The sequence below is a fragment of the Variovorax sp. YR266 genome (assembly GCF_900107295.1).
In the GTDB taxonomy this organism is placed as follows: domain Bacteria; phylum Pseudomonadota; class Gammaproteobacteria; order Burkholderiales; family Burkholderiaceae_C; genus Variovorax.
Genome location: NZ_FNPM01000003.1, coordinates 109,392 through 220,788, shown reverse-complemented (window position 1 = coordinate 220,788; position 111,397 = coordinate 109,392). Strand labels below are relative to the sequence as shown.

The following is a 111,397-nucleotide window of genomic DNA, read 5'->3' as shown; positions in this document are numbered from 1 at the left end:
AAAACTCAACTTCTTGCCCACCCAATGGGACAAAACTGGGACAGAGAATTCTGCCCAGACAGAGGAAGGATAGCTCATAGGTCGCGCCCGCTGATGTTCGTTGTCGTTAGACGTTTTTGTCAGAAAGCCCGGTCGGAAGCGGTGGATAAATCTGTTGATAAACAGGGGAAAACATTGTATAAAGAGGATTGAGCAATCCTATATTTAATATAGTTCACACTGAAGCGATAATGAGCACTTACTCCACCTTGGATGCTGTGAGGCTCACGGGTATCACGCAGCCCATGCTGAACTATCTTTGTCGGGTAGGGGTGGTGGTTCCAACGGCAAGCCGGAGGCAGGGGAGGAAGGGGCATGGCCACGAGCGGAGGTACAGTTTCCGCGACTTGGTCTCCTTCAAAGTGGTCCGCCAGCTGACGGCTTCAGGCGTTTCCCCGGTTAAAGTGAAGGGGGCAATCCGAGATTTGCATGCGCTCGGGATCGCGCTCCACAGGTTGCCTTGTTCACATGTGGTCATCTTTGGAGGGAGCGTCTATCGCTGGAATGGGATCGATGACATCTACCGCTTGGTAGACGGGCAACGTGCATTCGGATTTGTTCTTGACCTCACAGCGATCCACGATGAGCTTGTTGCAGAAATTGCGGCAATGGCGGCGTAGCGTAAGTTCGGTTTGAACGCGGTAGATTCGGCCGATTAATTTGTGGCGCGAAGGGGAATTAAATGACATTGATGACGACTTACTATCCTGGAGCGTCTTCGTCGATTCTGTTCGGCGAACTCGCCGGACGTGTGGCGGAAGTTTTTGAGCGTCCGGAGAATTGCAAAAGGGAGACTATTGCTCTTCGAAACGCTTTCCGTCTCTTGGAGATGTTTCGGTATGACGCATTTGCAGGGGTGCATTCGCCGGGCATCCTTGACCTTGATGCAACCAACTTCGGCACAGACGCAGGCGACTCTGACGAGCAAGTAGTGAAGCACGCGATGATGGGGGCCGCCCACGCAGTCTATCCGGGCGTCGACAAGGACGCTGTGGTGGAAATGTTGGAACAGGTGATTTCTGCTATGGCAAAGGACGAGCCTGAAGCGACGTATCACGGTGAATTGAGAAACGCTAAGACGTTCTTCGCTGAGGTATCGAAGGCGCTGCAGGTGTAGAAGTGCTTTCAAGAGAGTTTCTTCTTCACGAGCTCGAGAACGTACAAAGTGCCCTGGACGACACGCTACGGCACGACTACCTTCCTGGTGATGGGCGAGAGTTCTACCTTGAGTGCTTCGCCCGTCTTAAGGAGGCTGAGAAGCAGCTCCAGCGCTTATCGCCTACGAATCTGAGCCTTCAGGTTACGTACGCGCACCAGCTTTCGTTTCTATCGAAGCTGGTATCGCTTATTGAGCGATCGCATATTGGCGAGTTTTCGTGGGCATTTGCTTCGAGATTGCGCGACCTTACAAGAGAATTGTGCGCAGAAAATGGGCCGGGTGGTGAGCTGCTGCACCCTGTCGTGCATATCGTCGCTGAAGGCGGGCTTACTTCATATGCCGTCCTACCTGAAGATCCAGCGCTGACTGGGGGTCTAAAAAGACTCATCCATGTGATCTTTCCTCGGACGCTGAAGCATGATGTGCTTGTTCACACGATCTTGGGCCACGAAATTGGCCACGCTGCGTGGGCAATACCAAAGCTGCGGCGTGACATCATCTCTAAAGTGGTTACCCCGCTTTTTAAAGGAGGCCCACTTGAAAGCCCTACATCGGCCGAAGCTTGGCTGAACGAATCAGGAAGAGCGTCCGATGCCGATGAATTCTTACTAAAGCGGGATAAGCTTACGCCGAACAAGTTCTCGTTTTCTGGGAACAACAACAAGATGCTCGATCGGTGGCATCAGGAGTTTTTCTGCGACTTATTCGGTTTGGTAATGTTCGGACCTAGCTTTGCCTGCGCACACCGACTGCTACTAGGTTTACATCAACCTAGCGGCAATCAGCCGGGCGATCATCATCCGCCTTACGCATCAAGAGCCATCCTAGTTCTTAAGGCTTTGCGGCATCTCAACTGGCTGAGCTTTCCTTGCGGCACGGATACGTATTTGCAAGATGCGGTCAACAAGATGGAGGCGTACGTGGCTAAACTGCCCTCTACTCACGGCTGGTACGACGTATTCACTGACCAACAGGTTCGAGATGCGACAGATGGCTTGGTAGCAGTCCTCGCGCCGTACGCGGGGTTCGCCTATTCGCCTGTGGGCGAGTCCACGCTAGTCACCGTCAAGAACAGCCTTCATGCTCGAGTTCCTCCGGTGGGCTCAGCTTTGAATCCGACTAATGAAACGGTGTCTCTATCAGAGATGGATTTTCGACATGTGCTGACCGCTGGATGGGTGTATTGGCTGGGGCAAGAAAATCTCGCTGAAAATGATCGATTGAGCTTCAGTAGCATCAATCAACTGTGTGACCGAGGGATTCTCCAACAGGGTGCGGTGGACATAGTTCGAGGGACACCGTAATGTCAGCGCTGAGCCGAAGTGCGATCGTTGACCGGCTTAAAGATGGTTCTCTTGTAGTGTCCCCGCTACTTCAAGATGCACAGCTTGGGGCTTCTGCGATTGATCTTCGTATGGGGAACATCGTGCTCATGGCGAGAGCCCGAGGGTTATCACACGTCGAACCACGGAACTATCTAAAATCTGCCGACGACCACGCGGCGGTTTTGGGGAAGCGGCAAAAGCACGAAAGACACGAACTGGCTTATCACCAGCGATTTCTACTTCATCCCGGAACCTTGGCACTTGTGCCGACCCTTGAGTGGGCGAAGCTGCCGATGAATCTGCAAGGCGTGGTTACCGCTCGTTCAACCTGGGCCCGCGAAGGATTGAGCATCGCGACGGCCAGTTTCATCGAGCCGGGGTATGAGGGAATAATTACTCTTGAACTGGCAAACCTTGGGCAGATTCCAATCGCTCTCTATCCGGGACAACGAGTCGCGCAATTGGCTCTTTACACAATTGATTCGCCGCTCAACGTAGGCCAGCGGAAGAAGAGTCAGTTTCACGCGGCCTTCGAGCCATCCGAAGGAAACATCGCCAAGGGCGACGAGCCTTTCATTCCCACGCAGTGAGCGGACGATCGGCTCACAGCCGTATTCGATTCGCGGGTCACGAGCAGTCACGTTCCGCACTGCGGGCAATCGCTCGAAATCCCAGCTTTCTCGCAACAGCAGGTAGGCGTGTGTGCGCCAAAAACGACCGGTTGCGGACATCCGCTTTCAGCATGTCCAGAACCTAGGGTTGACTGAATTTCGGACTAATGCGATTATCGGACCTCCTTTTCGTACACCAAGGATGTCCGCATGACCCGTGTCTTCGCCTACTGTCGTGTCAGCACGACTGACCAGACGACAGAGAACCAGCTTCGAGAGATTGCAGCCGCAGGATTCGACATCGCGCCCAAGCGGCTCATAACTGAGACGATATCGGGCAGCGTTCCAGCCTCGGAACGGGCGGGCTTCTCGGGGCTCATCAATAGGCTGGAGGAAGGCGATGTGCTTGTGGTCACGAAGCTGGACCGACTTGGCCGCAATGCCATGGACGTTAGAGCCACCGTGGAGGCCCTGACGGGCTTAGGCGTCCGGGTTCATTGCCTAGCCCTTGGCGGCGTTGATCTAACCAGTGCGGCGGGCAAGATGACGATGGGTGTGCTCGCTGCCGTTGCGGAATTCGAGAGGGATTTGCTGATCGAGCGGACGCAATCAGGATTGGCGCGTGCGAAGGCCGCTGGAAAGGCTTTGGGGCGTCCGCAGGCGCTGGCCGAGGGGCAGGCCCGCGCCGCCCTTGAAAAGCTCTCCAAAGGGCTCTCCGTGGCGGCTGTCGCAAAGGAGTTCGACACGAGCAGGCAGACCATCATGCGCCTGCGCGACAAGGCCCCGCCAACGCAGCACTAAAGCGACAGCGAGGGCAGATGCCGGAGTGGAATTCGGCCTGCCGTGGGGCCCTCTCCGGCCCTCCTGAGCCCATTACTTGGAGGGGCACGGGGGAACTCAGACTCTGGAGCAGTCGTAGCTGCCCTCTTGCGGATACAGAAAAAATTTGGACTTCCACTCTCTACGGTTTGAGCAGTTGAAACGGCTTGACTTGGAGGGCGCGAGCCAATCGTTCTAGGTTGTCCAGCGAGATGTTTCGAGCCTGCCGCTCCACATGCGCCACAAAGGTTCGATGCAGGCCCGCTTCAAAGGCAAGCGCCTCTTGAGACCAACCCTTCGCCGCTCGGCGCCGTATCAAATTAATGGCAAGCACTTCCCGCGCCGAAGGTTCGGACTCTCCGTCGGGAACAAGCGGGCGAGACATTGCGGGGGAGTCTCTTTGCCTGCTGCTTTTGAGTCAGCCGCTTTTGAGTCACAATCTCGCGCTTGGCTTGTACGTGGTCGCCTAGCAGATCGCCGAAGGTTCGCTCTGCGTTCAAGCGAACTGGAGGACGCATGGGATTGTTTTCATGGATTGCCGCTACCGGGAGAAAGAGTGCGGCAGCTGCTCTGATTCAGCAGTACTTCGAGTTGAGCAAGCAGCATGGAATCTTTCCCGGCGACCCCGCAGGGACCGCCAATAGGATTACCGAACTCGCATGCAACCGCGTTCCCGAACTACCCCAAAAGTGGAAAGGACGAGTACTGGCCGCAAGCGTTCTAGCCATCGCAGTGCTCGAAGACGAATTCGCAGTAGAGGTCCGAGATCAGTGCGCGATGGCGCTGGCAGGCATGCTCAAGGCGGCGCATGCCGAGCGGCACCTTCATTCCTACGAGGATCAGAAGATGCTCGCAGTTGCTCAGCGTCTGTACGTCGAATTTCGGGAGGCCGTACCGGCGCAGCCGTATGAGCCACCAAAAACCGCAGCGGCCCAAAAGGAACAGCATCCGCAGACCGGGCGAGACAGGGCGCGGGCAATGGATGAACTCATCAAACGGATGAAGGCGTAGCGTCTCAGGCGTTGCAAGCCGGGACTCATGCACTTCGCGGACAAATAAGAAAGATGCAGTTCCGTCTCTCGGGCTGCTGGGCAAAGTCTCGCTGCACCGGACTCCTCCGCCGGGGCTGAAGCCCAGCGGGGGCGGGGCCAGCCGCGCCAGCACCTCGGTCATTGCAGCAGCCTTGGCGTCCCCTGCCCCAGTGCACGAGAGATCGCCCGCTTGCCGACCTGGCAGGGGCCTCCATGCCCGTCAGACGCTGCACGACCTGATCGACAGGGACCACATCCTTGCAATGCATGAACGGGTTGCCCGAGGTGTGGCTGTTCCAAGTGAAAACTCTCCCATTCCCATGCCACTCGGTCTGCCTCACGCTGGGCTTCCAACTGGGACACCTCGGTCGCGATAACCTCAGCGTCCCCTGTGCGAGTCCGCGTGGTCGAGATGGGTTGGGCCTTCATCCGCAGCCGAGAGTAGATGCACGCTGCGCGGTACTCCTCCCCGAGATGCTCCCTTGCCTTCCCGCCTGTTCGTTGGAAGAGGGGCCCTAGCAGTGTTTCCCCGGCCAGAACACCGGCTTTGTGCAGCGCCGGGATGTAGCGCCGAACATCCTGCGAGCGTCGACTATGCATCTCGGCGTACCACTGGCATAGGACTCCAATGCCGGGTGTGATACCTCGGCGCAGATTGGCGAAGCGTAGGACGAATGTCGCGAACTGCTGCACCTCGAATCGAAGGGATGCAAGCGCCTTGGCGCGGGCGGGCAACCTCTCGCGCAAGTCCAGCACGGGGATGTTCAGCTGGTCGGCAGGGATGATCTCTCCCGTACCTGTGTCCAAGTACTCATGGACGCTCCGAATCCCCCCGGCCTTGGTGGTGTTGACGGAGTACACCGCCAGCATATCGAAGCTCAGGGACTCCGCAGCCGTGGCGCGGCTGATTGTGTTCTTTCGCATGTGTATGTCTTTATTCGGGAAAACAGCAGGAATCCAGCATCCATGCGGGTTTGCGACCGATGGAAGTGCGCAAATGGCGCGATTCAGCTGGTCTGCGGTGGTGGGGGGCGACGGGTATTCGGTGTCAGGCATTCATGGCTGCGCGGCCCGCTTCGCGGTACGCGTTCAATCCCGGCAGTGCGGCCCGAACGGCTGCTGCCCCAACGGCGGCGCGGTCCTGATGCGATGCGGAACCGACTCGGAACTCGACCGCTGCGACGGTCCGTGCTCGCTCATCGCGGGAAAGAATGGGAGCCTGCGGACATGTCCGCTCGCTGAAGCCAATCTCCTTGCCGCTGACTCTGAGGATCAGGTTTTCACGAGTGAGATCGTTGCGGTCCCCATTGCGGTAGCTGATCCTCTCGCCTTTGCGGGCGTCCAAGATGACGCGGGCGAGGGGCCTGATCTTGTCGCCGTGATTGATGCTGGGGTAGTAGTTGTTCCCAGTGACCTTGCGTTGCGTCCAGCGAGCGGTCCAACCTGCCGCTTGAAGGAGGCAGTAATCTCGCGCTTCGACCTTGGCGGTAGACCCGTCTTGCAGTACCACGCCGAGCACGGTAGGGGTGAGGGGCACGATGTCATTTATGCCGCCTAGACGAGGAAGCCGTTGAGTATCGTCAGGCGTGTATGGACTGGTCGCAGGGCCGTACCAGCGGGGCGTTTGCGCGGCAGGCGTTGAGGTCAATAGTCGCGCGGAGTTCGTGTCCATGAAGTTCCTTTGAAGAGTCTTCGCGCACGGCTGCGCCTACCGGTAAGGGCATGCGGTTTCGAGAGCGAGGGAGTGCGTAACCCGGAGCCGCTAGATCGGGCTAGGGAAGTGACGCGTGAGCACAGGGTGCGATGAATGCCAAGAAGACCTTGGCGCTAAGACGGAAAAGGCCGCACCGTCAGCAGCATTGCGCTGCCAAGAAATGCGACCTTGTGTCTGTAATATAGGTACCGGATATAGAAACCGGTCCGCCGCTACTAACCCAGCTTCTTGGCCAGGGCCCCCGCGCTGGGGTGGTAATACCGCTTCAACATTTGGAGGCTGCGATGCCCCGTCACCGCCGCCAGTTCGATGACATTGGGCAGTTTGTCCGCCATGCGACTTGTTGCCGTGTGCCGTAGGTCGTGAAAGCGAAAACCGGGAACGCGTGCCCGCGCTGTAGCTTTCCGGAATGCTGCTGCCAGCGTCTGCGCAGATATCGAGAAGACGCGCCCATCCCCGTCTGTAGGCCGCGCTGAGAGGGCCGCGACTGCGGCGCGGGATAGCGGCACGCTGCGCGGATGCCCGTTCTTCGAGACCGGCAAGTACGCGGTTTGAGCGGCGAGATCGATATGCTTCCATTCGAGGGCCAACAGTTCACCCCGGCGCATGGCCGTATGCAGTGCAAGCTGCACAAGCGGCAGCATGTCTGGATTGCGTCGGCCTACTGGGGCCACGGCCACCAGCAAGCGCCCTTCTTCATCAGCAGAGAGCACGCGTGCCCGGCCAGGGGGAGCAGGCGGTTTCTTTACTAGTAGGCAAGGGTTTTCGATGCCAGCGCCCCATTCCCGCCGAGCGTGATTGATGACGCTGGAAAGCAGCGAAAGGTCCCGGATGACTGCTCCGGCCTTGACCTCCCTTAGCCGTTCGTCGCGGAAAGCAGCAACGACCGTAGGCGTCAGTTTCTCCAGCGCAAAGGCGGCCATCTTCGAACGCATAAGCGCCTTGATGCGGATGACCTCGTCTAGGTGTCCGCGCTTGGTCGGCGATACCTCCGCTGAATACCGGAGCAGCGCCTCGCCAAGCAGTGCCTTGTCCATGCTGGTACGCGACCGATAGCCCCCCGCGTCCATGGACGTTTCCATGTGACGCGCCCATTTCTTCGCCTCTGTTCGCGTGGCGAAGCTCTTCACTTCAGCCGGGTAGCCTTCTCGCCGCACGCGTGCTTGCCACGTGCCAAACCGTTCTCGAATCGATGCCATCTCGTGCCTTATTGGGACAGGAGTGGGACAAGAACGAGTTTTCGGCCTTTCCGGGCGGCTAGTCTGGTGTGCGGGTCTTGTGGTGAGGTTGGCGTTTACTTGCGCCGCAATCACCCCGCCACCCAACTCCCCGACTTCCCCCCATGCTTCTCCAACACATGCACATCGTTGATCCGCATCCCCCGGTCCACCGCCTTGCACATGTCGTAGATCGTCAATAGCGCCACCTGCACCGCCGTCAAAGCCTCCATCTCCACCCCCGTCGGCCCGACGGTCTCGACGGTCGCCGTACAGACCACTTGCGGCACGCTCCCGGCGTCGGCAAGCGCAAACGCCACAGCCACCCGCGTCAACGCCAACGGATGACACAGCGGAATCAGATCGCTGGTCTTCTTCGCCGCCTGAATGCCAGCGATTCGCGCGATGCCCAGCACGTCGCCCTTCTTCGCCGTCCCCGATTCGATCAGCGCCAGCGTAGCCGCCTGCATCTCGATGCGGCCCGTGGCCACGGCCACGCGGTGGGTTGCGGGCTTGCCGGCCACGTCGACCATGTGGGCCTGGCCCTGGGCGTCAAAATGGGTGAGAGTGCTCATGGTGAACGTTCGTTTTGAAGATGCATCATACGAGCCCGAGCCACAGACGAGGAATGCCGCGCTTGACTCTCCATCGCCCCACGAAAAGCCTGCCGATGCCTGCCTTGCGGTCGTTGTGCGCTACTTTTTTAATAGCATCCCAGGTGCTCCTGCCAGTGCCCGCGCTGGCGCAGATGCAGCAGATCCTGCCCGGCATGGGCGATGGCGGTGAGATGACCGCCAGCGCGGAGCGCCACCTCGGCGACCAGATCGCCCGCGAGCTGTACCGCGACACGGACTACATCGACGACCCGGTGATCGCCGCCTACGTGCAGGACATCTGGCAGCGCCTGCTGGCGGCCGCCCGCGCGCGCGGCGAGCTCACGCCCGAGCTCGACGAGCGCTTCGCCTGGACGATCCTGCTGGGCCGGGACCGCAACATCAATGCCTTCGCGTTGCCCGGTGGCTACCTGGGACTCAACCTCGGCCTGGTGGCGGTGGTCGGCAGCCGCGACGAGTTGGCCACGGTGCTCGGGCACGAGCTCTCGCACGTCACGCAGCGCCACATCTCGCGCATCATGAGCAAGCAGGGCAAGCAGATGCCATTGATGATCGCGGGCCTGATCCTCGGGATGATTGCGGCCGGCAAGAGCCGCAACGGCGACGCAGGCCAGGCCGTGATCATGGGCAGCCAGGCGCTGTTCATGCAGAACCAGCTGAGTTTTTCGCGCGACATGGAGCGCGAGGCTGATCGCATCGGCTTCGGCGTGATGACGCAGGCGGGCTTCGCGCCGCAGGGCGCGGCCGCGATGTTCGAGAAGCTGCAGTACGCCTCGCGCCTCAACGACAACGGCTCGTACCCCTACCTGCGCAGCCACCCGCTGACCACGGAGCGCATCTCCGACATGCAGGGTCGCTTCCAGTTCCGCATGGATGCGGCGCCGCCGGTTCCGCTGGCGATGGACCACGCGATGATCGCCGCCCGCGCCCGCGTGCTGACGCGCCCGGGCGTCGACGTGCTGCGGCTCTGGATCGAATCGGCCTCCAGCGGCGAGTTCGCAAAAAGCTCACCGGCCCAGCAGGCCGGCACGCTCTATGCCGCGGCACTGTCGGCCAAGGAAATGCGCGACTACAAGAGCGCGCGCACGCTGGTCGAACGACTGGTTGCGCGCACGGCGGACGATGCTGCCGCGGCGAAGCAGGCGCGTTGGCTCAACGCGGAGATCGAGCTCGCCGCAGGCGCCGCGCCCAAGGCGGCTGCGCTGCTCGATGCCAAGTCGAAGGAGCGGCCCGAGATGATGCTCGCTGCCGAAGCCGCCACGGCGATGCGCCAGCCCGCGCCGATGATTCCTGTATTGCGCGACTGGGTCGCCGCGAACCCGCGCGATGCCACGGCGTGGCGCACGCTCGCCAATCTCTACGGTGCCCAGAATGACACGCTGCGCGCGGTGCGCGCCGACGCCGAGGCGAACGTGGCGATCCTCGACTACCCGGCCGCGCGCGACCGTTTCAAGGCTGCACAGGAACTCGTCCGCCAGTCCAAGGTGGTCGACCACTACGAGGCGTCGATCATCGACACCCGTGCGCGGGCAGTGGAGGCGTTGGTGAAAGAGCAGGCTGCGGAGCCGCCGCTGAAGTGACGTAGCGCGGCAGTTGCAGATTCAGCGCTTGGACAGCAGCCCGCCCAGCGCGGACTCGATCAGCAACCCCAGCAGCGAATACAGCAGCGAGCCGATCAACGCGGCCAGGAAGCCGCTGACGTGAAAGCCGCTCAGCAGCCCCGACGCAGCCCAGAACAGCAGCGCGTTGATGATGAACAGGAACAGCCCGAGCGTGACGATGGTGACCGGCAGCGTCAGCACCACCAGCACCGGCCGCACGACCATGTTGAGCAGGCCGATCACCGCGGCCGCGATCAGCGCGGAGCCGAAGCTGTTGACCTGGACACCGCTGTAGAGATAGGCAACCGCCAGCAGCGCCACGGCGCTGAGCAGCCATTTGATGATGATGCGCATAGGGCGCTCAGGATACCCCAGGGCCCACAAAACAACGAGCCCCGGTGCGTTGCCGCACCGGGGCTCGTCCAGAGAGACTCGTCCTGCCTTACTCGGCCAGTTCGTTCGCCAGCACCAGCAGCGCGCCCATGCCCATCACTGCGCCGGGAAAGGCCCAGCCCGATTGATGGGCCGGTGTCTGGTCGGGCGTTACCGGCTCCAGGTCGACGCCGATCTTCGGGCGGCGTGCATCGACCACGTGAACGGCCGAGTGCTCGCGCTTGAGCTGTGCCGTCAGTTCGGTCAGCGGGCCCTTGGCCAGCACCGGGGTCACCTGGCCGCCATTGCGCTCCAGCAGCGGCAGCATCTGCGCCTGCACCTTGCTGAACCACTTGGCGCGCCAGTTCTCGCGCGCGCTGTGGCTCACCCACTTGCTGATGCGATGCGTCATGCGCGGCGCGCAGGCCACGAGCACCCAATGGCGCGCCACGACGGTGCTCGCGTCCGGAGCAAGTTCGGCGAACTGCTCACAGGCGTAGGTGACGTCGTCGACATAAAGAATGATCTTTTCCATGGCGTGCTCCTTCAGGTAGTTAGAGTGAGAGACGAGGTGGGACAGGAAGTTTCTCGAAAGCGACGCCGGCTCAGCCGGTCGTCACCGCCTGTTCTTCAGGCTTGTTGCGGGCGTGGCGCGCAGCCACCCACTTGCCGATTGCCAGCACCAGCAGCGCACCGGCGATACCGGCGGCGTACTTGACCACGTCGGTCTGCGGCACCTTCGGCACCCAGGTCCAGGCGGCGGCGTTTGCCAGTGCGGGGTCGGACACGGCCATCGTGCCGGCGATCCAGCCGAGCAGCATGCCGCCCAGCGTGATGATCATCGGGAAGCGGTCCATCAGCTTGATGACCAGTTGGCTGCCCCAGACGATGATCGGGATGCTCACGAGCAAGCCGAAGATCACGAGCGGCATCTGGTGGCCGTCGCCCGCGCCTTGCGCGGCACCGGCAATGGCGATCACGTTGTCGACGCTCATCACGAGGTCGGCCACGATCACGGTCTTGACCGCGCCCCACAGCTTGTCGCTGCCGGTGATGTTGCCATGCGCGTCGTCGTGTTCAGGGGCCAGCAGCTTGACGCCGATCCACAGCAGCAGGATTGCGCCCACCAGCTTCAGGAACGGAATGGCCAGCAGCGTGAGCGCAAAGAAGATCAGGATGACGCGCAGGATGATGGCGCCCGCTGTACCCCAAAGAATGCCCTTGGTGCGTTGGGCTGGCGGCAGCTTACGGCAGGCCAGCGCGATCACGACGGCGTTGTCGCCGCCCAGCAGGATGTCGATCATGATGATCTGACCGACCGCGACCCAGAACTCCGGGGTCATGAACATTTCCATAGATTCCTCTTTTGTCTTTGCGCCCCAGCCTCTCCCTTCAGGGGCGACGACGGAAGGCGCATGCCGATGCGTTTCGATTCATCCCGTGCGGGAAGGTCGAAAGCGAGGAATGAAGTCCGGGGGTGACACCGGGAGCTTGCGAACGCTTCGACCAAACCTGCACAGGTTCAAATCGAAGGTCTCGCTCGACAGCGCCCGCGCGAGTGCGCGTACGTTGTCCGGCAGGCCGGAAGTGTTTTGCTTCGTATTGACGACCTGACGATTCGCGCTGCCGTGGACAGCGGTCGGGAGCTACTCCCCTTCGTGGGGCGGATTAGAGCATCGAAGCTCCCGGCGCTGCAATCGAAAGTTTCCACGGGCTTAAAGAGAACGCCTTGGAAATGCTGATGGATAGGGTGTTTGACGCTCTGCTTTTCATAGCAATCTTGTCCCTTCGGCGTTTCGGGACATTGCCGGACTATGATCGCCGTCCGCTGCTTTTTCACGTTCCATGGCCGCCATACACATCACCGACATCGAGGCCGCCATCAACCACTGGCGCGAGAAGACGCCGTCGCCCGACGGGGTCACGCTTGGCCCCGAATTGCGCGCGCTGGCCGAGGTCTACGCGCTCATGGTTTTTCACCACGAGGACGAAGTCGACGAGGTCGGCTTTCCGCCCAAGGCCTGGGCCGCCTGGATGGCCTGGTACGAGAGCACGCCCGACACGCCCTGCATCGCGATCTGCTCCACCAGCCAGGGCGACGACGAATGCAAGGGCTGCGGCCGTACCTTCGACGAGGTGCAGTTCTGGCCTGGCATGACACCCGTCGAGAAGCGCGCCACGTGGCGCCGCATCACGATGGAAGACTCGGCCTGGCGCTTCAACCGCTATGCCGAACGGGCACGCGAGGCGGAACCGCCGCCGTCCGCAGCCGAGCCTGAGCTCGATCCCGACGACGAGAAAAACTGGGCCCCCTGACCATGCGCCGCCTCGCGCAAGCCCCCAACCTCGCGATCGCGACCGTGTGGGTGCACGCGCTGCGCGAAGAGGGCGTGGCCGCCACCGTGCAGCGCGAATTCCTCGGCGCGGTGATGGGCCAGTTGCCACCCGACCAGTGCCTGCCCGAGATCTGGATCGACGACGAGGCCCAGTTCGATCTTGCCAGGAGGCTGCTGCACGAGTTGCAGCACCGCCCGCAGCGCAGCTGGCTGTGCGTGTGCGGCGAGCAGGTCGAAGGCGGCTTCGAGCAGTGCTGGCAGTGCGGCGAGATGATGCCGGCCGCCTAGCCGCGCGGTATTACTTCCAGCGAAGCAGTTCCACGTCGATGCTGTTGACGCCGTCGCCCAGCGTCAGCGTGTTTTCCTGAATGGTCGCCTGCAGCTGCATGCTGCGCTGCGCCAGCGCGGCCAGCGCCTGCGAGGCATTCGTCGGCACGCGATAGACCTTCAGGTTCTGCGGCCGCGTGAGCTTGTTCTCGATGCCGCGCCACCAGATTTCCGCCGCGTGGTTGAAGCAATAGACGATCACCTCGTCCGCCTTGCCGCAGGCCTTGATGATGGGCTTGTCTTCCGGCTGGCCGACCTCGATCCAGATCTTGACCTCGCCCGTGAAGTCGCGCAGCCACACGTCGGGCTCGTCGACGTTCGACAAGCCGGCGCCAAAGGCCAGCGTGCCGTCGCCCTGGCAGATGTCCTGCAGCTGGTGCGCATTGAGCGCGAGCGCGACCAGCCGGATCATCATCCGCTCGTCGGTTTCGCTCGGGTGGCGCGCCAGGGTCAGCGCATGGTCGGCGTAGTAGCCGTGGTCGATGTCGGCCACTGCGAGGGTGGCCTTGAAGATGGTGGACTTGAGGGCCATCAGATGCGCTTGGCCAGCTCGGCAGCCTTGCCGACGTAGCTGGCCGGCGTCATCGCCAGCAGGCGGGCCTTTTCCTCTTCCGGAATCTCCAGCGAGCGGATCAGCCCGTGCAGCGCCTCGGCCGTCACGGTCTTGCCGCGCGTCACTTCTTTCAGCTGCTCGTAGGCACCCTGCACGCCGAAGCGGCGCATCACGGTCTGGATCGGCTCGGCCAGCACTTCCCAGGAGGCGTCGAGGTCTTCGGCCAGCGCTTCCTCGTTGAGCTCCAGCTTGCCCAGGCCGGTGGCCAGGCTGGCGTAGGCCAGAGTGGCATAGCCGAAGGCCACGCCGATGTTGCGCAGCACCGTGCTGTCGGTCAGGTCGCGCTGCCAGCGGCTGATGGGCAGCTTCTCGCTCAGGTGGCGCAGCACCGCGTTGGCCAGGCCCAGGTTGCCTTCGGCGTTCTCGAAGTCGATCGGGTTGACCTTGTGCGGCATCGTCGAGGAGCCGATCTCGCCCTTCTTCAACCGCTGCTTGAAGTAGCCCAGGCTCACGTAGCCCCAGATGTCGCGCGAGAAGTCGATCAGGATCGTGTTGGCGCGGGCCACTGCGTCGAACAGCTCGGCCATGTAGTCGTGCGGCTCGATCTGGATGCTGTACGGCTGGAAGCTCAGGCCCAGGCCCAGCGGCGCGGGCGTCTCGATGACCTTGCGGCTGAAGGCTTCCCAGTCGAAGTCGGGCCAGGCGGCAAGGTGGGCGTTGTAGTTGCCGACCGCGCCGTTCATCTTGCCCAGCAGCTGCACCGAGGCGATCTGCGCGCGGGCCTTCGACAGGCGCACCGTCACGTTGGCGATTTCCTTGCCGACCGTGGTCGGGCTGGCGGTCTGGCCGTGCGTGCGCGACAGCATCGACACGTTGGCGAACTGGTGCGCCATCTCGCGCAGCTTGGTGATCAGGCCGTCGATGGCCGGCAGCACCACCTTGTCGCGCGCGGCCTGGATCTGCAGGGCGTGGCTGGTGTTGTTGATGTCCTCGCTGGTACAGGCGAAGTGCACGAACTCGGCGGCCGCAAGCAGCTCGGGCCGGGCCTCGAACTTGGACTTGATCCAGTATTCGACCGCCTTCACGTCGTGGTTGGTGGTTTTCTCGATTTCCTTGATGGCCAGCGCGTCGGCCTCGGAAAAGTGCGACACCAGGCCCAGCAGGTACTTGCGGGCGCCGCCTGTCAGGGGCTTGAATTCGGCGAAGCCGCAGTCGGACAGCGCAATGAACCACGCCACCTCGACTTGCACGCGCCGGTGCATATAGCCCTGTTCACTCATCAGCGGACGCAACGCCGCGAGTTTGGCCGCGTAACGGCCATCAAGGGGGGAAAGGGCGGAAACGGTGGAAAAGCTCATGCCCGAATTTTAGGCGGCCGGCGGTCCGTGGGGCGGTACCGACACATTGGGGTCGATTTGGGGCTCTGGTTTTCCCGTTCACCTAAAATGACTATTAACAAACGTCATTAAAGCTAGGGAGAGAGCCTTCATGAAACTGATCGGATCCGCCGCCAGCCCTTATGTGCGCAAGGTGCGCGTGGTGCTGGCCGAAAAGCGGCTCGATTACCAGTTCGTGATCGAAGACGTCTGGGCTGCCGACACCACGATCTCCAATTCCAACCCGCTCGGCAAGGTTCCCTGCCTGATCATGGAAGGCGGCGAGGCGATGTTCGACTCCCGCGTGATCGTCGAATACCTGGACACCCTGTCGCCGGTCGGCAAGCTGATTCCGCAGCAGGGCCGCGAGCGCGCCGAGGTCAAGACCTGGGAGGCGCTGGCCGATGGCGTCATGGACGCCGGCGTGCTCTGGCGCCTGGAAGCCACCTGGGCCGGCCGCAACGACGGCGAGCGCAGCGCGGCCTGGATCGAGCGCCAGCGCACCAAGGTCGAGGACGGCGTTGCCGCCATGTCCAAGGGCCTGGGCGACAAGCCCTTCTGCAGCGGCATCCACCTGAGCCTTTCAGACATCGCGGTGGGCTGCACGCTGGGCTGGCTGGACCTGCGCTTCCCCGAAATCGACTGGCGCGGCGACCACGGCAACCTCGCGAAGCTGTTCGACAAGCTGATGCTGCGGCCCAGCTTCATCGACACCAAACCCTGAGAAGCGAGCCCTGAAGAAAGGCGCCACGCGGCGCCTTTTTCTTTTCAGCGCTTGCGCAGCGTGTACTGCACCACGTCGATGTTCGCCTGCGAGAACGCGGCCTCGCAGTAGGCCAGGTAGAACTCCCAGATACGCATGAAGCGCTCGTCGAAACCCAGCTGCAGGATGCGGCCGCGCTGCCCGAGGAAGCTCTCGCGCCAGCGGCGCAGCGTCTCGGCGTAGTCGGCGCCGAAGGCGAATTCGTCCACCACCTCTAGCCCCGCGGCCTCGGCCTCGCGGCGGAACTCGCGCGGGCACGGCAGGCAGCCGCCCGGGAAGATGTACTGCTGGATGAAGTCGGTCGAGTCGATGTAGCGGTCGAACAGCAGATCGTCGATCACGATGCTCTGCACGCAGGCGCGGCCGCCCGGCTTGAGCAGCCGGCTCACGCTCTGGAAGTAGGTCGGCCAGTACGCGCGGCCCACGGCTTCCACCATTTCGATGGAGCACACCGCGTCGAAGGGGGCGTCGGCGATGTCGCGGTAGTCCTGCAGGCGCAGGTCGGTGACCAGTCCGGCGGTGCGCTCGCGGGCGTAGGCGAGCTGCTCGGTCGACAGCGTCACGCCCGTCACCGAGGCGCCGAAGTCCGTCGCCGCCATCTCGGCCAGCGCGCCCCAGCCGCAGCCGATCTCGAGCACGCGGTCGCCGGGTTGCACGGCCGCCAGTTCGAGCGCGCGGCGCACCTTGGCGCGCTGCGCCTCGGGCATCGGCTTGGACAGGTCGCCATTGAACCAGGCCGACGAGTAGTTCATCGTCTCGTCGAGCCAGAGTTTGTAGAACGCATTGCCCAGGTCGTAGTGCGCGTGGATGTTGCGCGAGCTGCCCGCCTTGCTATTGCGGTTCATGAGGTGCCGCACGCGATACAGCAGGCGGCCGGGCCAGCTGCCGTACACCACGTCCTCGATGGCGCGGCGGTTGGCGATGAACACCTTGATCAGCTCGGTGAGGTTGGGCGTGGTCCAGTCGCCGGCGATGTAGCTCTCGGCAAAGCCGATGTCGCCTGACTTGAGCGCGGCCTTGCAGGCATTCCAGTTGCGCAGCGTGAGCGAGGCCGTGGGGCCGCTGCCCGGCGTGGCGCCGAAGTGCCGCACCGAGTCGTCGGGCAGGCGCACGGTGAGCGAGCCATGGGCCAGCCGCTGCAGCAGGCCGAGTACGGTGCGCGCGGCGGCGGGCGCGCCCTGGGGCAGCGAGAAGCGGGACGCGGTTGTTGTGGACGTCATGGATTCACCTGCTGCTGCTGGTTGTCGCGTGAAACGAAGTGCGTGGGCGGCGCCGGCCTGGCGACCAAAGGCACGCGCTTGAGCCACAGCTTCGCGGCCTGCCAGTGAATGCGCGCGATCAGCCCGAAGGTCATGGCCGGATAGCGCCACAGTGCGCGGCGCACGCTGGCCGAGGTCATGGGACCGAGGTCGCCGCTCACGCTGGTCTGCAGCAGCGGGCCGTCGGTGTCGTCGTGGTCGATGCGCACCACCGTATGTGCGCGGCCGGCATCGAGGAAGAAGCGGAAGCGGTAGCTGCCGTCGACGCGGCAGAACGGCGAGACGTGGAAGGCTTTCGCCGCCTGGAGTTCTTCGCCGTACACCGGGCGGTCCAGCAGGTAGCAATGGCGCTCGCCGAAGGTGTTGTTGACCTCGACCACGATGGCCCGCAGCACGCCTTCGGGCGTGTGGCAGTACCAGAAGCTCACCGGCTTGAAGGTGTAGCCGAACACGCGCGGGTAGCAGTGCAGCCAGGCTTCTCCGCCGGCGTCGTGGATCTGGTGGGCGGCCAGCAGGTCGTCGAGCCAGGCCAGCGCGCCGCCTTGCTCGGGCGGGCGGCCGTCGCCGTGATCGACGTCGTGAAAAGAGATGGCGGCCGCGCGGTTGAGCGCCACGGCTTTGCTGCCGTGCTCGCGCAGGGCGCGCATCGGCAGCATCAGGAAGTAGGTCGGATAGACGAAGGCGTTGCGCGCCGGGCGCAAGCGTGTGTGGCGGACTTCGCCGAAGCCCATCAGCGGCATGGTCTGCGTGGGTGTCATGCTGCAAGCCTCGCCGTCGTCGGGTTCTCGCCGGCGGAAAGCCGTGCGCGCAGTCCTTCGGCCACCGCCAGCCCGGCCTTGAGGCCGTCTTCATGGAAGCCGTAGCCCATCCACGCGCCGGCGAACCAGGTGTTGCGCTGGCCTTGCAGGGCGGGCACCTCGGCCTGCGCGCGGATCGCGGCGAGGTCAAGCACCGGGTGGTCGTAGTCGTATTCGGCCATGACCTGACTACGCTGGATTTCGCGCACCGGATTCAACGAAATGACGACCGGTTGTTCCCAGGGCAGCGGCTGCAGCTTGTTCAGCAGGTAGTGCAGGCAGATGCGGCCGGCCTCGTGTTCGTCGGCGCGCTCGTAGTTCCAGGCGGCCCAGGCCGCGCGGCACTGCGGCAGCACCGAGGCGTCGGTGTGCAGCACGGCATGGTTCGACTGGTAGCGGATCGCGTCCAGCACCGCAGCCTCGGCGGGGCTCGCGTCGCCGAGCATGGCGAGCGACTGGTCGGAGTGCGTGGCCAGCACGACGTGGTCGAAGCGCTCGACGCCCGCGTCGGTGGCCACCAGCACCCCGGCGTCGCTGCGGGTGATGCCGCGCACGGACGTGTTCAGGCGCTTGTCGGGCAGGCCCGCCACGATCTTCTCGACGTAGTGGCGCGAGCCGCCGCGCACGGTGCGCCACTGCGGCCGGTTGGCGATCTGGATCAGGCCGTGGTTGTGGCAGAAGCGGATCATGGTCGCGACCGGGAACCTCAGCATCCGCGTGGTCGAGCAGCTCCAGATGCAGCCCATCATCGGCAGGAAATACCACTCGCGAAACGCCGCGCCGAAGCGGTGGGCGTCGAGAAATTCGCCCAGCGGCTGGGCCATTTCTCCCTCGGTGCCGGCCTCGGCGATGCGCGTGGTCAGGCGGTTGAAGCGCAGCAGGTCACCGAGCATTCCCAGGAAGCGGCGGTCGAACAGGTTGCGCCGCTGCGCGAACACGGTGCCGAGGCTGTTGCCGCTCCACTCCAGCCGGCCGCCGCTGTTGTCGCGCGCGGCCTGGACCGAGAACGACATGTCGGAAGCAGCCGTCTCGACGCCGAGTTCGGCGAAAAGACGGATCAGGTTCGGGTAGGTGCGATCGTTGTAGACCAGGAAACCGGTGTCGACGCCATGGGCGACCCGGGTCGTGTCGGTGGAGGAGCGTGGAAGCTCGATTGTTGCCGTATGGGCGTGGCCACCGAAGTAGTCACTGGCTTCAAAGAGGGTGACGGCGGCCGCATCGCGCAGCGAATGCGCTGCGGCCAATCCTGAGATGCCGGCGCCGATGACGGCGATGCGAGGGGGCCGCGTCATCGCGAAACCCCAGCCCGGCTGGAAGACAAAAATGCTGCGAGGCGCCCCGACGCGAAGGAGGGAGGGAGGGAGGAGGAGAAGAATCGCCTCGGGATTTCGACCAGACGGCAGGCGCCCGGAAGACCTCGCAACATGAAAACTGCTGGGCAATCACTGCCCACGCAAGTTAGGAGCGCGACATCCGCGGCACGGTTCCCGCGCGTTTGGTAAACGTTTGTGACGCCGAGTTCACGATGATTTAGACGCATCGGTAAATAATATTACCGATTCGTTTTCTTGTGAACTGCTCAGTCTCAATTTGACCCGAGTTGCTTCTCGATGACGTTCACAAAGCCGTTTTCATCGGGCGCCGTCATGCTCGACCACGCCTGCACGACCTTGCCGTCGCGCCCGATCAGGTACTTGTAGAAGTTCCACTTCGGCGTGGTGCCGGAGGCCTGCGCGAGCTGCTTGAACAGCGGGTTCGCCTCGGTGCCGCGCACCGACGACTTGGCGAACATCGGGAATTTCACGCCGAAGGTGCTTTCGCAGAAGTCGGCAATTTCCTTGTTGGAGCCCGATTCCTGGGAGAAATCGTTGGACGGGAAACCCAGCACCACGAGCCCGCGCGAGCGGTATTTCATGTCCAGCGACTCCAGCCCCTTGTATTGCGGAGTGAATCCGCAGAAGCTGGCCGTATTGACCACCAGAACCACCTTGCCGGAGTACTGGCACAAAGACTGGGGTTTTTCATCCTGCAGCCGCGGGAAGGTGTGTTGCAGGATTGCCGGGCATCCTGCGGCCTCTGCCGGAGCGGGCGCGGCGGACGCCGTCTGGGCGTGGGCGGGAAGGGTCGAAAAGAGGCTCGCCACGAGGGAAATCGCGGGGGCGCAGCGCCAGAGCGTCGACAATCGGAAGAGGGTTCGCATGGCGGGCTCCTGGGTCAAAAAGGGGTGTGTGCATCCGTGCCGCAACGGCGCACGTATTCGCATCATCGCGCGTCTGTCATGGTCGCGCCAAACTGGCCGACTAAAATCGGCGGCCATAGAAAGACATTGATGCTCTATCCGGAACTCTTCAGACAACTCGAATCCGTCCGCTGGGACATGGACAAGGACATTCCCTGGCAGTCGTTCGACGCTTCCTTGCTGTCGGAAGAGCAGGCGCAAACCATCAAGATGAATGCCATCACCGAGTGGGCGGCGTTGCCGGCCACCGAGATGTTCCTGCGCGACAACCGCCACGATAGCGATTTTTCCGCTTTCATGTCGATCTGGTTCTTCGAAGAGCAGAAGCACTCGCTGGTGCTCATGGAGTACCTGAAGCGCTTCAGCCCCAAGCACGCCCCCACCGAAGAAGAGCTGCACGAAGTGCGCTTCGACTTCGACCCGGCCCCGCCGCTCGAAACCCTCATGCTGCATTTCTGCGGCGAAATCCGCCTCAACCACTGGTACCGCCGTGCCGCCCAGTGGCACACCGAGCCGGTTATCAAGCACATCTACACCACGCTGAGCCAGGACGAAGCCCGCCACGGCGGCGCCTACCTGCGCTACATGAAGCGCGCGATGGAGAAGTTCGGCGACGAGGCCCGTGCCGCGTTCACCAAGGTCGGCGTCCTGATGGCCAGCGCGCGGCGCACGGCGCAGGCCCTGCACCCGACCAACCTGCACGTCAGCAAGGCGCACTTCCCGCGCGACACCATCCAGAGCCGCATGCCCGATCCGGACTGGCTCGAGCACTGGCTCGACAAGCAGATCAAGTTCGACGCCGTCTGGGAAACCAAGGTTGGCGAGCGCATCCTGCACAACCTGAGCCTGCTGATGAACCGCAGCTTCAAGACGGTCCAGGAACTGAACCGCTACCGCAAGGAACTGGCGGCCACCCTGGGTCCCAAGCCCGAATACCAGGGCGCATAAAGAAAAACGCCCCGCACGCCGGGGCGTTCTTTCTTGAAGGACCCGTGTCACAAACCGGGGACGCCAGCCGTCTAGCTCCCATGGACGACGCCACCCTCACCTTCGACCGCCACCGCCCTCGCCTGCAGGGCATCGCCTACCGCATGCTCGGCTCCATGGCCGAGGCAGAAGAGGTCGTGCAGGACGCCTGGCTACGTTGGCATGAAGCCGCCAAGGACACCTTCGACAGCGCCGAAGCCTGGCTCGTGACCGTGGTCACGCGCCTGTCGATCGACCGGCTGCGCGCCGCCAAGGTCCAGCGCGAGCACTACATCGGCGCCTGGATGCCCGAGCCCATGCTGACCGAGGCGCCCGACACGCCCGAGCAACTGCTGGAGCGCGCCGACAACATCTCCGTTGCCTTCCTCGCCGTGCTGGAGCGCCTCGCCCCCGAGGCCCGCGCCGCCTTCCTGCTGCGCGAGGTGTTCGACGCCGACTACGAAGAAGTCGCCCGCACCCTCGGCAAGAGCGAGGCCGCCTGCCGCCAGCTCGTGCACCGCGCCAAGGTCCAGGTGCAGGAAGGACGCCCGCGCTTCACCGTGCCGCGCGAAACCCACGAGCGCCTGTTGCGCGCCTTTGCCGACGCCGCCGCGCGCGGCAGCCTGCAGGACCTGAAGGCGTTGATGGCCGAGGACGTCGAACTCATCGGCGACGGTGGAGGCAAGGTGCAGACCTTCAGCAAGATCCTGCGCGGCAGCCAGCGCCTGGCGCAGCTGTACTACTCGCTGTGGCGCCGCATGGGGCCGGCGGTGCGCATGGAAATGGTCGACATCAATGGCGAGCCGGGCATGCTGCGTTTTCTCGACGGCGAACTCGAATCGGCCCAGACCTTCGAAATCGAGAACGACCGCATCGTGCGCATCCGCGCGCAGCGCAACCCCGACAAGCTGGCGCGCATCGCACAGCTTTTTTCTTCGAAATAGTTCGCGCGGCGTGTCACAGGGCGCATGGCTCGCCCGTCTTCAGTAGGTAGCAAGCAGATTTCATCGCAACCCACCTGGAGAAACCCATGAATACCACCGCACGCCTGAACTGGTTCAAGCTCGTCCCGAAGTCCTTCGAGGCCATCCTCGCCGTCAACACCACCATCGAGTCGAGCACGCTCGGCAAGACACTGGTCGACTTCGTCTTCGCCCGCGTCTCGCAGATCAACGGTTGCGCCTACTGCCTCGACATGCACGTGCGCGACCTGCGCAAGCAGGGCGAGGAGTGGCAGCGCATCAACAGCCTGCCCACCTGGCGCGAGGTGAGCTTCTTCAACGAGCGCGAACGCGCTGCTCTGGCCTGGGCCGAATCGCTCACGTGCCTGGCCGACGACCATGACGAACGCGAAGCAGAATTCGCCGCGCTGAAGGCCAATTTCAGCGACGTGGAAATTGCAGAACTCACCGTGGCAATCGCGCAGATCAACACCTGGAACCGCCTCAACGTCGGCATGCGCGTGCCGGTCGCGGTCAAGCCGCTGGCCTGAACGGGCTTACCTGCGCTCCACCACCATCGGCGAGATGCGCAGGCTCTCGCGCAACTGAGCGACCGCCTCGCCGGCCGCATTGCGCGAGGCAAAAGGCCCGGCCTGCAGCCGGTGCGTGCCGGCTTCGCTGAACACATGCAGCTGCGGCGCCAGCGAAGGCAGGCCGCGTGCGGCCTGGTTCAGCAGGCTCTGTGCACCATCGCGTTCGCGAAAGGCGCCGAGTTGCACCCAGAAGCCCGGCAGCGCCAAGGGCTGTGCAGCGCCGGCAGGTGGCTGTGACGCAGGCGCCGCCTGCAACGGGGCCAGGTCGCTCACCACGATGGCCTGCCGGGTCGGCGGAATGGAAGGCGGCGACTGTGCCGACTCCGGCTCGGCCCCCGGCGGCAGCGCCGCGGCCATCGGAGTCTGCGGCGTGACGGGCATCGTCGATGCCGGTGGTGGCATGTCGTCATTCACTGTCGCGACCGGCGCCACCCATTCGGCCGGCACCCGCACCTGCTGCGCGCTCGCCACACGCACCGGCGCCGCGCGCACAGGAGCAGGTGCTTCAGTCGCTGCATAAGCCGTCCCCGAGTCTCGCCGCCATGCACCCGTACGGATATCTTCGTTCGTGATCCGCTCGATCTCCACCGGCGCGACGCCGCGCAGCAGGTCGAGCTTGAGCGCGGCCGTGTAGCTCAGGTCGATGACGCGGCCGTCCACGAATGGGCCGCGGTCGTTCACGCGCACGATCACCTCGCGCCCGTTGGCCGGGTTGCGCACGCGCACATAGCTCGGCAGCGGCAGCGTCTTGTGCGCGGCCGTCATGGCGTACATGTCGTAGGGCTCGCCACTCGAGGTCGACGCCGCGTGGAACTTGCGGCCATACCAAGAGGCCAGTCCCGACTCGCGGAACGGCCGATCGTCGGTGAGCGGCGCATAGCCGCGACCCAGCACCGTGTACGGCTTGCTGGTGCCGCCGCTGGTGCGGATGGGCTCGATGCGGGGCTCGGCATCGGGCACGTTGGCGAGGTCCGGCGGAATGTTGGTGCCTGGCCCGTCGCGGCCGCTGGCTACGCCGCTGCCGCTGCGTGGACCGCTCGCACAACCGGCCAGAAGGACGGCGACAGCCACCGCGCACGCTGCCAGCGCGGTGGCGGCGGAGGAGCGAGCGCCGTCAGCCAAATACCGCCTTCCACAGCGCCAGCATGGCCTCGCGCTCAGGGGTCAGTGCGGGCGGGGTGACCTGCGTCGGTTCTTCGTTCAGGCGTGCGCGATGCTGCACGCGGCGCAGCTCGCGATAAGCCCGCGCCGCGCTGCGGCCCACGCCTTCGGGCAGCAGCCCCGCCAGTTCGGCGCGCAGCAGCAGCGCGATGTTGCCCACGTTCGGAATCAGCTCGGGATGCTCGCCCGACGACGACAGCACCAGAAACTGCACCGCGAACTCGGCATCGACCATGCCGCCAGGGCTGTGCTTCACGTCGAAGCGATCGGCCTTCACCGGCCGCGCGCCGCGCAGCTTCTCGCGCATCGCGATGATCTCGACCTTCAGCGCCTCGCGGTCGCGCGGCGACACGAGCACGGCCTCGCGCACCTGGTCGAAGCGCGCGCCCAGTTCGGCGCCGTGGTCTTCGCTGCCGAGCACGAAGCGCGCGCGCGTCATGGCTTGGTGCTCCCAGGTCCACGCGGTGTTGCTGCCTCGGCCGAGCTGGTATTTCTCGTAGGCCTCGAAGCTGGTGGTGAGCAGGCCCGAGTTGCCGTTTGGACGCAGGGCGGTGTCGATCTCGAACAGGTCGCCCTCGCGCGTCTTCACCGTGAGCCAGTTGATGAGCTTGCGCACGTAGGCTGCATAAACTTCGCCGGCGCGCTCGTCGTCATCGTCGTAGACGAACACGATGTCGAGGTCGCTGCCGTAGCCCAACTCTTTTCCTCCCAACTTGCCGTAGCCGATGATCGCGAACTGCGGCACCTCGCGGTGCCGGTTGCGCACGTGCGGCCAGCACCAGCGGGCGGTCACGCGCAGCGTGGTGTCGGCCAGTGCGCTCAGGTCGTCGGCCACCTGCTCGACGGTGATGCGGCCGTCCACGTCGCGTGCCAGAGTGCGGAACACCTCGGCGTGGTGCGCGTGGCGCAGCAGGTTCAGCAGGCGCTCTTCGTCGGCTTCCCCGGTGCGGGTAAGCGACGCGTGGCGCGCCTCGAGTTCGCGCTCGAACTCGGCGGCGACGAAGCGGCCCGACAGCATTTCGTCGCTCGCCAGTTCGTCGATCACGCCCGGGTGCTGCATCAGGTAGCGTGCCGGCCACTTGGCCGCGCCCAGCAGGCGCAGCAAGCGTTCCTGCACGGCCGGTCGTTCGACCAGCAGCGCGAGATAGCTCTCGCGGCGCATCAGCGGTTCGATCCAGTCGGCCCAGCGCATCGCGGCATCGACGTGGCGCGGCGTCTGCCCGGCGCCATCGCCGTCGGGCTCCTTGAGCCACTGGCCGGTGCGCTGCACCAGCTGGCGCAGCCGCCCGCGTGTTTCTTCGCGCAGGGCCAGCACGCGGGGCTGTTCGCACCAGTCGCGGATGCGCTCGGCAAACACCGGGGGCAGGTCGTCGAGCAGGTCGGCCAGGTCGGCGGGCGCGGCGGTCTTCTTGCCGCTGCACTTGCCGTTGCAGGGCTTCTCGCCGCCGAGCAGCTTGTCGAACTCCTGCGCGACGAACTCGCGGTGCGTGTCGAGCTGCGCCAGGAAAGGGCAGCACTCGGGATAGCCCAGGGTCTGGGCGATCCAGCGCAGGTCGTCGTCGGACACCGGCAGCACATGGGTCTGCTGGTCGTCGAGGTATTGAATACGGTGCTCCACGCGGCGCAAAAACTCATAGGCTGCGGCCAGCGCATCGGCCGTTTCCTGCGGCATGAGGTTGGCGCGCGCCAGGCGCTGCAGCGCATCGAGCGTGGGCCGCGTGCGCAGCTCGGGAAACTGGCCCCCGCGAACCACCTGCAGCAGCTGCACGGTGAACTCGATCTCGCGGATGCCGCCGCGCGACAGCTTCACGTCGTTCGCGCGCTCGGGCCGCCCGGCGCTGCGGCGCGCCGACTGCTCGCGGATCTGCCGGTGCAGCACGCGCAGCGAATCGAACACGCTGTAGTCGAGATAGCGACGGAACACAAAAGGGAGCACCGCGCCGCGCAATCCCTGGGCCTGGCCCGCGAGCACGATGTCGCGCGGTGCCACCACCCGGCTCTTCATCCAGGCGAAGCGCTCCCATTCGCGGCCCTGCACCTGGAAATACTCTTCGAGCGCATCGAGCGAGACCACGCTCGGGCCCGAGTTGCCGTTGGGCCGCAGAGCCAGGTCGACGCGGAACACGAAGCCGTGCTCGGTGGTGTCGCCCACCAGCGCATAGATGCGCTTCACGGCGCGCGCAAAGTACTCCTGGTTGGCCAGCCGGCCGCGCCCGTCGGCGTCGCCCTTGGTCTCGCCGTCCACGTCGTAGAGGTAGATCAGGTCGATGTCGCTCGACACGTTGAGCTCGCGCGCACCCAGCTTGCCCATGCCGACGATCCACAGCTGCGCGCGCTGGCCCTCGGGCCCGAGCGGGGCGCCGTGCACTGCGTCGAGTTCGTGGCATGCGTCCTGGCACGCAATATCGAGTGCCAGTTCGGCCAGCTCGGTGACGGCGGTGGTCACCACGGCCAGCGGCGCCTGCTCGTCGCAATCAAGCGTTACAAGCCGCTCCATCACAAGCTGCCGCACAATTCGCAGTGCATCGCCAACGCTGTCCCCACGTTGGCGCAATGCCTCGTAAGCCACCGTCATCGACTCGCGCCGCGGCGCACCAGGGGGAAGCAATGAAAGCTCGGCCGCATACCTGCGACGCAGGCGCTGCACGAAGCGTGAGTAAGAAGAGAGCGCGCTGCGCGTTGAAGTGGCTGGCAACTGGTTCACACTGATGCTGGTTTCCGTGGAACCCCTCTGAATGCTGGCGGTCATAATTCCCGACACAGCGCGATCCTCAATGAACGACACGGCGTCTACCCCTTCACGTCTGCTCAAAATCACCGCTGTGACGGCGCGCTGGCTGCTGGGTCTGTTGATCGCTGCATGGCTTCTGCTGGCGCTGTCAGTCGTTGTCCTACACGCGTGGATTGTGCCGCGAATCGGCGATTTTCGCGGCGCACTGGAGGCACAGGCTAGCAAGGCCATCGGCGTGCCGGTACGCATCGGATCGATCACCGCCCGCTCCGAAGGGCTTTTCCCGGCCTTCGAACTGCGCGACGTGGTGCTGCAGGATGCAGACAAGCGAGAGGCGCTGCGCCTCGTGCGCGTGGTGGCCAGCGTGTCGCCGCGCTCGCTCTGGCGGCTCAACTTCGAGCAGCTTTACGTGGAGGGCCCGGAGCTCGACGTGCGCCGCGACACTCAGGGAAAACTCCATGTGGCTGGATTGCACATGGCGACCGATACGACCGGAGAGACCCGCGGTGCCGACTGGTTTTTCGCCCAGCGCGAGCTGGTCATCGAAGGCGGCACCGTGCGCTGGACCGACGAGCAGCGCCAGGCCGAACCCCTGCTGCTGACCGACGTGCGCTTCGTTGCGCGCAACAGCGCCCGGCGCCATGGCCTGCGGCTCGACGCCACGCCGCCGGCCGGCTGGGGCCAGCGCTTCACCCTTCGCGGCCAGTTCCGCCAGCCGCTGCTGTCGATGCGCAGCGGCCACTGGCAGACCTGGGACGGCCAGCTCTATGCCGACCTGCCCTACATCGACGTCACCCGGCTCGGCCAGTACGTCTCGCTCGACGCCCGCATTCGCCAGGGCAACGGCGCGCTGCGCCTGTGGGCCGACGTCGACGACGGCCAGGTCGTCGGCGGCGCGGTCGACCTGGGGCTCGACAAGGTCGACGTCTCGCTCGACAAGGGCCTGCCGCCGCTGGTGCTGAACGCCGTCACCGGTCGTCTCGCGGGGCGGCTCTCCGAGGAAACGCTCGAGTTCTCGACCACTGCGCTGCAGTTCGACACCAGCGACGGCCTGCGCTGGCCCGGCGGCAACCTGTGGCTGCAGCACACGCCGAACAGGGGCCGCACGCCCGAGCACGGCGCGCTGCGCGCCGACCGCCTCGACCTGGCCGCGCTCGCCCTCATCGCCGACCGGCTGCCGCTGGGCGACGCCACGCACCGCGTGCTCGACGCCTACGCGCCGCGCGGCCTCGTCGAGCACGTCGACCTGAACTGGCAGGGCTCGCTGGGCGCGCCCAGCCGCTACCAGGCCAAGGGCCGCGTCAGCGGCCTGCGCATCGCCTCGCAGCCCGGCGCGGCGGATGAGGCTGCGGGCCCACCCGCGGCGGCGGCCTCGGCACCGTCGGCGACCACCGCTGCGGCCACCCCGCCCAGGGTCCATGCGGGCACCCCCGGCCTGAGCGGGGCCACGATCGACTTCGACGCCACCCACACCGGCGGCACCGCCACGCTCGCCATTGCAAAGGGCACGCTCGAATTCCCGGGCGTGTTCGAGGAGCCTGTCATTCCCATCGACCGGCTCTCGACCCAACTGCAATGGAAGCTCGACAACGGCAACGCGCAGCTGCAGATGTCGAAGCTGAGCTTCGCCAACGCCGACGCCGAGGGCGACGCCCAGGCCAGCTGGCGCACCAGCGACCCGGCCACATCGAGCAGCAAGGCCCGCTTTCCCGGCGTGCTCGACCTGCAGGGCAAGCTGACCCGCGCCGACGGCACGCGCGTGTTCCGCTACCTGCCGCTCGACATTCCCCAGCACACGCGCGACTACGTGCGCGAAGCCGTCACCAAGGGCGTTGCCAGCAGCGTCGACTTCCGCGTGCGCGGCGACCTGCACGACATGCCGTTCAAAGATCCGAAGCAGGGCGACTTCCGCATCGCGGCCAAGGTGGCGGACGTCAACTACGCCTACGCGCCGCCGTCCGTCGCAGCGCCGTCGCGCAACGGCGTGCCCGCCCCGGTGTGGCCCCCGCTCACCGGCCTTTCGGGTGAGCTGGTGTTCGAGCGCGACGGCATGCTGGTGCGCAACGCGCGCGGTCGCCTGGTCGGCGCCGCCGGCGTGGAGGTGACCAAGGGCGAAGCGCAGATCCCCGAGCTGTCGCACCATGCGCAAGTGCTGCGCGTCGATGTACAGGCCAAGGGCCCGCTCGGCGAGGTGCTGCGCGCGGGTGCGCCGCTAGCCGGCGAAACCGGCGAGATCATGCGCACCGCGCGCGCCACCGGCTCGGCCGACTACAAGCTGCACCTCGAACTGCCCCTTGCGGCCATGGAAAACGCAAAAGTGCAGGCCTCGGTCGTGCTGGCCGACAACGAACTGCAGGTCGTGCCCGAGGCGCCTTCGTTCACGCAGGCTAAGGGCACCGTCAGCTTCACCGAAACCGGCTTCTCGCTGGCCGGCGTGCAGGCCAGGCTGCTGGGCGGTGACATCCGTGTCGAGGGCAAGGGCCGCTTCAGCGGCCCCAACCGCGAAGTCGCCCTGAAGGCACAGGGCACGGCCACCGCCGAGGGCCTGCGCGGCGCGCGCGAGATCGACTGGCTCGCCCGCCTCGCGAAGAACTCGACCGGCAGCACGCCCTACGCGGCCACCTTCTCGGTGCGCGACGGCACACCCGAGTTCTCGCTCACCAGCAGCCTGCAGGGCCTGGCGCTGCAACTGCCGCCACCGCTCGTGAAGACCGCCGAAGAGCAGATGCCGCTGCGCATCGAGAAGAAGGTGCTCGCGCGCGAAACCCGCCAGGGCACGAGCGTTGCCACGCAGGACCAGCTCTCGCTCGACCTCGGCCGCGTCGGCGCCGTCCAGTACGTGCGCGATCTCGTCGGCAACGAGGCGCGCGTGCAGCGCGGCAGCATCGGCGTCGGCCTCGCGCAGGGCGAGACGGCCAGCCTGCCCGACAAGGGCGTGTTCGCGAACATCAACGTCGCCAAGCTCGACATGGCCGCATGGCAGGCGCTGATCGGCGACGCCGCCAGCACCGGCACCGAGGCCGCGGAGCGGGCCGATGATCCATCGCAGGCCTACCTGCCAACACGCATCGCGGTGCGCGCGCAGCAGCTCGGCATTGCGGGCCGCACGCTGCACAACGTGGTGCTCGGCGGCACGCGTGAAGGCACCGTCTGGCGCGCCAACATCGACGCCACCGAACTCAGCGGCTACGCCGAATACCGCCACACGCAGGCCGGGCGCCTCTACGCGCGGCTCGCACGGCTGAAGATCGCGCCGGCCGAGGCCACGCAGGTCGAGGCCCTGCTCGACGAGCAGCCCGGCACCCTGCCGGCCCTGGACATCGTGATCGACGACTTCGAGCTGCTCGGCAAGCGCCTGGGCCGGGCCGAGATCGACGCCGTCAACCGCGGCGGCGCGGGCCGCGAATGGGCGCTCAACAAGCTGGTCTTCACCATGCCCGAGGCCAGCTTCGCGGCCAAGGGCAGCTGGGCCGCGGTGCCCGGCGCCGCGGCCGGCCAGCGCCGCACCGCCATGACCTTCAAGCTCGACATCGCCGATGCCGGCGAACTGCTCACGCGCTTCGGCATGCCGGGCGTGCTTGCGCGCGGCCGCGGGCGGCTCGAAGGCGACGTCAACTGGCGCGGCTCGCCGTTCTCGCTCGACTACCCGAGCCTGGGCGGGCAACTGCAGGTCGACGTGGAGCAAGGCCAGTTCCTCAAGGCCGACCCGGGCCTGGCCAAGCTGCTCGGCGTGCTGAGCCTGCAGGCGCTGCCGAGGCGGCTCACGCTCGACTTCCGCGACGTCTTCAGCCAGGGCTTCGCCTTCGACTTCATCCGCGGCGACGCGAAGATCAACAAGGGCATTGCCAGCACCAACAACCTGCAGATGAAGGGCGTCAACGCCGCCGCGCTGATGGACGGCTCGGCCGACATCGTGCGCGAGACGCAGAACCTGCGCGTGGTGGTGGTGCCCGAGATCAATGCCGGTACGGCCGCGCTCGTGGCCACCGCCATCAACCCCGCCATCGGCCTGGGCACATTCCTGGCCCAATGGGTGCTGAGCAAGCCGCTCGCGGCGGCCGCCACGCAGGAGTTCCACGTCGAGGGCACCTGGGCCGACCCCAAAATAGCGAAGGTGCCGCGCACCCTGCAGCTGTTGCCACAGAGCATTCCGAACATCCCCGGCCTGCCGGGCTCGTCGACGGCAGACGAAGGCAAGAAAACGGAGATCACGCAATGAAAGTCGCAGCCATCCAGATGGTGTCGGCCATCGCCCGCGAAGCCAATCTGGCGCGCGCCCACGACCTGCTCGCGCAGGCTGCTGCGGCCGGTGCCGAACTGGCGGTGCTGCCCGAGTACTTCTGCATGATGGGCGCGCGAGACACCGACAAGCTCGGCCTGCGCGAGACCGCCGGCGCGGGCGCGGTGCAGGGCTTCCTGGCCGACGCGGCGCGCGAGTTCGGCCTGTGGATCGTCGGCGGCACGCTGCCCATCGAGAGCACCGACGCCGAGCACGTGTTCAACAGCTCGCTGGCCTTCTCGCCCGAAGGCCGGTGCGTGGCGCGCTACGACAAGATCCATCTCTTTTTCTTCGACAACGGCACCGAGCGCTACGACGAGCGCCGCGTCATCGCGCCGGGCAAGGAGCCCGTGGTGTTCGACCTGCCCTCGCGAGACGGCCACAGCTGGCGCGTGGGCATGAGCGTGTGCTACGACCTGCGCTTTCCCGAGCTGTACCGCGCGCTCGCCAAACAGGGCGCCGACCTGCTGCTGGTGCCTAGTGCCTTCACGCGCACCACCGGCGCCGCGCACTGGGAGGTGCTGCTGCGCGCCCGCGCCATCGAGAACCTGGCCTGGGTGGTTGCGCCCGCGCAGGGTGGCACGCACGAGAACGGCCGTCACACCTGGGGCCAGTCGCTGGTGATCGACCCCTGGGGCACGGTGGTGGCGCAGCAGGCCAGCGAAGAGGGCGTGGTGCTGTTCGACATCGACGCTGCGCAGGTCGAGCGCACGCGAACGCAACTGCCCGTGCTCTCGCACTGCGTTCTCTAGCAATGTCCGATGCGCTGCTGACCGTCGCACCGCAGCGGTGGGCGCTGCTGGCGTACGCGCGGCTGCGCTCGCTGTGGCAGCGCTGGTTCTTGTGGCTGCTGCTGGCGGTGCTGGTGTCGGTGCTGCTGGTCACGGTGGTGTGGCTCGCGGGGCGGCACGAGGTCGAGCAGGTGCAGGCGGCGCTCGACCGCGACACCGCCGATGCGGTCTCCGACCTGCGCAGCGGCTTCCAGCGCAATGCGCAGAGCCTGCGCGCCACGCAGGCTCCGGGCGTCGACCGCGCGCAGTGGTCCGAGGTGGCGGCCGCGCTGCTGCGCGAGCATCGCGAATGGCTGCGGCTCGAATGGCGCGATGCCGCGCTGCGCCCGCAGCAGGCCGTCAACACGCCCTATCGCATGCGCATCCTCGACGAGGAGAGCCGCGGGGCCGAGCAGTCCGACGTGACGCTAGCCTGCGCCGCCGCGCGCAAGCTCGGCGCGCCGGCCTATTCGCCGAGCCACTACGTGCCGATTGCCGGCGGCGGCGGCATCGAAGTGATGGAGCTGTGCGTGCCCATCGATGCCGGGGGCTATCTCGTGGCCAGTTACTCGCTGCGCGACGCGCTGATCGAACTGGTCGGCCCCACGCTCACGCGCGGCCAGGAAGTGGCCTTCACCGAGGCCGACGGCACGCGGCTGGTAGCGCTCGGCACCTCGCGGCGCACCGGCACGCGCGTGTTCACCTCGCAGCAGCTCATCGACCTGCCGGGCACTGCGTTGATGCTGCGTGTCGACGGCTGGCGCGCCGCGCCCGACCTGTTCCCGAACATGCTCACGGCGCTGGTCACGGCGATTTCCATCGCGCTGGTGTCGGTGCTGGTGCTGCTCGCGCGCGACACGCGCCGCCGCCTGCGCGCCGAGCGCGACCTGGCCGATGCGCTCGCCTTCCGCAAGGCGATGGAAGACTCGGTCATCACCGGCCTGCGTGCGCGAGATTTGCAGGGCCGCATCACCTACGTGAACCCGGCCTTCTGCGAGATGGTCGGTTTCAGCCCCGAGGAGCTCATGGCCGACAACGCCGATGCGCCCTACTGGCCCACCGAGCTGGCGCACGAGTACCAGCAGCGGCAGGCGCGGCGCCTTGCGGGCGGCATGCCGCCGCGCGAAGGCTTTGAGTCGGTCTTCATGCGCAAGGACGGCACGCGCTTTCCGGTGCTGATCTTCGAGGCGCCGCTGATCAACGCGCACAAGGTGCAGACCGGCTGGATGAGCGCGTTCATCGATGTGAGCGAGCAGCGCCGCATCGAGGAGCTTTCGCGTGCCAGCCAGGAGCGACTGCAGGCGAGCGCGCGGCTTGCAACGGTGGGCGAGATGGCCTCGCTGCTGAGCCACGAGCTCACGCAGCCGCTGGCCGCCATCGCCAGCTACGCGAGCGGTTCGCTCAACCTGCTCGGGCCGCATGCCAAGGGCGACCAGGGCGAGGTCGCGATGGCGGTGAGGCGCATTGCCGAGCAGGCCGACCGCGCGGGCCAGGTCATTCGCAGCGTGCACGACTTCGTGCGCCGGCGTGACCGCACGCGCGAGGCCGTGGCGCCGCAGGCGCTGATCGATGCGGTGCTGCCGCTGGTGCGGCTGCAGGCGCGCAAGCTCGGCGTGATCATCGAGGTGGTGCTGGAAGACCGCCTGCCCGCGGCCATGTGCGACCGCACGCTGGTCGAGCAGGTGCTGCTGAACCTCGCGCGCAATGCGATGCAGGCCATGGACGGCCCCGACAATGTCGGCAGCCGCGTGCTGCGGCTGCGTGTGGCGCGCGCCAACGCGGTGGGCGCCGCGGTGCAAGAAGACGGGCGGCGCTGGCTCGAGTTCTCGGTGGCCGACCTGGGCAGCGGCATCAGCGAGGAAGTTGCCGAGCGGCTCTTCACGCCCTTTTTCACCACGCGCGCCGATGGCATGGGGCTTGGCCTCAGCCTGTGCCGCACGGTGGTGGAGCAACATGGCGGGGCGCTGGTGTTCGAGCCGAACAAGCCGCGCGGCACCGTGTTCAGATTCACGCTGCCGGCCGCGGGCTGACGGCGTTTCAATCAATCAAACAATCTTCTGCTGGATCTCACCGCATGCAACCGCTGATCGATGGCTTGATCTTTATCGTGGACGACGACGCCAGCGTGCGCGAGGCGCTGGCCTGGCTGCTGCGCTCGCGGCGCCTGGCCAGCGAGCACTTCGCAAGCGCCGAGGCCTTCGAGCAGTTTCTCGACCAGGGCCCGTTGCCCGAACAGCCGCTGTGCCTGTTGCTCGACGTGCGCATGCCCGGCACCAGCGGACTGGTGCTGTTCGACCGGCTGGCCGAGCGCGGCCTGCTGCCCTCGATGCCGGTGATCTTCCTGACGGGCCATGCCGACGTGCCGACGGCCGTCGACGCGGTCAAGCGCGGTGCTTTCGATTTCTGCGAGAAGCCGTTCTCGGACAACGCGCTGGTCGACCGGATCGAGCATGCGTTGAATGCGTCGCTTCAGGCGCTGGAGGTGCAGCGCGTGCGGCGCGGGCTGGCCGAGCGCATCGGCGAACTGACCGACCGCGAGCGCGACGTGATGCGGCTGGTGATCGAGGGCCTGCCCAACAAGCTCATCGCCGACCAGCTTGCGATCAGCGTGCGCACGGTGGAAGTGCACCGCGCGCGCGTGTTCGACAAGATGGAAGTGAAGTCGGCCGTCGAATTGGCCAACCGACTTCGGGATCTCTAGAAGATCAGACCTTTTCCGCGACGAAGATTTCGACGCGGCGGTTCTGGGCGCGGCCTGCTGCCGTGCCGTTGTCGGCCAGAGGCTCGCGCGAGCCGCGGCCGTCGGTGGTGATGGCCGTGGTCGACACGCCGCGGCCCACCAGGTGATTGCGCACGCTGTCAGCGCGGCTCACCGAGAGGCGTTCGTTGCCTTCTTCGCTGCCCGTGTTGTCGGTGTGGCCGACCACGCGCACGCTGGCGGCGGTGGCGTTCTTCAGGCCGTCGGCCACCTTGTCGAGCACCTGCGCCAGGTTGCGCTTGACGTTGGCGCGGCCGGTGTCGAACGACAGCTCGTTCGGGATCACCACATGCAGCTGGTTGTCGGCGGTCTGTTCGATCACCGCGCCCGTGCCCTTGGTCGAGGCTTCCAGGTCGGTCTTCAGTGCGGCCAGGCGGGCCGTCCAGCTGTTGGCTGGCGCAGCCGGTGCAGCAGCCGGAGCGGCGGCTGCCGGCGGCGGCGACTGCGAAGCGCAGCCCGCAATAAAAAGCAAAGCGGCCGCAGCCGCACTAGCAACAACAAACTTCCTCATGAATTTCCCTCTCTATGGACCAATGGAACGGTAGTGGTGGGAACCGGCCTTTCAGCGCGGCCGGTTTCCCGGGGTGGTGAACGCTCAGCCCTGCGGCGCGCGCTCGCCCACGTAGATTTCGACTCGGCGGTTCTGCGCACGGCCGGCATCGCTGTTGTTGTCGGCAATCGGTTCGTGCGAGCCGCGGCCCTCGATGCGGAAGGCCGCCGCGTTCACGCCGCGCGCCACGAGGTAGTCGCGGGTGCTGGTGGCACGCTCGACCGACAACGGGTTGTTGATGGCGTCGGAGCCGGTGCTGTCGGTGTGGCCGATGATGCGCACCTCGGCGTTCGGGTTGTTGCGCAGGCCGTTCGCGAACTGGTCGAGCACTGGCGCGAAATTCGACTTGATGTTGGCGCGGCCCACGTCGAAGGACACGTCGCTCGGGATCTGCAGCTTCAGCTCGTTGTTCGGTGTCTGCGTCACGGCGACGCCGGTGCCCTGCGTGGCGGCTTCCATCTGGCGCTTCTGGTTTTCCATGCGCTGCGACCACAGGTAGCCGCCGAGCGCGCCGGCTGCCGCGCCGAGCACCGCACCCGTACCGATGGCACCGCGGTTGCCGCCCGTGGCCGAGCCGATGGCGGCGCCGCCGAGCGCGCCGATACCGGCGCCGATGCCGGTGTTGCGCTGCGTGTCGGTCATGCCGCCGGCGCAGCCGGACAGGATGAGTGCTGTGGCAGTGGTGGCGAGTACAAACTTTTTCATGGCGATCCCTTTCTAGGTTGAATCAGGCGGGCCACAGCTTAGCTTCCGGGCGTACGCGATGGTACGGGCTCAAAGCCCCACAGAAAATAAGAAAAGTTTCGCCATAGCGCATGAATGCTACGATGATTGCTACTAAAGTAATAGCGATGGGGTAGTTGTCCGACATGGCGGCGCGGCGCGGGACTGCACAAGCAATTCACGTTTCCGGCGGCGGGTTTCGATCGGTGGCGTCGCGGCCTGCTTCAGGCTCGTTGTCGTCATGCAATTCACCCTTGTTGCGGCCGGAAAACATGGTCCACCAGATGATCAAGATGAACACGAGTCCCGCGGCGAGGGCTTCAAGCAGAATCAAACCCATGAGAAATGGACTCCAGTGGCTGGTCGGGCTTGTGATCGTAGCAACGCTCGCGGCCTGTTCCACCGGCCCGCGCGCGCCCGAGGCCCCCACCCGCCCCCCCGCCACCCAGCCGCGAGACCTCGGTCCGCTCACCGGCTCGCTCGCGCACCCCAAGAGCCGCTGGGTGCCGGTCGGGTGGGGCGAGCTGCCCGGCTTCGGCGAAGACCCGCTGCACGAGGCCTGGATCGCGCTGCTGGCGAATTGCTCGCGCCCCAACGCCGCCTTCGCGCCGCTGTGCCGCGATGTGCGCCAGCTGACCATCGCCACCCCCGAAGAGCAGCGCCAGTGGATGACCGACCGGCTGCAGCCCTACCGCATCGAGGCGCTCAACGGCCAGACCGAAGGCAAGCTCACCAGCTACTACGAGCCGGTATACGAAGCCTCGCGCGTGCCCACCGCCGCCTTCAACGTGCCGATCTACCAGGCCCCCGACGGCCTGGTGCCGCGCCGCCCCTGGTACACGCGCCAGGAGATCGAGACCCTGCCCGAAGCCCAGGCCGCGCTGCGCGGCCGCGAGATCGCATGGATGGCCGACCCCATCGACGCGCTCATGCTGCACATCCAGGGCTCCGGGCGCCTGCGCATCACCGAGGCCAACGGCTACCAGCACACCGTGCGCGTGGCCTTCTCGGCCACCAACGAGCAGCCCTACCGCAGCGTGCAGCAATGGCTGATGAGCCAGGGCGTGAGCAAGGTCGGCAAGTGGCCCGACGACACCAAGGCCTGGGCAGCGCAGAACCCGCAGCGCGTAACGCAGCTGATGTGGAGCAACCCGCGCTACGTGTTCTTCCGCGAAGAGACGATGAGCGAGGTCGACGCCGCCTTCGGCCCGCGCGGCGCCCAGGGCGTGCCGCTCACGGCCGGCCGCTCCATCGCGGTCGACCGCGAGAGCATCCCGTACGGCACCCCGGTGTGGCTTGCGTCCAACGGGCCGGCGGCGCAACTGCAGAAACTGGTGGTGGCGCAGGACACCGGCAGCGCCATCCTCGGCGCCGTGCGCGCCGACTACTTCGCGGGCACCGGCGCGGATGCGGGCAGGCTTGCGGCGAGCATGAACCAGCCGCTGCGCCTGTGGGCGCTGTGGCCGCGGCAACTGCCCGCGCCCTGAGCCGCGCGGGCCTGAAGGGTTGATGAAGAGGTACTGAAAACAGCCTGATTCAACCTGACTGGAGCCTGAGCAATTCATGGAGTCGTCATACGAAGTGCCTAACTTCGCGGGCTGGTTTCTCCCCCAACCCACGAAGAAAGACATTGCGCATGACCGCAAATACCCGCACCGACGATCCCTCGGTCGACCTCGACGACATCGGCACCAACCCCACGTCGAACCCCTCGTTCACCGACCTGATCGCCTCGCGCCTGAGCCGCCGCCATCTGTTCGGCCTGGGCGTCGGCACTGCCGGTACCGCGCTGCTCCAGGCATGCGGCGGTGGTGGCGGCGGTGGCACCAGCTTCCCGGTCCTGCCCCCGGCCCCCGCACCCGCCCCCCCTGCGCCGGCTCCCGCTCCTTCCCCCGCTCCGATGAAGCTCGGTTTCAATGCCGTCGCAAAGAGCCTCGCCGACGTCGTGACCGTGCCTGCCGGCTACACCGCCAGCGTGCTGTACCGCCTGGGCGACCCGATCGCCTCGGGTGTCGCTGCCTACAAGAACGACGGCACCGACGACGCCACCACCTACGACCGCCGCGCCGGCGACCACCACGACGGCATGACCTTCTTCGGCATGAATGCCTCGAACAAGTGGGATGCCGCCAACGCCTCGCGCGGCATGCTCGTGATGAACCACGAGGCCATCACGCCGCTGTTCCTGCACCCCGCCGGCCAGACCATCACCGGCACCGGCAATGCCGCCGTGCGTACCGTCGCCGACGAAGTGCTGCGCGAGTTCTACCTGCACGGCGTGAGCGCGATCGAGGTCAACAAGAGCGGCAGCACCTGGAGCTACAAGCAGGACTCGAGCTTCAACCGCCGCGTCCACACGCTGACCGAGATGAATTTCTCGGGCCCGGCCGCCAAGACCGACTACCTGAAGACCAAGTACTCGACCGACGGCAGCAAGACCCGCGGCACGCTCAACAACTGCGCCAACGGCACCACGCCGTGGGGCACGTACCTGACCTGCGAAGAGAACTGGGCCGGCTACTTCCGCCGCATCAAGGCCAACGACGACCCCCAGCGCACCGCGAAGGAAATCGCAAGCTTCACCCGCTATGGCGTGGCCAGCGCTGGCCGCGAGCTCTGGGCCACCGTCACGCCCGACACCGCCGACAACCTGTATGGCCGCTGGAATACCGAGGTCATCGGCGCCACTGCCGTCGACGACTACCGCAACGGCTCCAACACATACGGCTGGGTCGTCGAGATCGACCCGTTCGCTCCCACCAGCACGCCGAAGAAGCGCACCGCGCTCGGCCGCTTCGGCCATGAAGGCGCCTGCCTCGGCCCGGTCGTGGTCGGCAAGCCGCTGGTCTGGTACATGGGCGACGACTCGCAGAACGAGTACCTCTACAAGTTCGTGTCCACCAAGAACTGGGATGCGGCCGACGTCGGCGGCGGCATTGCGGCCGGCGACAAGTACATGGACGACGGCAAGCTCTACGTCGCCAAATTCAAGGCCGACGGCACGGGCGATTGGCTCGAACTGAAGCTCGGTGTCAACAACATCACCTCGAGCTACGCCGGCTATGCATTCGCCGATGCGGCCGATGTCGTGATCAACGTACGCCACGCAGCCGATGCGGCTGGCGCCACGAAGATGGACCGCCCGGAATGGACGGCCGTCAACCCGAAGAACGGCGAGGTGTACCTCACCCTCACCAACAACTCGGCACGTCCGGTCACTGGCACCGACGCGGCCAACCCGCGTTCGTACAACGACCCGAAGAACGGCGTCGATCAGAAGGGCAACCCGAACGGCCACATCATCCGTTTCGCGGATGCCGGTGGCGACCCCGCTGCAGTCACCTTCAAGTGGGACGTGTACCTGTTCGGCGCGCGCTCGACCGCGTCGGCCGACGTGAACCTGTCCGCCCTTGGCGCTGACAACGACTTCTCCAGCCCTGACGGCATGTGGTTCAGCCAGGCCGCGCCCGGCCTGCTGTGGATCGAGACCGACGACGGCAAGTACACCGACGTGACCAACTGCATGCTGCTCGGCGCCCTGCCGGGCAAGGTCGGCGATGGTGCCGCGAAGACCATCACCAACGTCGATGGCGGCACCACCGCCACGCAGGCCACCTTCGTCGGCAAGGCCCCGGGCACCGACGGCCTGCGCCGCTTCCTCGTTGGCCCGGTTGATTGCGAAATCACCGGCATCGCCGAATCGGGCGACGGCCGTGCGCTGTTCGTGAACATCCAGCACCCGGGCGAGAACACGGCCAAGGCCAACATCAGCGATCCGACGAAGTTCCTCAGCCACTGGCCGCAGGGCGGCACCGCCCGCCCGCGTTCGGCGACCGTGGTCATCACGAAGGACGACGGCGGCCTGATCGGCCTCTGAGCGTTGAATCCCTAGGCCCCTCCGGGGAACACCGTGGAACCGGCTCTGCCGGGCCACCGGTGTTGCCCCCGGCGAGGGGGTGGGCGAAGCGACACGAAGTGCGCGAAGCCTGGGGGAGTACCTACTCTCTCGGCAACGGCAGCGCCGTTTTGTATCGCACTTGCTTGAGCGCAAAGCTCGAGCGGATCTTCTCGATCCCCGGAATCGGCGTGAGCTGTTCCAGGATGAATTTTTCCAGCGCCGCCATGTCCGCCACCGCGATGCGGATCAGGTAGTCGCTGTCGCCCGTCATCAGGTAGCACTCCATCACCTCGTCGTGCTCGGCGATGCGTTGCTCGAAGTCGGCGAGCGATTGCTTGCTCTGCGTCGTGAGGCTGATCGAGATGAACACGTTGAGCCCCAGGCCCAATGCCTTCGCGCTGACGAGCGCCACATAGCGGTCGATCACGCCGTTCGCTTCGAGCACCTTCACGCGCGCCAGGCAGGGCGACGGCGACAGGTGCACGCGCCGCGCCAGCTCCACGTTCGACAGCGCACCGTCGCGCTGCAACTCATCCAGAATGCGCAGGTCGATGGCGTCGAGTTGCATGAAATGCTTTGAATTCAAGAAATGGCGGAATTTTATGCTGCGAGGCTGGCGTGGGATTGCCCGCGCCAGTAGCTAATTTTCCGCAAGGCGGCCTAAAGTGCCGGTATGAACGCCCCGATTTCCGCCGACCAGATGCGCGCCTTGCTGCTCGACCCGCAGCTTTCGCACGACCCCGATCCCGCCGAGACCGCCGAATGGCGCGACGCCTTCGTGGCGCTGGCGCAAACACAGGGGCCGCAGCGCGCCAGGCAGATGCTGGTCGAGCTGGCCCGCCTCGCGCGGCAGCAGCGCATCGGCTGGCAGCCCGAACTCGCGACGCCGTACGTCAACACCATCGCCGCGGAAGACCAGCCGCCGTTCCCGGGCGACCTTGCCATCGAGGAAAAGCTCGCCTCGCTCATGCGCTGGAACGCACTCGCGATGGTGGCCAAGGCCAACCAGGCGTATGGCGAACTCGGCGGCCACATCGCCAGCTATGCCAGCGCGGCAGACCTGTTCGAGACCGGCTTCAACCACTTCTTTCATGCGCGCAGCGAGCAGCACCGCGGCGACCTCGTGTTCTTCCAGCCGCACAGCGCCCCAGGTGTCTATGCGCGGGCCTACCTCGAAGGCCGCCTGAGCGAAGAAGACCTGAAGCACTACCGCCAGGAGCTCACCGCTCCCGCCTTCGTCGACGGTAGCGGCGCGCGCGGCCTGTGCAGCTATCCGCATCCGTACCTGATGCCGGACTTCTGGCAGTTCCCCACCGGCTCGATGGGCATCGGCCCCATCAGCTCGATCTACCACGCGCGCTTCATGCGCTACCTCACGCACCGCAACCTGCTGAACTGCGAAGGCCGCAAGGTGTGGGGCGTGTTCGGCGACGGCGAGATGGACGAGCCCGAGTCGATGAGCGCGCTGACGCTCGCCGCGCGCGAAAAACTCGACAACCTCGTGTGGGTCGTCAACTGCAACCTGCAGCGGCTGGACGGCCCGGTGCGCGGCAACGGCCGCATCATCGACGAGCTCGAAAAGCTCTTCGCGGGCGCCGGCTGGAACGTCATCAAGCTCGTGTGGGGCAGCGACTGGGATGGCCTCTTCGCGCAGGACACGAGCGGCGCGCTGGCCCGCGTGTTCGCCAACACCGTCGACGGCCAGATGCAGACCTTCGCCGCAAAGGACGGCCGCTTCAACCGCGACAACTTCTTCGGCCAGAACCCCGAACTCGCGCGCCTGGCCGAAGGCATGACCGACGAGCAGATCGATCGCCTCAAGCGCGGCGGCCACGACCTCGTGAAGATCCATGCGGCTTACGCGGCGGCGGCCAAGCACAAGGGCCAGCCCACCGTGATCCTCGCCCACACCAAGAAGGGCTACGGCATGGGCAGCGCCGCGCAGGGCAAGATGACCACGCACTCGCACAAGAAGATGGGCGACGTGGACCTCATCGAATTCCGCGACCGCTTCAACCTGCCGCTGACCGATGCGCAGGCCACCGCGATGGACTTCTATCGCCCGGCCGAAGACAGCGCCGAGATGCGCTACCTGCGCCAGCACCGCGAATCGCTCGGCGGCGCCATGCCGCGCCGCGAGACCGCCTGCGACGTGGTGGCCAAGCCCGACATCGCGAGCTACGCGCAGTTCGCCACGGCCGCCGCCGGCAAGGAAATGAGCACCACCATGGCCTTCGTGCGCATGCTGGGCAACCTCATGAAGGACAAGGCCCTGGGCCCGCGCATCGTGCCCATCGTGGCCGACGAGGCGCGCACCTTCGGCATGGCCAACCTGTTCAAGCAGGTGGGCATCTATTCGAGCGTGGGCCAGCGCTACGCGCCGGAAGACATCGGCTCGGTGCTGAGCTATCGCGAAGCCACCGACGGGCAGATCCTGGAAGAGGGCATCAGCGAAGCCGGCGCCATCGCGAGCTGGACGGCGGCCGCCACCAGCTACAGCGTGCATGGCCTGGCGATGCTGCCCTTCTACATCTACTACTCGATGTTCGGCTTCCAGCGCGTCGGCGACGCCATCTGGGCTGCCGCGGACCAGCGTGCGCGCGGCTTCCTGCTCGGCGCCACGTCCGGGCGCACCACGCTCGGCGGCGAAGGCCTGCAGCATCAGGACGGCAGCAGCCACCTCGTGGCCGCGACCATTCCCAACTGCAAGGCCTACGACCCGGCCTACGCGGGCGAGATGGCGGTGATCGTCGATGCGGGCATCCGCGAGATGATGGTCGAGCAGAAGGACGTGTTCTATTACGTCACGCTCATGAACGAGAACTACGCGCAGCCCGATGTGCCCGAGGGCGCGGAAGGCGACATCCTGCGCGGGTGCTATCGCTTCGGCACGTATGCGCCGGCATCGGGCAAGGCGAAGAAGAAGGTCACGCTGATGGGCTCCGGCGCGATCCTCACAGAGGTTGTGAAGGCCGCGCAGCTGCTGGCCGAAGAAGGTATCGAGGCCGAGGTGTTCAGCGTCACGAGCTGGAGCGAACTTGCGCGCGACGGGCTGGCTTGCGAGCAGCGCGCGTTGTCGGGTGAAGAAGCCGGCACCGCGTTCATCGCGCAGCAGCTCGGCAAGGGCAGCAAGGCGCCCCTCATTGCCGCCACCGACTACGTGCGCGCCGTGCCTGAGAGCGTGCGTGCCTTCCTGCCGGAAGGCCGCCGCTACATCACGCTGGGCACCGATGGTTTCGGCCGCAGCGACACGCGTGCGGCGCTGCGCGGGTTCTTCGGTGTCGATGCGGCCAGCATCGCGCGGGCTGCTCGCCACGCGCTGAACTGAGGCCGCGGCGGTCGCGCAGGGCCTGCGTTAGAGTCGCAGGCCCCACCCCATTCGCGCCCATGACCGCCCGCTTCCAATCCCTCGCCCCCAGCGTCCGCCTGGCCGACCAGGTCGCCGATGCATTGGCCGCCGAGGTGCGCAGCGGGCGCCTTTCCGAAGGCGACCGCCTGCCGACCGAGACCGCGCTGGCCGAGCAGTTCGGCGTGAGCCGCACCGTGGTGCGTGAAGCGGTGTCGCGGCTCAAGTCGCTGGGCCTGCTCGACTCGCGCCAGGGCAGCGGCGTGTATGTGCGTGCCGCCGGCGTCGAGCCGCTGCGCTTCGAGATGCCGCACGTGGCCTCGCGCGAAGCCGTCATCCAGATGGTCGAGCTGCGCCGCGCGCTCGAAGCCGAAGTGGCCGCGCTGGCCGCCGAGCGCCGCACGCCAGACGATGTGCAGCGCATCCGCGACGCCATCGATGCGCTGCACGCCGCCGTGGAAGCGGGTGGCAACGGAGCCGACGAAGACGTGCGCTTCCACCGCGCCATTGCCGAGGCTGCGCGCAACCCCTTCCTCATTGGCACGCTGCAGTACCTGCGGCAGTTTTTGCACGGCGCCACCCGCGTCACGCGCGCCAACGAGGCGCGCCGCGCCGACTTCGCGCGCGAGGTGGCGCAGGAGCATGCGCGCATCGTCGAAGCCATCGAGGCCGGCGACCCGCTGCGCGCGCGCGAGGCGGCCAAGAGCCACATGGACAACGCGATCCGCCGCATCGAGCAGGCCGATCCCGCGTTCTGGCAGCAGGAAGGCGCGCAGCTCGCGCGGCCCTTGGTCGAAGGCTGGCCAATAGGCAGCTAAAGCGAGCTTGTAGGCAGCCGAGCCGACACAGAAAGACACCAGAAAGTCGCCGCCAACGGCGCGATCTCCGGGTTTACCCGGGTCAGTTCACAAATCTCAAATTTGTATGATGACCTGACAAATCAACAGAGACAAAGCTTTCTCATGACTTCCTCGACCCTCAAGGCCGGCGCCATGCCGTCGTCCGCCGCAGCCGATGCCGCGCTCGAAAAGCGCACTTACGCCAAGGTGTTCTGGCGCCTCGTGCCCTTTCTCATGCTGTGCTACGTGGTCGCGTATCTCGACCGCGTCAACGTGGGCTTCGCCAAGCTGCAGATGGGCCAGGACCTGGGCTTCAGCGAAACCGTGTTCGGCCTGGGCGCGGGCATCTTCTTCCTCGGCTACTTCCTGTTCGAGGTGCCGAGCAACCTGCTGCTCAACCGCGTGGGCGCGCGCATCTGGATCGCGCGGATCATGATCACCTGGGGCCTGCTCTCGGCCTGCTTCATGTTCGTGAAGACGCCGACCAGCTTCTACATCCTGCGCTTCCTGCTCGGCGTGGCCGAGGCGGGCTTCTATCCGGGCGTGATCCTGTACCTCACGCACTGGTACCCGGCGCACCGGCGCGCGCGGATCATCGCGGTGTTCATGTCGGCCATTCCGGTGGCGGGCATCTTCGGCAACCCGCTGTCGGGCTGGATCATGGACAGCTTCCACGGCGTCTCGTCGATGAGCGGCTGGCAGTGGATGTTCCTGATCGAAGCCGTTCCCGCCGTGCTCGTGGGCGTGATGGTGCTGGTCTACCTCGACAACGGCATCGCCCAGGCGCGCTGGCTGAGTGCTGAAGAAAAGGCGCTGCTGCAGCGCGAGGTGGCGCGCGACGCCGCCCACGGCGCCAAGGGCCCGCACTCGGTGGCTGGCGTGTTCCGCGATGCGCGCATATGGTGGATGGCGTTCATCTACTTCGCCTTCGTCATGGGCCAATACGCACTCACTTTCTGGCTGCCCACGCTGGTCAAGGCCACGGGCGTGCAGGGCAACCTGAACATCGGGCTGCTCAGCGCGATCCCCTTCGTCTGCGCCATCGTCGCGATGAACCTCTTCGGCCGCAGCGCCGACCGCCGCCAGGAGCGCCGCTGGCACCTGATCGTGCCCGCGCTGATGGGCGCGATCGGCTTCACCGTCGCGGCTTCGTACACGCAGAACACGGTCGTGTCGCTGGCGTTCCTCTCGCTCGCCGCAGCCGGCGTGCTGACCTGCGCGCCGCTCTTCTGGTCGCTGCCCACAGCATTTCTCACCGGCACGGCGGCGGCCGCCGGCATCGCGGCCATCAACTCGGTGGGCAACCTCGCGGGCTTCGTGAGCCCGTACCTCATCGGTTACCTGAAAGACCTGACCGGCAGCACGCAGATCGGCATGTACGTGCTGGCCGGTGCGCTGGTGCTTGGCGCCATCGGCGTGTGGCTGACCCCCAAGCAACTCGTGAATCGCTGATCCTCGAAAGAAAGAATCCCTGCATGACTTCCAGCACCAACACTCCCGTCGTCGGCCTCGTAGGCCTCGGCGCCATGGGCGCCGGCATGGCGCAATCGCTGCGCCGTGCGGGCCATGCGCCGCACGTGTTCGACGTGCGCCGCGAGGTCGCCGAAGCCTTCGCGCGCGATGGCGGCACGGCCTGTGACACGCTGGCCGCGCTCGGCGCGCAGTGCGACATCGTCGTCAGCGTCGTCGTGAATGCGGCGCAGACCGAGTCGGTGCTGTTCGGCGACGGCACCACGCCCGGCTGCGCCGCATCGATGAAGCCCGGCAGCCTGTTCGTGATGTGCTCCACCGTCGATCCGAACTGGTCGGTGGCGCTCGAAGCGCGCCTTGCCGCGCAGGGCATCCTGTACCTCGACGCGCCCATCTCCGGCGGCGCAGCGAAAGCCGCGAGCGGCCAGATGACGATGATGACCGCCGGTACGCCCGCCGCCTACGAGAAGGCCGGCGCGGTGCTCGACGCGATGGCCGCCAAGGTCTACCGCCTGGGCGACAGCGCGGGCGCCGGCAGCAAGGTGAAAGTCATCAACCAGCTGCTGGCCGGCGTGCACATCGCCGCGGCTGCCGAGGCCATGGCGCTGGGCCTGCGCGAAGGCGTGGACCCTGCGGCGCTGTACGAAGTCATCACGCACAGCGCGGGCAACAGCTGGATGTTCGAGAACCGCATGGCCCACGTGCTCGCGGGCGACTACACGCCACTGTCGGCCGTCGACATCTTTGTGAAAGACCTGGGCCTGGTGCTCGACGTGGCGCGCGCGACCAAGTTTCCGCTGCCGCTGTCGTCCACCGCGCACCAGATGTTCATGCAGGCATCGACCGCGGGCTATGCGCGCGAAGACGACAGCGCGGTGATCAAGATCTTCCCGGGCATCGAAGTGCCGGCGCCGAAAAAACAGGCCTGAACAAGACAAAAAGGACACACTCGCTCATGAACATCCTCATCACCGGCGGCTGCGGCTTCCTCGGCGCCCGCCTCGCCCGCACGCTGCTTGCGGGCGGCAACCTCGCACTGGCAGGCGGCGCCGCGCAGCCGGTGTCGCGCATCACCCTGGCCGACCGCGTGCCGCCGCCCGCCGACCTGGCCGGCGACGCCCGCGTGCAATTCGTGCAGGGCGACCTGTACGAGCAGGCCGGCAACGGAGCGCTGCCGCTGGCCGACACCGACGTGGTGTTCCACCTCGCCGCCGCTGTGAGTGGCGAATGCGAGGCCGACTTCGACCTGGGCATGCGCAGCAACCTCGACACCACGCGCGGCCTGCTGGAGGCCTGCCGCCGCGCGGGCCACTCGCCGGTGTTCGTGTTCTCCAGCTCGGTCGCCGTGTTCGGCGATTCGCCCGAGCAGCGCCTGCCCGCAGTGATCGAAGACACCACGCTGCCGACACCGCAGAACAGCTACGGCATCCAGAAATTCATCGGCGAGCAATTGGTGGCCGACTTCACGCGCAAGGGCTTCGTGCAGGGCCGCAATGTGCGGCTCATGACGGTGTCGGTGCGCCCAGGCAAGCCCAACGGCGCGGCCTCCAGCTTCCTGAGCGGCATGCTGCGCGAGCCGTTGGCCGGCGAGCGTGCACGCTGCCCCGTGTCGCCCGACACGCCGGTCGCGCTGGCATCGCCCGGCAACACCGTCGCGGGAATCGTGCGCGCGGCCACCGCCAGCGCCGCGGAATGGGGTGCACGCACGGCGATCAACCTGCCGGCATTGACGACTACCGTGCGCGAGATGGCGCAGGCGCTCGAACGCATTGCCGGCAAGGATGCCACCGGCCTGATCGACTGGGAGCCCGACGCCGCCATCGCGAAGATCGTCACCAGCTGGCCCAGCCGCATCCACGCAGCGCGCGCCGAGGCGCTGGGCCTGAAGGCCGACGCCAGCTTCGACGCGATCCTGCGCGACTACGTGCGCGAGAACGCACAGTCCGTGAAGCTGCCCGTCGTGAAGGGCTGACCCATGGCAAAGCTCGTTCTCGGCTGCATCGCCGACGATTTCACCGGCGCCACCGACCTCGCCAACAACCTCGTGCGCGCGGGCATGCGCGTGGTGCAGGCCATCGGCGTGCCCGAAGGCCCGCTCGATGCGGATGTGGATGCCGTCGTCGTCGCACTCAAGTCGCGCACCATCGCGCCGGCCGAGGCCATCGCACAATCGCTCGATGCGCTGCGCTGGCTGCAGGCGCAGGGCGCAAAGCAGATCTACTTCAAGTACTGCTCCACCTTCGACAGCACGGCGCAAGGCAACATCGGCCCCGTGACCGAGGCGCTGATGGATGCGCTGCAATGCGACTTCACCATCGCCACGCCCGCCTTCCCCGACAACAAGCGCACCGTGTTCAAGGGCTACCTGTTCGCGGGTGAGGTGCTGCTCAACGAGAGCGGCATGCAGAACCACCCGCTCACGCCGATGACCGACCCGAACCTCGTGCGCGTGCTGCAGGCGCAGTGCAAGCGCAAGGTGGGCCTCATCGACTACACGGTGGTGGCGCGCGGCGCGGTCGCCATCGACGAGCGCATCGCTCAGCTGAAGGCCGAGGGCGTGACGATCGCCATCGTCGACGCCGTGTCGAACGACGACCTTCTGCGCATGGGCCCGGCGCTCGCGAAGATGCCGTTGCTCACCGCGGGCTCGGGCGTGGCCATCGGCCTGCCGGCCAACTTCGGACTCGCGCCTTCTTCGCAGGCCAGTGCATTGCCAAAGGCCGGCGGCAAGACGGCGGTGGTCTCGGGCAGCTGCTCGCTAGCCACCAACCGGCAGGTGCTCGATTTCATCCAGCGCGGCGGCGCGGCAATGGCCATCGACCCGCTGCGCATCGCGGCGGGCGTGGACGTTGCCGCCGAAGTGCTGGCCTGGGCCACGCCCTTGATCGACAAGGGCCCCGTGCTCGTCTACTCGACCGCCGAAGCCGGCGCCGTGAAGTCGGTGCAAGGCAGGCTCGGTGTCGAAGAGGCCGGCGCGATGGTCGAACGCACCATTGCAGCCATCGCGCGCGGTGTGGTCGAACGCGGCGTACACCAGCTGGTGGTGGCCGGCGGTGAAACCTCGGGTGCATGCGTGCAGGCGCTGGGCATCGCGCAGATGCAGATAGGCCCGCAGATCGACCCCGGCGTGCCGTGGTGCCATGCGCGTTCCGATGCTGCGCCAGAGGCAGGCGTGCACATCGCGCTGAAGTCCGGCAACTTTGGCAGCGACGATTTCTTCACCAAGGCATTTACAGTGCTCGCATGACCGAGAACGAAGCTCGCGAAGAAATCTGCCGAGTAGGCCGCAGCCTGTTCGAGCGCGGCTACGTGCATGCCACCGCCGGCAACATCAGCGTGCGGCTGGACGACGGCTTCCTGATCACGCCGACCGATGCCTGCCTCGGCTTTCTCGACCCGGCCCGATTGGCAAGGCTCGACGCGCAAGGCCAGCAGACCAGCGGCGACCGGGCCAGCAAGACCATCGCACTGCACACGCGCATTTACGCCGCGACGCGCAAGTTCGATGCGAACACCGCCTGCGTGATCCACACACACAGCACGCATTGCGTCGCGCTCACGCTGAACGAACCGGGCGACGAACTGCTGCCCGCGCTTACACCGTATTTCGTGATGAAGGTCGGCCACGTCCCGGTCATCCCGTACCACCGGCCCGGCGCGCCCGAAGCGGCCGAACAGGTGGCACAAACCATCGAGCGCTTCGGCACCGCCGGCACGCCGATTCGCGCCGTGATGCTCACGCGCCTCGGCCCCAACGTTTGGCACGACACGCCGGCCGCCGCCATGGCCGTGCTCGAAGAGCTCGAAGAAACCGCACGGCTTCAGCAGCTCGCGCAGGCCGCACGGCCCGAGCCGCTGAACGCCGATCAGATCGATGAACTGCGCCGTACCTTCGGTGCGCGCTGGTAGTACAAACACCCCATGCCCCAATTTGCCGCCAACCTCTCGATGCTCTACCCGGAGCTCGCTTTTCTCGACCGCTTCGACGCCGCCGCGAAAGACGGCTTCAAGGCCGTGGAATATCTCTTCCCCTACGACTTCGCGAAAGACGAAATCCTGGCGCGGCTCAAGCACAACGGCTTGCAGCAGGTGCTGTTCAACGGCCCGCCCGGCGACTGGAACGGAGGCGAGCGCGGCCTGGCCTGCCTGCCCGGGCGCGACGCCGAGTTTCGCGAAGGCATTGCCAAGGCGATCGACTACGCCGTGGCGCTTGACTGCCCCCGCATCCACGTCATGGCCGGCCTCGTGCCCGAAGGCCTGGAGCGCGACGCGCTGCAGCCCGTGTACCTCGACAACCTGCGCTGGGCCGCGGCCGAAGCCGCCAAGGCCGGCCGCGACGTGTTGATCGAGCCGATCAACACGCGCGACATTCCGCGCTTCTTCCTCAACCGGCAAGATCACGCGCACGAGATCGTCGAGACAGTGGGCGCGCCCAACCTCAAGGTGCAGATGGACCTGTACCACTGCCAGATCGTCGAAGGCGACGTGGCAATGAAGATCCGCAAGTACCTTCCCACGGGCCGTGTCGGCCACATCCAGATCGCCGGTGTGCCCGAGCGCCATGAGCCCGACATCGGCGAGCAGAACTATCCGTATCTGTTCGACGTGCTCGACGAGGTGTCGGCGCAGTGCGGCTGGCAGGGCTGGGTCGGCTGCGAATACCGGCCGAAGCGCGGCTCGGAGCCGGGCGGCACCTCGGCCGGCCTCGGCTGGCTGCGGGCCTGGGAGCAGCGGCACGCATGAAGCTCGAGGCGCTGCGCATTCCGGCGCCGCTGCGTGCATTCGCGGCGGGCGATGCGCAGTTGTTTGATGTCACGTTGACTGGCGACAGCGTTGCATCCATCGTGCCGAGCGCCCAACAGAAGCACGCAAGCGGCACGCTGCTGAGCGCGCTGGTCGAGGCGCACGCGCACATCGACAAGAACTACACCGTGCAGGACGTCGGCGCTGCGCAAGGCAACCTGTTCGCCGCCATCGAGCGCATGAACAGGCACCGCGACAGCTGGACCGGCGAGTCACTGCGCGTTCGCATGGAGCGCGCATTGAACGACGCCTGGCAATCGGGCACGCGCGCACTGCGCACGCACCTCGACTGGGTGCAGGCCGAACCGCCGGCCGCGCTGGCTGTGTTCGAGTCGCTGCGCGAGGAGTGGCGCGGCCGCGTCGAGCTGCAGTTCGTCTCGCTCACGCCGCTCGACTTGTTCGCCGACCACGCCTCAGGCGAACGCATCGCGCGCGAGGTGAAGCGCGCGGGCGGTGTGCTCGGCGCATTCGTCTATCGCAACGAAGGCATCGTCCACAAGCTCGGGCGTGTGTTCGACCTTGCGCAGCAACACGGGCTGGGCCTCGACTTCCATGTCGACGAAGGGCTCGACCCCGAGGCCAGCGGCCTGCGCAGCATCGCGCAGCTGGTGCGGGCGCGCGACTTCAGGCACGGCGTGGTCTGCGGCCACGCCTGCTCGCTCTCGGCGCAGGACGACGCGGTTGCCGGGGAAACGCTGGCACTGTGCGCCGGCGCGGGCATTCACCTTGTCGCGCTGCCCACCACCAACCTCTACCTGCAGGGCGCCTGGGACCGCACGCCGGTGCAACGCGGCATCACGCGCATCCGCGAGGCGGCGGCACGGGGCTTGCGTGCGAGCCTCGCAACCGACAATGTGCAGGACGCCTTCTATCCCTACGGCAGCTACGACTTGCTGGAGACCTTCGGCCTCGGCGTGCAGATGGCGCACCTGGCGCCGGCCTCCGACTGGCTCGACACCGTCACCGTGAGCCCCGCGAAAGCGCTGGGGCTCGCATGGGACGGGCGCATCGCGCCGGGCTGCCCGGCGGACCTGCTGCTGCTGTCGGCCACAGACGAACACGAACTCATCGGCCCGCGCGGGCGGCAACGCACCGTCATCCGCGCTGGCCAGGTACTGGAGAAAACACAATGAGCACGATGGGCAAGCCAATGGCCAACTACGCCGCCGCCAAGCGCGTCGGAGATTTCGTCTTCATGAGCGGCGTGGTCGCGGTCGATCCGGCCACACGCCGCGCCGTCGCCGGCTACGACGCGATTCCCGAAGCGGCGCGCACCGCGCTGCAGGGCGTGGGTTATGCCACCGGCCAGATGTCGGTCGACGTGTTCGAGGCGCCCATCGTCGCGCAGAGCTGGTTCGTGCTGGAGCGCATCCGCCAGATTGCCGCCGAGCATGGCGGCACCATGGAAGACGTGGTGAAGCTGGTGCAGTACTTCCGCCACCTGCCGCACTACGCCTTCTACAACCGCGTGCGCGGCCTGTTCTATCCGGGCGAGCCGCCGGTGAGCACGGTGGTGGAGGTGTCGCGCTTCCTGCCGGGGGACGAAGTGCTGGTGGAAGTCGAAGCCACCATGTACCTGCCCCGGCGCTCTTCTACTTGACCCCCGCACCCTTCAGCAGGAACTCCGTCACCTGCTCGATCAGGTAGCGCCGGTCTTTGCCGTCCTTGTCCTGGCCCTGCTGGGCTGCGTCGCGGTAGTAGGCCGCCTGCGTGGCGTGGTCGGCGTAGAACTGCGTCACCGCCCAGATGTGGAACAGCACCAGCATCGGGTCTGCCTTGTCCATCAGGCCCTGGTTCATCCAGTTCTGGATCACGGCTGCAGCCTGGTCGGTGCGCTGCTTGCTCGTGTCCATCATGTTGTTGATGACGGGCGCGCCGCGCATCATCTCGGCCGTGAAGATGCGCGAGCGCAGCGGGTGCTCGAACGAGAACATCATCTTGCGCTGGATCAGGTCGCCCAGCACCTTGCGCGGGCCGAAGGCCTCGTCGCTGAAGCCGAACACCACGATCCAGTCGGTGAGGATGTCCTGCAGCACCTGGCGGTACAGCGCTTCCTTGCTCTCGATGTAGTAATGCAGCTGCGCCTTCGAAAGCCCCGCCTTGTCGGCGATGGCCTGCGTGGACGCGCCGGCCAGCCCTTCGCTTGCGAACACCTCGATGGCGGCCTGGTTGATGAGGCCGAGCACCTGCGTGTACTTGCGCGAGCGGCCGCGCGTGGCGGGCGCCTCGGCGTCGCTCTCTTCGTTGACGGAAGCCGGACGCGCGCTCACAGCTGGAGTTCCAGTTCCAGTTCCTGGCCCCTGGCGCGCGAGCAGCACAGCGCAATCTTGTGGCGGCGCTCGCTGCCCGTGAGGCAGAAGTCGCGGTGCTCGGCGCCTTCGCCGTCGCCCTCGACCACGCAGGTGCCGCACAGGCCCTGCTGGCACGACACGGGGATGTCGATGCCGACTTCGTGCAGCGCGTCGACGGCCGTCTGGTCGGCAGCCACCGGCACGCTGATGCCACGCCGGGCGAGCTTCAGCGTGAAGGGCAGGCCGGTGGTGGCGTTGGCGTCGGTCGGTGCGGCGAAGTATTCGGCGTGCAGCGCGTCTTCGGGCCAGTGCGCGGCCGCGTCGCGCACTGCCTTCATGAAGCCGCCGGGGCCGCAGACGTAAAGGTGCGTGCCGGGCGCGCGGTCGGCCAGCAACCCATGCAGATCGATACGCTGCAAGGCATCGCCCTGGTCGAGATGCAGTCGCAGGTGCGGCGCCAGCGAGGGCGCGTGCAGTGCATCGGCGAAGGCCAGATGCTCTTCGCTGCGCGCGAACACGCACAGCGTGAACTGCGCGCCGCGCGCCGCAAGCGCCTGCGCCATCGCCAGCAGCGGCGTCATGCCGATGCCACCGGCCAGCAGCAGGTGGTGGGTGGCTTCCTCGCGCAGCGGAAAGGTGTTGCGCGGCGCGCTGATCGGCAGCAGGTCGCCCTCGCGCACGCGCTCGTGCATCGAGGCCGAACCGCCGCGGCTGGCGAGCTCGCGCTTCACGCCGATCACGTAGGAGTTGGCGTCAGAGGGCGCGCGCGCCAGCGAGTACTGCCGCGAGAAGCCGCCGGGCATGTGCACGTCGATGTGCGCGCCCGCCTCGTAGGAAGGCAGCGGCCGGCCCCACGGGTGGGCCAGTTCGAAGGCCAGGATTTCCGGCGTCTGCCGCGAGATGCGTTCGACGCGGACGGTGAGCGTGCGTTCGAGGCTCATGGAGTTGTCTCCCTGTGTCGATGTTTTCTAGATGCTGCCCAGCTTGCGCGACACGCGCTCGATGAAATGGGTCCGGTCGCGTGCAGTCGCTGCGTTCATGTCGTGCAGCTGCAGCCACGTCACCTTGCAGCGCCACGCGAACAGCGCACGCAGCGCGCGCGTGAACAGCCGCCGGCCCGGGTCGCCGATCATCAGCACGAACCAGCGCGGCGAGCCGCCGGTGGTCACCACCGTCAGCCGCCTGATGTGCCGCATGCCCGACTTCGCGAGCTGCCCCTTGCGTTCCGCCGGCAGGAAGGCCACGCCCGGCAGCCACACCCTTTCGAGCCAGCCCTTGAGCATCGACGGCGGCCCGTGGAACCAGGTGGGAAACACGAACACAAGATGCTCGGCCCACAGCAGCGCTTCGACGTGGGGTTTCACGCGTTCGCGGATCAGGTCGGGGTTGTCGAGGTAGGCGATGCGCTCTTCGCGTGTCAGCGTCGGGTCGAAGCCCTCGGCGTACAGGTCGATGGCCTTGACGGGGTGTCGCGGTTCGAGCGCCTCGAGGGCGGTGCGATAGAGCGCGTGATTGAAGCTGTCAGGGTTCGGATGGCAGTGGACGACTAGCGTTTTCATGGTTGAGGGCCGGTTCGCTCAGGACTTGCGTCGCTGGCGAGACGGGGTCAGAGCCCAAGGAGTGAAAGGCCGCGCGGTGCCTTATGGCAACCCAGGCGCCGGCATCTGACCCCGGCGCAAGCCCCGCGCGACCCACGGGAAAAAATCGGTGTGCTTACTTGCCGGTGAGCTTCTTGCGGACGTCGACGCCGACGCCCTTGTTGACGAACTGCGTGGTGACCACCTTCGACAGGTCGACCTCGCCGGTCTTGTACAGGCCGGCCTTGACCATCTTGTCGTAGAAGTCCTTCACGCGGGCCTCGTCCATCGCGCCGATGCCCTTGGTGAGCGATTCGCCGCTGTCGACGATGCCCATCTTCTTCATCAGCTCGATGGAGCCCTGCGAGGCGGCCACGGGCGAGTCGGGGTTGATCTTGGCGATCATCTCGTTGGCGGCCTTGTTGTCGCCGTAGAGGTAGTTGTTCCAGCCGATGATCGAGGCCTCGACGAACTTGCGCACCGTCTCGGGCTTGGTCTTGATCAGGTCGGCGCGCGTCTCGATGGTGGTCGAGTAGGTCGAGAAGCCGTTGTCTGCCAGCAGCTGCACCACCGGGTCGAAGCCGGCCTGTGCCTTGATCGACAGCGGCTCCGAAATCGCATAGCCCTGTTGAATGGACTTCTTGTCCGCCAGGAAGGGGCCCACGTTGAAGGTGTAGGGCTTGAGCTGCGAATCCTTGAAGCCGTGCTCCGACTTCATCCACTGCCAGAAGCTGAACTGGCCGTCCTTGCCGATGAAGGCCACGGGTGCCTTGGTCATGTCCTTGAAGGTGTCGAAGCCCTGGCCCGGGTGGGCGAACATGGCCTGCGGGTCTTTCTGGAAAAAGGCCGCCACCACCACCGTGGGCACGCCGTTCTTCACGTTGTCGAAGGACTGCAGCAGGTTGCCCGTCATCAGGAAGTCGACCTTGCCGGCCGGCAGCATCGGCCGGTTGTTGACCATCGGGCCGCCCTGCTGGATGTCGACGTCGAGGCCGTACTTCTTGTAGGTGCCGTCCACCAGGGCCTGGTAGAAGCCGCCGTGGCCGGCCTGCGCCTTCCAGTTGGTGGCGAACACCACTTTTTCCTGCGCCTGCGCGGCGAAGGCGGCGGCCGCGAGGGCCAGGCCGAAGGCAAGCGGTCGGAGATTGAAAGCGGGGATGCGCATGGGGACGGACTCCTGTGGAGGTTTTGGAAGGTACGGGATGCGGAGACTAAATCTTTTCAGCGTTCGGTCGCCATCTCTGGCGACCAGCCGCGCGTCTTGCCGGGATTCATCAGCCCCATCGGATCGCTGCGCTTCTTGAATTCGATCTGCTGCGTGTCGATGGTCTTCATGCCGCCGTCCTCGATGGTGACGACGTGCGGGTTGAAGATCTGGCAGCCGCCCTGCGACTCGATCTCGCGGATCACTTCGTACTGGTGGGCCTCGCCCTTCCAGCGCACGAGCAGGATGCCGAAGGTGCCGCACTCGCCGTTGGCGCGCGCGAAGTCCTGGTGCTGCAGCACGTCGTCGCCGAAGATTTGCAGATGGCGCTCGACCACGGCCGGGTCGAAGGGCTGGGCGTAGGCCACCTGCAGATAGGTCCAGCCGCGGTCTGCCTTCAGCGCCTGCAGCGTCGTGTGGTTGAACGCGCACTCGTAGGCCGGGGGCAGGCCGTCGGCGAGCAGCTCGGCTTCGGTGCCGGCGACAGAGATCGTGCCGCCCTGCGCATCGGCGAGCGCACGGAAGTCCGCCATCGAATCCGGCGAGACCATGGCGAACACGGCGTGCCGGTCGACAGGAAATCGGTCGCGCATGGCCGTGTAGTAGGGCGAGAAGCGTGCCTCCACTGTCGAGAGCAGGAAGATGTCGAGCGAAGGCGCCTGCGCGGCAATGCCGAAATCGAGCGCGCCGCGATACGTCTCGAACAGCACCGTGCAGTGCACCCATTCGACGGCGGGGCTCAGCGCGACTTCCACGTCGAGGATCACGCCGTTGGTGCCATAGGCGTGGTGCACCTGCTGGATCTCGTCGCCGTGCAATTCGATGATGCGCGGCTCGCGCTCCACCGTCATCACGCGCGCGCGCAGCAGGTTGCCCGGGTCGCGCAGGATGCCGTGGCGGAACGAGCCGATGCCGCCGAAGCCGCCCGCGATGAAGCCGCCGATGGACGCCACATGCCAGGTCGAGGGCCACATGCGCAGCGCCTGCCCGGTCTCGCGTGCGGCGAGGTCGATGTCGTGCATGCGCGCGCCGGCCTCGACGCGGATGCGTCCGGGCTGGATGTCGAGCACGCGGCACATCTGCGTCACGTCGAGCACGATGCCGCCTTCGAGTGGCACGCACTGGCCGTAGTTGCCGGTGCCGCCGGCACGCACCGTGAGCGGCAGCTTCCATTTCGCGGCCACGGCGGCCGCCTGCCGCACGTCGTCTTCGGTGCTGACCTTGACGACGAGGTCGGCCACGCAGGCCGCGAGCTGCGCGGTGAGGATGGGGCTGTACCAGTAGAAGTCTTTCGACAGCTGCTTGCGCTGGGCCGGCGCGGTGATCAGGTTGAGGCCGCGCAGGTCGGCGCGCACGGCATCCCAGTCGACGGCGGGCACGATGGTCCTAGCGTTCACGGCGCATTTCGCTTTCGTGCCAATGCCCGAGCACCAGCCGCGACAAGGCCGCGAACACGATGAAGATCACGATGCCCAGCAACGACACCAGCAGCAGCGCCGCGAACATCATCGGAATCTCGGTGCGGAAGCTCGATTCGAGAATGCGCGATGCAAGACCCGTTTCCTTGCCCGCCGTGCCGGCCGTGAACTCGGCCACCACCGCGCCGATCAGGCTCAGCCCGCCCGCGATTTTCAGGCCCGCCATGAAGTACGGCAGCGCGCTGGGCGCGAGCAGGTAGCGGAAGGTCTGCCACGGCGAGGCCTTGTAGAGCTGGAACAGGTCGCGAAGGTTGCTGTCCGCGCTTTTCAGTCCGATGACGGTGTTCGACAGGATCGGGAAGAAGGCCACGATCCACGCGCACAGCAGCAGCGCCGCCGTGGTGCTCGACACATAGATCAGGATCAGCGGCGCAATCGCGATGATCGGCGTCACCTGCAGGATCACCGCGATCGGGAACAGGCCGATCTCCACCCACTTGAAGAGCGCGAACGCAATGGCCAGCAGCACGCCGCCGACGATGGCCGCGGCGAGCGCGAGCAGCGTGAGCTTCACCGTGAACCACAGCGCACTCGACAGCGAATCCCAGTTGTCGAACAGCGTGCGAAGAATGAGCGAGGGCGCGGGCAGGATGTAGTGCGGGATGTTGTTGGCGCGAACCGTCCATTCCCAGATGAGCAGCAGCAGCACGACGATGCCCGCGGGCACGACGACGCGCAGCAGCGACTCGCGCCGGCGCAGCCTGTCTTCGTGCGCACGCAGCGAGGCCTCGGAGGGCGCCGCATCCGCATTGGCGTCCGCGAGGGCGACGGGCTCAGTGATCGATGTCGAGGCCATGCAGGGCTCCGTGCAGGGATTGCGACACGGCAGTGCAGTGCGCGTTGTAGCGGCTCGATGTGCGGAACTCTTCGCCGCGCGGATAGGGTTCGTCGATGCGGATCTCGTCGATCACGCGGCCCGGGCGCGCGGCCATCACGACGATGCGGTTCGACAGGTACACCGACTCGTACACGCTGTGCGTGACGAACACGACCGAGAAGCGGTGCTCGCGCCAGATGGCCAGCAGGTCGTTGTTGAGCTTGATACGCGTCATCTCGTCGAGCGCGGCAAAGGGCTCGTCCATCAGCAGCAGCCGCGGGTGCGTGACCAGTGCGCGCGCAATCGACACGCGCATCTTCATGCCGCCCGAGAGCTCGCGCGGGTACACGTCGGCAAAGCGCGAGAGGCCGACCATCTCAAGCACCTGCTGCACCACCGGCGCAGCCGCGTCGCGGCTCATGCCCGCGAGCTTGAGCGGCAGCCACACGTTGTCGAACACCTTGGCCCAGGGCATGAGCGTGGGCTCCTGGAACACGAAGCCCAGGTCGCGGTCGCTCTGCGTCTTTCCGGTGTTGGCATCCGACCAGTGCATGTCGCCCGAACTGAGGCGTGTGAGCCCCGCGATGAGGCGCAGCGCGGTGCTCTTGCCGCAGCCCGATGGGCCCAGGAAGCTGATGAAGTCGTGCTCGCCGATGTCGAGCGTCATGCCCTGCAGCGCGAGCGTGCCGTTGGCGAAACGCTTGCTGACGTTGCGCAGGGTGACCAGCGGCGGGGTGGATGGCGTGGTGCTTTCCATGATGGCTGCGAGCCTAGCGCCAGGCGGGTTGGTTGGCGAGGCGCGACAGGGGGAAGCGGTCGACCTCGTGCAGCAGCTCGACGAAGCGGCGGCCCACGTGGTCGAGCACCGCCGCGCCCTTTTCGGCGGTGGCGCGCGTGGCGTCGCCGGCTGCGCCCGCGGGGTTGATGTCGTGCATCTGCCAGCCGAGCTTGCCGCTGGGGGTGATCGACAGGAACTTGTTCTCGGCGGCCAGCTGCTCCGTCATCGAGCTGAAGTTCTGGAACTGGTCCTTGCGGACGTAGTCGGGCGTGAGGTGCAGCATGACCGAACTTTCGAGGTCGCCGGCGTGGATGCCGTGCTTGCCTTCATGCGCGGTGAACAGGCCTTCGGGCAGGCCCAGCGTGTACCAGTTGGCGGCCACGACCATCATGTCGTGGGCTTCGCGCAGGTCGCGCGCCACGATGTCCATCACGCTCATCTGGCCGCCGTGGCTGTTGTAGAGCACCAGCTTGCGCACGCCGGCCTTGGCGACACAGGCGCCGATGTCGGTCCACAGCGAGATCAGCGTGTTCGCCGACACGGTGAGCGTGCCCGGGTAGCGCGAGTGTTCGTTGCTCTTGCCATAGGGCACGGTGGGCAGGAACAGCACCGGCAGGTCGTCGGGCAGGTGCGGCAGCGTGGCGCGCACCATGCCGTCGATGGTGGCGGTGTCGGTCGACATCGGCAGATGGGGGCCGTGCTGCTCGGTCGCGCCCACGGGCAGCACGGCGATCAGCCGTTCACGGTCGAGGCGGGAGAACTCTTCGCTGGTCAGGTCAGACCAGAAACGGCTGCGCAGTGGGGGCGGATTCATCGTGGTGTACCTCGTGGCGACGGACGGGATGATGGTCTAAATTATCCATACGGTCAAAAAAGATTGGCTATCCGTGGATACCCGTTGATCTCTCATGACCGATCTCATGCAAGCTGCATGCCATCAAATTTGCTCGAATGGTCAAAAATTGACCCTGAGCGCCCGCCGCCCGGGGTTCACCAGCGCAGGCGCAGCCCCACTTGCCCCTGCACGCCGGTCTGCTCGGTGATGCCGATGGCGCTGGTGTACGCCAGGCCGCCGTAGACCGCCAGCGTCTTGTTCACCTGGCCGACAACGCCGCCGCCGACTTCGAGCGCGCTCGAATTGCGGCGGTTGACGACCTGGTCGGTCGGCCCGAAGTAGATCGCGTTGCTGCCGCTGAAGGTGTGCCACAGGTTGACCTTCAGATACGGCTTCCAGACGCCGCCGCCCGCGTCGAAGCGGCCTTCGAGCCGCGCGCCCAGCCGGCCGGTGACGGCGTTGTCGCGCTGGAAGCGCACGGTGGAAAGGCCATCGTCGAAATCGTCGATCGAGCTGCGCTGCCAGATCAGCTGCGCCTGTGGCTGCAGCGTCACGGTGTCGCTCAGGGCAAACGGATAGCCCGCTTCCAGCGATGCGGTGATCGTCTTGCCGTGCGGCCTGCCGCCGCGGCCGAGCGTGGAAATCGCGTCGGTCTTGAAGCGGGTGGCCATGAGCACGGCGTCGCTGTACCAGCCGCTGCTCGCAATACGGGTCCAGTACGCGCCGAGGCTGTAGCCCTCCACGCTCAGCCGGCCGGCCGCCTCGTTGGTGGCGCCGTCGGCGACGCCGCTCGCGCTGCCGCTGGCGCGCGTGTAGCCGCCCAGCACGCCGACGCGGTTGCGTCCGCCGGCGGCGTCGGTGCCCATCAGGAAGTCGTGGCCGAGCTGCAGGCCGTGGACGTTGCCGTCGAACTGCGGATTCGCATCGCCGCGCAGGCGCTGCCGTGTGCTCTCGCCGAACACGCGGCCCCACGAGGCCTGCCGGCCTTCGCTGTCCCCGTCGCCGGCCAGCAATTGCTGGTCGCCCTGCCGGTCGTGGAAGCTGCCCAGCTGCGCGAGCCCGAGGCGGCGCACCGCGATCGGCAGGGCGCTGTAGAGCGGGACCTCGGGCCGGTAGAGCTTGACCGGCTCCACCGACATGGCGGCTGGCGGCGCGCCGGGCACCGGCGGCGTTTCGTTGAGGACTGCGAGCGCTTCTGTCAGCGAGCCCACCACGGTGCCGCCGACCAGGTAGCCGTTGTTGCGCAGGTACCAGTTGTCGGAGTTGTTGCCGGCCGCGCCGCCTCGGAACAGCCGGTAGTTGTAGGCGCCGGCCTCGACCGCCTGGGTCAGCGAGAACGCGGTGGGGGCCGTGGTGGCGCCGTTGAGTGCCTGCACCACCAGGATGCCGTCGGCCAGCGTGGGCGCGCCCAGGCCGCCGCGGTTGACCACGCGGATGCCGGTGCTGCCCGATGCCGCGCCGCCGTCGATCACGAGCTTGTCCGAGGGCGAGTTGTCGCCCGCCAGCACCGTGTTGACCTGCATCAGCGCGCCGCTGCCGCCGAAGTAGTTGCCGCGCACGGTGAAGGCCCCGAAGTTCACGCCGTCGTTAGGCCCGGGCAGCAGCGTGCCCTGGTTGGTCACGTTGCCCGCGAAGGTGCCGGTGCCGGCCACCGTTGTGCCGGGGAGCACCGTGATGACGGGGCTCGTCAGCGTCGCGGGGAGGTTGAAGCGGCCGGACTCCACCCGTATCGAGTCGGAGAAATTCGCGTCGGTCAGCCACGACCATTCGGTGCCGCGCATCGTCAGGTTCTGGAAATTGCGGAACGCGTTGTCCACCGTGCCGGTGCCTTCGAGGAAGGTGCTGGCGGTTTTTCCGACGCCGCCGTCGGCGCCGCCCCGGATGACCGAGCCGGTCTGCAATATCAGTGTGCCGTTGCCCAGCGCGCCCATGTAGATCGCGTCGGTGTTGGCGGCGCCGCCGTGTCCTTCGATGGTGCCGGCGTTGACCAGCACGTCGTTGCCGTTCTGGCCGCGATAGCCGTAGCCGTTGGCGCTGGACAGCGTGCCACCGGCCCGGTTCTCCACGCGCGAGAAGAAGCTTGAGCCCAGAGTGTTCGCATGCACCGCGTCGGCGCCGCCCGCGGGCGAGTTGGCACCGGTGGTGGTGATGGTGCCGGTGTTCACCAGCAGGTTGGCGACGAGGTTGCCGCCCTGCAGGTAGACGCCCTTGGCCGAGGTGCCGCTGGTATTGATGGTGCCGTTGTTGATCACCGTGTTGCCCGGGCCCAGCATGGAGACGCCGTGCGAGCTGCCGCCCGTGGTGCTGATGCTGCCGTTGTTGGTGATGAGCGTGCGCGTGCTGCTGTTCGACGTCACCAGGATGCCGGAGGTGCTGCTGCTCGTCGTGCGGATGGCGCCGTTGTTGGTCAGGGTGTTGTCATTGCCCGTGGCGACCATCGCCGCGCGGGCAGAACCCGAGCCGCCCGAGACGGTGATGGTGCCGTTGTTCGTGATGGTGCTGGCATCGCGCACCAGCAGGACCTGCGTGGCATTGGTGCTGAGCGTGGCGCCGTTGTTCACGGTGATGCCGACGCCGGTGCTGCCCGGCGTGGCGATCACGCTGGCCGAGCCGGTCGTTGCGCCGTCGCAGACCACGGAGGTGTTCGAGCCCGGCGTGGCGGTTGGCGCGCAGGCGGCATAGGCGCCATCGGCGGCCAGCGTGGCGAGCGTTGCCGCAAGGCAGCGAACTAGAGGGGAGGGGGAAGGAAGGTGACGCGGAATCCGATGCGATCGCGCGATGCTCATGCTTGCTCCTTTGTTCTTGGTTGTCTCTCGTGCACGACCCTGAGGCTGGGCGGTCGTTTGGCCATTTGCCAAGACATTTGGCACGATTAACAATCAAGAAACAATCGAGCGAATGTTTGCATGTTGCTGTAGTGAGACGGCGCGGGCGCCGGTGTCTTTCAGGCCGCCACGGCCTGCGTCTTGCGGCGCGGCCACGGAATGAGCAGGCATGCGCCGAGCAGCGTGACAACGCCCACCAGGCCGCAAAACAGGGTCACGGAAAAGCGCGGGACGACGGTGCCCAGCGCGAACGAGACCGAGAAGATGCCCAGGTTGAGCAGGCTCGCGTGGTACGAGTTGATGGTGCCTCGGCAGCGCTCGGACAGGGCGCTCAGCCTGGCATGGTGCAAGGGCCCGGCACAGCCGTAGCCGAAGGCCCATGGCAAGCCGAGCAGCGCCAGTTGGGCCATCGACCCGACCGGCAGCATGAAGCCGAGCAGGCCCACGGCCGCGACGAGCGCGGCGCCCGGCAATGCCGCTTCGCCCGCCATGCGCTGCAGCTTGCCGCTCGCGAGGTTGCCGCCGATCACGGCCAGCCCGTAGAAGCCCGCCAGCAAGCCGGTGTCGGTGGGAGACAGCGACAGCTTCCGCGAGGCGACTTCCGCCACCACCGCCCCGAACCCCGCGACCCAGCCGAGCCAGAGGTAGCTGGCCGACAGCCGGCGGCGGGCACCGGGCGTCTTCAGTGCTTCGCGGTGCGTGGCCATGAAGTCCATGTGCATCGCATGCGAGCCGGCGCCGGGTACGCGATCGGCGAAGGCGCGCGAAACCGCCAGCGCGGCCAGCACGGCGAGGGCGGCCAGCGCGTAGTAGGCCGACCGCCATCCCCACGTATCCGCCAGCCGCCCCGCCAGCACGGGCGTGAGAACGAACGCCAGCATCAGGCCGATGAAGACGTGGCCCAGGCGCCTGCCCACCTGCTCGGGCGGCGATTCGTCGGCCACCAGGGCCAGCGCGTTGGGCTGAACGACGGCCGCGCACACACCGGCCAACGCCGACAGGACGATGGCCGCCAGCAGATGGGGTGCACTGGGAATGAGCGCGCTGAGCAGCGCGAACCCGAGCAGCCCCGCCTGCAGCGGTCGCTTGCGTCCCCAGCGGTCCGACAGCGGTCCTGCCAGCAGGGCCACCGCGCCATAGCTGAGCCCGTAGGCGGCGGGCAGGTAGGCGATGGCGCTGGAGCGAACGCCGAAGTCGGCGCTCATGGCGCCCATCATCGGGCCGGCGAGCACCTCCGCCGAGCCGATGAGGAAGAGGCAGCCGAAGAGCGTTGCGATCTGCGAGGTTTTCATGCTCATCGCCGCACCACATAGCGCGTGACCACGGGCGGCGATTCGCCGAGGTGAAAGGCCAGCCGCCGTTCGCGCAATGCCATGTCGCTGGCCGTCGCGCGATTGAAGCGGCGCAGGTGGTCGGTCCACGATTCGTCGACGATCTGCTCCACGTAGCGCTCCGGCTGCGCGATGTCGTGCAGCAGCTCCCAGCCGATGGCGCCCTGGCTCAGGCGCGCGCGGCGGGTCTGCTGCATCACGAGGTGGAAGGCGGCGGCGCGGGCCGGGTCGATCATGAATTCGACGGTGATGACCACGCGGCCGTCTTCCTGCGGTGCCTCGGTCGGCGGGCCGGCGGCCCAGCCGGCCTGCGCGGGGCTGGTGTCGTCCTCGCCGCTCACGTCGGTGACCCAGCGCAGGGCCATGAGCATCAGCAGCGTGCCGCTGATGGCGGCGACGGAAAGGCTGGCGACCAGCGAGGTGACCGTGGCCACCTGCCCCCAGATCGCCGCGCCGATCGCGCTCGCGCCCATGATCGCCATCTGGTACATCGACATGCCGCGCGCGCGCACCCAGTCGGGCAGTGCGAGCTGGGCCGACACCGACAGCGAATTGGCCACCGTGATCCACGCCATGCCGCCGAAGAACATCGCCGGCACCGCGACCCATGCGTTGGGCGCGAAAGCCATCACGGCCGTGGCGCCCGACTGCAGCAGCGTGCCGCGCAGCACCAGCTGGTCGCGCCCCAGCGCCTGGCGCAGCCGCGGCAGGAACAGCACCGCGATGATCGCGCCCGCGCCCATGGCCGCCAGCAGCAGCGTGAAGGTGCCCGCGCCGCCGCCCTGGAGGTTGCGCGCCAGCAGCGGCAGCAGTGCCAGCAGTGCGGTCGAGTGAAAGAAGAAGATAGAGATGCGCGTGAGCACCGCGCGCATGCGCTGCGACTGCCGCACGAACTGCACGCCCACGCGCATCGCGCTGATGAGCTTCTCGCGGCCCAGCGGGTTGGGCGTGTGCTCGCGCCGCCAGCGCAGCACCACGAAGCCCGAGGCCACCGACAGCACCGCGTTCAGCGCAAAGACCCAGATGCTGCCCGCGCTCGCGATCAGCATGCCGGCGGTGAGCGGGCCGACGATGCGCGAGGCGTTCATCGCGATGCCGTTCAGGCCGAGCGCGGCCGGCAGCTGCGGCCTCGGCACCAGCTCGGGCACGATGGCCGCGAACACCGGCCAGCGCAGCGCCAGGCCGATGCCGTTGGCAAACGTGAGCGCCAGCAGCAGTGGCGCGGTCATGAGGTCGAGCGCCAGCGCGGCGCACAGCACGATGGCGGTGCCGGCCAGCCAGAACTGCGTGGCAACCAGCCAGCGCCTGCGGTCGAGGATGTCGGCCAGCGCGCCGCTGGGCAGGCCCAGCAGGAAAACCGGCAGCGTGGAGGCCGACTGCACCAGCGCCACCCAGATGGGCGAGGTGGTCAGCGAGGTCATCATCCACGCGGCGGCCACGTCGTTCATCCACATGCAGATGTTGGCGACGAGCCATGTGCTCCACAGCATGCGGAACACGGGGAGCTTGAGGGGCTCGAGGGCCGCGAGCTTCGTTGGCTGCGGCCGCGCGGGCGGGATCGGTGTCTCTTCGGGGGATATGGGTGGCATGTGCCGCTATTGTGGCGCGGCCTCTTCTCTCAACCCCGGTCGCTGCGTGCGAGGCGGTGTTCGAGGCGGCGCAGCATCGTCGTGAGCACCAGCGTCATCACCCAGTAGATGACCGAGATCGCGAGGTACGGCTCCCAGTAGCGCGCATAGGCGCCGGCCACGGTGCGTGCGGCGTAGGCCAGCTCGGCCAGGCCGATGGCGGAGACCAGCGAGGTGTCCTTCAGCAGCGCGATGGCGTTGTTCCCCAGCGGCGGCAGCATGCGGCGGAAGGCCTGCGGCAGCACTACGTAGCGCATTACCTGCGCGGGCGAAAAGCCGATCGAGCGGCCGGCATCGAACTGCCCGCGCGAGATCGACTGGATGCCCGCGCGGAACACTTCGGAGATGTAGGCGGCCGAGTTGAGCGTGAGCGCCACCACGCCCGAGATGAGCGCGCCGTGCTCCTGCTTGAGCGTGCGCGCGAGTTCGCCGTCGATCAGGATGCCCGAGGTCGGGTGGATGAACACCGGCATCACCGCGAAGTGGATCAGCAGGATCTGCACGAACAGCGGCGTGCCGCGAAAGAAGCTCACGTACACCGTGGCCGGCCAGCGCAGGAAGAAACGCGCCACCCAGGTCCACGGCGCATGGCGCGGGTGCGCCAGGCGTGCGAGCGCAAGGCACAGCCCCCAGCTGGAACCCAGCAGCACGCAGACCACCGTCATGCGCAGCGTCATCCAGGCGCCCTGCCAGAACAGGTCTTTGTATTCCACGAGGATGTCCCAGCGGAACCATCCGAAAAGCAGCACTGGTTGTTCCATGCTTGCGTCCTCAACTCTCAGTCAACGAAAAACGAAACGGCCGCGTGAGGGCGGCCGTGTTCAGGGAAATGCCGTGCGGCTCAGCGCACGTTCGGGTCCTTGTTGAACCACTTCTTGTAGATCGTCACATAGCTGCCGTCGGCGCGAATGGCCGCGAGGCCGGCCGTGAGCTTGTCGAGCAGGGGCTTGTCGCCCTTCTTCACGACGATGCCGAAGCCCTCTTCGGGGAAGGACTTATCGTCCAGTGTCTTCAGCTCGGGGTTCTGCGCCACGCGATAGGCGATCACGCCGTTGTCGCCCATGGCGGCATCGACGCCGCCGCCGGCCAGCTCGGAAATGATGAGCGGCGTGCTCTCGAAGCGGCGGATGTCGGGGTTGGTCTTGCCGAATTCGCGCGAGGCGATGTCGTCGGCGGTGGAAGCACTGACCACGGCGATCTTCTTGCCGGCCAGGTCCTTCAGCGAGGCGACCTTGCTGTTCTTCGGCAGCGCGATCAGCTGGCGGGCCGCGAAGTAGGGAGGCGTGAAGTCGTAGCTCTGCTTGCGCTTCTCGTTGATGGTCACGCCCGAGATCACGAGGTCGACGTCGCCGTTGTTCAGCGCGCCGAAGATGCCGGTGAAGGGCGTGTTGACGATCTTGATCTTCAGGCCCTGCTGCTTGGCGATGGCGTTGATGATGTCGATGTCGAAGCCGACGATCTGCTTGTCCTTGTTCTCGAAGGCGAAGGGCGCGTAGGTGGCGCTGGAAGCCACCGTCAGTTCGCGGTTCTGGGCCTGGGCGCCAAGGGCGAGCGTGGCGGCAGCGAGGCCGAGGGCCAGGGCGCGGCGGAGTGGATTCATTCGGGGTCCTTGCTTTTTCGCCGTCCGGCGGGAGGTGGTGGGCGGGGATTTTAGGCTGTCGCTATCGGCCGCCCCCGGGGCGCTCCCTGGAGTGCGGGGCTAACTAAGGTTCTCCGGGAGAGATGAAGGGCATCGGGGAGCGAACGTGGCCTGCTGACTAGTATCCGGAGCTTTCCGGTTCAGGAGCCTTGCATGACGACCTCGCGGCTTGCTTTTCTTCTCTGTGGCATCGGCCTCACATGCAGCGCTGCGAGCGCGCTGGCGGCTGATCCTCCGGCGCCGCGATTCGATCCGCAGCGCCTGTCGCAGATCGTGAAGACGGTTTCCGGCGACGACTTCGAGGGCCGCGCGCCGGCTACGCCAGCGGAGGCCAAGACGGTCGACTATCTCGTGGCCCAGTTCAAGGCCGCGGGCCTCGCACCGGGAGGTGATCTCGAAGGCGGCCGGCGCGGCTGGACGCAATCGGTGCCGCTGGTGAAGACCGAGTTCCGCGGTACGCCGCGGCTCATGCTCCAGGTGGGAGCCCATAGCGACGCGCTCGTGCAGGGCGAGCAGATCGCGGTGCGCGCCGCGCTCGACGGCTCGACCACGGTCGCGATCCAGCAGGCGCCGCTGGTGTTCGTGGGCTACGGCGTCAGCGCGCCCGAGCGGCGCTGGGACGACTACAAGGGCGTCGACCTGAAGGGCAAGATCGCCGTCGTGCTGGTGAACGACCCCGACTTCGAAACCGGCAGCGGAGACTTCGGCGGCAAGGCAATGACCTACTACGGCCGCTGGACCTACAAGTTCGAAGAGGCCGCGCGCCGCGGTGCGCTGGGCGTGCTGATCGTGCACGAGACCGCTCCTGCCGCCTATGGCTGGGCCACGGTCAAGAACTCCAACACCGCGACCATGCTCGACATCGAGCGCGAAAAGCCGGCCGCCGTGCATCCGAAGCTGGAGGGCTGGATCCAGCGCGAGGTGGCGGTCGATCTGCTGCGCCGCGCGGGCCTGGACTTCGAGGCGCAGAAGAAGTTGGCGCAAACGCGCGAGTTCCAGCCGCAGCTACTGAAGGATGCGAGCCTCTCGGCCGAGTACGCGATCGACCGGCAGGTGATCGTCTCGAAGAACGTGGTGGGCCGTGTCGAGGGCCGCAAACGGCCGGGCGAGACGGTGATCTACAGCGCTCACTGGGACCACCTGGGCGTGGGCGCGCCCGATGCCAGGGGCGACAGGATCTACAACGGCGCGGTCGACAACGGCACGGGGCTGGCCGCGCTGATCGAGATGGGCCGCGCCTTCGCGAGCGCGCCCAGGAAGCCCGAGCGCTCCGTCGTCTTCCTGGCCGTGACGGCCGAGGAGCGCGGCCTGCTCGGCTCCGAGTACTACGGCGCCAAGCCGCTGTATCCGCTGGCGCGGACCGTGGCTGTCATCAACATGGATGCGCTCGGCCCGGAAGGCCCGGCGCGCAATTTCAGCACCTCGGGCAGCGCGGCCTCGCAATTGCAGGATCTGCTGGTCGAGCAGGCCAAGGGCTTCGGCCTGGCCTATGCGCCGGACCCGCACCCCGAAGCTGGCTATTTCTTCCGCTCCGACCATTTCTCGTTTGCCAAGCGTGGTGTGCCGGCGTTGTCCTTCGCCTCCGGCAACGACCTGGTGGAAGGCGGCCTCGCTGCCGGCGAAGCGGCCAGCAAGGCCTACACCGCCGAGCGCTACCACCAGCCGGCCGACGAATGGCGCGCCGACTGGTCCTTCACCGGCATGGCGCACGACCTGCCGCTGCTCTATCGCGTGGGCGAGACGCTGGCCAACAGCCACCGCTGGCCGGAGTGGGGGCAGGGGTCGGAATTCCGCGCGATCCGCGAGGCCAGCCGAGGGGAGCGGCGCTGATCCAAGACGCCTAAGACGCGTGCGTCCGAGAGGAACCGCCGAGATGGCCCAGCGGCAGTGCGCTGCTGGCCTTTACCTCGCCCAGCGAGAAGCTGGTGTGCAGGTCTTTCACGTTCGGCAGGTTCATGAGGTGCTGGCGCGCGAAGGTCGAGAAGCTGTCGAGGTCCTGCGCCACCACCTGCAGCTCGAAGGTGCCGGTGCCGCTGATGTAGTGGCAGGCGATCACGTCGGGCAGCTTGCGGATCGCGTCTTCGAGCCTGCGGGTGGCCTCGTGCGTGACGCGCTCGGTGTCCACGCGCACGAAGGCGAGCACGCCCAGGCCGATCTTGTGGCGGTCGATTTCGGCGTGGTAGCCCTTGATGAAGCCGGCCTCTTCCAGCGCGCGCACCCGGCGCCAGCAGGGCGCAGCCGAGAGGCCCACGCGCTGCGCAAGCTCGGCGTTCGTGAGGCGGCCGTCGGCCTGCAGTTCTTGCAGGATTGCGAGGTCGAACTTGTCAATGCTTTCCATGGATGGCAATCTTAAGCAAGATTCTTTCTGGAAGCGGGTTTTTCAGGGCAAAGAACGCAAACACCTGTCGCGGACCCCGGCATACACTTTGCACGATCATGGGCTCGTGCCCTACCCGGGCACAGACCCACAGTAATCAGCCAGGCTCACAAGGCCCTGCCATACGGAGACAAAGAACATGAATGCACCGCTACCTGCGCACATTCGCAAGGCCCTGGAGACCGTCACGCTCGACGACAAATACTCTCTGGACTACGGCCGTGCCTTCATGAGCGGCGTCCAGGCCCTCGTCAAGCTGCCCATGCTGCAGCGCCTGCGCGACCAGCAGGCCGGCAAGAACACCGCCGGCTTCATCAGCGGCTACCGCGGCTCCCCGCTCGGCGGCTACGACCAGGCGCTGTGGAAGGCCAGCAAGTTCCTCAAGGAACAGAGCATCGTCTTCCAGCCCGGCGTGAACGAAGAGCTGGCCGCCACCGCGCTGTGGGGCACGCAGCAGCTGGGCTTCTCCCCTCAGGGCACCAACAAGTTCGACGGCGTCTTCGGCATCTGGTACGGCAAGGGCCCGGGCGTGGACCGCTGCTCCGACGTGTTCAAGCACGCCAACATGGCCGGCACCACCGAGTTCGGCGGCGTGATCGCTGTGGCGGGCGACGACCACATCTCCAAGAGCAGCACGGCCGCGCACCAGAGCGACCACATCTTCAAGGCCTGCGGCACGCCGGTGTTCTTCCCGGCGAACGTGCAGGAAATTCTCGACCTGGGCATCCACGCCTTCGCGCTGAGCCGCTTCTCGGGCGTGTGGTCGGGCATGAAGACGATCCAGGAGATCGTCGAGTCGAGCGCCACGGCCATGATCGACCCCGAGCGCGTCGAGATCGTCATTCCCACCGACTTCGAAATGCCGCCCGGCGGCCTGCACATCCGCTGGCCCGACCATGCGCTGGAGCAGGAAGCCCGGCTCATGCACTACAAGTGGTACGCCGCTCTGGCGTACATCCGCGCCAACCGGCTGAACCACAACGTCATTCAAGGCCCGAACGACCGCTTCGGCATCATGGCCAGCGGCAAGGCCTTCAACGACACCCGCCAGGCGCTGATCGACCTGGGCCTGGACGACGCGGCCTGCCGCCAGCTGGGCATCCGCCTGCACAAGGTGGGCGTGGTGTGGCCTCTCGAAGCGCAACTCACGCGCGAGTTCGCCACCGGCCTGCAAGAGATTCTGGTGGTCGAGGAAAAGCGCCAGGTCATCGAATACCAGCTCAAGGAAGAGCTCTACAACTGGCGCTCCGACGTGCGGCCTAACGTGGTCGGCAAGTTCGACGAAGGCGAAGTGCATGCGGCCGAGGGCTACTCCGGCGGCGAATGGTCGGTGCCCAACCCGACCGCGCACACCCTGCTGCGCGCCAACGCCGACCTGAACCCCGCGATGATCGCCAAGGCGATTGCAGCGCGCCTGAAGAAGACCGGCCTGCTGGCCGCCGCGGGCGCCGACATGACGGCCCGCATCGAAGCGCAGCTCGCCATCCTCGAGGCCAAGGAGCGCTCGATGGTGGTGCAGCAGGCTTCCACCAGCGTGGTCGACGCCACGCGCCAGCCCTGGTTCTGCTCGGGCTGCCCGCACAACACCAGCACCGTGGTACCTGAAGGCTCGCGCGCGATGGGCGGCATCGGCTGCCACTTCATGGCGACCTGGATGGACCGCTCCACCATCGGCTTCACGCAGATGGGCGGCGAGGGCGTGCCGTGGGTGGGCCAGCAGCCTTTCACCACCGACCAGCACATCTTCGCGAACCTGGGCGACGGCACGTACTTCCACAGCGGCCTGCTCGCCATTCGCCAGAGCATCGCGGCGGGCGTGAACATCACCTACAAGATCCTCTACAACGACGCGGTCGCCATGACGGGCGGCCAGCAGGTCGGCGAACGGCCCGAAGGCCACTCGGTGCTGCAGATTGCCGAGAGCCTGCATGCCGAGGGCGCCAAGAAGGTCGTTATCGTCACCGACGAGCCCGAGAAGTACGAGGGCGTGAACATCCCCGGCGACCACGTGCAGGTCAAGCACCGCGACCTGCTCGACGACGTGCAGCGCGAGTTCCGCAAGATCCCCGGCACCACGGCCATCATCTACGACCAGACCTGCGCCACCGAGAAGCGCCGCCGCCGCAAGCGGGGCACAGCCGTCGATCCGGCCAAGCGCGTGGTCATCAACGAGCTGGTCTGCGAAGGCTGCGGCGACTGCAGCGTGCAGAGCAACTGCCTGAGCGTGGAGCCGCTGGAGACCGAATTCGGCCGCAAGCGCACCATCAACCAGAGCAGCTGCAACAAGGACATGAGCTGCCTGAAGGGCTTCTGCCCGAGCTTCGTGACGGTCGAAGGCGGCCAGCTCAAGAAGAAGGGCAAGAACAAGGCGGCCACGCCGGCCGAGTTCGGCCTGCTGCCCGAGCCCGCGATTCCGTCGCTGGTGGGCGGCAAAGTCTGGGGCGTGGTGGTGGCGGGCGTTGGTGGCACCGGCGTGATCACCATCGGCCAGCTGCTGGGAATGGCTGCGCACATCGAGGCCAAGGGCATCGTCACGCAGGACGCGGCCGGCCTTGCGCAAAAGGGCGGCGCCACCTGGAGCCACGTGCTCATCGGCGACACGCAGGACGACATCCGCACCACGCGAGTGGGCACCGCGGCGGCCGACCTGATCCTGGCCTGCGATCCGCTGGTCACGGTGAATGCCGAAACCATGGCGCGCATGCGCGAAGGGCGCACGCACGTGGCGCTCAACAGCCACAGCGCACCGACGGCCGCCTTCGTGCGCAACGCCAACTGGCAGAACCCCGAAGACGCCTGCGCAGCCGAGATCGCGCGCGCCGTGGGCATCGACGGCATGGGCACCTTCGATGCCGACGCCGCCGCGACCACGCTGATGGGCGACACCATCTACGTCAACCCGATGATCCTGGGCTACGCCTGGCAGAAGGGCTGGATCCCGCTGGAGCACGAGTCGCTGATGCGCGCCATCGAGCTGAACGCCGTGGCGGTCGAGAACAACAAGACGGCGTTCGAATGGGGCCGCCAGGCAGCGCTGCGCCCCGAAGAACTGCAAAAGCGCGTGCGCCCTGGCCAGGTCATCGAGTTCAAGAAGCGCGAGTCGGTCGAGGCCATCGTGGCGCGCCGCGTGGAGTTTTTGACCGGTTACCAGAACGCGGCCTATGCCGACGAATACAGGCAGTTCGTGGGCAAGGTGCAGCAGGCCGAGTCGGCCACCGGCAAGAGCACGGCGCTGACCGAGGCGGTCGCGCGCTACCTGTTCAAGCTGATGGCATACAAGGACGAGTACGAAGTCGCCCGCCTGCACACCGACCGCACTTTCCTCGACCGCGTCGAGGGCATGTTCGAAGGTGACTACAAGCTCAACTACCACCTGGCTCCGCCGATCATCGCGAAGAAGAACTCCAAGGGGCAGCTGCAGAAGCAGAAGTTCGGCCCCTGGATGCTCACTGGCTTCAGGTTCCTCGCGAAGCTCAAGGGCCTGCGCGGCACGGCGCTCGACATCTTCGGCCGCACCGAAGAGCGCAAGACCGAGCGCGCGCTGATCGGCGAATACCGCGCCAGCATCGAGGAAGTGATCGGCGCCCTGCGCGCCGACAACCACGCGCTGGCGCTGGAGATCGCCAGCCTGCCCGAGCAGATCCGCGGCTACGGCCACGTGAAGGATCGCAACCTGGCAGCGGCCCGCACCCGCTGGAGCGAGCTGATGGCCAAGTGGCGCAACCCGCAGGCGCAGCGCGTGGCGGCCTGATTTTCAGGGCTGATTGATCATGCAAAGGGCGCCCATGGGCGCCCTTTGCTATTGAAAACGTAGCAAAACACGATCAGCCCGAATAGCAGGAAAGCCCTCCCCACCGCGCCGGATAAGCGCCCGGAGCGGCTATCCGCCCCGAATACAATGCCCGGTGCTGTGCGCGGCCAAGCCCCGCCAAGCTTTGATTTGCGGCCCGTTTCCCTTGTGGCCGCGAAGCCGCGAAAGAGGCGGAATGACGGACCCCGGTCCGCGCTCCTCTCGTTTTCTCTTCCCTCTGCTGGAGACTCTCTTGTTCATTTCCTCTGCTTTCGCCCAGACCGCGCCCGCTGCAGCCGGCGGCGGTGACATGTTGTCTTCCCTCGGCAGCATGCTGCCCCTGGTGCTGATGTTCGTGGTGCTGTATTTCGTCATGATCCGGCCCCAGATGAAGCGCCAGAAGGAAGCCCGCGCCATGATCGAAGCCCTGGCCAAGGGCGACGAAGTCGCCACCGCCGGCGGCGTGCTCGGCAAGATCACCTCGCTGGGCGACCAGTACCTCGGCCTCGAGATCGCCAACGGCATCGAGATCAAGATCCAGCGCAGCGCCGTCGTGCAGGTCCTGCCCAAGGGCGCCGTCAAATAAAAGCGTGAGCCGAGCCTTGCGCTTTGCGGCGCAGGGCCCCATTTCACGCCGTGTTCCATTTCTGAAAAGCTTGTAAAAAGCGCCCTCTCATGAACCGTTACCCGGTCTGGAAGTACGCGATCATCGTGATCGTGTTGCTCGTGGGACTCGTCTACGCCCTGCCCAATTTCTTCGGTGAGGCGCCTGCAGTGCAGGTGTCGGCGGCCAAGTCCACCGTCAAGATCGACGCGGCTACCCAGGCCAGGGTCGAAGGCCTGCTCAAGACGGCCGGCCTCACGCCCGATCTGCTGAGCCTCGAACCCACCGCGGTGCGTGCGCGCTTTGCCACCACCGACGACCAGATCAAGGCACGCGACACGCTGCAGCAGGCGCTGGTGCCCGATGCGGACGACCCCTCCTACGTGGTGGCGCTGAACCTGGTGTCGCGCTCGCCCTCGTGGCTGACCGCGCTGCACGCCTTCCCGATGTACCTGGGCCTCGACCTGCGCGGCGGCGTCGACTTCCTGCTGCAGGTCGACATGCGCGGCGTGCTCGACAAGAAGGCCGAGTCCTTCGCCGGCGACATCCGCATGGGCCTGCGCGAAAAGAAGGTTCGCGGCAGCGCCGTGAACCGCAACGGCCAGACCGTCGAGATCACGCTGCGCGACGCCGACAGCGTGGAAACCGCCCGGCGCCTGATCCAGGACCAGATGCCCGACCTCACCACGGTCGAGAGCCAGCAGGGCTCCGAATGGCGCATCGTGGCCAGCATCAAGCCCGAAGCCGCGCGCCGCATCCAGGACGCGGCACTCAAGCAGAACGTGACGACGCTGCACAACCGGATCAACGAACTCGGCGTGGCCGAGCCGGTGATCCAGCAGCAGGGCATCGACCGCATCGTCGTGCAGCTGCCCGGCATGCAGGACCCGGCCCAGGCCAAGCGGATCATCGGCCGCACCGCCACGCTCGAAATGCGCCTGGTGGACGAAAGCGCCGAAGGCCGCTCGGCCGAACTGAATGGCGGCCCGGTGCCCTTCGGCTCCGAGAAATTCCTCGACCGCTCGGGCCGTCCGGTGATCGTGAAGAAACAGGTGCTGGTCACCGGCGAGAACCTCACCGACGCGCAGCCCGGCTTCGACCAGCAGAGCAACCAGCCCAAGGTCGACCTGACCATGGACTCCAAGGGCGGCACCATCATGCGTGACGTCAGCCGCGAGAACTACAAGAAGCGCATGGCCATGCTGATCTTCGAGAAGGGCAAGGGCGAAGTGCTCACGGCTCCGTCGATCAACGGCGAGCTGGGCAACCGCTTCCAGGTGTCGGGTTCGATGACCGTGGCCGAAGCCAACGACCTCGCGCTGCTGCTGCGCGCCGGCTCGCTGGCCGCGCCGATGGAAATCATCCAGGAACGCACCATCGGCCCGACGCAGGGCGCCGAAAACATCAAGAAAGGCTTCGACAGCGTGATGTACGGCTTCGCCGCGATCATGGTGTTCATGTGCATCTACTACGCGCTGTTCGGCCTGTTCTCGTCGATCGCGCTGGCCGTCAACCTGATGCTGCTGGTGGCCATCCTCTCGATCCTGCAGGCCACGCTCACGCTGCCGGGCATCGCGGCCATGGCGCTTGCCATCGGCGTGGCCATCGACTCCAACGTGCTGATCAACGAGCGCGTGCGCGAAGAACTTCGCAACGGGGCGTCGCCGCAGGCGGCCATTCATGCGGGCTACGAACGCGCCTGGGGCACCATCCTCGACTCCAACGTGACCACGCTGATCGCGGGCATCGCGCTGCTGGCCTTCGGCTCGGGCCCGGTGCGCGGCTTCGCGGTGGTGCACTGCATCGGCATCGTCACCTCGATGTTCTCGGCGGTGTTCTTCTCGCGCGGCCTCGTGAACTTCTGGTACGGCCAGAAGAAGAAGCTCAAGACGGTGTCCATCGGCACGGTCTGGCGCCCCAAGACCGACGGCGCTGCCGTGGCCGAAACGAAGTAAGAGGCAGAAGAGACAGTCATGGAATTCTTCCGCATCCACAAGACCATCCCGTTCATGCGCCACGCGCTGGTGCTGAACATCGTTTCCTTCGTCACCTTCGCGCTGGCGGTGTTCTTCCTGCTCCACCGCGGGCTGCACCTGTCGGTGGAATTCACCGGCGGCACGGTGATGGAGGTCGCCTACACGCAGTCGGCCGATGTCGGCAAGGTCCGCGAAATCGTCGGCACGCTGGGCTACACCGAAGTGCAGGTGCAGAGCTTCGGCAAGTCGGTGCAGATCCGCCTGCCTGTGAAGAAGGGCGCAACTTCCGCCCAGCAGAGCGCCGAGGTGATGACCGCGCTGAAGGCGGCCGAGCCGACGGTGGAACTGCGCAGCAACGAATTCGTCGGCCCGCAGGTCGGCGATGAGCTCACCACCAACGGCCTGAAGGCCCTGGCCATGGTGGTCGTCGGCATCATGATCTACCTGGCGTTCCGCTTCGAATGGAAGTTTGCGCTGGCTACCGTGCTGGCCAACCTGCACGACGTGGTGATCATCCTCGGCTTCTTCGCCTTCTTCCAGTGGGAGTTCTCGCTGGCGGTGCTGGCGGCGGTGCTGGCGGTGCTGGGGTATTCGGTGAACGAGTCGGTCGTGATCTTCGACCGGATCCGCGAGAACTTCCGCCGCTACCGGAAGATGTCGACCACCGAAATCATCGACAACGCGATCACCTCGACCATCAGCCGGACCATCATCACCCACGGCTCCACCCAGCTGGTGGTGCTGTCGATGTTCTTCTTCGGCGGCCCGACCCTGCACTACTTTGCGCTGGCGCTGACCATCGGCATCTGCTTTGGCATCTACTCGTCGGCCTTCGTGGCGGCGGCAATCGCCATGTGGCTCGGCGTGAAGCGCGAAGACCTGATCAAGGGCGGCCCGGCCAAGCGCGACGGCGAGTCCGAAGACGACCCGAACGCCGGCGCCGTGGTCTGACGGATACTTCGGGGTTCAACAAAGCGGTGGCGGCAGTGTTGCCACCGCGGTCCGCAGGCAACGCCGGGTACTCTTCGCACTTGTGCGGTAGCGCTTCCCGATGCAAGCTCGCGGTTGTTGCCGATGAATCGATCACCCAGGCCTTTCCGACTTTTCAATGAGCATTGCGCGGTCCGCCTCTTCCCTGCAGCTCGCACGCGAGACGCGTGAGCGTTTCGTATTGGCCACGGAAGGCGCCATTGCGCCGCTGGCCCGCGCGATCCGGGACCGGCTGACGTCGCTGTCCTCCGAGGCCGGCACCGCCCGCGCCATGCAGGAAAACCGCGACGACTTCGTCGCCTTCCAGGGACAGGCCACGCAGTGGGTGACGCTCTCGCAGACCGGCTGGCGCAAGGCGCTGGGCGCCGGCTCCGGCAGTCCGTCGACGCTGCCTTCGGCGCTGCGGCTCGAGCTGATCGGCGACGAAGTGGTGGAAAGCAACATCCTCTCCTCGCGCCTCGCGCAGCTGATCCACGACAAGGCCAGCTTCGAACTCAGCGACCTGCGCTTGCGCATCCAGCACCTCGAAGGCACCACCGAACTCGACGCCAAGGACGTGCTCAAGCCCGAGACGCTGGCCAAGCTGCTGGTCGAGCAATGGCTGGCGGTCGGCCTGAGCCGCGGGCTCTGGACCCGCGTGCAGGACACGGTGCAGCAGGGTCTGGTCGAGGTGGTCGTCAAGGCCTACGAGAGTGCCAATGCTTACCTGATCGCCAATGGCGTGATGCAGGAGATCGACCTCAAGAGCTTCGTCCGTCGCACTGGCAGTGCGGGGGGCGGCGGTGGCAGCGGTGGTGGATCGGGCGCCGCGCCGGTGGACAGCGGCATGTCCTCTGGCGGACCCCACAGCGCGCAGCGGCCTGGTTATGGATTCGGAGGACAGCAGGCATCCGTGCCGTCGACCGTGGCCGCGGCGCCCGCGTCGACCACCGGCGGCTCGCCGCTCTCAATTGCGCGGCAGCGAGCGCAGACCGCGCTGCTGAGCCTCAAGCGCTTCGTGACGGCGCGCATCGGCGGCGAGGCGGGCGGCTCCGCCGCACAGTTCCAGACTGCGGGCGCGGAAGGGCGCGCCACGGGTGGCAGCGGCCAACCGGGCCAGGGCGGCGGCATTGCGGCGCCCCGCGTGTTCTCCAGGACCTTCGCCGGTGCCATCGCTGACGCCGAGGTCGCCTACCGGATGGCTGCCACGCAGTACATGGACGGCGCGGCCGAACAGGCCACGCTGATCCAGCAGACGGCGGTCGACCTGCGCCGGCGCAGCACCGAGCTCAAGAAACGCGCGCCCACCACGGCCGACAAGGCCACGGTCGAGATCGTGGCGCTGATGTTCCAGGCCATCCTTGCCGAGGAGCGAATTCCGTTTTCGGCGCGCGTGTGGTTTGCGCGCCTGCAGATGCCCGTGCTGCGCGTGGCCATTGCCGAGCCCGAGTTCTTCGGCACCCTGCAGCACCCCGCCCGCATGCTGATCGACCGCATGGGCTCGTGCGTCATGGGCTTCGACGCGGCAGCCATCACCGGCAGCGCGCTCGAAGGCGAGATCCGCCGCGTGGTGCAGGTGATCGAGCAATACCCCGAAACCGGCCAGCGCGTGTTCAAGCTGGTGTTCGACGAATTCGTCGCCTTCCTCAACCGCTACCTGACGCAGAGCGACACCACGCAGCGCGTGATGAGCGTGGCGCAGCAGGTCGAGCAGAAGGAAACGATGGCGATCCAGTACACCATCGAGTTGCGCAAGATGCTCAACGACATGCCGGTGCGCGACGAGATCCGCGAGTTCCTTTTCAAGATCTGGGCTGAGGTGCTGGCCATTGCCGCGCTGCGCTATGGCGCGCAGGGCGAGCAGACCGTCATGCTCAAGCGCGTGGCCTCCGAGCTGGTCTGGGCCGCGAGCGCCAAGCCCAACCGCACCGACCGCGCCCGCGTCATCCAGGACCTGCCGCAGCTGCTGCAGCGCCTGCGCCAGGGCATGGCGCTGCTGGGCATCGTCGACGAGCCGCAGGAAGCCCACATCAAGACCATCGGCGCCACGCTGTCCGACGCCTTCCTGTCGAAGACCGAAGCCATTCCGCAGGCCAAGATCGAGGCGATGGCCGAGCGGCTGGCGCACCTGGAGGACTTCGTGAGCGACGTGGGCGGCACCGCCGACCTGCCGCTCGATGCCCACAGCATCGAACTGCTGCTGGGCGTGGATGCAGCGTCGATCGAAGTCATACCGGACGCCGCCGGCGCCAGGGTGCCCGAGGACATGATTGCCTGGGCGCACGAGCTGCAGGTGGGCAACTGGTTCATGCTCGACCATAACGACCGCGTGAGCCAGGTGCAGTTCGTCTGGCGCAGCGAGCGCAAGCAGCTGCATCTGTTCGCGACGTCGGACGGGCGCAGCTTCCTCATTCAAGCCGGCCGGCTCGCAACCTACCTGCAGGCGGGCCTGCTGGTGCCGGCGGAAGAAGAAACGCTCACGGTGCGCGCCACGCGCGAGGCGCTGGCGAAGCTGGATGCCAACCCGGAGCGGCTGCTGAACTAGCGGCGAGCCTGGTCAGTGAGCCGTGCGGCCTTCGCGGCTTTCGCACAGTTCGTCGAGCACCAGCGCATCGGGCTCGATGCCGGTGCTCCAGTGCACCATCAACACGATGATCTTCAGCTCGTCGAGCGCCACCGGGTCGCCAGGCGCGGCCATTGCGCGCTCAACGACGATCTCGCGCAGGCCGCAGGGCAGCACGTTCGACGATTCGAGAAAGCGGATGAAGCCGAGGCATTCGGCGCCAAGGTGTTCCTGCTCGGCCTGCGAATAGACGCGCATCGCGTCGTCAGATTGGGGCATTGCCGCTTCGGGTGTGCCCCGAAGAATGACCGTGGCGCTGGCCTCGTCGTTGGCGCTGCGTTCGATCTGCATGCCTTGGGTTGCAAGGCTGAGGCCGTCGAGCCAGTGAAGGGCCTCGCGGATTTCTTCTGCCTCGAAGCCGTGTGCACTGAGCTTGCGGCCCAGTTGCTCCGGCTCTGGGCAGGCATCGCCGCGCCAATAGTTTTCGTACACAAAAACAAGCACTTCGAACATGAGCCCAATATAGCCGACGTTCGTGCAATCCAGACTAGGTGGAAGCCGCTCGCTGGAAGAGTCCGCCCGGCAGGCGTGAGATATGGCCTTCCAGCTCGAGTTCGAGCATCTTCGCCTGCAGCGCGGCCGCACTCCATCCGGTGCGCGCGCTCAGTGCGTCGAGGCTGACGGGGTCGAAGCCGAGGGCCTCCAGCAGCGGGTCTTCGGTGGTGGCGGCCGGGTGCCCGTTGCCGGCAGAGGGCGCGGCCGCAGCTGGTGCCCCGAGGGGCGGAAGTTCTTCGAGGATGTCGCTCACCGACTCCACCAGCTTCGCGCCCTGGCGGATCAGCGCATGGCAGCCGCGCGATTGCGGCGAATGGATCGAGCCCGGAATGGCGAACACTTCCTTGCCCTGCTCCGACGTGAGCCGCGCGGTGATCAGCGAGCCCGACTGCAGCGCCGCCTCGACCACCAGCGTGCCGCGCGCCAGCCCGGCGATCAGCCGGTTGCGCTTCGGAAAATTCTGCGTGAGCGGCGGCGTGCCCAGCGGCAGCTCGCTCACGATCAGCCCCTGCAGCGTGATGCGGTGCGCCAGGTCGCGGTGCCGCGCGGGGTAGACGCGATCGAGCCCGGTGCCCACCACGGCCACCGTCGCGAGCCGCGGGGCGTCGCCGGCCGCATCGAGCGCGCCCTGGTGCGCCGCGCCGTCGACGCCCAGCGCGAGTCCTGAGACCACGGGCAGCCCCGCCTCGCCCAGCGCCCGAGCGAAGCTGCGCGCATTGGTCGCGCCCTGCGGCGTTGGATTGCGGCTGCCCACCACGGCGATGCTGTGGCCGAGCTGCGTGAGGGCGAAGCCGGCGGCGCCGACTACATAGAGCATCAAGGGCGGGTCGGCCATTTCGAGCAGCGAGGTCGGGTAGCTGGCATCGCCCAGCGTCACGACGCGGCGCGAGACGCCGTTGTCGGTCGTGTGGAGCCACTGCCAGGTCTGGTCGATCTGTGTCTGCAAGCCCACGGGCGGTTGCAGCAGCGCCTCGGCCTGCGCATAAGAGACGACCTCGCGCAGCGCGGCATGCGGCTGCGCGAAGACGCCCTCGGGCAGGCCAAAGGCCGCGAGCAAACGGCGCGCGGCACCGTCACCGATGCCGGGCGTCAGTGAAAGTCGCAGCCAGCCTGCGAGTTCTGCGCGTTCCAAACGAGTGTCGAGAAGGAAAGCCGGAGTCGCAGGTCAGGGATTGACGAGGAAGTCGCCGGCGCGCGGAGTGTCGTTGATTTCGAGCACCAGCGCGTACGAAACCTTCTCGAAGGTGCGGAACACCATCAGCAGGCCGATGCGTTCGTTCGGCAGCTTGATGGTTTCCTTGCGGGCGCCGGTGCGGTCGAGGATGGTCTCGCCGTTCTTCAGGATGGCCAGCACGTGGCCGTTGTCGATGCCGTCGCGCGTGCCCTTGTTGATGGCCACCACCTGGTTCTGCGCCGCGAACTGCACCGCGTTGCCATAGACCGAGATGATGCGGCCGTCGACCTGCGTCGACGGTGCGCGCGGCACGTAGCTCAGCAGCTGGCGCGGCGGCTCGGGCAGCAGGCGGTCGCCGGCGCGCATTTCCTCGCGCGACGCGATGATGTCGATGCTGGCGGGCACCACGGTGATGACGTCCTTGTCTTCCACCGTTTCGACGGTGGTCGATTCGCCGCGCTGCAGCCGGGCCTTGCCCAGGTACTGAGCCTCGTAGCCGAGGATTTCGCCCGTGCCCGGGTCCTTCAGCGGCGTGGCGTTGCGGAAGATGCGGAAGTTCTGCACCGGGCCCGGCACCTCGACCAGCGGCGATTCGGCGTTGCCGCGGGCATAGGCCCGGTCGCCGCGCGACAGCAGCACGCGGCTGTCGTTGCCCGCGACGATGCGCGGGGCGCTTTCCAGCGTGCCGGCGTCCACCACGATGGGTTCGCTGAGGAAGGGCTCGATGATGCTCGGGTTGAGCGTGGGCAGTGCCATGCCGGCCAGCGAGTCGAAACGGGTGCGAGGTGACAGCTTGATGGTTCCGCCGTCGCCGCTGAAGCCGCCGCGGCGGGTGGTCAGGCGGGCGCGGCCACCGCTCTTGTCCAGGTAGAGCACCTGGCCCGGATAGATCCGGTGCGGGTTGGCGATTTCATTGATGTTCATGCCCCACAGCTCCGGCCAGCGCCAGGGGTGCAGCAGGTAGAGGCGCGAGATGGCCCAGAGCGTGTCGCCGGACTTGACGGTGTATTCGTCGGGCGCCTTGGGCGACAGTTCGTTCAGCGGCACGCCGGCCTGGGCGGTCTGCTGGGCGGTGGCGCGCTGCTGCGGCGTGACGGGGTAGTTCTGAGCCCAGGCTGTCGTGGCGCCGCAACTGCCGATCACCGCCAGGGCTGTCAGCGTGGCAAGGAGGGAGGGGCGCTGGCGGTCGGTGAGTCTGAGCTTTTTCATGTCTGGATGGGTGAGCGCGCGACGTATCGCTGCGCATACGAATCTCACAATTTGCTACGAATTCTGCGCTGAACCCCTTGGGAGGGCAACGTTTTCGGGGCCAGATGGCGCGTCACGTCGCGGAATTGGCGAAAATAGCCACAACTTTCCCCCGATTTCATGGCCAAACGAATCATTCTGAGTTACCCGGACAAACGCCTGCACACCGTGGCCAAGCCGGTGCAAGGCGTCGACGCACGCATCAAGACCCTGGTCGCCGACATGCTGGAAACCATGTACGACGCCAACGGCATCGGCCTGGCAGCGACCCAGGTCGACGTGCACGAGCGCCTCGTCGTCATCGACGTGTCCGAGGAGCGTAACCAGCCGATCGTGCTGATCAACCCCGAAATCACATGGGCCAGCGACGAAAAGGTGCTGAACGAAGAAGGCTGCCTCTCGGTGCCCGGCATCTACGACGGTGTGATGCGCTCGACATCGGTCAAGGTGCAGGCGCTCGACGAGAACGGCGAATCGCGCAGCATCGAGGCCGACGGCCTGCTGGCCGTGTGCATCCAGCACGAACTCGACCACCTGCTGGGCAAGGTGTTCGTCGAATACCTCTCCCCCCTGAAGCGCAATCGCATCAAGAGCAAGCTGCTGAAGCAACAGCGCGAAGACATGCGGGAACGGGCTTGAACCCCATGGCGGCACGGCGCTTCGGCTCCCTTGCGGCACTGGGGGTCTTCGCGGTCGCCGGGCTGGGGCTCATTGCCGGCTGCGCCAACGAACCCACGCGCATCCAGCCCGGCGCCACCGCCGCCGACACCCTGCAGCGCCTGGGCGCCCCCACCGGTCGCTACCCGCTCACCGGTGGTGGCGAGCGGCTGCAGTACTCGCGCATGCCGGCCGGCTTTGAAGTCACCGACATCGACGTCGACGCCTCGGGGAAGGTCGTCTCGGTGACGCAGGTTCTCAGCGAAGCGCGCTTCGGCTACGACATCAAGGTCAACCAGTGGCGCCAGAACGACGTGATGGCCTTCTACGGCCGTCCCTATGAAATCACCCGTGTCAGCTCCTTTGACGGCGCGGTCTGGACCTGGCGTTACAAGGCCGTGAACGAGCGCCGCATGCTGTACATCTACATCGATCCGACCGGCGTGGTCCGGCGCTATCACACGGGGGACGATCTCGATTTCGATCGGATCCGGGATTGAGCCGCCTCAGAGTCGTTTTTGCGGGCACGCCCGAGTTCGCGCGCGTCGCCCTCGAAGCCATTGCCGCCGCCGGCCATGACGTCGTGCTGGTGATGAGCCAGCCCGACCGCCCCGCCGGCCGCGGCATGAAGCTGCAGGCCTCCCCCGTCAAGCAATGCGCCGTTGCCAACAACTGGCCCGTAGCCCAGCCGCGCAGCCTGCGACTGGATGGCAAGTACCCCGACGAGGCTTCGGCCGCACGCGACACCCTGCTGGCCGCCAGGCCCGACGTGATGGTGGTCGCCGCCTACGGCCTGATCCTGCCCCAGTGGGTGCTCGACCTGCCGGCGCACGGCTGCCTCAACATCCACGCCAGCCTGCTGCCGCGCTGGCGCGGCGCTGCGCCCATCCACCGTGCCATCGAGGCAGGCGACGCCCAGACCGGCATCACCATCATGCAGATGGACGCCGGCCTCGACACCGGCGACATGCTGCTGCGCGAGGCCGTCGACATCGGCAGCGACGACAACACTGCACGCCTGCACGACCGCCTGGCCGATCTGGGCGGAAAGATGATCGTCGAGGCGCTGTCGCGCATCGGCACGCTCACTCGCACGCCGCAGCCCGCCGAAGGCGTCACCTACGCCAACAAGGTCGAGAAGCACGAAGCGCTGATCGACTGGGCCCAGCCGGCCGACGCCATCGTGCGCCGCATTCGCGCCTTCGACCCGTTCCCGGGGGCCAACAGCCCGCTCGACGGCGAGACCGTCAAGCTCTGGGCCGCCCACTCTGCAGGCTCGCCCGAGGCGTCCGCCGCGCCGGGCACGATCCTGGCCGTCAGCGATGCCGGCGTGGCCGTCGCGGCAGCCGACTCGGTCGTGAACGTCACCGAACTCCAGCGTCCGGGCGGCAAGCGCCTGCCCGTGGCCGATTTCCTGCGCGGCTTCGACCTGAAGCCCGGGCAGGTGTTCGGCTGATGTTTCTCTCGAAAAGCATCCGCAGCCGCCCTGAATTCCGCGTCGGCATGCGCGACATGTCCCCGGTGGCGATGGGCATCGGCGCCTGGGGCCTCATGACCGGCGTAGCCATGGTCAAGTCGAACATGAGCACGGTCGAGGCGCTCGCGATGACGCTGCTGGTCTACGCGGGCAGCTCGCAACTCGCGGCCATTCCGTTGCTGTTTGCCGGCGCCCCCGCCTGGGTGATCCTGGCGACGGGCTTCTGCGTCAACCTGCGCTTCGTGGTGTTCAGCCTGCATCTGCGGCCCTACCTCATGCACATGCCGCGCTGGCGCCGCATGACGCACGGCTACCTCACGGCCGACATGAGCTACGCGCTCTTCACGAAGAAGTACCCGAAGCCGCCGCTGACCATCGCCGAGCAGGAAGCGCAAGAGGCTTACCTCACCGGAAATTACTTCGTGACGTGGGGCGCCTGGATGGGCATGAGCCTGCTGGGCGTGGCGCTGGCCAACTTCATTCCGCAGACCTGGGGCCTGAGCTTCGCGGGCGTGCTGAGCCTGGTGGCCATCGTCTGCTCGATGGCAACGACGCGCCTGCGCGTGCTGGCCGCGCTGATTGCCGGCGCCACCGCCGTCGCGGCTTACTCGCTGCCGCTGAAGCTCAACATCGTGGTCGCCATCGGCGTGGCCGTGCTGCTGTGCTTCTGGCTCGAAAAGCAGTTCGGCCTCGACCCCACGGCGGAGGACGACAAGTGAGCGGAACGGGGGCAACCACCGACTGGTGGACCATGGGCGTGATCGTCGGGCTGGCGCTCGTCACCGTGCTCACGCGCTGCTTCTTCTTCATCCTCGACCGGCCCTGGGGCCTGCCCGAGTGGGCGCACCGCGCGCTGCACTACGCGCCGGCCGCCGCGCTCGCGGGCGTGATCGCGCCCGAGATCGTCATGACGCAGGGCCACCTCATCACCACGCTGCACGACGCCCGCCTGTATGCGGCGGTCGTTGGCGCGGCTTACTTCTACTGGCGGCGTGGCGTGCTGGGCACCATGCTCGCCGGCATGGCGGTGTACCTGCCGCTGCACCTCGGCCTGGGCTGGTAACGGGCGGCTGCCGCCGGGCCGCCCCAAGGCGGGCCGCGCCTCCCCCTTGGGGGGTGGAGTTACACGCAGCGAAGCGAAGTGAAAAGCCCGGGGGGCTCGTGGCTCGTCAATCCAGCTTCACGCCAGCGGCCGCAATGATCTTTCCCCAGCGCTCGCTCTCGGCGCGAGACAGCTTGTAGAAATCCTGCGGCGTTCCGGGCAGCGCCTCGAAGCCGAAGTCCGCGAACAGCTTCACCACCTTCGGCGCCTTCATCGCCTTGTGCAGTTCGCCGTTGAGCCGCGCCACCGTTTCGGGCGGCATGCCGGCCGGGCCGATCAGGCCGTGGAAGGCGTAGGCGTTGACGTCGCTGAAACCAGCCTCGACGAAGGTCGGCACCTCGGGCAGGGCGCTCGCCCGCTGCGGCAGCGCAATGGCCAGCACCCGCACCTTGCCCGACCTGATGATCGGCAGGCCCGAGGCCAGGTCCAGCATCATCGTCGGCACCTGGCCGCCCATCACGTCGGTCATGGCGGGCGCGGCGCCCTTGTACGGCACGTGCGTGATCGTCAGGCCGGCCTTCTGCTTGAAGAGCTCCATCGCCATGTGGTGCGGCGAGCCGTTGCCGGGCGAGGCGTAGCTCACCTTGTCGGGGTTGGCCTTCACGTAGCGCACGAACTCGGCCACGTTCTTCGCGGGAAAGTCGGGGTGCACCACCAGCGCCACCGGGAAGCGGCCGATGGTGCCGATGTAGGTGAAGTCGCTCGCGGGCTTGTACGGCAGCTTGGCGAACATGTGCTCGTTGAAGAGCAGCGCCGCGTTCTCGGCCTGCATGATCGTGTAGCCGTCAGGCTTGGCCTGCATCATCACGGACACGCCAATGTTGGTGGACGCGCCGGGCCGGTTGTCGATGATGAGCGGCTGCCCGAGCGAAGGCTGCATCGCCTCGGCGAGCGTGCGAGCCAGGTTGTCGGTGCCGCCGCCGGCCACGTAGGGCACGATCCATTTGACGGGCTGGCTGGGGTAGGCGGCCGGCTGCGCCGATGCAAGGCTGCTGGCCAGCGTGAGGGCTGCACTCAGCAGGGGCAGAAGGAATCGCTTCATCGTCTCTTGTCTCCGTTGCTTGTTTTGAAATCGGTTCAGGTCATTCGCCGCGCAGCGTCTGCCAGAGCTCGCGGTCACGCTCCGCGGTCCATACCACGGGGTGCTCGATGCCGCGCAGTTCGTCGTACGCGCGCGAGACGTCGAAGGGCAGCACGTGCTGGAACACGGGCCAGTTGCCGAAGCGCGGCGTCATCGCCGCTTCGGCGCGCACAAAGCAGCCCTTGAGCGTGTCGCCCGCGGCGATGCCGGCCTTCACGCTGTCGAGCAGCGTCGAGAGAAATGCCTTGGTCAGGCCGATGGCCTCGGCGCATGCGGCTTCGTCCTGCAGCACCGCGCCGCGCCCGGGCACCAGCATGCGCGGCTTCAGCGCCGCCACCGCGTCGAGCGTGCCGGCCCAGTCGCCGATGTAGGCGTCGCCCGCGTACACGCCGCAGCGGTTCTCGACCACGTCGCCCGAGAACAGCACGCCGCAGTCGGGCAGCCATGCGACCGTGTCGCCGCCCGAGTGACCACGGCCCAGCGCCTTCAGATGCAATTCGCGGCCACCGCCGAGCTGCAGTGTCATCTCGCGCTCGAAGACCTTCGTCGGAAGGGTCAGGCCCGGAATCTCCTCGACGCCGGCGAACAGGCGCGGAAAGCGGCCGACCTCCGAATCGAAATCGGCCTGGCCGCGCGTGCGGATCCAGTAGAGCGTGCCGTTGCTCGCGATGATGTCCTTCACTTCGTCGAAGGCGCTTGCGCCCATCACGCGCACTGCGTGGTAGTGCGTGAGCACGATGGTGCGGATGGGCTTGTCGGTCACCGTGCGAATGGCCGCGAGAAAGTCGCGCGCCATGCGCGGCGTGGGGCGCGTGTCGATCAGCACCACCTGCTCGTCGCCGACGACGAAGCCGCAGTTGGGATCGAAGTCGCTGATGTAGCCGTAGACGTTGGGCGCGAGCTCGCGCAGTTGCGGCTTCTGCTCGCGGGTGTCGGACGCAGAGGCGAAAGAGACGGAAGTGGTCATGGGGCGGTTGTTGTCGTGGTGTCTTCGGCGGCTGCGCGGATGCAGGCGAGCAGCACGTCTTGGTCGGCGCTCTGCGCGTCGGTGCGGCCTTCGTGCGCGGCGAGCAGGGCCGCGTAGAAGCCATCGGGGTCGGGAATGCGGGGCTCGGTGATCATGGGTTGCTGTCGTGGCCCAGCGCGGTGCGCAAGGCGGAGGCGATGGTTTCCGGTGTGGCGTTCGCCAGCACGGCGGCGCGATAGGCGTCGGGCCGCACGAGAGCAAAGCTGCCCGCATCGCCGATGCCGAGATGGCTTGCGAACCTGTCGTCGGCCTGCAGCGTAGGCAGGCCGCTGTCGCCGCCCACGGCCAGCAGGCGCAGCGGCAGCGACGTCGTGGCATCGAGGGCCGCCTTCGCCTGCTCGCGGGTCGGCGCGAACCAGAGGCCGATGCAGTGCGTTCCCTCGGACAGCAGTTGCATCAGCGTCGTCTCGCGGCCATCGGCCCAGCGCAGCGGCAGGTTCTGCACCGAGCGCCCGCCCTCGGGCAGTTGCGGCGCGGCCGGGTAGTCGTTGGCGACCGACATGCGCCCGGTGTTCACCAGCGCCCGCGCAAACGGATGGCGGGCCGCCAGCGCCACCACGGCGCGGCGCAGCGTGTGCTCGGCCGGCGAGCGCGGCGCCAGGAAGCGTGCCGATCGGCTCGTCACCTGCAGGTTCTGCTGCGCGGCGGGTTGGCGTTCCGCGTCGTAGCTGTCGAGCAGCGTGTCACCGGCCTTGCCCTGCGCGACCAGCGCGAGCTTCCAGCCCAGGTTCGCTGCATCCTGGATGCCGCTGTTGCCCCCGCGCGCGCCGAACGGACTCACCACATGCGCCGCATCGCCGATGAAGAACACGCGGCCATGCCGGAAGCTGTCGAGCAGGTGGTCGCGGTAGCCGTACGGCCCGATCCACACGAACTCGAACTCCACGTCCGGCCCGAGTTGCTCGCGCAACCGCGCACCCGCCACTTCGGGCTGGCTGATATAGGCCGTGTCGCAGTCTTCGGGCATCTGGTAGTCGATGCGCCACACGCCGTCGGCCATCAGGTGCTGCCATACGCCGCGGCCTTCGTTGAAGGGCGCATCGACCCAGGTCCAGCGCTCGGTCGGCAGAGGCTTCCTGAAGCGCACGTCGCTGATGCACCAGCGGTCGGTGCTGCGCGACGCGTGCGCCTCGATGCCCAGCTGGGTGCGGATCGGGCTGTTGGCGCCCGTCGCGTCGATCAGCCGGTCCGCCTCGATGGTGTAGCTGCCGGCGGGCGTTTCGATGTCCAGGCGCACGCCATCGGCCAGCTGCTCGACGCGCGTGACGCGGCTCTTCCAGCGCACGTCGGTCAGCCCGAGTTCGAGGATGCGCTCGACCAGAAACCACTCGACGTAGAACTGCTGCAGGTTGATGAAGGGCGGCTGCCTCGAGACGCTGTTGGCCTGCAGGTTGAAGTTGTAGACCTCCTGCTCGCCGGAGAAGGTGCGCCCGAACGACCAGGTGATGCCCTTGGCCGCGATGCGTTCGTAGATGCCCAGGCGTTCGAAGATCTCCAGGCTCTTCTGCGCATAGCAGATGCCGCGCGACGAGGCGCCGCGCACGCCGACGGTGTCGTCTTCGTCGAGCAGCACGGCGCGCACGCCGCGTTGTGCGAGGTCGCAGGCCAGCGTGAGGCCCGAGGGGCCGGCACCGACGATCACTATGGGGTGGCGCACGGGCTTCGTGCTGCCCAGTTCGGGCGGTGGCGTGAAGGGCCAGACCGGCAGCTCGTAGGCCGGCGCGAAAGCAAAGTTTTCCATGTCTCTTCTACAGCGCGTGCGCGAACTCGGCGATGGCGTCCGCCGCCTTGGGGATCAACTCCGGCTGACCCGCGAGATAGTGGTTGCCGCCGACGATGTCGACGTTGCGGATGCGCGACTCGCCCGCGGCCATCCACGCATCGCGCGTGCTCGGAAAGGTCGACTGGTCGCCCGTGTAGGTCAGCAGCAGCTTCGGCACCGTGGTTCGCGCGAGGTTCGTCGGCCCGTCGGCCTGCGAGCGTGACGACCATTGCGAGAGAAACGCCGTCAGCGAGGTGGTACGCCCCATCGCATTGGCCGAGTAGTTCACCTGCCGGGCGTCGCCCCACACGCTGCCCGGAAGGCGGTCGTTGGGGTCGAGCGACAGGTCCACGCAGCGCGGATCGGCATGCGTGCGATAGACGATGAAGGTCTGGTCGCGCGGCGCGCCCGGCGTGTTGCGCAGCAAGGCAAGCCGGTCGATGGCCCATTGCTCGATGCGGTCCAGCCGTGCCTTCTGCGCCGCGCTGAAGCGTGCGAGAAAGTCGCTGTCGTAGGGCACGCGGTGGCGCGGGTCGTACATGTCGAGTTCGGGGTTCACCGAGAGCGGGTCGTGCTCGTCGGTGACCGACGGGTCGATCCAGTCGCGCATCAGCCGCGTGCGGCCCAGGTGCGCGGCGCACAGCGCGATGCCGTCCACGGGCGGAAGGTCGCTCGGGTGCAGGTGCGTGGGGTCACCGTCGGGCAGGTGCGTGGCCGTGAGCTTCTCGGCCTGCGCCTGGTAGAAGCTCGCGAGCGCCGCGCCGCCCGAGTTGCCGACGAGAAACACCTTTTCGTAGCCGGCAGCGCGCAGGTACTGCACGCCGGCGCCCAGGTCTTGAATGGCACGCTCCATCAGCAGCACCGTGTCGTTGCCCACGAAGCGCGAGTTGAGCCCCATGCAGCAGATGCCGCGCTCGGCCAGCGGGCCGATCAGGTAGTGGCCCATGAAGTTGCTGGTCGGGTGCATCACGATGGCGGCGACCTTCTTCGGGCCTTGCGGTGCGCGGAAGGCGCCGTAGATGCGCGGGCGCAGCATCTGCAGGCCCGACTGGCTCTCCATCGCCGCGCCGGGCTTCACGTCGATGACGGCGAGTTGCAGCTCAGACATTCGGCGCACCCTTTGCTGCTGTCGCACGAAGTTCGGCCTTGCGCGCGGTCCACGCATCGAGGTCGGCGCGAGCGCGCAGCGCGTGCGCGTCCATCTCCGTTTGCGGCACGGTCGGCGTGGTCAGTTCCACGCGAATGCCGTTGGGGTCGAAGAAGTAGATCGATTCGATGATGTGGTGGTCGGTCACGCCCAGTACCTCGACGCCCGCGCCTTCGAGCCGCGCCTTGGCCGCCAGCAGGTCGGCCACCGAATCGACCCGCAGCGCGATGTGGTTCACCCACGAGGGCGTGTTGGGCGAGGGCAGTGCGGCGATGTCGTCGCCGAGGTCGAAGAAGGCGATGTACGAGCCGTCGCGCATCTGGAAAAAGATGTGCACGTAGGGGCAGTACTCGCCCGTGCTCGGCACGTGGTCGCTCTTGATGACGTGGGCCAGCGGCAGGCCCAGCAGGTCTTCGTAGAAGCGGCGGGTTTCCTCGCTGTCGCGGCAGCGCCAGGCGAAGTGGTGCAGCCCGCGCACGGGTGGGGGGATCGGCATGGCTCGTGTCTCCAGTGAGCCGTTATTGGGCGATGCCGCGTCTTATGATGCAATCGAAATTAATTCATCGATTGATGAAATAACCGTATATATGAATCTCACCCTGCGCCAGTTGCGCGCCTTTGCCGCCGTGGCCGAAACCGGCAGCTTCACCGCGGCGGCGCTGCAACTTCATCTCACGCAGTCGGCGCTCAGCGTGCTGGTGCGTGAGTTGGAGCGAGAGATGGGTGTGCAGCTGCTCGACCGCAACACCCGCAGCGTGCAGCTGTCGGAGGCGGGGCGCGAGTTCTTGCCGTCGGTGCATCGCCTGCTCGGCGACCTGACGAGCGCGGTGGCCGGCGTCACGGATTTGCGTGACAAGAAGAAAGGCTTGCTACGGCTTGCGGCGCCGCAGCTCATGGCCTGCACGCTGATGCCACGCGTGATCGCGCTCTACCGCGAGCAGTACCCCGACGTGGATGTGCGCCTGACCGACACGCTGCCCGAGAACCTGCTCGCGGGGGTGACGGCCGGCGACGTGGAGTTGGCCGTGGGGCAGGACGTGGCCGTCGACAGCGCCATCGAGCGCCGCACGCTGCTGCGCGACCGGCACTGGCTGATCTGCCCGCCCGGCCATGCCTTTGCCAACCGCCGCAAGGTGCGATGGCACGAGCTCGAGCCCTACACCTTCATCGCCCCCACGCGCGACTTTCGCCAGCGCGTGCTGCCCGAGCTGGCCCCGGCAGAGCGCGACTACATGTTGCGCCCCGCCACGCAGGAGGTGTCGTACATGACCACCGCCCTCGGCATGGTGGCCTCTGGGCTGGGGCTCACGGTGTGCCCGACCTATTCGGCGCCGCTGGTGCGTGCCCATGGCCTGCAGATGGTGAGGCTCGAATCGCCCGACTTTCACCGCGAGGTGTGCGTCTACAGCGCGGCGCGGCGCTCGCTGTCGCCGGCCGCCGCGAGCTTTGTCGGCGTTCTCGAAAGCTTCGCCAAGGCGCAGCAAAAGGGCTGAAAAGCATCGGAGCGCTGCAACAGGCGCGTAGAGCGGCAGTGGGGCCAAACCTACAACGCTTTTGGAGCCTTGATAACAGTTACAAAGAAAATAATCCAATAAAGTCAGCTACTTACGTGAACTAACTTTTTTGGGTTTCGGCGCGGCTGCGGCTTGAACTAGCGGGCCGGCCAAGTGTCCGCGCCGTTTCGCTACAAATTTGCAATTGTGGCGAGTTCAGAAACTGAAAGTCCGAGAGCTCTTGCGACAGCCACAACAGTCATCACGCCTGGATTTTGCGCTCCCCGTTCAATGCTGCTCATGTAGGACCGATCTACCAAGCACCGGTGAGCCAGTTCTTCTTGTGAGATTCCGCGAGCTTTGCGGGTCGAGCTGATTGCCCCTCCGAGCGCCACAAGCGCCGGGTCTCGCGCATGTTTCGGTGAGGGAGAAGGCATGGACAAAATGGTCCTGCCATGAGTACGATCACACCACGGACAATCTTCCACATACAAGGCTCGCTATGCTTCGGGTTGATGAGCGGTTCGAAATCTCCTCGGCTGCGTTTGGCGAAGAAGACTCGCGCGTGCGCCGTTTCCACTGGGCGGAGCAATGTCTTGATGTACCGCTTTGGTACATCGAGGTTCTTTCGAAACCGGCCCCAGAGGGCGGGAGTCAGTTTTGGAGTCGATACATCGCGACCCGGGCGATTGACGTGGTGTTCATCGCAGGCGAGGTCGCATGGGAGAGCACAAAGCTGCACGTTGTTCTACCGGCTCATATGACCAAACAGGATGCACCTCTGTTCGCGCGGTGCTTTGCCATATGGGAATGCAGTGTGCGGACACGCGAGTACTGCTCCGCCTGGCTCTTCGAAACCGATCATGGAACGTTCGTTGACCCGCTAGGCGGTCACAAACTTCGAGAAGTAACGAAGCAAAGTCTGCGGTGGCAAAACGCGCAAGCAAACTGATTTGTACTCAAGTCATGAATGGGAGAATCCCTGGAGTTGTGTCTCGTTGGCCTTTGTGCAATCTTGGCGACTCATCGGGCATGATCGATGTTCGCTTGGGTTGGTAGGTTCGCGCTCTGTGTGAGCGAAATGTATGGCTAAATCCGTGTTGGAATTGACTCTAACCCCGGAATTCGAGCGCCGGATGCGAGAGCAGTTTAGAAAAATAAAAGCTCTCCGAATGAGGGCATTTACTCAAGAGCACGAGCCCAGTACTGATGCAGTTGCAAGACTTCTGCATGGCAAACCGATTCAACGGAGGCAGCAGAAGGGCAAGTGAGTACGAGCCTTTCATGCGTGTTGCGGATCGAAAGTAGGAGGTTAGGGGGCTCATAATTTCCTCCGCTACTGCGAACCCTTCGCCTTCTCCACCCGAGGGCTTTAACAGTTGGTTGGAATATGCGGTATTGACCTTTGAAGGTCACGTGGCTTCACTATCCTTCATGTTTGGGGAAGAGCCCGTAGGATGTGCAGGAATTAAAGCAGCGGTCTTTGCGAATTCAGTGAGCCTCTCAGGCATGCAAATCTTCCGATGCCCAGCGGTGCTCGATGATCAATGCTTGGCAGACCCGCGTGTGGATCGCCACGTCGAAGTTACGGATGAGGCCATCGCTCCAGGTCGCAACTTCAGCCATCATGCGTATTTGGGCAGGCGATCCTTACGAAATTATGCCCAGGAGCGCGGCATTCCCTGAAGTCCGCGCATGGGGAGAGCGGAGAACCATTGCTCAACCTCTTGGACGAACTCCGTAGAGAATATCGAACGATGCGCCCGTGCAGACGGATAGAGAGAGTCGCCCAACGCGCCGGACATCAGATGCGCGGGAATGGGGATCGCGTCGCCGCCCCAGTAGACGTAATTCTTGCTAATTAGCACCGAATCGGAATTCGTATCACGCGCCAAATTGGCGACGTTTGGCTCCCCAGTATCCAGACTGTGATGTGAGTTTTCTTGTACCCATTGCCCAGCTTCTTTGTGGTAGATGTTGTCCCCGTAGGCATGCCTGACGCTAGCCTCAAAATGAGGCTTTCGGGAAGCAAATCTGGGATCCGACCAGTACTGCTGGAAGGTTTGCTTCTCGTCCACGCGCATTGCGAAGATAACTCGGTTTTCCAGATTCAACGCCGCGCTGCCACAACCCACGACGATGTCGCCGACTTTCGCCGCCGACCGTACCTGCGGCTTGCAGGTAGCTAAAGTGCAGTAGTCGCCAAAGGGATTCGGCGCGAAGCCGAAATCTCGAACCAATTTGTACGAAAAGATCCGCATGATCGACTGGCCTACTGGCACTTGACTCTCTCCGGCGTCCTGGGCGGTCGCTTCGTCCCGTTCAGGCCCTCCCAGATGTCATCCTGCACCACGGCTTCAACCACCTTCTGGCTTCCCACTGGAATCACGGAGTTGGCCATTTCATCGAAAACCTGTGGCAACTTTGCGTCTTTTTCACAGATGGCAATCAGTCTCCCCGGCGACTTCGAGGCCTGCTTTGCCGCGCCGAGCAGGCTCGAAGGCGTGTCACCAGCAGGGATAAGGAAAACCTTCGCATCAGCATCTGCCAAGCAGGCGTCGATCTCTGATGTCACCGACTCGGCGCCGAGCTGGGCCGCGGTGGCGAGGTCAATGGACGTCTCGGTGAGGCAGACGTTGTAATCGGTTGCTTCAAGTTTTTGTTTGACATCCTGGGCGACATCTTTCATCGCTTTGATGTAGATGACACATGCTTTCTTCTTCTTAATCATATTTGCTCCTTTATATCTGGTTCGTTTGTTCAAAAAATTCTAGCGTGTGATTGTCCAAATCTGCAATAACGCGCCCGCGCCGGCGAATTTTCAATTGCCTGAAGACTTTGAATGCATCGAGAATCGCGCGTTCCCATTGCCAGAGTTGGCAGCGCTGCACTTCATAGCCGCGAACGAATTCTGTTACATATTTCAGAAGATCATAATCGACTTGGGGGATATTTTCGAACAACCCCAAATCAACGCCGTGGCCAAAGATGAAGGTTGCCACACCTTCTTCGATGAGGATGGCGCGCGCACCGTCTTGATTTTCATCAATGTTCGGATCGCTCTTTCGTTTGAGCCGCAAAAGGGAGCGCAAGACCGGGGACCAACCTAGATGGACAGCAAACGACAGGTGAAAAACGTCGTGAAATCGATAATCATCGAACTCCTGTTTGTTGTCCGTGAGCCGGTCGCCGATGTAGACATCGTTGTAGCGCTGTAAAACAAAAGAGCGGTCGCCGATTTGCTCCTCTGCGATCAAAAATTCAAGGATGGATGGAAACCGCTCATAGTTAGCGAGCCCGATATCCAAACGTGGGGGATAAACCGGCTTGATCGGCCAGCGACTGAAAATCTTCTTGAGGTTCGCCCCGGCTGCTTCTTCAAGATTGACGTCGGCCGCATCCGCTGCAGACATGAGTGCCGTGAAAATATCGACGAGATGCGCTGACAGCTTGTCCCGGTTGTTATTAAAAGATCCGTTTCTAAAATCGTTCAGCAGATTTCCCACCGTGCCCGCAAGGGCAATTGCGCGTTTGCTGAACTCCTGTTCGGATAGTACCGAATCCGTGCGAGATTGGATGTCGCCAAAACTGCCGAACTCCTCATCTACGATATCCCAATCTTCGAAATTACGGAACATTCGTTGGGCCAGCACCGCAAGTTTTAGTCCGGCGCGCGACGCTATCGAAGAAAAATACCAAATGACGTCACCGAACTCCTCGAGCAGCGCAGCAGCGTATTTGTTAAAAGAAGCCTGATCGCGTTTTCTTTTCTTGAAAACTGTCAGCAGACCACCCACTTCGCCGAACAAGCCGAGAATCGGCAATTCGAGGCCTGACGCGGGAAGCTTGTCGGTGGTGAACGCCACGCGTTGATACGCGTTCAGCCCGATGGCTGGAAAAATCTCTGACACTTCCGCAGGCAAAACAACGGCTGGAAGGTAATTGGATGAAGCGGCCGACGAGGTTGACGCGGCTTCCAGCGGCATAGCCATCTAAATTTCCTCCCGATGGGTTCTCTAAAAATTAATTTGAAAGCTGTTTTACGATTGATTCGGGCCGAATTGGGGGCATTCTCAGAGTAAAAATCTCAAGCCCTTGAGGGTTGAGGAGTGCTAAAACAACCGCTTGAGCGGGCAACTAGAGAATCAGCCTTTAGAGCTCTCTGGGTCATGGCCGTGGCTGTCCTTCTGACCGATGCGACCATCTTTGTTGTGAATCACCAATTCGGTCTGCTGATTGCGACTGATGCCACGGGCGATGTCGACGGCCGATTGCTTCGTTTCGGTGTGCTTGATAGCGCGCTCACCGCCGCTGACCTTGACGTCCCAGCCTCCGGACTTGTTCGGAGTAACGTGATGTGATTTAGCCATTTCGGCTCCTGTCATTTGAATTTGTGCGAGAAGGTGGCAGGCAAGGAGATCTTGCCGCCACACACCCAGCGCTCGGCGGCGCTGGCACCGGCGATTGCCGGGCTGCTAGCCTCTAAGGGCTATGCGACAGTTAGAACTGTCAGGGAGCCGAGCGCCAGTGCTGGCACACGTATTCCAGGCGACCGCGACGTGTCCGGACATACGCGCATACATGCACGCTCTTCAGGTGGTTTGACATGGTGTCTCCTTCTGAGGTTGGAAGGGCTTTGTCTTGTCACACGCACCTTTGAGCGATAAACTCAAAATCGTCCTCTGAAAGACTAGCGTGTGCGGTCGGGTAGCCCCTGATCACCCACCGTGAAGGCCCTCTTGGTGTTGGTAGCACCGCGAGGGCTTTTTCGTTTCTGTCGACGTGCGTTTGAGGCCTTTCCTGTGAAACTCAAGGTACGACGGCATCCACTGGCGGCGATTCTAAACCACATATGACGGCCTTTACAACGAATATTTGTTGAAAACGACATCAAATGGTGGCCCTTAGGCTGATAATCTCAGTTTTCTAAGTCGTTCTTCAAGGCCTACATTGCTGCACCTATTCGCCTTCACCAACTTTCAGAGCTTTCTGGAACGTACTGAGGTCTCGCTGCGATTGACTGACAAGAGTGCAGCGCGGGGATGGGATACCGAATCAAAATCCGGCCAGCGACTGACATTGGCGCTGGCGACCCTCGGCGCCAACGCGGCGGGGAAGACCTCCCTGCTGAAGCCCTTGGCCTTCATATCGTGGTTCATCCAGAGTTCGTTCACGCAGCTCAAACCAGAGGACCCCGTGCCGCTACTTTCGCATTTCGCTTCGCAAGGTGCCCCCTCTGAGTTCGAGGTCGAAGCCGAAGACGAAGACGGAGTCTTGTGGCGCTACGTCCTGCACGCAACGAATCAGCAAGTTCTGCATGAAGCGCTCTATCGCAAGAAGGATCGATTCAGCTATGTGTTTGTGCGTGATTGGGACGAAGAGCGAAACACTTATGTGATTAAGCAAAAAGACTTTGGTTTGGGTGCGGCCGAGGCCCAAAAAGTCCGTAAAAACGCCTCGCTCATTGCGACGGCTGTTCAGTACGAAGTGCAGGTTGCTTCACATATCGCCGGCATAAAACTTTTCACAAATCTGGATGCAACCGGACGCGAGTACCTTCACAACCGACGCACTTTCGACGTGGCTGCATTCTTTGCTGCGAACGAGACTTTGCAGAATGAGATGCGCAGGTTGCTGAAATCCTGGGACTTGGGTCTTTCCGATGTTCGGATAGCCAAGCACACGGTGGCTCCATCGGAGCCGACGCAGTCGGCTCGCACATTCTGGTATCCCGTTGGCGTCCATCAAGTGCGAGGTGGGGATGTCCATGAAATACCGTTTGTGTATGAATCACGAGGCACTCAGGCTGCGTTTCTTTTGCTCTCACTTCTGCTACCCGCCTTGGCCACAGGCGGAATTGCATTGGTTGACGAGTTTGAGAACGACCTTCATCCATTGATGCTCGAGCCCATCCTCGACTTGTTCGCCAGACGAGAGACCAATCCAAAAAACGCGCAAATCATCTTCACCTGCCATTCGGAGCGCGTGCTGAATCTCCTTCACAAGGCGCAAGTCATGCTAGTGGAGAAGTCGCATTGCGAGAGCCATGCCTGGCGATTGGACACCGTGCAAGGCGTGCGTAGTGATGACAATTTCGCAGCTAAATACACTGCCGGGGCCTACGGCGCCGTGCCGCGCGTCCTATGACGTTCGGCGCTGGTGCGTCAGGCCGGCCACGTTCGGTGCGTAGAACACTGCTTGTCGTGGGCGAAGGCTACGCGCATCTTGCCTTGCTCAAGCACATTCGAAACATCTATGCTGGCGCCGACGCAGACTGCGGGATGACGCTGGCGAATGCTAGAGGCCAGGGCGCACGCCACGTGATCACGCATGCCGTGCGTGCCGCGCGAAATGGCTCCTACGATCGTGTAGCCGCGTTCCTCAACCCCGCTTCCGACTGGAATGAAAGTGTGCAGAAGCTGGCCCGCGCCAAGAAGATTTCGGTCTTGTTTTCCCGGCCGTGCCTTGAAGCACCTCTACTTCACATCCATGGGGACGCGCCGCAACGCACGGCGGATGAATGCCGAAGGGAATTCAAAGCTCGCTTTGGCAGTGATGTCCATGATGCAGATGTGCTGCAACAGTTCTTTCAGCGCTCGATTTTGGACGATGCCTGCTCGCGCGTAGCGCTGTTACAGGAGTTGCTCGCGCTGGTGAACGCGAGGTGAAGATGGTCGTGGACAATGGCCCGCCTTCATTCGCGAAGTAACCTTTTAGACGCCCGTAGCGGTACTGTTAACACCCGTCCACATGTGGCCGATGTTGCGCGCTCTTGCTGCCGCTTCATCGACGTCACGCCTTGGGTGGAATCCGTAGCGCAGTCTCGATCGCCTCCGCCAGAGCTTCAAGTGCAGATGCCCACTCGGGTGAAGCTGCGGCGGCGCGCGCAAGGCGCGTAACGAGTTCGCACTCGGGAGGTCCGGCTTTCATCGCTCGGCCGGTCTTTCGGGCCTTCCTCGAAGAATGCGGAGTCCCCGCGTGTGCGTGCGCCATGAGTGGAGCAACGCTCGACTCCAGTCGCCAGTCAATCCTGAAATATGCGCACAGAATTTGCACATTTGTTCCCGGGCCGCTGAAGTCTCCGCGTTCGATACGGGAGATCTGCGAGTGATTCACACCCGTCTCTGCCCAAAGCATTTCTTGTGTGAAGTTCGCGTTCGTCCTCGCTCGGCGCAGTCGCGCACCCAGTGATTTCGCCCTTGAGGGATCATTGAAACTTGCCGCCATTGTGCGTATTATGTGCAAATTATTTGCAATAAAAGAGGCGTAGGCCATGGCTGTGTATGTGGACAACGCCGAGCTTGCCTGGCGAGGGAAACGCTGGTGCCATCTGGTCGCCGATTCCGTGGACGAGCTCCATGCCTTTGCGCACCGCCTCGGGCTCAAACGCGAATGGTTTCAGGACCACACCCGCTATCCGCACTATGACGTGACCGTCAAGCTCAAGGGGCGCGCGCTGGATCTGGGCGCACATCCGGGCGACAAGCGCACCATCATCGCGTGCGCGAAGAATTTGCGGGTTGAATTGCTCGGACGCCGGCAGGACGGATCCGCGCAGCGAGGCCGCTACAACTCGCCGAAAGCACTGCTCGTCAAGGACCCTTCGGACGCCCAAGACGCCCAACAGGCACTTTTCCCTGCGTAAGCAGCCCCTACCTTTGCCGCCATGCCCACTTCGCGATCCATTCTGTTCGACGCTGCTGGGGACAAGCGATCGCCGCGAGACCTTGGCCAGCTCCTCAGCCTGCGCACGTACTACGACACCGCCAAGGCGTCGGACCAGTTTCAGGACAAGCCCGCGGCCTTTCACTATCGCGAGCTGAGCTTCGGCTATTTTGGGGAAATCGGCGGCCTGCTTTCTGCGTTGAAGAAGGGCAGCCGCGACCAGTTGACCGAATCAAACCCGACAGTGGTGGCCGAGGAGCTCGGCGACGCTCTGTGGTACCTGGTCAATCTATCGGCACTGTGCGGTGTTACCGTCGAACAGTTGGGGCGCTCAGGCCTTTCGTGGTTGCGCGTTTATTTCGGGGAGAGCGCAAAGGCGGCGCCAAGAATGACGTTTCGGGTTTTTGACGGTATCACTTCGCTGCACCACGACAGGCTGGTGAGAAAGGGTGCGCAATCGTTGCGGCAACTCGCCCGCAGCAGCGGTGAATTGCTCTCGCGCAACCTCTTGCAAATAAACAAGCTCCCTGTTGCCGAGCGCGAGCAGCAACTGGGCGCACTGCTTGGGCAGATCGCGCTGGTCAGTGCCACATACAGGCTGAGCTTTGCAACCCTCGCAGCGGAAAACCTCTTCAAGATCGCGGATCGGTGGCCTGGGCCCGACCCCCTGGCACGGGTGCTGCCCACCAAGGGTGAAGCCCACGAACAGTTCCCAAATCAAATGACCATCACCTTCGTCGAGCGAAAAGTAGGTGGTCGCACGTTCGTCGTGCAGCAAATGCACACGCTCAATATCGGAGATCCGCTCACGGACAACAACCATCGGCCCGACGGTTACCGCTATCATGATGTTTTCCACTTGGCCTACGCAGCGCATCTGGGCTGGTCGCCCGTGATCCGGGCGCTGCTGAAGCTCAAACGGAAGTCGGACCCCAAGACCGACGAGAATGAAGACGGTGCGCGTGCGATCATCATCGAGGAAGGCATCGCGACCTGGATCTTCAACCACGCCAAACGCCACCGTAACTATGTCGAGGTGAAGGAAGGCCGGCTGGAGTACGCTCTGCTGCGACAGGTACGCGGCATGGTCTCCGAATTCGAGGTAGCCGAACTGCCGCTGTGGCAATGGGAGCGTGCCATCCTGGACGGCTTCAGCATTTTTCGCCAACTCCTTGCGAACAAGGGCGGCGTCGTGGTCGCTAATCTCGAACGCCACACGTTGACCTATCAACCGCCCGCAAAGGGTTTGCCCAAGCTCTCATGACCCCCACTGCTTTCGTCCGTGCGCTAGCCGAAATCCGGTTGCCACAAGTGTTCAATCCCTACGCCGACACTTGCGCTGTTTATGACCGCGCTAATGCTCCGGTAGTGCGTCGTCGGAACCTGACGACGCTGCTGACCGCCGCCAAGCAGCTGGGCATCGATACGATCTGGATGGGCCGGGATCTGGGCTACCGCGGCGGCCGGCGCACAGGACTTGCGCTGACCGATGAACGCCACCTACCGGCGATGAGTCGCATCTACCCGGGAACCGAGTCGACTAGGACGACCACAGGCCCGGAAGTGGCCGAGCGCACCGCTGCGGAGATCTGGGCCGTGCTGGCCTTGCTAGACAAACCGCCCTTGCTATGGAACGTCTTCCCGTTTCATCCCCACGAAAAGGACGATCCGTTCACGAACCGGAAATTCACCAGCCGTGAACTCCGCGAAGTCGATGAGCTCAATGCTTCGCTGATTTCTTGGCTCGGCATCCGTCGCATCGTCTCGATCGGCCAGGACGCGGCAAGCTATGCGGCGAAATTTGGCGTGGAAGTCGCCAGCGTGCGGCACCCGAGCTACGGTGGCGTGACCGAGTTTCGCGAAGGCATCAGCCAGCTGCATGGCCTGGATGTGCGTAAACGCAGCGCTGCCATCGGTCAGTCGGAGCTCTTTTAGAGGCTCCTTCAGTCGGCCGGTACGCTGACCAGGCTCTCTAGCGTGGCGTGGAAATGGGCCGCATCTCCCCAGCTGCGTGGCTCCAGCTGCGCGTGCGTCGACACGCACGTCAGCGTACCGGCCGCCAGATTGCTTTCATGAGCAACGAACTGCAGCAGTTGCGACAGACCGATCAGGTTGCCAAGCGCTTTGGACAGATAGTGGTGCGAGCGATAGATGGCCGTCAGTTCCACCTGCTCCCTGCCGGTCATCTTGAAGCTCAGATGGCTCAGGCACGGCATGTTGGACACCCGGCCGCCATCGCGTGCGACATCGAAGGTCGGCAGCTCGCAGCCGAATGGTGTGTCCGGATCCAGATCCTCGGACGGCTCCGCAACACCAAGCTCGTAGTTGTTGTGATACGCATGGCCTTCGGTGGATGCACGGATGAGCTTGGTGACGATCTGTTCCAACGGATTGATGACCTCGCGGGGATCCAACGCGCGGCGCTCCATGATGCGCAGCGCGTAAGTGCCCCAGGTGTTCTTCTTCTTGGCTCGGACCATGCGGTCCTTGAACGCGTCGTAGAAGGCCGGTCGGCCGTAGCGCCTGTACATGGCTTGCGGAAAGATGGTTGCCGCGACGGTCTTGACGCTCGAATCGCAGTACGTGCGGATGGCATCGTCAACGATGGCCACACGGTGCTTGTCCTGCGCCGTCAAGACCTGCGGCGTTGCGAGTTCCAGCACGAAGTTACGGCCCTGCTGGCCATTTTGATCAAGGTGGTTCACGACCTCGAGCCATGTCGGGACGATCCTGTCCCCACGGAATATTCTTGCCATCGCTAGACCTTGAATGCCGTCACCGCGTGTGCGTCGACGTATGTGAACGGCAGCCATGCGCTGCCTGCATCGCCCCAGCTTTCGCCCCACGAGTTGCGAATCTTGATGTGTGGCTCGCTCGTGCCGGCGTGAACGCCCGTACCCACGGCGACCACTGCATGCCGCAAGCCCTGAAGGACCTTTTGCGAAAAGGCGATCGTGCCCTTCACGGGCGTGTAAAAGGTCTCGGTGAGCTTGAGCACCAGCCCGATGGGGTGACCGGCCTGGAGGTGTGTAACGACGGCGGTTGCATCGACCACGCAGGCAAGCATGGCACTCGAGTAAAGCGGCGGCGCCTCGCCGGTGTCGGAGGGCGTCAGACCAGGCAGCATCGGCGGCGTCTCTGCTGGCTCCGCGACGAGGTAAGGGCACAGGTCGGCCGTGGGCTGGCCCGGACACGAGACGGCCAAGAGCGCCGGCGCAAGCCTAAGCCCATCGCCGGCCTTCCATCCCAACGTCTGGCGTGCCACGCTGCGGTACAGATATTCCGCGCTCAGGAGCGCGGAAACCTGGTTCGCATGCGCGTTGATTTGGGATAGGGCGAAGGCAAGGCACGTCGGGCGCATGCCTTGGTCCAGCGCCGGGCCCCAGTGATGGGAAAGATCGATGCTTGCGGAAATGGTCATTCTTCCAGCGCCTCTTTCAATCGCCTCTCGCGCCCCGCCGCGCTCAATCCGACCGGGCTGGATTCGAACTTCGTGCGCAGCGAAAACGCCGTAGGCAGCGGTGTGCCCGCACGCAGCCAAGGCTGGCGCTCGGCCAAGCCAACTTCCACAACGCTTGCCGCGCCGAATGTCGTCGCGGCGTTCGGCTCCAGGGCCTGCGGTGCGTGGGTGGGCGCCTGCGCGGCCACCGCTGGCTTTGACCCATCAAATGCAAGTTCGTACCGCGCCGTGGTCGCAGAGCCAACCGGCAGATCGGCCTCGGCCGCCGCGCTTTGCGCCGAGCTGTCGATGGTGACCGGCTTAAGCGTATAGCCGGCCGCTGCCGCCTCATCGACGGACCAGAGGTAGCCCGCGGCGGCATGACTGGGCAGATCCATGATGATCTGATCGCTCAGGCGAGGCTCCAGGATGTGGTCCTTGTCTCGGGGACCCACTTGCCAGACGTCCGCTGCAGCCTCGCGGAATGTGCCTTGCGGAGCGAGCGCCGCCTTGATGTCGGCCGGGCGGACTTTTGCCAGCCGACGCGCGGTGGTGCTGTCGAGCTTCTTGTGACGTGCAAGCGACCAGACGGTGCCTGCATAGCTCAAGCCTAGGCGCAGCGAGAGCTGGTAAACGGTTAGCGGGTTGGTAAGCATGTTCCAACCCCAGCGCTGCACGCGCACCACATGCGCGATGAGCCAGAGCGGCGAGATAAGCGCATACGCGAACTGGTCGGCCTCCAGCTCGAAGCCGCTTGCGTCGGCCTCATAGTCGATGCGGTCGTCCGCGGTTGTGCCATGCCCCAGGAAATAATGCCCGAGTTCGTGCGCGCACGTCATATGAAACATGCCGCTGGGGCGTAGGGTGTTGAGCAGGATGCCGACTTGATCTTCGCGCAGGAAGGCGCCGAGCAACTTGTCCAGCGGACGCGCCAGCACCTGGATCCCCTCGGCCTCGGCGATGCCCACGGGATCGATGCGGGTGTAACCGCTCGCGATGCGATCCATCGCCTTCGACTTTTCCAGCACGCCACCGGCCAGGCGTGCGACCCTGAGGGCAGCGCTGCGCTCGATCATCCATTGCTCCTCGGCGTGTTCTTCTTATTGGCGCCCGCGCGCAGAAAGTCTGCAAAGCGCGCCACTTCGTTCAGGTCCTTCTGCGACAGGCCCTTGAGCGTGCGGGCGAAAAAAGCGACTTTCTCTCCGTCGCCGGGTTCTTCTCCCGACAAAAAGTAACCCACGCTGCGGCCATACAGCCGGGCCAGCTGGTCGAGTTCGACTGCCTCGATCTTGCGTGTGCCGGATTCGATGTTGCTGATCGCAGGGCGCGACACGCCTAGAGCGTTTGCCACCTCTTCCTGGGACATGCCCAGGTACTCGCGCGCTTCGCGAAGGCGCGCCGCCATCTCGTTGCGTTGTGTGTCTGAAGACTCGGAGGTCACTTCTTCTTGCCCTCTACGTACGCCATGACCTTAGCTGTGAGGTCGTCAACGAACTGCTGTTTGGACTCGTATCCGCCTTTGCGGATGACCGATGCTTCGGGGATATGCATGCCCACGATTGCCTCGATGCCCAGCAGCGCATCGACTGCAGCAAGCGAATCGAGCTCATCGACAAAGTCCTCGACACTGTCCGACTCATCCGTCTTGAGCGATTGCCGTTCCCAGAACTCGCTCAAGTTGTTTTCAATTGCTGCCTTCATCTCATTCATGATGGCTCCTTGTTTAAAAAATAAACATGTACCGTACGAAAATCATACGCTGAAAAGATCTGATGTCAAGGCAGCCGGGGTGGACAGTCGCTAACAGATCGAAGGGCGAGATGGGGGGCACCGGCACCGGCAGTATTCCAACGGGATCAGGATCCACAACTCTGAAGTACTTCAATCGGGCGGTCCTCGGAGCGAAGCTGGTGGTGGTCGACGTGACGCCCAGCTTTCCGTGCGTGGCCCCGATAGCGGACGCGCCGGCCAGAATGAAGATTTATAAGAGCGGGAGGGTGAAGAAGGTGACGACCGTCCCGGCGAGCGCTCAGGGAGGAACAGCGAGTCGGATCCCAGCCCCTGTTTCAGCCATCCACCGACGAAGCCCGCCACCAACAATGATGGTACGTCCATCAGAAATCCATTTCGGGCGTCTTGTCCCTGGCACGCGATACCAATTCAACGATCTTGGGGTCGCTCAGCTTTGCCCTGAGCACGGCATTCTCGGCGGTCAGCACTTCGTTGATCGAAGAAAGCCTGGCGACATCGGTGCGCAAAGCGGCGACTTCCTGGCGCAATGCCTTGGCGTTGCGCTTTTCTTCCTTGAGCGCCAGGGTCTTCGCATCGCGTTGTGTTCGGTTGTCGCGGCCCTGGGCTTGCCGGATCGCATCGGCAATGCCAGGGTAGTGGTTGTGGATGAGGGCCGTGCTGACGCCGGCCTCGCGCGCGACGGAGGCGATGCTCAGCCGGGTCTCCTTCGTGAGCGAGCGGCCGCGCTCGATACGGAACATGGCAAGGCGCAGTTCCTTTTCTCGCGCCTGGGCGGTCTTGCGGGGCGCGCTCACACGATGAGTTCCCGGTCGTCATGCCCCAGAGCGACCAGTACATCGCGGCATCGGGCCATGTCGCGTCGAACCATGTTCAAGCCGCCCTCTCCGATGTCATCGCACGCGAGCACCTCTTTCAAGTGGTCGTGGAGGCCCTTGTAAAGCCTGGCATGCTGACGGCCGATCACGGCGTTGCTGCAATCAATGCACCGGGTGTGCCCGATGCCATTGCCGATGCACCGGTTGTCGTCGGCCGTGCACCATGCGTGGCCGTTGCTGCGGATCGCTGTGCTGTTCGCCAAGGCGCGCACCATCTGCTGGTGGCTCTTGAAGATGGTCACGGCCTCGCCGCCACGCCAAGCCATGATGTTGGTGCCGTACCCTCCGGCGAGTTGTTCGTGTGGTCTCAGCCAGCTATCGGCCAACCCCGCCTTGATGTCGTCCAGTTCGTCCTGGATTTCGATGTAGAGCTTCATCTCTTGCGACTCGTTCAATGCATAGCCAAGGGTCATGTCCATCGACCAGTGTTTGAAGTGCTCCTTCAGGTAGCGCAGGTCTCCGAACTGGCTGCGGGCGGCGTAGTTGGCGAACTTTCGGCGGAATTGGTGTGTCGCCAGAGGCCAGCTGACGCCAGCGTTCTTTGCAAAGGCCTTCAAGCACGTGTTCCATGAGCTACCTGACACGGTGCGGACCACGTTGCGCTGCCTCGGAATGACCGCCAGGAATACGGCTTTCAGGTGGCGCTGCGCTTCCGCGATTTCCGGGTCCATCGGATCGGCGGCGCGGCGCCACGCAATTTCTGCTTCGATCTCGGCCTGGTAAGGCTTGGCCCAGCGGTCCATGATCCGCAATGCGGTGACGCCGGCTTCCGGGATCATCCATTCGGTGCGCCCTTCATCGGTTTTCCTGGACTCCGAGCGCAGCCACCAACAGGTGAGGGCGCCGCCCTGGTCAGCGGCTGTGCTGGCAGGTTCTTCCGTGCTGTAGCACGCATCGGATTGAATGAGTGCAAGCTCATGATTGCGACATCCGGAGACACTGGCGACCACGATGTAGCAAGCCGTGCGGAGCTCCCGCAATGCCTTATTGAAGACTCCAAGTCCGTCGACCCACCCTTGTCGCTTCAAATAGCGTGTCAGGGCGCCGTCGGTCGCTTGGCGGCCCCGGTCTTCCTTGGCCTTTTTGAAGCTATCCACGCCGTCCCGAAGGTTCAGCAGCACGGTCCCCCGCGCGACGGTCGTCCAAGCCGCCTGGAAGAGCGTGGTGAACACGTCGTCCGGTATGAGCGGCGTCTTGCCTCCGCGATCGCTGGTCCCATGGCCCGTCATCCCCGCCATGTGCGTCGCCGAAGTTCCAAGCCACGGATGCGTGGTCATCGGGTCTTCCGTATGCTGGCTGAGCTCGTAGATGGCTTCGACCACGCTGAAGCGATGCATGAGAGATGAGGCCTTCAGTGGTTTGCCCGCGCCGGGAAAAGGAGCGCACTGGCGATGCTCTTTGCATGCCTGGGCATACACTGCGCAGACCATGGGCGTTGCGTCGGATAGCCGACCGATATTCAGACGATGCAGGTATTGAAGGAAAGGGCCGGCATCCCTCAGCAGCTTGACGATGCTGCGAGCCGTCGGTCGCTTCTTTCCGGCCCGTCCCCGTCGAACATAGCGATAGAGGATCGCCTTCATGGTGTCGCGATAAGGTGCCGGAACGAGGGTGAAGTCCAGGAAGCTTTCGCAATCTCGCATGTTCGTGGGCAGACCCAGGATTTTCCATCGATCCTCGCCATACCGACTCAGGATCACCCATCGACCATCGACTTCCTGCGCAGAGATGATGAGCAAGTCTCGTTGGGTGGCGGACAGTCCGCGAACGTCGAACGGCTGGGTTGTTCCCATCGGTTCCTGGGGGATGGGCAGGGCAACTCGTCTCATGTCAACGCATCCAGCTCACTGATGATCGTTTCACTGGCCCAGAAAGGATGCGGATCGTGTCGAGCCCGCTCCCGGGCTGCCGCCACCTGCGCCCTTTTGAAGAGCTTGCGGGCGATGCCGGCCTCAATGACGTCCCGCTCGATCAGGCGAGGGATGTGAGAGAACAATCGTTCCCACCGGCGTTTTTCCATGCGGGGCTGTTCCCGGAGCACTCGCCAGTAAAACGAATAAAGCCGCCACAGGTCATCTCCCGTGACCACGTAGTTCCTGCAACGCAGGCAATTGAGAAAGCTCTCGCACACGGCGTCGTGGCGTTTCGGCGCATAGTCGCCGTTCCTGTTGTCGGAACACCGGCCCACTGGCGTGCGCGCCGTCGCGCCCAGCGTATTGGCCAGCAACTCCTTGACCAGGCATGTCCCCATGAACTGCCAGTTTCTTCGGGCCTCTTCGCTTGGACGCAGGTAGTGGCGGGCCGTGACCGAAGGGGTGTTTCCCGCCGCAATCGCCGTGGTGGCCGTGTCGCCGTCCAGAATTTCGTTGACACGATTCGTGAACGTCTTTCGAAGGCGGCTCACGTTGATGCGCATCGGCTTGCCTTCGCTGTCGGTCAGACGGTATTCCCTGACGAGCATGCTGACCGCATCACCCAGCACGTTGTTGCTCAAGGTCGAGATCTGCCCGATCCTGTCGCCCGCGCGAGACCGGAACAGCCACACGCGCTCGCGAATCTCCGCCGGTGCTTCTTCGCGAACGGTCGCCGTTAGTTCGATGACGCGGCGAATAAGTCGCACGACGGTCGGGCGCAGCGTCGGCGTCGACTCGACCACCCGATCCACCGTACTGTTGGATCGCAATGCGACCTTGGTCGTCGTATGTCCGCGGCGCTTGTACAGCACCAGGAACTCGATGTCATCCTTGGGATGGGCCCGCAGGCAATCGACAGGCATTTCGAGCAGCGGCGTGGTGTTGCGTCCGGTATGAAGCGCCACCACCAGCAGGGCGTGGGCCAGCAAGGTGCTCGACGGCTCGGCGTCCAACGTGAAAAGAGGCATGACAGCAGTCTTCACAGCGACAGTGAAAGCCTTGCGCTGTTCCCGCGAAAGGGGGGTCTCTCCGAGGGTGTGGTGGTGGCTGCCGGGAAACGGATTCATGGGGAAGGTGCGGTCATCGCCACTGTTCACCAGTTCGAGAACCCCGCGACGTCCCAAGGCGACAAGGACGGACTTGGTCAGGTTGTAGCAAGTCTGTTGGGTCGGCGTTGTATAACCCTTATCACGCAGGAACCCTAGGTAGCCGTCCACGGTATCCCGCGTGATAGCGGCTAGGGACAGCGGCTGCCGCGCCGCGGTGCTGCGCAACACCAAATAGTCGAGAAATTGCCTGAGTCCACTCACGCAATAGGCAACGACCGTGGAAACTTCAACGTCCGAATCCTGTTTGTCCAGAAAGCGCTCGATTTGTCGCTGGCAGGCATACGTGATGGGATCGATGCCCACGCCATACCAGGGGCCGAAGTCGAATCGCCGGCGACTCGAGGCGTTTCTGCCGATATGGACAATCAGATTGTCCGGCGGAATGACATCGGCCGAGATGACCACTTGTTGTTTGGCATTGCGTGTGTATTCGATCCGTGCGGTGGCGAGGTCGGACTTCACGAAAACCTTGCGCTTTCCCATCAGCACTCCTCAGCCCAGTTGTTTAGTTCGTCGTCATAGGCGAGCACGGCATCGTCGGCCAGTTCGTTGACTAGGTGCAGATACACCATCGTGGTGTTGATCGATGCGTGTCCGAGTTGTTGTTGCAGGAATGCGAGCGGCTCGATCCGGTTGCGATCGCGACTGCGCTGCAACGACACCAACGTGTGCGTGGCGTAGGTGTGCCTCAGCATGTGGGTCCAGACCCGGACCCCGGCCTTCTGGCCGATGAGTCTGACAATGCGATCCAGGCTCTTGCCATCGGCGCTGAAAGGTTCGCCTTCCTGGTTCAGAAAGAGTGCCTTCTGCTCGCGTGCACTCAGGCAGGCGCGTTCGCCGCGAACATGGACCGCATAGTGGCGCAAGTCCTCCATTAATCGCCGGCTGATATAGATGTCTCTCGGCTTGCTGCCTTTGGTTTTCATGCCGTGCCCGTCTCGAGGAGAAAGACTCACACGGATGTTGCGTGCCTGGCGATCCGCGCTGTCCGGGGCGACGACAAGGGCCAGCGGAAAGGTCGCCAGCTCCTCCCTGCGCAATCCAGTCCCCAGCGCAAATCGAATGATCATGCGGTGGTGAGGATTGGTGGCTGCCTGCAGCAGGGCTTTTGCTTGTTCACTGGAGAGAAATTTTGGGATGTCCTTGTGAGCCCGCGGCATGACATCTCGAACGGAAGTTTTGCCGCCTCTCGCATCGACGTGGGCAAGAAGTGCCGGCGCTCGAGGTGCACGACGCTCCTCGAATCCGAAGGGCAGGTTGCCGATCCATGTCTGTCGAAGCGCGAACTCGTAGAACGCGCATACGTAGAGCAACCGGTTGCGCACCGTGTTGCGTGCGAGTTCGGCGACGTCGAAGCAATAGTCCCGATAGGCTGCAACCAGGGTCTTGTCCTCCCCCCGATCGACATCGTCCCAGGCCAGCTCGTGGGCTTGCAAGAAGCTGAAATAGTCGTACAGGGCCTGCCCGGTGTTGGCCCAGGACTTCTTGGAGCCGATCGGACCGCGCAGAAGATAGAACCGGAAGAACTGGTTGACGGGTGCGCAGCCTTCCATGTTGTCCCTCAACAGAATTGGAAAGCCTGGATACGGGTGCCCACTGATGACGAAATCGCTGGTGGCAAAAACGAGGTGCATTCAGAGCCCTTTGCCCTTCAAGAAGGCCACGGCGCCCTTGAAGTCCAGTTCAAACAGGTGCATCACGAGATCCACGGCGCCGCCGCCGCCGCATTGGGCCCGCGAATCGTGGAACTTGGGGCCGGTGCACAGGAACTCGTAGTCACGATCGGCAACATTTGCGTGCCAACGGGTCGTCTTCGGATTGGCGCGCGGCTTGAACTGGGCATCCTGGGCCATGTGAATGGCGAGCGCCCTCAAGAGGGCGACCGAGTCGAGCCTGCGCCAACGTTCCAGTGTGAGGTTATCCACAACCTTGTGACCCATTTTTCCCTCCCCCAGTCCCCCACCCGCTACTCGTCTCTGAGAGAGACTTAGCGCACTATAGCTACTCCCTAACGATAAAAGGGCTCCCATACAATGCAGGCCGACCCGTCTTCCACCTCCTCCAGATCCATGAACGTCATTCGATTCACCGACCTCTGCGCACAGGGCAAAGCCGCCGGCCAGCGCGTCTTCATCCGTGCCGACCTCAACGTGCCGCAGGACGACGCAGGCAACATCACCGAAGACACGCGCGTGCGCGCCTCGGTGCCTTGCATCCAGCTGGCGCTCGACGCTGGTGCAGCAGTGATGGTCACGTCGCACCTGGGCCGCCCGACCGAAGGCGAGTTCAAGCCCGAAGACTCGCTTGCCCCCGTCGCCAAGCGCCTGGGCGAGCTGCTCGGCCACCCGTACGAAAATGGGGTGCCGCTGGTCTCCAACTGGGTCGACGGCGTCGACGTCAAGCCCGGTCAGGTCGTGCTGCTCGAGAACTGCCGCGTCAACAAGGGCGAGAAGAAGAACGACGAGGCGCTGGCCAAGAAGCTGGCCGCCCTCACCGACATCTACGTGAACGACGCCTTCGGCACCGCCCACCGCGCCGAGGCCACCACCTACGGCATTGCGCAGTTCGCGAAGATCGCCGCGGCCGGCCCGTTGCTGGCGGCCGAGATCGACGCCATCACCAAGGCGCTGGCGCAACCCAAGCGGCCGCTGGTGGCCATCGTGGCCGGCTCCAAGGTCAGCACCAAGCTGACCATCCTCAAGAGCCTGTCGGCCAACGTCGACCAGCTGATCGTGGGTGGCGGCATCGCCAACACCTTCATGCTGGCCGCCGGCCTGAAGATCGGCAAGTCGCTGGCCGAGCCCGACCTGGTCGACCAGGCCAAGGCGGTGATCGACGCCATGCGCGCGCGCGGCGCCGACGTGCCGATTCCGGTGGACGTGGTCACGGCCAAGACCTTCGCGGCCGATGCGGCTGCCACCGTCAAGGACGCAAGCGATGTGGCCGACGACGACCTGATCCTCGACATCGGCCCGAAGACGGCCGCGATCCTGGCCGCGCAGCTGCGCGAAGCCGGCACCATTGTCTGGAACGGCCCGGTGGGCGTGTTCGAGTTCGACGCCTTCGCCAATGGCACCAAGGCCATCGCGCAGGCCATTGCCGAGAGCAGTGCCTTCTCTATCGCCGGTGGCGGCGACACGCTGGCGGCCATCGCCAAGTACGGCATCGAAAAGCAGGTCGGCTACATCTCGACCGGCGGCGGCGCCTTCCTGGAAGTGCTGGAAGGCAAGACCCTGCCGGCCTTCGAGATCCTGTCGAA

The 111,397-nt window shown here is 65.3% G+C and carries 106 protein-coding genes (1 of these 106 running past the window's edge); 47 read left to right on the top strand and 59 right to left on the bottom strand.

Features of this window, described 5'->3' with window-relative positions; all coding sequences use genetic code 11:
- The first annotated feature begins 230 nt into the window (after positions 1-230).
- The 5 genes from BLW48_RS10185 to BLW48_RS10170 all read left to right on the top strand — a co-directional run bounded on the left by BLW48_RS10185 (position 231) and on the right by BLW48_RS10170 (position 3,935).
- Positions 231-659, top strand: a complete 429-nt coding sequence (locus BLW48_RS10185; protein WP_093174440.1) for a MerR family transcriptional regulator — start codon at positions 231-233, stop codon at positions 657-659.
- Positions 660-730: 71 nt separating this feature from the next.
- The gene (locus BLW48_RS10180; RefSeq protein WP_093174438.1) at positions 731-1,156 is read left to right on the top strand and encodes a hypothetical protein; all 426 of its coding nucleotides are present in this window, start codon (positions 731-733) and stop codon (positions 1,154-1,156) included.
- A gap of 2 nt (positions 1,157-1,158) precedes the next feature.
- Positions 1,159-2,502 (top strand): hypothetical protein, encoded by a 1,344-nt coding sequence (locus BLW48_RS34965; protein WP_143047738.1) that lies wholly within the window; start codon positions 1,159-1,161, stop codon positions 2,500-2,502.
- Positions 2,502-3,113 (top strand): dCTP deaminase, encoded by a 612-nt coding sequence (gene dcd / locus BLW48_RS10175; RefSeq protein WP_093174436.1) that lies wholly within the window; start codon positions 2,502-2,504, stop codon positions 3,111-3,113. The genes BLW48_RS34965 and dcd overlap by 1 nt, the downstream gene beginning before the upstream one ends.
- A 231-nt stretch (positions 3,114-3,344) precedes the next feature.
- Positions 3,345-3,935, top strand: a complete 591-nt coding sequence (locus tag BLW48_RS10170) for a recombinase family protein (protein ID WP_093174434.1) — start codon at positions 3,345-3,347, stop codon at positions 3,933-3,935.
- Positions 3,936-4,095: 160 nt separating this feature from the next.
- Here the strand turns inward: BLW48_RS10170 and BLW48_RS10165 are convergent, their stop codons facing one another.
- Positions 4,096-4,338, bottom strand: coding sequence for a helix-turn-helix domain-containing protein (locus BLW48_RS10165; protein WP_093174432.1), 243 nt, complete (start codon positions 4,336-4,338; stop codon positions 4,096-4,098).
- A 131-nt stretch (positions 4,339-4,469) separates the two neighbouring features.
- Here BLW48_RS10165 and BLW48_RS10160 point away from each other — a divergent pair, with 131 nt between their 5' ends.
- Positions 4,470-4,964: a hypothetical protein gene (locus BLW48_RS10160; protein ID WP_093174430.1), complete on the top strand. Its 495-nt coding sequence runs from the start codon at positions 4,470-4,472 to the stop codon at positions 4,962-4,964.
- A 1,068-nt stretch (positions 4,965-6,032) separates the two neighbouring features.
- Here BLW48_RS10160 and BLW48_RS10150 read toward each other — a convergent pair.
- From BLW48_RS10150 to moaC, 3 genes are all read right to left on the bottom strand, one after another.
- On the bottom strand, positions 6,033-6,656 hold the full coding sequence (locus BLW48_RS10150; RefSeq protein ID WP_143047737.1) for a hypothetical protein: 624 nt from the start codon (positions 6,654-6,656) through the stop codon (positions 6,033-6,035).
- Positions 6,657-6,913: 257 nt separating this feature from the next.
- Entirely contained in the window at positions 6,914-7,897 is a 984-nt protein-coding gene (locus BLW48_RS10145) for a site-specific integrase (protein ID WP_093174424.1), read from the bottom strand.
- Between the two features lie 110 nt (positions 7,898-8,007).
- On the bottom strand, positions 8,008-8,490 hold the full coding sequence (gene moaC / locus BLW48_RS10140; RefSeq protein WP_093174422.1) for a cyclic pyranopterin monophosphate synthase MoaC: 483 nt from the start codon (positions 8,488-8,490) through the stop codon (positions 8,008-8,010).
- Positions 8,491-8,543: 53 nt separating this feature from the next.
- Here moaC and BLW48_RS10135 point away from each other — a divergent pair, with 53 nt between their 5' ends.
- Positions 8,544-10,109 carry a M48 family metalloprotease gene (locus tag BLW48_RS10135; RefSeq protein WP_093174421.1) on the top strand — a complete coding sequence of 522 codons (1,566 nt, stop codon included), beginning with the start codon at positions 8,544-8,546 and terminating at the stop codon, positions 10,107-10,109.
- 21 nt (positions 10,110-10,130) lie between these two features.
- Here the strand turns inward: BLW48_RS10135 and BLW48_RS10130 are convergent, their stop codons facing one another.
- From BLW48_RS10130 to BLW48_RS10120, 3 genes are all read right to left on the bottom strand, one after another.
- The gene (locus BLW48_RS10130) at positions 10,131-10,484 is read right to left on the bottom strand and encodes a phage holin family protein (protein ID WP_093055261.1); all 354 of its coding nucleotides are present in this window, start codon (positions 10,482-10,484) and stop codon (positions 10,131-10,133) included.
- An 88-nt stretch (positions 10,485-10,572) separates the two neighbouring features.
- Positions 10,573-11,037 carry a hypothetical protein gene (locus BLW48_RS10125; protein WP_093055263.1) on the bottom strand — a complete coding sequence of 155 codons (465 nt, stop codon included), beginning with the start codon at positions 11,035-11,037 and terminating at the stop codon, positions 10,573-10,575.
- Between the two features lie 70 nt (positions 11,038-11,107).
- The gene (locus BLW48_RS10120; RefSeq protein ID WP_093055265.1) at positions 11,108-11,857 is read right to left on the bottom strand and encodes a TerC family protein; all 750 of its coding nucleotides are present in this window, start codon (positions 11,855-11,857) and stop codon (positions 11,108-11,110) included.
- A gap of 490 nt (positions 11,858-12,347) precedes the next feature.
- On the opposite strand from BLW48_RS10120, the gene BLW48_RS10115 reads away from it, so the two are divergent.
- Both BLW48_RS10115 and BLW48_RS10110 read left to right on the top strand, forming a co-directional pair.
- Complete coding sequence (locus BLW48_RS10115; protein ID WP_093055267.1) at positions 12,348-12,818, top strand: DUF3717 domain-containing protein; 471 nt, start codon at positions 12,348-12,350, stop codon at positions 12,816-12,818.
- A 2-nt stretch (positions 12,819-12,820) separates the two neighbouring features.
- Positions 12,821-13,126, top strand: coding sequence for a putative signal transducing protein (locus BLW48_RS10110; RefSeq protein WP_093055269.1), 306 nt, complete (start codon positions 12,821-12,823; stop codon positions 13,124-13,126).
- Between the two features lie 10 nt (positions 13,127-13,136).
- Here BLW48_RS10110 and BLW48_RS10105 read toward each other — a convergent pair whose 3' ends face one another.
- Both BLW48_RS10105 and purB read right to left on the bottom strand, forming a co-directional pair.
- The gene (locus BLW48_RS10105) at positions 13,137-13,697 is read right to left on the bottom strand and encodes a YaeQ family protein (protein WP_093055271.1); all 561 of its coding nucleotides are present in this window, start codon (positions 13,695-13,697) and stop codon (positions 13,137-13,139) included.
- Positions 13,697-15,076 carry an adenylosuccinate lyase gene (gene purB, locus BLW48_RS10100; protein WP_093174419.1) on the bottom strand — a complete coding sequence of 460 codons (1,380 nt, stop codon included), beginning with the start codon at positions 15,074-15,076 and terminating at the stop codon, positions 13,697-13,699. Before purB ends, BLW48_RS10105 begins: the two co-directional genes overlap by 1 nt.
- 130 nt (positions 15,077-15,206) lie before the next feature.
- Here purB and BLW48_RS10095 point away from each other — a divergent pair, with 130 nt between their 5' ends.
- Positions 15,207-15,818 carry a glutathione S-transferase N-terminal domain-containing protein gene (locus BLW48_RS10095; RefSeq protein WP_093174417.1) on the top strand — a complete coding sequence of 204 codons (612 nt, stop codon included), beginning with the start codon at positions 15,207-15,209 and terminating at the stop codon, positions 15,816-15,818.
- A gap of 44 nt (positions 15,819-15,862) precedes the next feature.
- Here the strand turns inward: BLW48_RS10095 and BLW48_RS10090 are convergent, their stop codons facing one another.
- From BLW48_RS10090 to BLW48_RS10075, 4 genes are all read right to left on the bottom strand, one after another.
- Positions 15,863-17,077, bottom strand: coding sequence for an SAM-dependent methyltransferase (locus tag BLW48_RS10090; protein WP_093174415.1), 1,215 nt, complete (start codon positions 17,075-17,077; stop codon positions 15,863-15,865).
- The gene (locus BLW48_RS10085; protein ID WP_093174413.1) at positions 17,074-17,874 is read right to left on the bottom strand and encodes a DUF1365 domain-containing protein; all 801 of its coding nucleotides are present in this window, start codon (positions 17,872-17,874) and stop codon (positions 17,074-17,076) included. The genes BLW48_RS10090 and BLW48_RS10085 overlap by 4 nt, the downstream gene beginning before the upstream one ends.
- Positions 17,871-19,205, bottom strand: coding sequence for an NAD(P)/FAD-dependent oxidoreductase (locus tag BLW48_RS10080; protein ID WP_093174411.1), 1,335 nt, complete (start codon positions 19,203-19,205; stop codon positions 17,871-17,873). Before BLW48_RS10080 ends, BLW48_RS10085 begins: the two co-directional genes overlap by 4 nt.
- A 293-nt stretch (positions 19,206-19,498) precedes the next feature.
- The gene (locus BLW48_RS10075) at positions 19,499-20,113 is read right to left on the bottom strand and encodes a glutathione peroxidase (RefSeq protein ID WP_093055284.1); all 615 of its coding nucleotides are present in this window, start codon (positions 20,111-20,113) and stop codon (positions 19,499-19,501) included.
- Between the two features lie 129 nt (positions 20,114-20,242).
- On the opposite strand from BLW48_RS10075, the gene BLW48_RS10070 reads away from it, so the two are divergent.
- The 3 genes from BLW48_RS10070 to BLW48_RS10060 all read left to right on the top strand — a co-directional run bounded on the left by BLW48_RS10070 (position 20,243) and on the right by BLW48_RS10060 (position 22,610).
- Complete coding sequence (locus tag BLW48_RS10070) at positions 20,243-21,100, top strand: ferritin family protein (RefSeq protein ID WP_093055286.1); 858 nt, start codon at positions 20,243-20,245, stop codon at positions 21,098-21,100.
- Between the two features lie 80 nt (positions 21,101-21,180).
- Complete coding sequence (locus BLW48_RS10065) at positions 21,181-22,062, top strand: RNA polymerase sigma-70 factor (protein WP_093055288.1); 882 nt, start codon at positions 21,181-21,183, stop codon at positions 22,060-22,062.
- An 86-nt stretch (positions 22,063-22,148) separates the two neighbouring features.
- The gene (locus BLW48_RS10060) at positions 22,149-22,610 is read left to right on the top strand and encodes a carboxymuconolactone decarboxylase family protein (protein WP_093174409.1); all 462 of its coding nucleotides are present in this window, start codon (positions 22,149-22,151) and stop codon (positions 22,608-22,610) included.
- A 6-nt stretch (positions 22,611-22,616) separates the two neighbouring features.
- On the opposite strand, the gene BLW48_RS10055 is transcribed toward BLW48_RS10060, so the two are convergent.
- The gene (locus tag BLW48_RS10055) at positions 22,617-23,774 is read right to left on the bottom strand and encodes a septal ring lytic transglycosylase RlpA family protein (protein ID WP_093174407.1); all 1,158 of its coding nucleotides are present in this window, start codon (positions 23,772-23,774) and stop codon (positions 22,617-22,619) included.
- A complete protein-coding gene (gene glnE / locus BLW48_RS10050; RefSeq protein WP_093174405.1) occupies positions 23,767-26,562 on the bottom strand; it encodes a bifunctional [glutamate--ammonia ligase]-adenylyl-L-tyrosine phosphorylase/[glutamate--ammonia-ligase] adenylyltransferase in 2,796 nt (931 codons plus the stop codon). The genes BLW48_RS10055 and glnE overlap by 8 nt, the downstream gene beginning before the upstream one ends.
- A 25-nt stretch (positions 26,563-26,587) precedes the next feature.
- Between glnE and BLW48_RS10045 the strand changes: the two genes are divergently transcribed.
- Genes BLW48_RS10045 through BLW48_RS10030 form a run of 4 tightly spaced genes read left to right on the top strand, consistent with a single transcriptional unit; the run spans position 26,588 to position 34,294 of the window.
- Entirely contained in the window at positions 26,588-30,763 is a 4,176-nt protein-coding gene (locus tag BLW48_RS10045) for a YhdP family protein (RefSeq protein WP_093174403.1), read from the top strand.
- The gene (locus tag BLW48_RS10040) at positions 30,760-31,575 is read left to right on the top strand and encodes a carbon-nitrogen hydrolase family protein (RefSeq protein WP_093174401.1); all 816 of its coding nucleotides are present in this window, start codon (positions 30,760-30,762) and stop codon (positions 31,573-31,575) included. Before BLW48_RS10045 ends, BLW48_RS10040 begins: the two co-directional genes overlap by 4 nt.
- A 2-nt stretch (positions 31,576-31,577) precedes the next feature.
- Complete coding sequence (locus BLW48_RS10035) at positions 31,578-33,623, top strand: ATP-binding protein (RefSeq protein ID WP_093055300.1); 2,046 nt, start codon at positions 31,578-31,580, stop codon at positions 33,621-33,623.
- Between the two features lie 44 nt (positions 33,624-33,667).
- Positions 33,668-34,294 (top strand): response regulator transcription factor, encoded by a 627-nt coding sequence (locus BLW48_RS10030; protein ID WP_093055302.1) that lies wholly within the window; start codon positions 33,668-33,670, stop codon positions 34,292-34,294.
- Between the two features lie 4 nt (positions 34,295-34,298).
- Here BLW48_RS10030 and BLW48_RS10025 read toward each other — a convergent pair whose 3' ends face one another.
- The 3 genes from BLW48_RS10025 to BLW48_RS35375 all read right to left on the bottom strand — a co-directional run bounded on the left by BLW48_RS10025 (position 34,299) and on the right by BLW48_RS35375 (position 35,964).
- Positions 34,299-34,862, bottom strand: coding sequence for an OmpA family protein (locus tag BLW48_RS10025; protein WP_093055304.1), 564 nt, complete (start codon positions 34,860-34,862; stop codon positions 34,299-34,301).
- Positions 34,863-34,946: 84 nt separating this feature from the next.
- Positions 34,947-35,606, bottom strand: coding sequence for a YiaD family glycine zipper/OmpA-like lipoprotein (locus tag BLW48_RS10020; RefSeq protein WP_093174399.1), 660 nt, complete (start codon positions 35,604-35,606; stop codon positions 34,947-34,949).
- Between the two features lie 196 nt (positions 35,607-35,802).
- Positions 35,803-35,964, bottom strand: coding sequence for a hypothetical protein (locus BLW48_RS35375; RefSeq protein ID WP_177142309.1), 162 nt, complete (start codon positions 35,962-35,964; stop codon positions 35,803-35,805).
- Here BLW48_RS35375 and BLW48_RS10015 point away from each other — a divergent pair.
- Together BLW48_RS10015 and BLW48_RS10010 are read left to right on the top strand one after the other, a co-directional pair.
- Positions 35,963-37,111, top strand: a complete 1,149-nt coding sequence (locus BLW48_RS10015) for a murein transglycosylase A (protein ID WP_093076243.1) — start codon at positions 35,963-35,965, stop codon at positions 37,109-37,111. The two genes, BLW48_RS35375 and BLW48_RS10015, sit on opposite strands and share 2 nt — an antisense overlap.
- A 149-nt stretch (positions 37,112-37,260) precedes the next feature.
- Positions 37,261-39,501, top strand: a complete 2,241-nt coding sequence (locus BLW48_RS10010) for a PhoX family protein (protein WP_093174397.1) — start codon at positions 37,261-37,263, stop codon at positions 39,499-39,501.
- A 121-nt stretch (positions 39,502-39,622) separates the two neighbouring features.
- On the opposite strand, the gene BLW48_RS10005 is transcribed toward BLW48_RS10010, so the two are convergent.
- Positions 39,623-40,090: an Lrp/AsnC family transcriptional regulator gene (locus BLW48_RS10005; protein WP_093076240.1), complete on the bottom strand. Its 468-nt coding sequence runs from the start codon at positions 40,088-40,090 to the stop codon at positions 39,623-39,625.
- A 105-nt stretch (positions 40,091-40,195) separates the two neighbouring features.
- Here BLW48_RS10005 and mdeB point away from each other — a divergent pair, with 105 nt between their 5' ends.
- The 10 genes from mdeB to BLW48_RS09955 all read left to right on the top strand — a co-directional run bounded on the left by mdeB (position 40,196) and on the right by BLW48_RS09955 (position 51,580).
- Positions 40,196-42,850: an alpha-ketoglutarate dehydrogenase gene (gene mdeB, locus BLW48_RS10000; RefSeq protein ID WP_093174395.1), complete on the top strand. Its 2,655-nt coding sequence runs from the start codon at positions 40,196-40,198 to the stop codon at positions 42,848-42,850.
- Between the two features lie 59 nt (positions 42,851-42,909).
- Entirely contained in the window at positions 42,910-43,686 is a 777-nt protein-coding gene (locus tag BLW48_RS09995) for a FadR/GntR family transcriptional regulator (protein WP_093076237.1), read from the top strand.
- A gap of 144 nt (positions 43,687-43,830) precedes the next feature.
- Complete coding sequence (locus BLW48_RS09990; protein WP_093174392.1) at positions 43,831-45,159, top strand: MFS transporter; 1,329 nt, start codon at positions 43,831-43,833, stop codon at positions 45,157-45,159.
- Between the two features lie 23 nt (positions 45,160-45,182).
- Positions 45,183-46,106: an L-threonate dehydrogenase gene (gene ltnD / locus BLW48_RS09985; protein WP_093174390.1), complete on the top strand. Its 924-nt coding sequence runs from the start codon at positions 45,183-45,185 to the stop codon at positions 46,104-46,106.
- Positions 46,107-46,132: 26 nt separating this feature from the next.
- Positions 46,133-47,149 carry a D-erythronate dehydrogenase gene (denD, locus tag BLW48_RS09980; RefSeq protein WP_093174388.1) on the top strand — a complete coding sequence of 339 codons (1,017 nt, stop codon included), beginning with the start codon at positions 46,133-46,135 and terminating at the stop codon, positions 47,147-47,149.
- 3 nt (positions 47,150-47,152) lie between these two features.
- Positions 47,153-48,424 carry a 3-oxo-tetronate kinase gene (gene otnK, locus BLW48_RS09975; RefSeq protein ID WP_093174386.1) on the top strand — a complete coding sequence of 424 codons (1,272 nt, stop codon included), beginning with the start codon at positions 47,153-47,155 and terminating at the stop codon, positions 48,422-48,424.
- Complete coding sequence (locus BLW48_RS09970) at positions 48,421-49,086, top strand: class II aldolase/adducin family protein (protein ID WP_093174384.1); 666 nt, start codon at positions 48,421-48,423, stop codon at positions 49,084-49,086. Before otnK ends, BLW48_RS09970 begins: the two co-directional genes overlap by 4 nt.
- A 12-nt stretch (positions 49,087-49,098) precedes the next feature.
- Positions 49,099-49,920 carry a 2-oxo-tetronate isomerase gene (gene otnI, locus BLW48_RS09965; RefSeq protein WP_093174382.1) on the top strand — a complete coding sequence of 274 codons (822 nt, stop codon included), beginning with the start codon at positions 49,099-49,101 and terminating at the stop codon, positions 49,918-49,920.
- Positions 49,917-51,113: an amidohydrolase family protein gene (locus BLW48_RS09960; protein WP_093174380.1), complete on the top strand. Its 1,197-nt coding sequence runs from the start codon at positions 49,917-49,919 to the stop codon at positions 51,111-51,113. Before otnI ends, BLW48_RS09960 begins: the two co-directional genes overlap by 4 nt.
- Entirely contained in the window at positions 51,110-51,580 is a 471-nt protein-coding gene (locus BLW48_RS09955; protein ID WP_093174378.1) for a RidA family protein, read from the top strand. Before BLW48_RS09960 ends, BLW48_RS09955 begins: the two co-directional genes overlap by 4 nt.
- On the opposite strand, the gene BLW48_RS09950 is transcribed toward BLW48_RS09955, so the two are convergent.
- The 13 genes from BLW48_RS09950 to BLW48_RS09890 form a co-directional block, all read right to left on the bottom strand.
- Positions 51,573-52,250 carry a TetR family transcriptional regulator C-terminal domain-containing protein gene (locus tag BLW48_RS09950; protein ID WP_093174376.1) on the bottom strand — a complete coding sequence of 226 codons (678 nt, stop codon included), beginning with the start codon at positions 52,248-52,250 and terminating at the stop codon, positions 51,573-51,575. The genes BLW48_RS09955 and BLW48_RS09950 overlap by 8 nt on opposite strands.
- On the bottom strand, positions 52,247-53,212 hold the full coding sequence (locus BLW48_RS09945; RefSeq protein WP_093174374.1) for a PDR/VanB family oxidoreductase: 966 nt from the start codon (positions 53,210-53,212) through the stop codon (positions 52,247-52,249). The genes BLW48_RS09950 and BLW48_RS09945 overlap by 4 nt, the downstream gene beginning before the upstream one ends.
- Before the next feature lie 27 nt (positions 53,213-53,239).
- Positions 53,240-53,830: an NAD(P)H-dependent oxidoreductase gene (locus BLW48_RS09940; RefSeq protein WP_093055338.1), complete on the bottom strand. Its 591-nt coding sequence runs from the start codon at positions 53,828-53,830 to the stop codon at positions 53,240-53,242.
- Positions 53,831-53,984: 154 nt separating this feature from the next.
- Positions 53,985-55,013 (bottom strand): ABC transporter substrate-binding protein, encoded by a 1,029-nt coding sequence (locus BLW48_RS09935; RefSeq protein ID WP_093055340.1) that lies wholly within the window; start codon positions 55,011-55,013, stop codon positions 53,985-53,987.
- A gap of 56 nt (positions 55,014-55,069) precedes the next feature.
- On the bottom strand, positions 55,070-56,449 hold the full coding sequence (locus BLW48_RS09930; protein ID WP_093174372.1) for an FAD-binding oxidoreductase: 1,380 nt from the start codon (positions 56,447-56,449) through the stop codon (positions 55,070-55,072).
- Positions 56,439-57,326, bottom strand: a complete 888-nt coding sequence (locus BLW48_RS09925) for an ABC transporter permease (RefSeq protein WP_177142308.1) — start codon at positions 57,324-57,326, stop codon at positions 56,439-56,441. Before BLW48_RS09925 ends, BLW48_RS09930 begins: the two co-directional genes overlap by 11 nt.
- Complete coding sequence (locus BLW48_RS09920) at positions 57,304-58,104, bottom strand: ABC transporter ATP-binding protein (RefSeq protein WP_093174370.1); 801 nt, start codon at positions 58,102-58,104, stop codon at positions 57,304-57,306. Before BLW48_RS09920 ends, BLW48_RS09925 begins: the two co-directional genes overlap by 23 nt.
- Positions 58,105-58,117: 13 nt before the next feature.
- Complete coding sequence (locus tag BLW48_RS09915) at positions 58,118-58,939, bottom strand: creatininase family protein (protein ID WP_093055346.1); 822 nt, start codon at positions 58,937-58,939, stop codon at positions 58,118-58,120.
- 176 nt (positions 58,940-59,115) lie between these two features.
- Positions 59,116-61,746, bottom strand: coding sequence for an autotransporter family protein (locus tag BLW48_RS09910; protein ID WP_093174368.1), 2,631 nt, complete (start codon positions 61,744-61,746; stop codon positions 59,116-59,118).
- A 158-nt stretch (positions 61,747-61,904) separates the two neighbouring features.
- Entirely contained in the window at positions 61,905-63,083 is a 1,179-nt protein-coding gene (locus tag BLW48_RS09905) for an MFS transporter (RefSeq protein WP_256330745.1), read from the bottom strand.
- On the bottom strand, positions 63,080-64,705 hold the full coding sequence (locus BLW48_RS09900) for an MFS transporter (RefSeq protein ID WP_093055350.1): 1,626 nt from the start codon (positions 64,703-64,705) through the stop codon (positions 63,080-63,082). Before BLW48_RS09900 ends, BLW48_RS09905 begins: the two co-directional genes overlap by 4 nt.
- A 29-nt stretch (positions 64,706-64,734) precedes the next feature.
- Positions 64,735-65,505 carry an amino acid ABC transporter permease gene (locus tag BLW48_RS09895; protein WP_093076217.1) on the bottom strand — a complete coding sequence of 257 codons (771 nt, stop codon included), beginning with the start codon at positions 65,503-65,505 and terminating at the stop codon, positions 64,735-64,737.
- Between the two features lie 80 nt (positions 65,506-65,585).
- Positions 65,586-66,344 (bottom strand): basic amino acid ABC transporter substrate-binding protein, encoded by a 759-nt coding sequence (locus BLW48_RS09890; protein ID WP_093055354.1) that lies wholly within the window; start codon positions 66,342-66,344, stop codon positions 65,586-65,588.
- Positions 66,345-66,536: 192 nt separating this feature from the next.
- Here BLW48_RS09890 and BLW48_RS09885 point away from each other — a divergent pair, with 192 nt between their 5' ends.
- Positions 66,537-68,213 (top strand): M28 family metallopeptidase, encoded by a 1,677-nt coding sequence (locus tag BLW48_RS09885; RefSeq protein ID WP_093174364.1) that lies wholly within the window; start codon positions 66,537-66,539, stop codon positions 68,211-68,213.
- A 10-nt stretch (positions 68,214-68,223) separates the two neighbouring features.
- Here the strand turns inward: BLW48_RS09885 and BLW48_RS09880 are convergent, their stop codons facing one another.
- Positions 68,224-68,721 (bottom strand): Lrp/AsnC family transcriptional regulator, encoded by a 498-nt coding sequence (locus tag BLW48_RS09880; protein WP_093174362.1) that lies wholly within the window; start codon positions 68,719-68,721, stop codon positions 68,224-68,226.
- A 178-nt stretch (positions 68,722-68,899) separates the two neighbouring features.
- Here BLW48_RS09880 and BLW48_RS09875 point away from each other — a divergent pair, with 178 nt between their 5' ends.
- From BLW48_RS09875 to BLW48_RS09855, 5 genes are all read left to right on the top strand, one after another.
- Positions 68,900-72,511 (top strand): indolepyruvate ferredoxin oxidoreductase family protein, encoded by a 3,612-nt coding sequence (locus BLW48_RS09875; protein ID WP_093174360.1) that lies wholly within the window; start codon positions 68,900-68,902, stop codon positions 72,509-72,511.
- Positions 72,512-72,803: 292 nt separating this feature from the next.
- Complete coding sequence (gene yajC / locus BLW48_RS09870) at positions 72,804-73,136, top strand: preprotein translocase subunit YajC (RefSeq protein ID WP_013544185.1); 333 nt, start codon at positions 72,804-72,806, stop codon at positions 73,134-73,136.
- 89 nt (positions 73,137-73,225) lie between these two features.
- Entirely contained in the window at positions 73,226-75,109 is a 1,884-nt protein-coding gene (gene secD / locus BLW48_RS09865) for a protein translocase subunit SecD (RefSeq protein ID WP_093055363.1), read from the top strand.
- Positions 75,110-75,127: 18 nt separating this feature from the next.
- Entirely contained in the window at positions 75,128-76,081 is a 954-nt protein-coding gene (secF, locus tag BLW48_RS09860) for a protein translocase subunit SecF (RefSeq protein ID WP_093055365.1), read from the top strand.
- Positions 76,082-76,238: 157 nt separating this feature from the next.
- The gene (locus tag BLW48_RS09855; protein ID WP_093076210.1) at positions 76,239-78,644 is read left to right on the top strand and encodes a DUF1631 family protein; all 2,406 of its coding nucleotides are present in this window, start codon (positions 76,239-76,241) and stop codon (positions 78,642-78,644) included.
- A gap of 12 nt (positions 78,645-78,656) precedes the next feature.
- Here BLW48_RS09855 and BLW48_RS09850 read toward each other — a convergent pair whose 3' ends face one another.
- The 3 genes from BLW48_RS09850 to BLW48_RS09840 are packed head-to-tail and all read right to left on the bottom strand — an operon-like array spanning position 78,657 to position 81,600.
- Positions 78,657-79,175 (bottom strand): Smg family protein, encoded by a 519-nt coding sequence (locus tag BLW48_RS09850; RefSeq protein WP_093055369.1) that lies wholly within the window; start codon positions 79,173-79,175, stop codon positions 78,657-78,659.
- 34 nt (positions 79,176-79,209) lie between these two features.
- The gene (dprA, locus tag BLW48_RS09845) at positions 79,210-80,349 is read right to left on the bottom strand and encodes a DNA-processing protein DprA (RefSeq protein WP_093174358.1); all 1,140 of its coding nucleotides are present in this window, start codon (positions 80,347-80,349) and stop codon (positions 79,210-79,212) included.
- Between the two features lie 33 nt (positions 80,350-80,382).
- Positions 80,383-81,600 carry a LysM peptidoglycan-binding domain-containing protein gene (locus BLW48_RS09840; protein ID WP_093055373.1) on the bottom strand — a complete coding sequence of 406 codons (1,218 nt, stop codon included), beginning with the start codon at positions 81,598-81,600 and terminating at the stop codon, positions 80,383-80,385.
- A gap of 159 nt (positions 81,601-81,759) precedes the next feature.
- On the opposite strand from BLW48_RS09840, the gene def reads away from it, so the two are divergent.
- Genes def through BLW48_RS09815 form a run of 5 tightly spaced genes read left to right on the top strand, consistent with a single transcriptional unit; the run spans position 81,760 to position 84,836 of the window.
- Positions 81,760-82,278 carry a peptide deformylase gene (gene def, locus BLW48_RS09835; protein WP_093055375.1) on the top strand — a complete coding sequence of 173 codons (519 nt, stop codon included), beginning with the start codon at positions 81,760-81,762 and terminating at the stop codon, positions 82,276-82,278.
- A 5-nt stretch (positions 82,279-82,283) separates the two neighbouring features.
- Entirely contained in the window at positions 82,284-82,796 is a 513-nt protein-coding gene (locus BLW48_RS09830) for a hypothetical protein (protein WP_093174356.1), read from the top strand.
- On the top strand, positions 82,793-83,752 hold the full coding sequence (gene fmt / locus BLW48_RS09825; RefSeq protein ID WP_093174354.1) for a methionyl-tRNA formyltransferase: 960 nt from the start codon (positions 82,793-82,795) through the stop codon (positions 83,750-83,752). Before BLW48_RS09830 ends, fmt begins: the two co-directional genes overlap by 4 nt.
- Complete coding sequence (locus BLW48_RS09820) at positions 83,752-84,492, top strand: AzlC family ABC transporter permease (protein ID WP_093174352.1); 741 nt, start codon at positions 83,752-83,754, stop codon at positions 84,490-84,492. The genes fmt and BLW48_RS09820 overlap by 1 nt, the downstream gene beginning before the upstream one ends.
- A gap of 32 nt (positions 84,493-84,524) precedes the next feature.
- The gene (locus BLW48_RS09815; RefSeq protein WP_093055509.1) at positions 84,525-84,836 is read left to right on the top strand and encodes an AzlD domain-containing protein; all 312 of its coding nucleotides are present in this window, start codon (positions 84,525-84,527) and stop codon (positions 84,834-84,836) included.
- A gap of 106 nt (positions 84,837-84,942) precedes the next feature.
- Here BLW48_RS09815 and BLW48_RS09810 read toward each other — a convergent pair whose 3' ends face one another.
- From BLW48_RS09810 to BLW48_RS09785, 6 genes are read right to left on the bottom strand one after another with little or no spacing between them, the layout of a single operon-like run.
- A complete protein-coding gene (locus BLW48_RS09810; protein ID WP_093076202.1) occupies positions 84,943-85,917 on the bottom strand; it encodes a Bug family tripartite tricarboxylate transporter substrate binding protein in 975 nt (324 codons plus the stop codon).
- A 40-nt stretch (positions 85,918-85,957) separates the two neighbouring features.
- Positions 85,958-86,923, bottom strand: coding sequence for an MBL fold metallo-hydrolase (locus BLW48_RS09805; protein ID WP_093174349.1), 966 nt, complete (start codon positions 86,921-86,923; stop codon positions 85,958-85,960).
- A complete protein-coding gene (locus BLW48_RS09800) occupies positions 86,920-87,078 on the bottom strand; it encodes a DUF2783 domain-containing protein (RefSeq protein ID WP_093174347.1) in 159 nt (52 codons plus the stop codon). The genes BLW48_RS09805 and BLW48_RS09800 overlap by 4 nt, the downstream gene beginning before the upstream one ends.
- Positions 87,075-88,724, bottom strand: coding sequence for an FAD-dependent oxidoreductase (locus tag BLW48_RS09795; RefSeq protein ID WP_093174345.1), 1,650 nt, complete (start codon positions 88,722-88,724; stop codon positions 87,075-87,077). The genes BLW48_RS09800 and BLW48_RS09795 overlap by 4 nt, the downstream gene beginning before the upstream one ends.
- A gap of 7 nt (positions 88,725-88,731) precedes the next feature.
- Positions 88,732-89,853: an alpha/beta hydrolase family protein gene (locus BLW48_RS09790; RefSeq protein WP_093174343.1), complete on the bottom strand. Its 1,122-nt coding sequence runs from the start codon at positions 89,851-89,853 to the stop codon at positions 88,732-88,734.
- Entirely contained in the window at positions 89,846-90,388 is a 543-nt protein-coding gene (locus BLW48_RS09785; protein ID WP_093174341.1) for a VOC family protein, read from the bottom strand. The genes BLW48_RS09790 and BLW48_RS09785 overlap by 8 nt, the downstream gene beginning before the upstream one ends.
- 91 nt (positions 90,389-90,479) lie before the next feature.
- Between BLW48_RS09785 and BLW48_RS09780 the strand changes: the two genes are divergently transcribed.
- A complete protein-coding gene (locus tag BLW48_RS09780) occupies positions 90,480-91,385 on the top strand; it encodes a LysR family transcriptional regulator (RefSeq protein WP_093174339.1) in 906 nt (301 codons plus the stop codon).
- A 191-nt stretch (positions 91,386-91,576) separates the two neighbouring features.
- Here the strand turns inward: BLW48_RS09780 and BLW48_RS09775 are convergent, their stop codons facing one another.
- The 6 genes from BLW48_RS09775 to BLW48_RS09755 all read right to left on the bottom strand — a co-directional run bounded on the left by BLW48_RS09775 (position 91,577) and on the right by BLW48_RS09755 (position 95,755).
- Positions 91,577-91,822 (bottom strand): helix-turn-helix domain-containing protein, encoded by a 246-nt coding sequence (locus BLW48_RS09775; protein WP_093174337.1) that lies wholly within the window; start codon positions 91,820-91,822, stop codon positions 91,577-91,579.
- A gap of 1,066 nt (positions 91,823-92,888) precedes the next feature.
- The gene (locus BLW48_RS35805; protein ID WP_256330744.1) at positions 92,889-93,014 is read right to left on the bottom strand and encodes a hypothetical protein; all 126 of its coding nucleotides are present in this window, start codon (positions 93,012-93,014) and stop codon (positions 92,889-92,891) included.
- Between the two features lie 29 nt (positions 93,015-93,043).
- Positions 93,044-93,667, bottom strand: coding sequence for an Nmad2 family putative nucleotide modification protein (locus BLW48_RS09770; RefSeq protein WP_093174335.1), 624 nt, complete (start codon positions 93,665-93,667; stop codon positions 93,044-93,046).
- Complete coding sequence (locus BLW48_RS09765) at positions 93,658-94,116, bottom strand: hypothetical protein (RefSeq protein ID WP_093174333.1); 459 nt, start codon at positions 94,114-94,116, stop codon at positions 93,658-93,660. The genes BLW48_RS09770 and BLW48_RS09765 overlap by 10 nt, the downstream gene beginning before the upstream one ends.
- A gap of 10 nt (positions 94,117-94,126) precedes the next feature.
- Complete coding sequence (locus BLW48_RS09760) at positions 94,127-95,377, bottom strand: nucleoside triphosphate pyrophosphohydrolase family protein (RefSeq protein ID WP_093174331.1); 1,251 nt, start codon at positions 95,375-95,377, stop codon at positions 94,127-94,129.
- A gap of 153 nt (positions 95,378-95,530) precedes the next feature.
- Positions 95,531-95,755 carry a DUF2188 domain-containing protein gene (locus tag BLW48_RS09755; RefSeq protein ID WP_093174329.1) on the bottom strand — a complete coding sequence of 75 codons (225 nt, stop codon included), beginning with the start codon at positions 95,753-95,755 and terminating at the stop codon, positions 95,531-95,533.
- A 580-nt stretch (positions 95,756-96,335) separates the two neighbouring features.
- Here BLW48_RS09755 and BLW48_RS09750 point away from each other — a divergent pair.
- Positions 96,336-97,532 (top strand): AAA family ATPase, encoded by a 1,197-nt coding sequence (locus BLW48_RS09750; protein WP_093174327.1) that lies wholly within the window; start codon positions 96,336-96,338, stop codon positions 97,530-97,532.
- Between the two features lie 56 nt (positions 97,533-97,588).
- The gene (locus BLW48_RS09745; RefSeq protein WP_093174325.1) at positions 97,589-98,053 is read left to right on the top strand and encodes a hypothetical protein; all 465 of its coding nucleotides are present in this window, start codon (positions 97,589-97,591) and stop codon (positions 98,051-98,053) included.
- Positions 98,054-98,177: 124 nt separating this feature from the next.
- Here BLW48_RS09745 and BLW48_RS36055 read toward each other — a convergent pair whose 3' ends face one another.
- Entirely contained in the window at positions 98,178-98,612 is a 435-nt protein-coding gene (locus BLW48_RS36055; RefSeq protein WP_371127548.1) for a helix-turn-helix domain-containing protein, read from the bottom strand.
- 46 nt (positions 98,613-98,658) lie between these two features.
- Here BLW48_RS36055 and BLW48_RS09735 point away from each other — a divergent pair, with 46 nt between their 5' ends.
- Genes BLW48_RS09735 through BLW48_RS09725 form a run of 3 tightly spaced genes read left to right on the top strand, consistent with a single transcriptional unit; the run spans position 98,659 to position 100,985 of the window.
- Positions 98,659-99,030 (top strand): DUF4031 domain-containing protein, encoded by a 372-nt coding sequence (locus tag BLW48_RS09735; protein ID WP_093174321.1) that lies wholly within the window; start codon positions 98,659-98,661, stop codon positions 99,028-99,030.
- Between the two features lie 21 nt (positions 99,031-99,051).
- Positions 99,052-100,314, top strand: coding sequence for a hypothetical protein (locus BLW48_RS09730; RefSeq protein ID WP_093174319.1), 1,263 nt, complete (start codon positions 99,052-99,054; stop codon positions 100,312-100,314).
- Complete coding sequence (locus tag BLW48_RS09725; RefSeq protein ID WP_093174317.1) at positions 100,311-100,985, top strand: uracil-DNA glycosylase; 675 nt, start codon at positions 100,311-100,313, stop codon at positions 100,983-100,985. Before BLW48_RS09730 ends, BLW48_RS09725 begins: the two co-directional genes overlap by 4 nt.
- An 8-nt stretch (positions 100,986-100,993) precedes the next feature.
- On the opposite strand, the gene BLW48_RS09720 is transcribed toward BLW48_RS09725, so the two are convergent.
- The 10 genes from BLW48_RS09720 to BLW48_RS09675 form a co-directional block, all read right to left on the bottom strand.
- Positions 100,994-101,755 (bottom strand): thymidylate synthase family protein, encoded by a 762-nt coding sequence (locus tag BLW48_RS09720; protein WP_093174314.1) that lies wholly within the window; start codon positions 101,753-101,755, stop codon positions 100,994-100,996.
- Positions 101,756-101,808: 53 nt separating this feature from the next.
- The gene (locus BLW48_RS09715) at positions 101,809-102,471 is read right to left on the bottom strand and encodes a C1 family peptidase (protein ID WP_093174312.1); all 663 of its coding nucleotides are present in this window, start codon (positions 102,469-102,471) and stop codon (positions 101,809-101,811) included.
- On the bottom strand, positions 102,468-103,565 hold the full coding sequence (locus BLW48_RS09710; protein ID WP_093174310.1) for an ImmA/IrrE family metallo-endopeptidase: 1,098 nt from the start codon (positions 103,563-103,565) through the stop codon (positions 102,468-102,470). Before BLW48_RS09710 ends, BLW48_RS09715 begins: the two co-directional genes overlap by 4 nt.
- The gene (locus BLW48_RS09705; protein ID WP_218137501.1) at positions 103,562-103,930 is read right to left on the bottom strand and encodes a helix-turn-helix domain-containing protein; all 369 of its coding nucleotides are present in this window, start codon (positions 103,928-103,930) and stop codon (positions 103,562-103,564) included. The genes BLW48_RS09710 and BLW48_RS09705 overlap by 4 nt, the downstream gene beginning before the upstream one ends.
- On the bottom strand, positions 103,927-104,199 hold the full coding sequence (locus BLW48_RS09700; protein WP_093174306.1) for a hypothetical protein: 273 nt from the start codon (positions 104,197-104,199) through the stop codon (positions 103,927-103,929). Before BLW48_RS09700 ends, BLW48_RS09705 begins: the two co-directional genes overlap by 4 nt.
- 404 nt (positions 104,200-104,603) lie before the next feature.
- Positions 104,604-105,035, bottom strand: coding sequence for a TetR family transcriptional regulator (locus BLW48_RS09695; protein WP_093174304.1), 432 nt, complete (start codon positions 105,033-105,035; stop codon positions 104,604-104,606).
- On the bottom strand, positions 105,032-106,945 hold the full coding sequence (locus tag BLW48_RS09690; RefSeq protein ID WP_093174302.1) for a site-specific integrase: 1,914 nt from the start codon (positions 106,943-106,945) through the stop codon (positions 105,032-105,034). Before BLW48_RS09690 ends, BLW48_RS09695 begins: the two co-directional genes overlap by 4 nt.
- A complete protein-coding gene (locus tag BLW48_RS09685; RefSeq protein WP_093174300.1) occupies positions 106,942-108,621 on the bottom strand; it encodes a site-specific integrase in 1,680 nt (559 codons plus the stop codon). Before BLW48_RS09685 ends, BLW48_RS09690 begins: the two co-directional genes overlap by 4 nt.
- The gene (locus BLW48_RS09680) at positions 108,621-109,772 is read right to left on the bottom strand and encodes a tyrosine-type recombinase/integrase (RefSeq protein WP_093174298.1); all 1,152 of its coding nucleotides are present in this window, start codon (positions 109,770-109,772) and stop codon (positions 108,621-108,623) included. Before BLW48_RS09680 ends, BLW48_RS09685 begins: the two co-directional genes overlap by 1 nt.
- Complete coding sequence (locus tag BLW48_RS09675; protein WP_093174296.1) at positions 109,773-110,078, bottom strand: hypothetical protein; 306 nt, start codon at positions 110,076-110,078, stop codon at positions 109,773-109,775.
- 129 nt (positions 110,079-110,207) lie between these two features.
- Here BLW48_RS09675 and BLW48_RS09670 point away from each other — a divergent pair, with 129 nt between their 5' ends.
- Positions 110,208-111,397, top strand: the 5' portion of a protein-coding gene (locus BLW48_RS09670) for a phosphoglycerate kinase (protein WP_093174294.1). Its footprint extends 16 nt past the window's final position; 1,190 of the gene's 1,206 nt are visible here — the first part of the coding sequence; its start codon is at positions 110,208-110,210; its stop codon lies beyond the right edge, outside the window.

What these genes read in the sequence shown, in the direction of transcription:
- BLW48_RS09690 (WP_093174302.1), bottom strand. Translation starts at nt 106,945, where the DNA reads ATGAGACGAGTTGCCCTGCCCATCCCCCAGGAACCGATGGGAACAACC.
- BLW48_RS09815 (WP_093055509.1), top strand. Translation starts at nt 84,525, where the DNA reads ATGGGCGTGATCGTCGGGCTGGCGCTCGTCACCGTGCTCACGCGCTGC.
- BLW48_RS09785 (WP_093174341.1), bottom strand. Translation starts at nt 90,388, where the DNA reads ATGCCGATCCCCCCACCCGTGCGCGGGCTGCACCACTTCGCCTGGCGC.
- BLW48_RS09925 (WP_177142308.1), bottom strand. Translation starts at nt 57,326, where the DNA reads ATGGCCTCGACATCGATCACTGAGCCCGTCGCCCTCGCGGACGCCAAT.
- BLW48_RS09765 (WP_093174333.1), bottom strand. Translation starts at nt 94,116, where the DNA reads ATGATTAAGAAGAAGAAAGCATGTGTCATCTACATCAAAGCGATGAAA.
- BLW48_RS09730 (WP_093174319.1), top strand. Translation starts at nt 99,052, where the DNA reads ATGCCCACTTCGCGATCCATTCTGTTCGACGCTGCTGGGGACAAGCGA.
- BLW48_RS10005 (WP_093076240.1), bottom strand. Translation starts at nt 40,090, where the DNA reads ATGCAACTCGACGCCATCGACCTGCGCATTCTGGATGAGTTGCAGCGC.
- BLW48_RS10145 (WP_093174424.1), bottom strand. Translation starts at nt 7,897, where the DNA reads ATGGCATCGATTCGAGAACGGTTTGGCACGTGGCAAGCACGCGTGCGG.
- BLW48_RS09710 (WP_093174310.1), bottom strand. Translation starts at nt 103,565, where the DNA reads ATGATCGAGCGCAGCGCTGCCCTCAGGGTCGCACGCCTGGCCGGTGGC.
- otnI (WP_093174382.1), top strand. Translation starts at nt 49,099, where the DNA reads ATGCCCCAATTTGCCGCCAACCTCTCGATGCTCTACCCGGAGCTCGCT.
- BLW48_RS09910 (WP_093174368.1), bottom strand. Translation starts at nt 61,746, where the DNA reads ATGAGCATCGCGCGATCGCATCGGATTCCGCGTCACCTTCCTTCCCCC.
- glnE (WP_093174405.1), bottom strand. Translation starts at nt 26,562, where the DNA reads ATGACCGCCAGCATTCAGAGGGGTTCCACGGAAACCAGCATCAGTGTG.
- BLW48_RS09935 (WP_093055340.1), bottom strand. Translation starts at nt 55,013, where the DNA reads ATGCGCATCCCCGCTTTCAATCTCCGACCGCTTGCCTTCGGCCTGGCC.
- BLW48_RS09805 (WP_093174349.1), bottom strand. Translation starts at nt 86,923, where the DNA reads ATGACCACTTCCGTCTCTTTCGCCTCTGCGTCCGACACCCGCGAGCAG.
- mdeB (WP_093174395.1), top strand. Translation starts at nt 40,196, where the DNA reads ATGAACGCCCCGATTTCCGCCGACCAGATGCGCGCCTTGCTGCTCGAC.
- BLW48_RS09960 (WP_093174380.1), top strand. Translation starts at nt 49,917, where the DNA reads ATGAAGCTCGAGGCGCTGCGCATTCCGGCGCCGCTGCGTGCATTCGCG.
- BLW48_RS09680 (WP_093174298.1), bottom strand. Translation starts at nt 109,772, where the DNA reads ATGCACCTCGTTTTTGCCACCAGCGATTTCGTCATCAGTGGGCACCCG.
- BLW48_RS10030 (WP_093055302.1), top strand. Translation starts at nt 33,668, where the DNA reads ATGCAACCGCTGATCGATGGCTTGATCTTTATCGTGGACGACGACGCC.
- BLW48_RS09780 (WP_093174339.1), top strand. Translation starts at nt 90,480, where the DNA reads ATGAATCTCACCCTGCGCCAGTTGCGCGCCTTTGCCGCCGTGGCCGAA.
- ltnD (WP_093174390.1), top strand. Translation starts at nt 45,183, where the DNA reads ATGACTTCCAGCACCAACACTCCCGTCGTCGGCCTCGTAGGCCTCGGC.
- BLW48_RS09900 (WP_093055350.1), bottom strand. Translation starts at nt 64,705, where the DNA reads ATGCCACCCATATCCCCCGAAGAGACACCGATCCCGCCCGCGCGGCCG.
- BLW48_RS10135 (WP_093174421.1), top strand. Translation starts at nt 8,544, where the DNA reads ATGCCGCGCTTGACTCTCCATCGCCCCACGAAAAGCCTGCCGATGCCT.
- BLW48_RS09820 (WP_093174352.1), top strand. Translation starts at nt 83,752, where the DNA reads ATGTTTCTCTCGAAAAGCATCCGCAGCCGCCCTGAATTCCGCGTCGGC.
- BLW48_RS10075 (WP_093055284.1), bottom strand. Translation starts at nt 20,113, where the DNA reads ATGCGAACCCTCTTCCGATTGTCGACGCTCTGGCGCTGCGCCCCCGCG.
- BLW48_RS10065 (WP_093055288.1), top strand. Translation starts at nt 21,181, where the DNA reads ATGGACGACGCCACCCTCACCTTCGACCGCCACCGCCCTCGCCTGCAG.
- secD (WP_093055363.1), top strand. Translation starts at nt 73,226, where the DNA reads ATGAACCGTTACCCGGTCTGGAAGTACGCGATCATCGTGATCGTGTTG.
- BLW48_RS09995 (WP_093076237.1), top strand. Translation starts at nt 42,910, where the DNA reads ATGACCGCCCGCTTCCAATCCCTCGCCCCCAGCGTCCGCCTGGCCGAC.
- secF (WP_093055365.1), top strand. Translation starts at nt 75,128, where the DNA reads ATGGAATTCTTCCGCATCCACAAGACCATCCCGTTCATGCGCCACGCG.
- BLW48_RS09800 (WP_093174347.1), bottom strand. Translation starts at nt 87,078, where the DNA reads ATGATCACCGAGCCCCGCATTCCCGACCCCGATGGCTTCTACGCGGCC.
- BLW48_RS09700 (WP_093174306.1), bottom strand. Translation starts at nt 104,199, where the DNA reads ATGAATGAGATGAAGGCAGCAATTGAAAACAACTTGAGCGAGTTCTGG.
- BLW48_RS09775 (WP_093174337.1), bottom strand. Translation starts at nt 91,822, where the DNA reads ATGCCTTCTCCCTCACCGAAACATGCGCGAGACCCGGCGCTTGTGGCG.
- BLW48_RS09790 (WP_093174343.1), bottom strand. Translation starts at nt 89,853, where the DNA reads ATGTCTGAGCTGCAACTCGCCGTCATCGACGTGAAGCCCGGCGCGGCG.
- BLW48_RS09675 (WP_093174296.1), bottom strand. Translation starts at nt 110,078, where the DNA reads ATGGGTCACAAGGTTGTGGATAACCTCACACTGGAACGTTGGCGCAGG.
- BLW48_RS10080 (WP_093174411.1), bottom strand. Translation starts at nt 19,205, where the DNA reads ATGACGCGGCCCCCTCGCATCGCCGTCATCGGCGCCGGCATCTCAGGA.
- moaC (WP_093174422.1), bottom strand. Translation starts at nt 8,490, where the DNA reads ATGAGCACTCTCACCCATTTTGACGCCCAGGGCCAGGCCCACATGGTC.
- BLW48_RS10180 (WP_093174438.1), top strand. Translation starts at nt 731, where the DNA reads ATGACGACTTACTATCCTGGAGCGTCTTCGTCGATTCTGTTCGGCGAA.
- BLW48_RS10170 (WP_093174434.1), top strand. Translation starts at nt 3,345, where the DNA reads ATGACCCGTGTCTTCGCCTACTGTCGTGTCAGCACGACTGACCAGACG.
- BLW48_RS09830 (WP_093174356.1), top strand. Translation starts at nt 82,284, where the DNA reads ATGGCGGCACGGCGCTTCGGCTCCCTTGCGGCACTGGGGGTCTTCGCG.
- BLW48_RS10150 (WP_143047737.1), bottom strand. Translation starts at nt 6,656, where the DNA reads ATGGACACGAACTCCGCGCGACTATTGACCTCAACGCCTGCCGCGCAA.
- dcd (WP_093174436.1), top strand. Translation starts at nt 2,502, where the DNA reads ATGTCAGCGCTGAGCCGAAGTGCGATCGTTGACCGGCTTAAAGATGGT.
- purB (WP_093174419.1), bottom strand. Translation starts at nt 15,076, where the DNA reads ATGAGCTTTTCCACCGTTTCCGCCCTTTCCCCCCTTGATGGCCGTTAC.
- BLW48_RS09885 (WP_093174364.1), top strand. Translation starts at nt 66,537, where the DNA reads ATGACGACCTCGCGGCTTGCTTTTCTTCTCTGTGGCATCGGCCTCACA.
- BLW48_RS09725 (WP_093174317.1), top strand. Translation starts at nt 100,311, where the DNA reads ATGACCCCCACTGCTTTCGTCCGTGCGCTAGCCGAAATCCGGTTGCCA.
- BLW48_RS09685 (WP_093174300.1), bottom strand. Translation starts at nt 108,621, where the DNA reads ATGGGAAAGCGCAAGGTTTTCGTGAAGTCCGACCTCGCCACCGCACGG.
- otnK (WP_093174386.1), top strand. Translation starts at nt 47,153, where the DNA reads ATGGCAAAGCTCGTTCTCGGCTGCATCGCCGACGATTTCACCGGCGCC.
- BLW48_RS10110 (WP_093055269.1), top strand. Translation starts at nt 12,821, where the DNA reads ATGCGCCGCCTCGCGCAAGCCCCCAACCTCGCGATCGCGACCGTGTGG.
- BLW48_RS10060 (WP_093174409.1), top strand. Translation starts at nt 22,149, where the DNA reads ATGAATACCACCGCACGCCTGAACTGGTTCAAGCTCGTCCCGAAGTCC.
- BLW48_RS36055 (WP_371127548.1), bottom strand. Translation starts at nt 98,612, where the DNA reads ATGGCGGCAAGTTTCAATGATCCCTCAAGGGCGAAATCACTGGGTGCG.
- BLW48_RS10185 (WP_093174440.1), top strand. Translation starts at nt 231, where the DNA reads ATGAGCACTTACTCCACCTTGGATGCTGTGAGGCTCACGGGTATCACG.
- BLW48_RS09970 (WP_093174384.1), top strand. Translation starts at nt 48,421, where the DNA reads ATGACCGAGAACGAAGCTCGCGAAGAAATCTGCCGAGTAGGCCGCAGC.
- BLW48_RS35375 (WP_177142309.1), bottom strand. Translation starts at nt 35,964, where the DNA reads ATGGGTTTGATTCTGCTTGAAGCCCTCGCCGCGGGACTCGTGTTCATC.
- BLW48_RS09955 (WP_093174378.1), top strand. Translation starts at nt 51,110, where the DNA reads ATGAGCACGATGGGCAAGCCAATGGCCAACTACGCCGCCGCCAAGCGC.
- BLW48_RS10085 (WP_093174413.1), bottom strand. Translation starts at nt 17,874, where the DNA reads ATGACACCCACGCAGACCATGCCGCTGATGGGCTTCGGCGAAGTCCGC.
- BLW48_RS09990 (WP_093174392.1), top strand. Translation starts at nt 43,831, where the DNA reads ATGACTTCCTCGACCCTCAAGGCCGGCGCCATGCCGTCGTCCGCCGCA.
- BLW48_RS10015 (WP_093076243.1), top strand. Translation starts at nt 35,963, where the DNA reads ATGAGAAATGGACTCCAGTGGCTGGTCGGGCTTGTGATCGTAGCAACG.
- BLW48_RS09875 (WP_093174360.1), top strand. Translation starts at nt 68,900, where the DNA reads ATGAATGCACCGCTACCTGCGCACATTCGCAAGGCCCTGGAGACCGTC.
- BLW48_RS10090 (WP_093174415.1), bottom strand. Translation starts at nt 17,077, where the DNA reads ATGACGTCCACAACAACCGCGTCCCGCTTCTCGCTGCCCCAGGGCGCG.
- BLW48_RS09915 (WP_093055346.1), bottom strand. Translation starts at nt 58,939, where the DNA reads ATGAATCCGCCCCCACTGCGCAGCCGTTTCTGGTCTGACCTGACCAGC.
- BLW48_RS10125 (WP_093055263.1), bottom strand. Translation starts at nt 11,037, where the DNA reads ATGGAAAAGATCATTCTTTATGTCGACGACGTCACCTACGCCTGTGAG.
- BLW48_RS10070 (WP_093055286.1), top strand. Translation starts at nt 20,243, where the DNA reads ATGCTCTATCCGGAACTCTTCAGACAACTCGAATCCGTCCGCTGGGAC.
- BLW48_RS09760 (WP_093174331.1), bottom strand. Translation starts at nt 95,377, where the DNA reads ATGGCTATGCCGCTGGAAGCCGCGTCAACCTCGTCGGCCGCTTCATCC.
- BLW48_RS10130 (WP_093055261.1), bottom strand. Translation starts at nt 10,484, where the DNA reads ATGCGCATCATCATCAAATGGCTGCTCAGCGCCGTGGCGCTGCTGGCG.
- BLW48_RS10095 (WP_093174417.1), top strand. Translation starts at nt 15,207, where the DNA reads ATGAAACTGATCGGATCCGCCGCCAGCCCTTATGTGCGCAAGGTGCGC.
- BLW48_RS10025 (WP_093055304.1), bottom strand. Translation starts at nt 34,862, where the DNA reads ATGAGGAAGTTTGTTGTTGCTAGTGCGGCTGCGGCCGCTTTGCTTTTT.
- BLW48_RS09940 (WP_093055338.1), bottom strand. Translation starts at nt 53,830, where the DNA reads ATGAAAACGCTAGTCGTCCACTGCCATCCGAACCCTGACAGCTTCAAT.
- BLW48_RS10035 (WP_093055300.1), top strand. Translation starts at nt 31,578, where the DNA reads ATGTCCGATGCGCTGCTGACCGTCGCACCGCAGCGGTGGGCGCTGCTG.
- BLW48_RS09755 (WP_093174329.1), bottom strand. Translation starts at nt 95,755, where the DNA reads ATGGCTAAATCACATCACGTTACTCCGAACAAGTCCGGAGGCTGGGAC.
- BLW48_RS10040 (WP_093174401.1), top strand. Translation starts at nt 30,760, where the DNA reads ATGAAAGTCGCAGCCATCCAGATGGTGTCGGCCATCGCCCGCGAAGCC.
- BLW48_RS10160 (WP_093174430.1), top strand. Translation starts at nt 4,470, where the DNA reads ATGGGATTGTTTTCATGGATTGCCGCTACCGGGAGAAAGAGTGCGGCA.
- BLW48_RS10045 (WP_093174403.1), top strand. Translation starts at nt 26,588, where the DNA reads ATGAACGACACGGCGTCTACCCCTTCACGTCTGCTCAAAATCACCGCT.
- denD (WP_093174388.1), top strand. Translation starts at nt 46,133, where the DNA reads ATGAACATCCTCATCACCGGCGGCTGCGGCTTCCTCGGCGCCCGCCTC.
- BLW48_RS35805 (WP_256330744.1), bottom strand. Translation starts at nt 93,014, where the DNA reads ATGATGGCTGAAGTTGCGACCTGGAGCGATGGCCTCATCCGTAACTTC.
- BLW48_RS09850 (WP_093055369.1), bottom strand. Translation starts at nt 79,175, where the DNA reads ATGTTCGAAGTGCTTGTTTTTGTGTACGAAAACTATTGGCGCGGCGAT.
- BLW48_RS09795 (WP_093174345.1), bottom strand. Translation starts at nt 88,724, where the DNA reads ATGGAAAACTTTGCTTTCGCGCCGGCCTACGAGCTGCCGGTCTGGCCC.
- BLW48_RS09880 (WP_093174362.1), bottom strand. Translation starts at nt 68,721, where the DNA reads ATGGAAAGCATTGACAAGTTCGACCTCGCAATCCTGCAAGAACTGCAG.
- BLW48_RS10105 (WP_093055271.1), bottom strand. Translation starts at nt 13,697, where the DNA reads ATGGCCCTCAAGTCCACCATCTTCAAGGCCACCCTCGCAGTGGCCGAC.
- BLW48_RS09840 (WP_093055373.1), bottom strand. Translation starts at nt 81,600, where the DNA reads ATGAAAAAGCTCAGACTCACCGACCGCCAGCGCCCCTCCCTCCTTGCC.
- BLW48_RS09855 (WP_093076210.1), top strand. Translation starts at nt 76,239, where the DNA reads ATGAGCATTGCGCGGTCCGCCTCTTCCCTGCAGCTCGCACGCGAGACG.
- BLW48_RS09735 (WP_093174321.1), top strand. Translation starts at nt 98,659, where the DNA reads ATGGCTGTGTATGTGGACAACGCCGAGCTTGCCTGGCGAGGGAAACGC.
- BLW48_RS09945 (WP_093174374.1), bottom strand. Translation starts at nt 53,212, where the DNA reads ATGAGCCTCGAACGCACGCTCACCGTCCGCGTCGAACGCATCTCGCGG.
- BLW48_RS09920 (WP_093174370.1), bottom strand. Translation starts at nt 58,104, where the DNA reads ATGGAAAGCACCACGCCATCCACCCCGCCGCTGGTCACCCTGCGCAAC.
- BLW48_RS10120 (WP_093055265.1), bottom strand. Translation starts at nt 11,857, where the DNA reads ATGGAAATGTTCATGACCCCGGAGTTCTGGGTCGCGGTCGGTCAGATC.
- BLW48_RS09895 (WP_093076217.1), bottom strand. Translation starts at nt 65,505, where the DNA reads ATGGAACAACCAGTGCTGCTTTTCGGATGGTTCCGCTGGGACATCCTC.
- BLW48_RS10010 (WP_093174397.1), top strand. Translation starts at nt 37,261, where the DNA reads ATGACCGCAAATACCCGCACCGACGATCCCTCGGTCGACCTCGACGAC.
- BLW48_RS10020 (WP_093174399.1), bottom strand. Translation starts at nt 35,606, where the DNA reads ATGAAAAAGTTTGTACTCGCCACCACTGCCACAGCACTCATCCTGTCC.
- BLW48_RS09810 (WP_093076202.1), bottom strand. Translation starts at nt 85,917, where the DNA reads ATGAAGCGATTCCTTCTGCCCCTGCTGAGTGCAGCCCTCACGCTGGCC.
- BLW48_RS09905 (WP_256330745.1), bottom strand. Translation starts at nt 63,083, where the DNA reads ATGAGCATGAAAACCTCGCAGATCGCAACGCTCTTCGGCTGCCTCTTC.
- BLW48_RS10115 (WP_093055267.1), top strand. Translation starts at nt 12,348, where the DNA reads ATGGCCGCCATACACATCACCGACATCGAGGCCGCCATCAACCACTGG.
- def (WP_093055375.1), top strand. Translation starts at nt 81,760, where the DNA reads ATGGCCAAACGAATCATTCTGAGTTACCCGGACAAACGCCTGCACACC.
- BLW48_RS09890 (WP_093055354.1), bottom strand. Translation starts at nt 66,344, where the DNA reads ATGAATCCACTCCGCCGCGCCCTGGCCCTCGGCCTCGCTGCCGCCACG.
- BLW48_RS09715 (WP_093174312.1), bottom strand. Translation starts at nt 102,471, where the DNA reads ATGACCATTTCCGCAAGCATCGATCTTTCCCATCACTGGGGCCCGGCG.
- BLW48_RS10165 (WP_093174432.1), bottom strand. Translation starts at nt 4,338, where the DNA reads ATGTCTCGCCCGCTTGTTCCCGACGGAGAGTCCGAACCTTCGGCGCGG.